We start from the raw sequence: 110,441 nt of genomic DNA on the forward strand, positions 1-110,441 counted from the left end.
CAGCGCGGCTGGGGCCTGGAGGTCGGGACCCTCGGCGAGGCGTTCGCGCACGCCGGCTTCGCGGGGAGCGCGCAGGTCGACCTCGGCCGCTACGAGCACGACCACCGCTCCGTCGACGGCCCGACCGGCCTCGCGGACATGAGCCGTGCGGTCGGCGAGGCGACGCTCCGGGCGGTGGAAGAGGCCGGCGTCGCCGTCGACTACGACGGCCTCGCCGACCGCTACCGCGAGGCGGCCGAGGGAATTATTGACGGGTACGAGACCGACGCCGCGTTCAACGGCCTCGACTACGACCGCGAGGACGAGCGCTCGCAGGCCGCGACGTACGCGGACGCCCTCGGGAAACCGGGGCCGGACACCCGCCTCCCGGCGTGGCGCGACGCGCCGATCACGCCCGAGGCGGTCGCCGAGGCGGCCCGGGCGGACCTCGCGGAGGCGGCCGGCGGAGCGGGCGGCGAGGCGACTCGAATCGGCGGCGCGCCGGGCGACGCCGACGTCCGCGGGAACGGCCACCAACCGCCGGCGTCCCCGCCCTCCGATCCGGCGCCGGGAGAGGACTGACCGATGGCCGAAGACGGAGCCGCCGACGATGTCGCGGCGGCGCCGGACGCGCCAAGCGTGGCCGCGCGCGACGACCTCGCAGGAGTCGTCGACCTGTTCGAGTGGCTCACTCGCGCGGAGCTCTCGCACGCGCTTTCGGAGCTCGCTTTTAAACAACGGGCCGAGGTCGACGACGACGCGATCGCCGCCGCGATCGACGTCGCCGTCGCGGAGTACGCGCTGGTGCCGGCGCCGCCCGCGGCGCTCTCGGAGGGCGGCGAGACGCCGCCGGAGACCGCCGACCCCGAGGCCGGTCTCGACGCCGGCGACGTCGCCCTCGCGGTCGGGCCCGCCGCGTTCCCGTCGCTGCCCGACGGCGCGGGGGATCTCCCGCACATCCTCGACGTGCCCGAGCGCGACGTGGACCGCGAGGCGCTCTCGGAGGCGGTCCTCGCTCGGCTCTCCGCGGACGCAGTCTCGGCGATTCGCGAGAGCAACGCCGACCGGCTGGAGGTCCTCGCCGACGTGACCTACGACATCGAGGCGTGGGCGCCCGTCGACGCCGGCGAGATCCGCGAGCGGATCGTCGCCGAGCTGGACGCCTGACTCGGTTTAAAAAAGAAACGCGGGGGCTCGACTCAGGCGCTCGCCTCGCCCTCGGCGAGCTCGCGCGCGAGGAACTCCGCGATCGAGACGTCGGCGTCCTCGACGAAGCGGGCGAGCTCCTCGCCGTCGGCGCTCTCGACCACGACGGTCGGGATCAGCTCGATCCCGTACTCGTCGACGGCCTCGCCCTCCTTGCCGTCCGGCCCCTTCGTGACCGGGAAGTCCTCGATCCGGTCGTCGGGGACGCCGGCCGCGTCGAGCGCCGCCGCGAACGCGGGGAGCTGCCGCCGACAGTCGCCGCACCAGTCGCCGCCCCACACCTTGAATCGGTAGTCGCCGCCTCCGAGCGCGTCCAGCACGTCGTCGCCGAGCGCGTCGCCGTCGGTTCCGTCGGGAGCGAGCGTTTCGAGTGTCATACCGCCCGCTACGCCGGGTAGCCTTGTAAACCGCGCGTCGGTGGCAACGCGTCTTGCCGCGGTCCGTCGGGCATTTGAGTGGCGGTCCCGTTCGTCGACGTAATGGACGACGACGTGCTGGAGGGGCTCGGCTCGCCGCTGGTTCGGGTCGACGCGCCGCCGGAGACGACGGTGGCCGCGAAGGTCGAGTCGCGCAACCCGGGCGGCTCCGCGAAGGACCGCCCGGCGCGGTACATGGTCGAGGCGGCCGAGGAATCGGGAGAGCTGGAACCGGGGGACGGGATCGTCGAACCCACGTCCGGCAACACCGGCATCGGGCTGGCGATGGCCGGCGCGGTGAAGGGGTACGACGTGACGCTCGTGATGCCCGACGGCAAGTCGCTGGAGCGCCGCCGGATCATGCGCGCGTACGGCGCGGAGGTCGAGCTCGTCGACGGCGACATCTCCGCGGCCAAGGACCGCGCCGACGAGCTCGAGGCCGAGGCGGGGATGGTCCAGCTCCGGCAGTTCGAGAACCCCGCGAACCCGCGGGCCCACTACGAGACCACCGGCCTGGAGGTCGTCGAGCAGGTCGGCGACCGGACCGTCGACGCGCTCGTCGCCGGCGTCGGGACCGGCGGGACCATTTCCGGGATCGGTCGTCGGCTCCGCGAGGAGTTCCCCGACGTCCGGGTCGACGCGGTCGAGCCCAGCGACAACGCCGTCCTCTCCGGCGGGGAGCCCGGAAACGACGCGTTCCAGGGGATGGGACCGGGCTTCGTCTCGCCGAACCTCGATGTCGACCTCATCGACGAGGTCCACGCGGTCGGCATCGAGGAGGCGGAGGCCGAGTGCCGGCGGCTCGCCCGCGAGGAGGGGATCCTCGTCGGGCAGTCCTCGGGCGCTTCGAACCTCGCGGCGAAGGACGTCGCCGCGGAGCTCCGGGACGCCGGCGCCTACGCCGGCGAGGAGCCCCTCGTCGTCACCGTGTTCTGGGACAGCGGCGAGCGGTACCTCTCGGCCGGCACCTTCGACGAGTAGGTCGCGGGCGGCTAGCGGCTGCTCGCCCTTGACCCGCCTCCAACCCGCCCGCCACCCGCCTCCAACCCTCCCCCGACCCGCCCCCGACCCGAACGTTGAGTACCGTCGGGCCCTCAGATGGGTCGTGACTACACACGCGGAATCCCCCCCGGGCGACCCCGACGGGGCGGCCGCCGAACCGGCCGGTAGACGGTTCGACGGCCCGTGGCTCCTCATCCTCGCCGTCGCCGCCGGCGGGTGGACCGTCCTCTACGCGGTCGACTGGGCGCTGCTCTCGGCCGGCACCCCGGCCGGCGCCGCCGTCGCGTTCGCCCACGGCTACCTCCTCGCGCCGCTCGCGACCGCCGCGGTGCTCCTCGACGCGCTGTCGCTGAACGAGCGCGGGGTCGCCGACTTCGGCCTATTTAAATGCCTCTACGCGCTGGCCGCGCTGGTCGCGCCCCCGGTCGGCGCCGTCTACTACGCGCACCGCGAGTGGCTGAAGCCGGGCGACCCGAATCTCCTCGGAGGGACGCCGTGAGCGGCGAGGGCGGGACGAGCGGCGTCGTCCGAAGCCTCGTCACGGCCCCGGCGGGAGGCGCGCCGCCCGAACTCCGAGAGGCCGTCGAGATCCGGCCGGACGGGGTCGACGGCGATCGCTACCGGCGCGGCGACGGGCGCTTCCAGCTCGACGGCTGCGCCGTCACCCTCGTCGCCGCCGAGGCCCTCGACGCCGTCCGCGAGGAGACCGGGATCGACGTCTCGGACGGTCGCCACCGTCGAAACGTCGTCGTCGAGGGGTTCGGTCCGGGGATGGACGACCTGCTGGACGCGACCGTCGCGGTCGGCGAGGCGCGCCTGCGACCGACCCGACGCCGGCCGCCGTGCGCGCACGTCGAGTCGCTGGCCGGCGCGGACGGGCTCGCGTCGGCGCTGCGGAACCGCGGCGGGCTCTGCTGTGACGTGATCGAGCCGGGCCGCGTCGCCGTCGGCGACTCCGCGAGCGTCGCGGACCCGGACCCACGCACCGCGGGCGCCGCCATCGCAGACCGGCTGCGCGAGCGCTCGGCCGGTGGGGATCACCGGCGAGACGACTGATACGGCCGTTTCTATCGGGTGTGTGTGATTCTCACACCTCCGCTTTGGGCTTTATATTGTCGAGTCCGGAGCTATCGCCATGGACCGCACTCGTCGGTCGGCGCTGGCCGGACTCGCCGCGGTCGGAGCCGTCGGCGTCGCCGGCTGTCTCGGCGGCGCACCCCTCGACTCGCTCGCCGGCGACGAGGCGGGCGACAACGATGGGTCCGGCGCCGATGGGCCCGGTGGCGATGGGTCCGGCGACGATGGATCCGGCGACGCCGACGACGCCACCGGAGAGGGCGCGCGGCCTCCCACCGCCGACACCGGCTATCACGTCCCGTACGACGCCGACACCCTGGTGGCGGAGGCGCTCAACGGCGGCGTCGGGAAGGACGGGATCCCCTCGATCGACGACCCCTCGTTCCGGCCGATCGAGGAGGTGAATTACGCCGAGGGGATCCCGGTTTTCGGTGTCGTTCGCGACGGGGAGGCGAAAGCGTACCCGCAGCAGGTGCTCTCCCATCACGAGATCGTCAACGACGAGCTCGGCGGCGAGCCGGTCGCGGTCACGTACTGTCCGCTCACCGGGACGGCACAGGGGTTCCGCCGCGGCGACACGACGTTCGGGGTGTCGGGGCAACTCGTCAACTCGAACTTGATCATGTACGACCGGGGCACCGACAGCTGGTGGCCGCAGATGCTCGCCACCGGGATCGACGGGCCGATGACCGGCGAGACGCTCGACGAGTTCCGGGTCGTGTGGACGACGGCCGACCAGTGGAGCGAGCGCCACCCGGACTCGCTCGTCATGACGGACGACACCGGGTACGTGCGCCGGTACGAGAGCGACCCGTACGGGAGCTACGCCCCGCTCGGCGGCTACTACGCGCGGGACGGCACGGTGTTCCCGCCGCTGTCGTCGCCCGACGAGGGACACCCGAAGTCGGTCGTCATCGGGGCGCGAACGGGGACCGGCGCTATCGCGTTCGACAAGCGGACGCTGCTCGCGGACCGGGTGCTGACCGGCTCGATCGGCGACGGAGGGGCGGACGTCGTCGCCGTCGCGGACTCGGGGCTCTCGACGGGGTACGTCTACCGCAACCCCGATGGCCTTGGGGTCGAACCGGACGGCGACGCCTACCGAGTGGAGGGCGAGGGCGGCGGCGTCGCGGCGGCCGACCTCCCGCTGGAGCCGGTGCTCGCGTTCGACGCGATGTGGTTCGCCTGGGCGGGCTTTTACCCCGACACCGCGTTCGTCGGCGAGCACACGGGGGCGGGGGATGGCGGCTGAGTCGGCCCCGCCGGTCGAGTCGCCGGTCGCGTGGGCTGGCGGGCTGATCCGCCGGACCGCCTTCGCCGTCCGGGCGTCGCTCGGTCGGCGCGACGGGCGGTCGACACTCGCGGTCGTCGCGGTCGCGTACTTCCTTGCGTACAGCGCCGGAGTCCGCCACCTCGGCCTCCGCGGCGGCGGTGGCGGCTGGGCCGGCTCGGGGCCCGCCATCGACGTCACCGTCGCGAGCGACCCGCTCGCGCTCCTGACGCGCCGAGTCGGACCGTTCCAGTACGAGCCAGTCGCGCTCGTCGCGGTCGGCCCGCTCGAGTACCTGTTCGCGCCCGTCAACGCCGCCATCGGACTCGCGCTCGCCGCGCTCGTCGGAGTCACGCTCGCGGTCTCCGTCGTCGCGTGGCGCGGCCCCGCGGCGTGTCGGATCGGCGCCGGGGCGGGCGCCGCCGCGGGACTCCCCGGGATCCTGTCGGGGGTCGCCTGCTGCGGCCCGACGCTCCTGCTCGTCATCGGCGTGCAGGCCTCCGCGGGGCTGCTCGCCGTGATGCAGTGGTTCCTCCCGCTCGCGGTCCTCGGACTGCTCGCCACGCTGCTGTGGGTCGGGAGCCGGGTCGACCCGGCCGCCGTCGGGTGAGGGGCGGCGGAGGTGGTTCCGGCCGGAACCGAAAGCGTTGACCGCCGACCGGACCCACCTCCCGTCAGTGACAGCCGGATGAGTTGGCAGTACCGTCACACGGTGCTGTCGCTGTGCATGCTCGCGTTCCTGGTGACGTACTTCGCCAGGCTGGCGATCAGCCCTGTCGTCCCCCTCATCGTCGACGACTTCGCGGTGTCGAACACCGGCATCGGGATCGCGCTCTCCGGAATGTGGCTGGCGTACGGCGCCGCCCAGTTCCCGAGCGGCGTGCTCGCCGACCGACACGGCGAGCGGATCGTGATCCTCGTCGCCGTCGGCGGCACGACGGCGATGAGCCTCGTGCTCGCCTTGGCGCCCGTCTTCCCCCTGTTCGTGCTGGCGGCGGTGCTGTTAGGGCTCGTCGCCGGCCTCCACTACGCGGTGGCGACGACGCTGCTCTCGCGGACCTTCGACGAGATCGGCACGGCGTTCGGGCTCCACTCCGCGGGCGGCCCGCTCGCCGGGCTCGTGGCGCCCGTCGCCGCGGCGTGGGTCGGCGTCCGCTACGGCTGGCGGCCCGCGGTCGCGCTGGCCGCGGTGGTCGGCGTGCCGGTGTTCCTGCTGTTCGCGTGGCGCGTCCGGCCGACTGAGCCGCGGCGCCCCGACCAGCCGATGCGGGACCGGCTCGCGGTCGCGCCGCTCGTCGAACTCCTCTCGCGGCCGCGCATCCTCCTCCCGCTGTTCGTCGCGATGGCCGGCACGTACGTGGTGCAGGGCGTGATGTCCTTCCTCCCGACGTTCCTCGTCGAGTTCCGCGGGTATTCGCCGGCGTTCGCCGCCAGCGTCTTCTCCGCGTTCTTCGTCGTCCGGGCGGTCGCGCAGATCGCGCTCGGCCGGCTGTCGGACCGCGTGGGCCGCGACGCGGCCATCGGCGGCGCGATGCTGGCGGGCGCGCTCGGGATCACCTCGTTCGTCCTCGGTCCCGGGCTCGTCGGCGTCGGCGTCGCCGTGCTGCTGGCCGGCTCCGGGTCGAGCTTCTTCTCGGCGATCGACCCGCGGTTCATGGACGCGCTCAGCGACACGGAGCGGGGGGCTGGATTCGGACTCGTCCGGACCGTCTACACCGTGATCGGCTCCGCGGGCTCCTTCGGCGTCGGGCTCGCGACCGACCTGTTCGGCTGGGGCGTCTCCTTCTCGATACTGGCGGTGCTGTTCGGGCTCACGTTCGCCGTGCTCGTCGCCAACTGGGCGCTCGGCACGGGGTACTGAGGGGAGACCTGAACTCGGCTTCTCTCCACTCTAATAAAAAATCGATAGATGACCGTAGCGCGCCTATCGAGTTCGACGAAGCGTCGCTTCGTCGAACTGCGAAAATCAGATATTTTCGCGCTTGACTTCGGCTTACGCCTCGTCAAATATCGATAGGCTCGCTCCGCTCGCCTATCGGACTCGATCCGGCTTACGCCTCGTCAAACAACGTCTCGCCCTCGACCATGTGCGCCTCGACGGCGTCCATGTCGAGCGTGACGCCGAGGCCCGGCTTCTCCGGGACCTCGATGTAGCCGTCCTCGATGACGTCCTCCTCGACGAGGTCCTCCCACCAGCCGAGCTCGTAAGAGTGGTACTCGATCGCCAGCGAGTTCGGGATCGCGGCGCCGACGTGCGTCGCCGCCATCGTCGCGATCGGCGAGGCGACGTTGTGCATCGCGACCGGGACGTAGTACTGGTTCGCCACGTCGGCGATCTTGCGGGTCTCGCGCATCCCGCCGACCTTCGGCAGGTCGGGCGCGACGATGTCGACCGCCTGGTTCTCGATGAGGCGGCGGAGCTCGGTGACGCGGTAGCGGTTCTCGCCGACCGCGATCGGCGTCGTCGTGCTCTTGGTGACCTCCTCCTGCACCTCGAGGTTCTCCGGCGGGACGGGGTCTTCGAGCCACCACACGTCGTAGTCGTTGATGGCCTCCGCGAGCCGCTTCGCGGAGCCGCCCGAGAACGTCCAGTGGCAGTCGAAGGCGACGTCGGCCTTGTCCTTCACGCGCTCGGTGACCTTCTCGACGATCTCCGCCTTGTGACGGATCTCGCCGGGGCGGAGGTGGCGGTTCGCGCGGTCCTTCTCGAGCCCCGAGGGGACGTCGAGGTCGAACTTCAGCGCGTCGTAGCCGAGCTCGTCGACGACCCGTTCGGCCTCGTCGGCGCACGCGTCGGGGTCGGCCTCCTCCTCCGTGTGGCAGTCGCAGTAGACGCGGAGCTCGTCGCGGTACTTCCCGCCGAGCAGCTGGTAGGCGGGCACGTCGAGGATCTTGCCGGCGAGGTCGTGGAGCGCGACCTCGATCCCGGAGATCGCGGTGACGGTGACGCCCTCGACGGAGCCCTCGCCCGACATCTTCTGGATCAGGTGCTCGTACAGCCGGTCGATGTCGAGCGGGTTCTCGCCGATCACGAACGGCTTCATCCGTTCGATGAGCTCCGGGACGCCGGCGCCCCAGTAGGCCTCGCCGGTGCCGACGACGCCCGCGTCGGTGTACACGCGGACGAGCGTCCACGGGAAGTTCCCGTCGACCATCGTCGTCTGTACGTCCGTGATCTCGACGTCGCGGTCGCCGCCGCGCGACCCGGTCGTCCCCATCGTCTCGGCGGAGAGCTCCCGCATCGTGTACTCCGCGTTCGGGTCGTGAAGCGACTCGTAGTTTCGGCTCATGAGCGGCGATTCCTTCGGGACAGGGTAAATGTTTATGTTCGACTGTCGGCACTGGGAATCCCTCCGCTTTCCGCTGTTTCCAGACCCGCATCGCTTCCCGCTGTTTCCAGACCCGCATCGCTTCCCGCTGTTTCCCGATCCCCGGGGGCTCCGAATGGCTCCGCGCGGCGGATAATAAATAGGGAGCTTTTCATTACCGTGTTCGAAAGGTGACCTATGGTCGAAATCACCGATTCGCTGGCGTGTCTGTTCACAGGAGAGGTCGAGGAGCGCGACGGCGATCACGTCGTCGCCGTCCCCTCGTCGGAGATCGAACACGGGTCCGTCGCTCCCGACGAGACGTACCGCGTGGCACTGATACAGCGAGACGGGGGTAACCAGGGCGCCGCCTCGACCGAGTCAGCCACCGACACGTCGGGGGATCGGGACGTCGCGGGCAACGCTGCCGGGAGGTCCCCGGCGCACTCCGCCGTCGACGACGCCGCCGGCCCGCCGGTCTCCGAGGGCGACGTCCGCGAGGTCACGATCGAGACGCTCGGCGACAAGGGCGACGGCATCGCGAAGATCGAACGCGGCTACGTCGTCATCGTCCCGGACTCCGAGCCGGGCGACGAGCCGACCGTCGAGATCACGAGCGTCCGCGAGAACGTCTCGTTCGCCGACGTCATCGAGGAGTAGGCGGCTCCGTCGGACCCGCCGTTTCGAATCCGCCCCCCGGTCACTCCGGCGGGTCGCTCCGCGAGAACAGCCGCCGGAGGTGCGCCGGCGAGAAAAAGGAGCTCGGCCGGTCCATGTGGACGCCGATCTCGCCCGAGAGCGCCCGGAGGCCGAGCCGCTGGACGGGTTCCGGCAGCGAGTAGCACCGCCTGATCCCCTTTCCGAGCAGGATCTCTCGGCCGATCGCGTCGCGCCAGCCGGCCTCGTAGTCGGCGAGCGTCGCCGGGTCCGCGGGGTCGATCACGTCCGCGGCCACGTCGGCCGCGGTCATCCCGTACAGAATCCCGCCGCCGGTGAACGGCTTCGTCTGCGCGGCCGCGTCCCCGATCAGGAACGCCCGGTCGGTGGTGACCCGATCCGGCGGGCCGACCGGGATCGCCCCGGAGCAGAACCGGTCGGTCGTCGCGCCGTAGGCGTCGGTGAGCCGGTCAAACATCGCCGAGACGTCGTCGCTGGGGGGCGCCGCGAGCCCGTACTCGACGCCGGCGTCGCCCCGCGGGATCCGCCACGCGAAGAACGTCGGCGCGGTGAGGTGGACGTCGACGAGGTCGCCGTCGTCGGGCGCGTCGTCGAACGCGAGCACGCCGTGGAGCAGCTCGTCCGGCTCCGGGAGGTCGAGCGACCGGCGCACGCGGGAGGTCGGACCGTCGCAGCCGGCGACCATCCGGGCCTCCACCGTCTCGACGTCGCCATCGGGAGTCCGGACCTCGACGGCGACCCGATCCGACCGCTCGTCGAGGTCGACGACCGTGTGGCCCTCGCGCACGTCGGCGCCCGCGTCCCGGGCGCAGTCGGCGAGCGTCCGGTCGAGCCCGACGCGGTCGATCACGTTCGAGACCGGCCGTTGCTTATAAAACGGGTACGCCTTCGAGTTCGGGCCGCCGACGTGGAACCGCGCTCCGTACACGCGGTTCTGGAGGAGGCGGTCGCGGGCCTCGTCCGGGACGTAGTCCCAGACGTCGTCGGAGACGTGTCCCGAACAGGCCAGCGGCTCGCCGACCGTCCCCTTCTCGAAGACGACCACGTCGCGGCCGGCCTCGGCCGCGCGTCGGGCGAACCGGGACCCCGGCGGGCCGGCGCCGACGACGACGAAATCGTGCATGAACGAAGCGTCGTGGCGGATAGGTAAAAGTACGACGCGGTTACCTCGGCTCCGGCAGCGCCCCGCCCGCGGGCTCGCGCTCCTCGCCGGCGCCCCGGAGTCGGCTTCCCCTACCGTCGCTCCGCCAGCCACGCCAGCGCCGCGTCGAGGTCGGTCTCCGGCGGCGAGCAGGTCCGCCCCTCGCAGACGTAGGCGGTCGGCTCGCCGTCGACGGCGTCCCGGCCGGCCCAGATCGGCGGCGCCTCGTCCATGTCGAGCCGGCCCAGCCACGCGTCCAGTCCGCCCTCGGTCGGCGGTCGTGGCGCGACGAGCGCGCCCGGCAGGTAGCGCTCGCCCAGGGTCTCCCGCCACGCGTCCGGCACCGCGTCGGCGGCGATCGTCGCCTCGATCCCGCCCGTCTCGACGCGCTCGGCCGCTCGAACGAGCGAGACGTGCTCCAGCGGGCTCGCGCGGATCCGGTCGGCGTGAGTCGTCACGACCGCCTCCGCGACCGCGGCGAACTCGCGGTCGGTTCGGAACCCGTCGAGCAGCGCCAGCGTCTCGGCCGCCACGCCGAGGCTCGACGGCGTCGAGCGGTCGGTGAACTCCTGCGGGCGGGCGAAGAGGGCGTCGTCGCCCTCATCGGCGCTCTTTCCCGGCTCCCGCGTGAAGTAGATCGTTCCGTCGTCGGCGTCGTAAAAGTCCGAAACGATCGTCTCGGCCAGTTCGAGCGCGAACCCGAGCGGCTCGGGATCGCCGGTGGCGGCGTAGACGTCGAGCGCGCCGCGCGCGAGGAACGCGTGGTCGTCGAGGTAGCCCGGCCCGCGGACGTCGCCGTCGAGCCACCGGCGAGCGAGCTCGCCGGACGCCTCGTCGTACAGGCGGTCCCGACAGAACTCCAGCGCCTCGCGGGCGATCTCGGCGTACGACTCGCCGAGGACGTCCCCCGCGTTCGCGAACGCGGAGATCGCGCGGCCGTTCCACGAGGCGAGCACCTTCTCGTCACGGGCGGGCCGCGGCCGCGACTCCCGGGCCTCGAACAGCGCGGTGCGGGCCTCAGTCAGGCGCTCGCGGACCTCGTCGACCGCCAGGTCGTGCTCGTCGGCGAGCTCCTCGACCGAGGCCGCGATCGTCGGCACCGTCGTGCCGCGCTCGAAGTTCCCGCCCGACTCGATCCCGTAGCGGTCCTTCGCCAGCGACGCGGCCGGGTCGTCGAGGACCGCGTCGACCTCGGCGGGCGTCCAGACGTAGAAGGCGCCCTCGACGTCGGCGGGCTCTCCTCCGTCGTCGCTCCCGTCCCCACGCCGGCTTTCGGGCGGTGCGCTCCGCGCGTCGAGGGTGCTGAAGAAGCCCCCCTCGTCGTGGCGGAGTTCGCGGTCGAGGAACCCGAGGGTCTCGCTCGCGACGCGGGCGTACGCGGGGTCACCGGTCAGGCGGTACCCGTCGAGGTACACCAAGGGGAGCTCCGCGTTGTCGTACAGCATCTTCTCGAAGTGCGGGACGGTCCACCGCCGATCCGTCGCGTACCGGTGGAACCCGCCGCCGATCTGGTCGTACATCCCGCCGCGGGCCATCCCGTCGAGGGTGCCGGTCGCGGCCGTGAGCGCGGCGTCCCGACCGGTCCGGGCGTAGGCGCGCATGAGCAGGTCGATCCGGCCCGGCATCGGGAACTTCGCGCCGCCGCTTCCGAAGCCGCCGTACTCGTCGTCGTAGCCGCGGATCGCGGCGGCGGCCGCCTCGTCGAGGAGATCGGCGCCGGGCGGTTCCGCGTCGCTCGCGTCGCCGGCGGGGTCCGCCTCCGGCACCGACTCCAGCTCGTCGCGGGCGCTCGTCGCCCACTGCTCGGCGCGCCGCTCCATCTCCTCGCGCTGCTCGGGGTCCGCCCACGAGTCGGCGATGCGCTCGCACAGATCGCGGAACCCCGGCTGGTTCCGCCGCGGCTCGGGCGGGAAGTACGTCCCGACGTAGAACGGCTTCCCCTCGGGCGTGCACCACGCGGAGAGCGGCCAGCCGCCCCCGCCCGTGACGAGCTGGGAAACGGTCATGAACGTGCTGTCGACGTCGGGCCGCTCCTCGCGGTCGACCTTCACCGGCACGAACTCCTCGTTGAGCACCTCGGCGATCCCCTCGTCCTCGAAGCTCTCCTCGGCCATCACGTGACACCAGTGGCAGGAGGAGTAGCCGATGGAGACGAACACCGGGACGTCGTGCTCGCGGGCGCGCTCGAACGCCTCGTCACCCCACGGCTGCCAGTTGACCGGGTTGTCGGCGTGTTGCTGGAGGTACGGGCTCGCCTCCTCGTCGAGGCGGTTCCGCTCCGTCGGCTGTGTCATACCCCCGGTTCGCTCCGGCGAGGCAAAAAGCCGTCACACGACCGGCGGATCAGGAAGCCGGCGCGACTGGTAATGCACGTGTGTGTATATCTCGTCCCAGAGGGGAAAGTAAAGCTTACACTACCGTGCACTCACCCGTCGAGCATGACCGAGACCGTACTCCTCGTCGGCGGCGGCGGACGCGAGCACGCGATCGCCCGCGCGGTCGCCGACGACTGCGCGTTGTACGCCTGCGCGAGCAACCGGAACCCGGGCATCCGTCGGCTGGCGGACGGCTTCGAGACGATCGACGAGACCGACGCCGCGGCGGTCGCCGACTACGCGACCGACGTGGGCGCCGACCTCGCGGTGATCGGCCCCGAGTCCGCGCTGGCGGCGGGCGTCGCGGACGCGCTCGACGACGCCGGCGTGTACGCGTTCGGCCCGCGGGCCGAGGAGGCGCGGCTGGAGACGGACAAGGCGTACCAGCGAGAGTTCATGGAGGAGGCTGACGTCCCCGGCTGCCCGGACTACGCGGTGTTCGACGACATCGAGGCCGCCTGCGACTACATCGACGCCTACGACGGCGACCTCGCGGTGAAGCCCGCCGGGCTCACGGGCGGGAAGGGCGTCAAGGTGATCGGCGACCAGGTCACCGCCGAGGAGGCGAAGGCGTACCTCCGCGACTCCGACTACGACCGCGTCGTCTTGGAGGAGCGACTCGTCGGCGAGGAGTTCACTATCCAGGCGTTCGTCGCGAACACCGACGTGCGGACGACCCCCGCGGTCCAGGACCACAAGCGAGCCTACGAGGGCGACGAGGGGCCGAACACGGGCGGGATGGGCTCGTACTCGGACACGGGCCTCTCGCTGCCGTTCATGACCGATGGCGACTACGAGGCCGCCGTCGACGTGCTCGAGGCCGTCGTCGAGGCGCTCCCCGACTACAAGGGCGTCCTCTACGGCCAGTTCATGCTCACGGACGAGGGGCCGAAGGTCGTCGAATTCAACGCGCGGTTCGGCGACCCCGAGGCGATGAACACGCTGCCGGTGTTAGACACGCCCTTCATCGACGTGCTGACCGCCGCCCGCGACGGCGAGGCGCTTCCCGAGCTCTCCTTCGCCGGCGAGGCGACCGTCTGCAAGTACGCCGTCCCGGACGGCTACCCGGTCGACCCCGACGCGGGCGCTGAGATCGCGGTCGACGAGGAGAGCGTCGGCGACGCGCTCCTCTACTACGCCAGCGTCGACGAGCGCGACGACGGGCTGTACACGACCACCTCGCGGTCGTTCGCCGTCGTCGGCCGCGGCGACTCGATCGCCGCCGCGGAGCGGCAGGCCGAGGCGGGGCTCTCGGCCGCCGGCGACGGGCTCCGGATCCGCCACGACGTGGGGAAGGCCGACCTCGTCGAGCGCCGGATCGAGCACATGAACGAGCTGCGAGAATAGTCGGCTCCGCTCGCTCGCGCCCGCGTTCGACTCGCCGCGTGTCGCTGCCGCGCGTCGACGACCCTTTTACCCGTGCCCGCCGAACGTCCCCTCGTGACTCACGAGGACGGCGGCGCGGCGGCCGAACCGACGAGCTCCGCGGGGGCGACCGCGGTCGACCACGCGGCGGACGACGACTCCCGTACCGACCGACTGGACCGGCGTCCGACGCCCGGGGCGCGCAACTCGCTGTGGTCGTGGCCGGACGCGAAGTCGCCGCTCGCCGTCGTCCGCAACTACGTCGTCATCGTGCTCGCGCGGATCTGCCCGAGCCTCCGGCTGAAAAACTGGCTGTTGCGGCGGATCGGCGTCACGGTCGGCGCCGGCGTGTCGTGGGGGCTGGAGTCGACGCCGGACGTGTTCTGGCCCGAGCGCATCACCGTGGGCGACGACGCCATCGTCGGCTACGACGCGACGCTGCTGTGTCACGAGTTCCTTCAAGAGGAGTACCGCCTCGGCGACGTCGTCGTCGGGGAGAGTGCGATGATCGGGGCGGGCGCGGTCGTCCTCCCGGGCGTCACGGTCGGCGAGGGCGCGCGGGTCGCCGCCAACTCCCTCGTCGCCGCGGACGTCCCGCCGGAGACAACGGTAGCGGGCGTACCGGCCAAGGTCGTGTCGCGGTCAGACGGCGGAGACGACCCCGCCGACGGGACGGCCGACCCGGACGATCCGACCGAGTCGGTCGAATAGCGTTACGCGGCGTCGTCTGTGGACTCGCCGGCGTCGCTCTCGGCGGGGGCCGCGTCCTCGTCGGCGCTCTCGGCCGCGTCATCACCGGCGTTCCCGACGCCGTCCTCCGCGGCGGCGCGCTCCGCCTCGGTGATGTGGGCCTCGGTGCTGACGCTCTCCAGGTCGACGCCGACCTCGCGCGCGACCGCGTCGAGGACGGCCCGCTGCTCGGCCATCTCGTTCTCCAACTGCTGGACGCGCTCTGAGGTGTCGAGCACGGTCGTCTGGGTCTCCTCGACCTCGGCGCGGAGCTCGTTGATCTTCTGGTACGTGCGCTCGGCCTTGTCGGCGAGCGTCTGGATCTTCTTTGCCGTGTCCCCGAATCCCATGTCGGACGCTGGGGGCCCGGGATACGTGGGCTTTTCCGTTCGCCGCGGCCGGACCGGACCCCGGCCGAGCCAGTACTGGCCGCCCCGGGCGACGGTGGACTTTTGCCTGAACCGCCCGAGGTACCGGTATGAGCGTCGAGCGGATCCTGCTGACGAACGACGACGGCATCGACGCCGTCGGTCTCCGCGCCGTGTACGACGCGCTCGCGGTCGACTACGACGTGGTGGCGGTCGCGCCCACGGGCGACCGCTCTTCTATCGGCCGCGCCATCTCCGCCGACGTCGACGTCGCAGAGCACGAGTTGGGGTACGCCGTGGACGGGACCCCTGTCGACTGCGTCGTCGCCGGGGTCGACGAGCTCGTCCCGGACGCCGACCTCGTGATCGCCGGGTGCAACGAGGGGGCCAACCTCGGCGCGTACACCCTCGGGCGCTCCGGGACCGTGTCGGCGGTCGTCGAGGGGGCCTTCTTCGGCGTCCCGGGGATCGCGGCGTCGATGTACGTCCCGGGCGGCGACGACTGGCGGCAGCGGGAGCTGTCGCCCGCGTCGTTCGAGCACGCCGTCCGCGCCACGCGGTTCCTCGTCGAGGAGGCCGCGCCGGCCGGGATCTTCGAGCGGGCCGACTACCTCAACGTCAACGCGCCGATGGCGGAACCGGCCGAGGGCGACGGGGGGAGCGAGGCGACCGCGGACGGGGGCACGGCGGCCGACGCCGCGGCCGACCCCGCGCCGATGCGCGTCACCGCGCCCTCGGAGTGGTACGGAATGGAGGCGACGTCGGACGGCAACGGCGGCGTCTCCATCTCCGACCCGATCTGGGGGCGGATGTCGCCCGCGGAGGTGCCGGACTCCGTCGGCACCGACCGCCGCGCGGTCGTCGACGGCGAGGTGTCGGTCTCGCCGCTGTCGGTGCCGCACGCCGCGGAGCCGGACGCGGGGCTCGACGAGCTCGCGTCGCGGTACGGGAGCGATACGACCGGGGAGTGACCCCGCAGACTACGACTCGTCGGCGCTGACGGTGACCTTCGCCTCGCTGACGACGCGGTCGCCCATCTCGTACCCGGGCTCGTACACCTCGTGGACGGTGCCCTCGGGCTGGTCGCTCTCGACGCGGAGCATCACCTGGTGGCGCCCGGGGTCGACCTCGTCGCCCGGCTCGGGGGCGATGGGCTCGACGCCCTCCTCGGCGAGCACCTCGTCGAACTTCTCCAGCGTCGACTCGACGCCGGGGCGGAGGTCGCTCCCCTCCTCCTGGTCGAGCGCTCGCAGGAGGTCGTTGCGGACCGGGGTGATGCGCTCGACGAGCTGCTCGGAGGCGCGCTCGCGGATCTCGTCCTGCTTGCGCTTGGCGCGCTGCTTGTAGTTGCTGAAGTCCGCCTTCACCCGGGCGAGCTTGCTCGTCAGCTCGTCGACCTCTTCCTCGGCCTCCAGCAGCTCCTCGCGCGTCTCGTCGAGCTCCGCTTCCAGCTCGGCCACCTCCCGCGCGAGCGCCGCGTCGTGCTCGGCGACGGCGGCGGCCAGCGCTTCCCCGCCGCGGGCGTTCGCATCGTCCTCGCCGGACTCCCCGCTCGCTTCCCCGGCGGTCGCCTCCGCCGTGCCGTTCGCGCTCGCCGCGTCGGCCGCGGCGTCGTCGGGGGACTCGACCTCGACGTCGACGGCGTCGTCGTCGCTCATACCCGATCGAAGTCGGTCGGCGTGCATAAGCGTTGCAGAACGCGGCCGCGGGCGGCGGCGCGGAGCGGGTCGCTCGCGCTCGCGGCGTCGGGCGTCTCGACCGGATTTATGAGGCCGGCCGCCGATCGGTCGGGTCGCATGCCACCCCGCCCCTCGACGTTCTCGATCGCCGCCCGCGACCCGGAGACCGACGCCGTCGGCGTCGCCGTCCAGTCGAAGTTCGTCGGCGTCGGCGCGGTCGTCCCGTTCGTCAGCGCTGACGCGGGCGCGATCGCGACGCAGAGCTTCGCGAACGTCGCCTACGGACCCGACGGGCTCGACCTCCTCCGCGAGGGGCGCGACGCCGCCGCGGTCGTCGACGAGCTCACGAGCGCCGACGACGAGGCGCCCTCCCGACAGGTCGGCGTCGTCGGTCTCGACGGCGAGCCGGCCGCGTTCACGGGCGAGGAGTGCCACGACTACGCCGGCGACCTGCAGGGCGAGCAGTACACCGTGCAGGGGAACATCCTGGAGAACGCCGAGACCCTCACGGCGATGGCGGAGGCGTTCGAGGAGACGACCGGCGGGCTCCCGGAGCGTCTCATCGCCGCGCTCCACGCCGGCAACGCGGCTGGCGGCGACAAGCGCGGCGAGCAGTCGGCGGCGCTGTACGTCGCCAAGCCGGAGGGCGGGTACGACGGCCGCAACGACCGGTGGATCGACGTGCGCGTCGACGACCACGAACGGCCGATCGACGAGCTGGAGCGCGTGTTCAAGCTGTACGACGTCACCCTGCTGGAGCGCGAGGCGCCCGACGAGACCCGCGAGCTGACCGGCGACGCGGCGACCGAGGTGGCGGCGATCCTCGCCGACCTCGGCTTCCTCGACGAGAGCGACGCGGCCGAGGGCGACGCGGCCGACGTCGACGCCTTCGGCGAGCCCCACCGGGAGGCGCTGGAGACGTTCCGCGGGATGAACAACTTCGAGAACCACCCGATCCCGGTGTTAGAGGACGCCATCGCCCGCGGCTGGGCCGACGCGGAGGGTGAGGGCGAGGACCGGCTCGTCGACGCGGTGTGGCACGGGCTCTCGCGGCTGGATAGAGTATAAAACGTCCCGCCCTCGAGACCGACCCGCGGGAGTATTTAAATATCGACCACCTAGCGGCGGTTAATGACCGCGCCGAACCGGAACGCGCTGTGGGCGAGGGCGCTCGTGGACGAGCTGGTCGCCGCCGGCGTCGACAGCGTCGTCGTCTCGCCGGGCAGCCGCTCGACGCCGCTGACCATGGCCGCCGCCCGCAGCGACGACCTCCGCGTCTTCTCGCAGTTGGACGAGCGCTCCGCCGCCTACTTCGCGCTGGGCCGCGCCCGGCGGACGGGGAGCGTCACGCCGCTGATCTGCACCTCCGGCACCGCCGCCGCCAACTACCACCCCGCCGTGATGGAGGCGAGCGAGGCCCGCGTCCCCCTGCTCGCGCTCACGGCCGACCGCCCGCCGGAGCTCCGCGACTCGGGGGCCAACCAGACCGCCGACCAGGAGAAGCTGTACGGCGACGCCGTCCGATTTTATAAGGACCTCCCCGAACCGGCGCCGAACGACCGCGCGCTCCGCTCGCTGCGGACCACCGTCTCGCGCGCCGTCGGGACCGCCGAGGGCGCCGACCCGGGCCCGGTGCATCTCAACGTTCCGTTTAAGAAGCCGCTGGAGCCGACGCGGGTGGCGGACGACGTGCCCGCCGACCTCGATCCGGTCGCCGCGACCGGCCGGGACGGCCCCTACGTCGACGTGACGCCGGGGTCGCCGGAGCCGGGAGACGAGGAGTTGCGCGCCCTCGCGAACGAGCTCGCGAGAACCGACCGCGGGCTGATCGTCGCCGGCCCCGCGGACCCGCCCGGACTCGACGCGGAGTCGGTGACGGCGCTGTCGCACGCGACCGGGTTCCCGGTCCTCGCCGACCCGCTCTCCGGCGTCCGGTACGGCGGCCACACTCGGGTCGCGCCAGTGATCGGCGCCTACGATGCCTACCTCTCGGCAGATGTCGCGGGGGAGGACGACGCCGGCGAAGACGGCGGGGCTCCGGACGCCGACGCCGCCGGCTGGACCGACCCCGAACTGGTCCTCCGGCTCGGCGCGTCGCCCACCTCGAAGCGCCTCCGCAAGTACCTCGCCGGCACCGGCGCCGACCAGTACCAGGTCGACCCCGCGGGGCGCTGGCGCGAGGCCGAGTTCGCCGCGACCGACCTCGTCGTCGCCGAGCCGAGCCGCCTCTGTGCCCGGCTCTCGCGGCTGGGAGGCGGGGGCGGCGGCGACCCGGACTGGCGCGCGCAGTGGGAGGCGGCCGACCGCGCCGCCCGGGCGATTCAGGAACGAGAGGCGGCGGACCGCCTCCCGGGAGACGACCCCGTCGGCTTCCACGAGGGCGACGCGCTCCGGGTCGTCGCCGACGCGCTCCCGGACCCGGCGACGCTGTTCGTCTCCAACTCCATGCCCATCCGCGACCTCGACCGGTTCGTCGGGCCGACGACGACGAGCGTCACCGCGCTCGGCAACCGCGGCGTGAGCGGGATCGACGGGATCGTCTCCAGCGCGCTCGGGGCCGGCTCAGCGACGACCGACGACCTCACCCTCGTCGTCGGCGACCTCGCGCTGTACCACGACGCGAACGGCCTGCTTGCGCTCGACCGGTGCGACGTCGACGCGACGGTCGTGCTGATCAACAACGACGGCGGGGGGATCTTCCACGCGCTCCCGATCGAGTCGTTCGAGCCGGAGTTCACGGAGTCGTTCAAGACGCCCCACGGCATCGAGTTCGAGCCGATGGCCGACCTCCACGGGCTCGAGTACGCGCGGGTCGACGCGCGGCCCGAAGCGGTCGGCGACGGGGCCGAAGGGGCGGACGGGGCCGCGGAGGAGGCCGCCGCCGCGCTCGGGGAAGCGTACGCCCGGGCCAAAGAGGCCGACGGCTCGCACCTGATCGAGGTCCGGACAGACGCCGAGTCGAGCCACCGGACGCGCGAGCGGCTCGCGTCCGCGGTCGAGGACGCGGTCCACGGCGACGGGGACTGAGGGGCGACCCGCGCGGCGTCACTCGACCGCGACTCGCGCGGTCGCCGCCGCATCGTGGTCCTCGGCGGTCAGCGACCCGACGACTCGGAACTCTCCCGCCGGCGGGTCCGGCCACGTCCCCTCGTAGGTCGCCGACTCGCCCGGCCCCAGCGTCTCGGTTCCGAGCGCCTGCGTGAACACCCGCCCCTCACCGTGTCGCCAGACGGGGTCGTCGTCTCCCGGCTCGGCGTCGCCCGGCTCGGCGTCGACTCCCTCGTACGCCGCGAAGTCGGCGCGCTGGCCGGTCCGGAACCGGAGCGTGACGGGGTCGTCGCCCTCGTTCGTCACGGTGAGCGCGAGGTCGACTCCCTCGTCGCCGTCGGCGGTCGCGAGCGCGGCGTCGAGCATGCGACCAGATCGCACGGGACGCGATTTAAAAACAGGGCTCGGGCGGGTCCGCCCCTCGGCGACGACGCGCATAAGTCGGGGCTCCCCCTACTGGCGAACGTGCAGGTCGTGGGCTACGAGTCGGGCGAGGGACTCTACGTCGCCAGCGGCGGCGCGGTCGAGTTCGTCGAGGCGGACGCCGGGACGGAGCTCGCGTACGGCCTCGGCGACCGCCGCTGCGCCGGGACCGTCCACGACGGCGAACACGTCGCCTGCGACGCCTCAGACGCCCCCTACTGCGACGCCCACGACAGCGTCTGGGTCTGCGCGCGGTGTACGGGGACGTGTTTAAAAGACGAGATGGACTGTCACGAGGAGCACGCGCTGTACCTCGCCGCGTTCGCGCCCGACGTGTTGAAGGTCGGCGTGACGCGGCTGTGGCGGCTGGAGACGCGGCTCCGCGAGCAGGGCGCGGACCGGGCCGCCCACGTCCGGACCTTCCCGGACGGCCGGGTCGCCCGGCAGGTGGAGGCCGAGCTGGCCGACGGCGACGACCTCGTCGACCGGGTCCGGGTGCCGACGAAGCTCGCCGGGTTCGGGCGCGCGGTCGACGAGTCGGCGTGGGAAGCGCTCCTCGACCGGTTCGACCCGATCGACCGCTTCGCGTTCGACTACGGGCTCGACCTCGCCGACCGCCCGGTCGCGGAGACGATGGCGGCCGGCACGGTGCGCGGCTGGAAGGGCCGGGTGCTGGTGCTCGACCGCGGCGGGTCGACGTACGGGGTCGACGCCCGGGAGCTGGTCGGGTACGAACTCACCGACGAGGTTCCGGGCCGCGAACTGCAGTCGAGCCTGGGGGCGTTCGGCGAGTGACGGAGGGACTCGTGGCGGTCCTGTTCGGTGACCCCTTCGCCGTCATGAACACGATCGGGCTGGTCGCGTTCGCGCTCGTGGGGTCGACGAAGGCGATCCGGGAGGAGTTCGACCTGTTCGGCGTCGCCGTCGTCGGGCTGGCGATGGCGTTCGCCGGCGGGGTGACCCGCGACCTCCTCGTGAACCGCGTCCCGCTCGCCCTCCAGTCGCCGGTCGAGATCGCGCTCGGACTCGTCGGCGTCGGGTTGGCCGTCGGCCTCAGCGTCGCCCTCCAATCGGCCGACACCCACCCGATAACGCTCGTCGCGGACGCGATCGGGCTCGCCGCGTTCGCGACGACCGGCGCGATCGTCGCCGCCGACGCGGGCGTCTCCGCGTTCGGCGTCGTCGCGGTCGCGACGATCAACGCGGTCGGCGGCGGCGCGTTCGCGGACATCCTGCTCGACCGCGCGCCGTTCATTTTGTTCGACGACTTCTACGCGAGCTGCGCGGTGCTGGGCGGGGCGACGTACTGGGCGCTCGGCGCGCTGGGCGGTCTCGGCGGAATCGCCGCCGCCGGCTGTGCGGCGGTGACCGTCGGGAGCCGGCTGGTCGCGGTCGCGTACGGCTGGAGCGTCCCCACCGCCGGGTGGGTCGAGCGGCTCGTCGAGCGCGTCAGCGGCAAGCGGTAGCTCGGACCGGCGAGCGGTGAGCCCTATTTAAAAAGGGCTCAGCTCTCGAACCCGTTCTCCGCGACGAGCGCCCTGACGCCGGCGTACGCGACCGCCGCGATACCGACGTAGGCGACGACGAGGGCGGTCGTCGTCGCGTCCGCGCTGTCGATCGCGAGCCGCGCGACCGCGTTCGCGGGCCCGCCGGCCATCGCCGTGGCGCCGCCGAACAGGACGAGGACCCCGACCGAGTAGAGGAACTGGGCAGCCCGGCGGTCGGGCGCGAGCGCGGAGATGGCGACCGCCAGCGCGACGACGAGCGTCGTCAGCGCGGTCATCAGCGCGAGGATCGACGGGACGTTGGCGACGGGCGTCCCGTTCGCGCGGAGCAGGAGCAGCCACAGCAGCGCCTGTCCGGGGGCGATCGCGACCGCGGCGAGCGCCTTGCCGTCGACGATCTCCCCCAGCGTGACCGGGGCGACGCGGAGCAGTTCGAGCGTCCCCTCGTCGATCTCCTCGGTGATCGAGTCGACCACGAGCGACCCGGAGATGAAGACGGGGAGGAAGACGAGAACCGGGATCAACACGGTGTAGGTGAACGTGAAGTACGGGCTGGAGCCGGTCCGCTCCGGGAGCGGAAGCGGCGACTCGCTGAGGGACGCGGCGCGGTCGGCGCGCTCGTTCAGCTCGTAGGTCCGCAGCAGCTCCCGGAGCTGGACGACGATCACGGTGGTCTCGACGGTCGCGTCCGGCGCCGTGACCGTGGCCGAGATCCGCCCCTCGTCGTGCCGGTTCACCACGACCACCGCGTCGGCGGCGTTGCGGTCGAAGGCGAGCCGCGCGGCGGCGGCGTCCTCGTACGGGGTGACCGAGGCCCCCTCGACCTCGCTCGCGGCGCGTTCGAGGTCGCTCACGGCGTCGCCCGCGCCGGCCACCTCCACCTCCGCGCCGCCGAGCGCGCCGGGGTCGTACATCGAGACGAGCCCGACCACGAGGAACGACGAGAACGCCGCGATGAACAGCTGGATCGCGACCGCGAGCAGGATCGTCTTCTCCGCGCGCAGGCCCGCCAGCTCGCGGCCGGCGATCGTCAGGCGGCTGCTCTTTCCGGCGGTCGTCGCCCCGCCTTCACCCTCACCCATGGATGCTCACCACCCCGAAGTTGTACGCGGCGTGGAGCAGCGTCGCCAGCGCCAGCGTCAGGACGTAGTACGTCCGGTTCCGGCTCGCGCCCACCGCGGCGACGGTCGTCGCGAACCCGTGGAGCAGGAGGGGCGCGAACAGCAGCGCCGCGACGGCGACCGGGGAGAGCCCCTCGACGCCGGCGACGCTCCCGAACGCGGCTCGGCCGACGTACAGGTCGGTGAGCCCGACCGCCTGCACGACCGCCGTGGCCTTCTCGGCGAGGAAGAAGCCGACCGCGGAGGCGAGCCCGACCGCGACGGCGACCCGGTCGGCCCGGGCGAAGACGCCGCGCTCGAACCCGGCGTAGAGGTGGACGCTTTTCGCGACCTCCTCGATGAAGGCGATGGTCACGAGCAGCACGGGGATCGACACCGTCACCGGCAGTGCGAACAGCGTCGCGACCGCCAGCAGCTCCGCGACGAACACGAAGGGGATCGTGAAGGCGGTGAGGAGCGCGACCGACCCGAGCGCGCGGATCCGCCGACGGTCGACGAGGTCGGCGAGGACGACGTCCTCTATCGCCGAGAGCCGCACCGCGAGCGCGTCGAGGAGCTTCCGCGCCACGGGCTTCTGGGTGAACATGTCTTCCTCGCGGTACACCCCGAGCCCGAGCCCGAACAGGAGGGCGGCGCCGAGCGCCATCGGCCCGGTCGAGAAGAGGGCCTCGCCGACCGAGACGGCCTCCCCTTGCAGGTCGAAGACGACGAGCGTCAGCGGCGACACCAGTGCGACGGGCGTTACGTTGGTGAAGATGGCCGGCACGAAGGCGTACGTCGTCAGGAGCACGCTGACGCCGACCGTGACGAAGGTGAGCTCCTTGAACGACCGCGCGAACATCGCGCCGACGAACGTGGCCGCGAGGAAGGTCAGCGCCACCGGAAGCACGGCGATCACCGAGAGGGGGCCGCCCCCCACGGCGGCCGCGATGAGCGTCGTGACGAGCAGCGCGGCCGCGACGTACGGCAGCGTCTTCCCGGCGACGATGTCGACCGGCGAGAGCGGCGTGACGAGCAGCGGCTCCCCCCGCCGGTTCGTGCGCTCGTCGAGAATCGAGGAGCCGTACGCCTGGATGAGGAAGTTCATCGGGACGAGGAAGACAAACGCGAGAAGCAGCGAGACGAACGGGAACGGCGGGGAGATCGACCCCGGCGACCCGACCGTGTCGGCGCCGAACGCCGCGCCGCCGACAGAGGGGACCGCGAGGCCGTCGCCGGCGGTGTCGTCGGCCGTCACCGGGTCTCCGCTACCGTCCGCGTCGCCGCCCTCCGAGTCGCCGTCGCTCCCGCCGCCGTCGGTGGAGCCGTCTCCGCCGCCGGATCCGTCCCCGCTTTCGCTGTCGCCCCCGCTACCGCCGTCGTCCTCGCCGAGCGTCGAGCCGTCGTCGAGCCCGCTCGTCCGACCGACGTACTGGAGGGTGACGGTGATCGGGAAGGCGGCGGTCGCGTTCTCCTCGGCGGCCATCAGCCGCTCGTTGTGCGCCTCGACGGCCTCGCGGAACTCGGCGGCCGCGGCCTCGCCCTTCCGCGTGTCGCTGGCCCGGACGGCGACGGTCTCGACCGCGCCGGTCCGGCTCCCGCCGCCGTCGAACACGACGAGGTCGGCCGTGTCGCCGAGTTCGGCCCCCTCGACGGGGACCGGCGTCAGCGCCGGCGCCTCCTCGACCGCGTCCGCGTACGGGGAGTCGCCGTCGACGGCGACCCGGTAGACGTCGCGGTCGACGTCGAGCCCGACCGCTCCGGCCGCGAGCCCCCCGCCGAGGACGCCGCCGGCGACGAGCAGGAGCGCGAGCGCCGCGAGCAGCGTGCGGCGGTCGACGCCGCCGCCGGCGCGGGCGACCTCCCAGCGGGCGACCCGGAGGACCCTCCGGAGCCGGTCGATCACTCGGCCCCCTCCGGCGGCCCCGCGGGGCGTTTCTCGTCGTCGCCTCCGGTATCGTCGTCCGTCTCATCGACCGGCCCGCCGCCGGCCGCGTACCGTCCGGGCATCGGTCGCCCGACGATGTCGAGGAACACGTCCTCCAAGCTGGGTTCGCGGGTGCGGATGTCGACGACCTCGCCGCCGGCGTCGGCGGCCGCCGCCCGGACCGCCTCGACCGCGTCCATGTCCGGTACGACGGTGCGGAACCGGTCGCCGACCTCCTCGGTCGCGGCGCCCGGGTCGTCGAGCGTCTCGGTCAGCCGCTCGGTGACCGCGGGCGAGACGTCGGTGAACACGTGGTACGTCGTCTCGCCGTGTCGCTCGCGGATCCCGTCGACGCTCCCGCGGGCGACGATGCGGCCCTCGTTCATCACCACGACGCGGTCGCAGACGGACTCGACGTGGTAGAGGTTGTGCGCGGAGAAGACGACGGTCTTCCCGGCCGCGCGGAGCTCGCGGGTGAACTCCAGCACGGAGTTCGTCGTCACCGGGTCGAGCCCCGAGGCGGGCTCGTCGTACACGAGCACGTCCGGGTCGTTGACGAGCGACCGGGCGATGGCGACCTTGCGTTTCATCCCCTTCGACATGTCGCCGAGCCGGCGCTCGCGGTGGTCCAGTTCGAGCCGGTCGAGCGCGGCCTCGATGCGCTCGTCGGCGACGTCGCGCGGCACGTCGTACAGGTCGGCGAAGAACCGCAGGTACGACAGCGGCGTCATCTCCTCGTACAAGGGCGACTCCTCGGGGAGGAAGCCGAGTCGCCGTCGCATCTCCGGGTCGTCCGAGGGGAAGCCGGCGACCGTGACCTCGCCGTCGGTGGGCTCGACCAGTCCCGCGAGCACCTTCAGCGTCGTCGTCTTGCCGGCGCCGTTCGGGCCGACGATGCCGAACACCTCGCCCTCCTCGACGGAGAAGCCGCTGTCGACGACGGCCGCGAAGTCGCCGTACGTCTTCCGTAGCCCCTCCACCTCGATCATGGGATTCGCTCGGCCGCGGGACGGGTTAAACCCACCTCCGCGGCTATCAGCCGCGAGAACGCGGAGCGAGGGTCACGGATCCTTCGGCGCGATTCAATCCGTGTACGGCTTCTCGATATTCGCGTCGCCGCTGATGTACGCGTTCATCCGACGGGTGATCCCGTCGAACAGCGTGATGACCGGAGAGAGGACGCGCTCGACCAGCCGGACCGGCGATGCGATCCGCAGCGACCACCGCTCAGCGTTTCCGAGGCCGAACGCCTTGGGGACGATCTCGCCGAACACGAGGACGAGAAAGCTGGTACACAGGGTCGTCACCACGACCGCGCTGCCCGTGGGGAGGTAACTCGCGACCAGCACGGTGACGATACTCGAGATCGCGATGTTGACGACGTTGTTCCCGACGAGCAGCGTCACCAGCAGGCGGTGGGGGTCGTCGTAGAGCTCCTTCAGGATCTTGCCCCGCGGGTCACCCGTGGCGGCCTGCTGCTCGAACCACTCCGCCGGCAGCGAGAAGATCGCGGTCTCCGAGCTGGAGAAGAACGCGCTGAGCGACAGTAACGCGATTACCGCTGCGATCCCGGCCAACCCGAGTGTGACTCCGACCATGCGACGTAATTTAAAACGTCATCAAAGAGAGTGTCGGCCGGCTGCGCGGGATCGAAACAGACGCGCTCCGGTTCGAGCGCGTTTTCGGCGGACGAAGCCGTGACGGCCGGTCGCGGCGTCGACGAAAAAAAGTGGCTCGACGGCGTTACTCCTCTTCTTCCTCTTCCTCGACGGGGCCTCGGCCCCGTTTCCAGACTCCCTTCGCCGATGTGTCGTGCGGTGCCGTGTGCGAGACGTCTTTCATGGTGTCGCGGTCGTTGGCCATGTTGGGTTCGAGTTGCTCGGATCCCCGTATTAACCCTTCGTGGAAAGAGATAATGATACCTGATACCATATAAGGTATTAATATGCGTCGGCTTAACTACGACGAGAACGTTGGACGGATCGTGACTTACCGGTCTCGTTCGGGCGGCGAATCGGACGGACGTTTCGATCTCGGCGGGTGTCGCGTCGACTCCGCGTCGAGCGTCGAGCGAGAGGGAGCGACGCTCGCCGTGGGTCGCGACGTCGCCGTCGCGCCGGCGGTCGCCGCCGAGGCCCTCCGCGACACGCACACGTGGCCGGACTGGGGGCCGGCGATCGACGCCGTCGAGAGCGACGACCGCCACGTGACCAGCGGGACGAGGGGGCGTGTCTCGGTCGGCGGCGCGTGGATCCCGTTCCGCGTGACCGCGTGCAACGATCGTCGGTGGGAGTGGCGGGTCGCGGGGGTCCCCGCGACCGGTCACCGCGTCGACCGGTACCCGAGCGAGTCCGATCGCAGCCGCGTCGTGATCGAGGTGCCGGTCGCGGCGGCGTGGTACGTCCCCGTCTGCCGGCGCGCGCTCGACCGGTTCGCGGCGCTGGTGGAGGGCGACGCGGAGAGATAAAAAGGCGCGACGAGGGCGACGGCGCGAGCTACGGCGGACGCTCCAGTTCGAACCGGTCGTCGGTACTGGCGTACCACTCGCCGGCGAGCCGGCCGACCGTGTCGAGGCGGTCGACGTCGATCTTCCCGTCGGTCAGCGCGCCCTCGGCGACGTGGGCGTAGACGACCTCGCCGAGCACCAGCGTCGAGGTGCCGATCTCGACGGCGTCGTACAGCTCGCACTCGAGGCTCACGGCCGCCGCGGCCACCCGCGGCGCGTCGACCCGGACGGACGGGGCGCGGTCGATCCCGACGCGGTCGAACTCGCTCTCGCCCGCCTCAAGCGTCGCGCTCGACGCGTTCATCGCCTCGACGACGGTCTCGGTGACGACGTTGACGACGAACGCCTCCGTCTCCAGGGCGTTCGCGAGCGTGTCCTTCGGGTCCGCCGCGGTCGCCACCGGCGAGAACGCGACGACCGGCGGGTCGATCGCGACGGTGTTGAAGAAGCTGTACGGCGCGAGGTTCTCGCCCGCCGGCCCCCGCGAGGAGACCCACGCGATGGGGCGCGGCGTCACCGCGGTCGAGAGCAGGCGGTACGGCGACCCGAAGGCGTCCGGTTCGCCGCTCCGGTGGGACACCGGACCGTCGGAGTGTGTGTCAGCGGGGCGCTCGCCCGCCATTCAGCTCTCGTACCCCTCCGCGAACGGGTCGATCTCCTCGCTGCCTGGCTCCTCCTCGTCGCGGGTGAACCCCGGCCCCTCGGTCGCCAGCTCGAAGACGAGCCCGTCGGGGTCGCTGAAGTAGATGCTCTTGAAGTAGGTGCGGTCCTTCACCTCGGAGACCCGCACCCCCTGCTCGCGGAGGTGCTCTTGCCACTCGCGGAGCGTCTCCTCGTCTTCGACGCCGAACGCGAAGTGGTGGCTCGCGCCCGGCCCGGGCGCGCCCTGCGAGTTCGGGTACTCGAAGTAGGTGACGTTGGTCCCGGGCTCGCCCTCGGGCGTGGACGAGAAGTAGTAGTGCGGCGTCCCCGGGTCGTCGTAGTTCTGGGTCCGCTTGACGGTGTGCCAGCCGAGCGCGTCCTCGTAGAACGCGACCGTCTCCTCCATGTCGGTGCAGATGTTCGTCACGTGGTGCAGTCCGGTAGTGGGCGGGGCGTCGGTCATGAGTGTCTCATCGGTGGTCGCGAAGTCAGTTAGTGGTACTGGCGGGTCGGCAGAGCGGTCGAGAAGCGATTCAGTCGTCTCGGAACGGTCGCGTCCGGCTCAGAACAGACCGAGGCCCAGCGCGTAGGGCCACGCGGTGCCGCCGACGGCGAGCAGCGCGACCGCCGCGCCGGCGCCGTAGACGTTCTTGAGGAAGCTCGTCATCTCGTTCTGCTTCTCCTCCGGGTCGTCGACCGACCAGAAGTCGTGCATCGTCACGGCGGAGACGAGCAGGAAGGCGGCGAGCGCGCCGGCCGCGAGCACGGGGAACGCGCCGAGGACGACGCCGAGCCCGCCCAGCACGAGCAGGAGCCCGGAGGCGATCACGGAGAAGCGCGGCGCCGGGAGCCCCTTGAACTCGGCGTAGCCGGCCATGGTGTCGACGTCCATGAAGTGGTTCAGGCCCATGAACGCGAGCGTCGCGCCGAACAGGATCCGGCCGAGCAGGAACAGTTCGCCCGCGAGGGGGCCGTCGAGCTGCAGTGGTAGCGTCGTGAATTCAGCTAACATCGTGTAACTACGTATACGGACGTAACCTATATATCGCTTCCCGGACAATACGGTTAGTAGGTAACACCGATGTCATCGCAGGAACTCGCCGGCTCCGATCCGGCGGACACGACCGAAGGGGAGCCCGACGCGGATGCCTCGTCCGGCCCGGACACGCCGTGTCCGGTTGTCGACTCGCTCGAACAGATCGGCTCGCGCTGGCGGCTCGTCGTGCTGCACGAGCTGTTGAACGGCGAGTCGCGGTTCAACGAGCTGAAACGCGAGACCGACGCGAACGCCCGGACGCTCTCGCGCGTGCTCGACGACCTCCAAGAGACCGGCTTCGTCGACCGGCGGTTGGAGGAGGAGTCGCCGGTGGCGACGTACTACAGCCTCACGCCGAAAGGCGAATCGCTCGCGCCCGTCTTCGAGGAGATCGACGACTGGGCCCACGAGTGGCTCGCCGAATGTAGCGGGTAGGATATCGTCGGCGGGGTCGGCGATCGGTACTCAGCGTCTCCCGGTCCCGTGGCTGCCTGTTTTTAAATGGTAGTTGATGGACCGGCGGTGAGCACTTCCAAAGCCCCAGCCGGGAGGACAGCGCACGCTCGCTGCGCGCTTCAGTCGCTCGCGATGCTCGCTCCTTCCAGTGCTTGCGTCGCCTGCGCTGTCCTCCCGGCTGCCCCTTTGAGTCCCACCCAGTCGCACCGCGACCGCAGCCTCACGCCTCCCCAGCCTCGTCACCGGCGCTACGCGCCGGTTGCAAGCGAGAGCTCCGCTCTCGCCCTGTCGGTGGTCCTCCGCTTCGCTCCGGACCACCGACTCCCTCGCGCGTGCGGTTCGCGGCCTGTCGGCCGCTCACCGGCACGCGCCGCCTCACCGCCTTTTATTTATAAAAGCCGGCGCTATCGATCGCCTTTTTATACGCTACGTCGCCGGGGTTCGGTTCCCGCCGGCGAAACGCACACGTCCCCTCGGTCCGTACGGATCGGCGTGTACGCCGGACTGAAGAACACCCCCTGTTGCCTCTGCGGGCGCGACGAGACCCACACCCGGATCGCGGTGCCGCCGCGGGCGCTCGGGCTGATGGAGAACGGCGATCCGATCTCGTGGCGCGACGTGGTCGGGGCGGTGACGCTCCGCTTCTGCGCCGACGACTGGGAGCTCGTGAGCGACCTCGCGATCGAGATGGACACGCACCCGCTCTCGCGGTGTAACGCGGCGCACGTCTCGCTCGACCTCCGCGAGGACCACGAGGCGCTCCTGTCGGCGGTCAAAGGCGAGACGGACCAGACGGAACTGGAGTCGCGGCTCGCCGGCGAGGCAGAGGCGACGCTCGACGCCGTCGACGACCCCTACACGGAGGAGCGCGACGTGGTCGAGGCGGTCGTGGTGTTGCGCGCGTTAGCGGAGCTCGGCGTCCGCGACCCGCCGGGCGACCCGGTGGCGCCGTAGCGCGATCCGCGCTTAGGAGTCGCCGGTCACCACCGCACCTCGAACCCGTCTAGCCCCTCCGGCTCCGCGTACGTGGCGTCGACGTCGTCGACATCGGCCGCCTTACTCCCCGTCTCGCACCACGCGACCATCTCGCGGACCGCGTTCTCCGGCCCTTCGAAGACGGCCTCGACGCGCCCGTCGTCGAGGTTCCGTACCCAGCCGTCGACGCCCTTCTCCCGGGCGGTGTCGCGCGTCGTCGCGCGGTAGTAGACGCCTTGTACGCGACCCGAAACGTACACGTGTGCTCGCGTGCGGTCGGCCATCGACCGGGGCTGTGACGCCCGCCGGCTTAAATACGGCGGCGCGCAACCGACGGCTTCTAACTGTTCGCCGGCGCAGGCGGGGGTATGGACTTGTTCGGAACCGCGGGGATCCGCGGGAGCGCCGAGGAGCGGGTCACCCCCGAACTCGCGCTCGCCGTGGGGCGCGCCGTCGCGGCGGAGGTACGGGGAGCGGCCGAGGCGGACGGAAGCGACCGGACGAACGGGGACGGGCGGCCCGCCGAGGTCGTGCTCGCCCGAGACGGACGCGTGACGGGCGACGCGCTCGCGGCGGCGATGGAGTCGGGGCTCGCGTCGGGCGGCGTCCGGGTGCTGCGCGCGGGTCGGCTCCCGACGCCGGCGCTCGCGCACGCCTCGCGGGGCCGGTACGGCGTCATGCTCACCGCCTCGCACAACCCCCCGACCGACAACGGGATCAAGCTGTTCCGCGACGGCAGCGAGTTCGACCGGGAGGCCGAGCGCGCCGTCGAGGAGCGGGTGTCGAACGGGGGGCCGCCCGCGGCGTGGGACGCGTGGACCGAGACGGAGCGCGTCGACGCCCTCGGCGGGTACCTCGGTGACGTCCGCGCGTACGCGGAGCGGTTCGGCGCCCCCCTCGACGGGCTCCGGGTCGCGGTCGACTGCGGGAACGGGATGGCCGGGCCCGCGACGCCGACCGTGCTCCGCGAGCTCGGGGCCGACGTCGTCACGCTCAACGGGAACGTCGACGGCCACTTCCCGGGCCGCGGCAGCAAGCCGACCCCGGAGACGCTCCGGGACCTCCGCGCGTTCATCGCCGACGCCAACGAGGGACTGGACGACCCCGGCCGCCCGGGTACGGACGGGGGGAGCGAAGCCCGCGACGCCGAGGGCGACACGGCGGGGTTCGCGTTCGGAATCGGCCACGACGGCGACGCCGACCGGATCGTGGTCGTCGACGCCGACGGCGAGGTGGTCCACGAGGACACCGTCCTCGCGATGCTCGCGGAGCGGTACACCCGCGAGAGCGACGCGGCCGATCCCGTGGTCGTCACGACCCCGAACGCCTCCGGTCGGATCGACGAGCGCGTCCAAGAGGCGGGCGGACGCGTCGAGCGCGTTCGGCTTGGCGCCCTCCACGAGGGCATCGCGGCGGTCCGCGAGGAGGCGACGGCCAGCGGGGAGATGGACGCGGAAGCGGGCGGAGACGCCGACACCCGCGTCGTCTTCGCCGCGGAGCCGTGGAAGCACATCCACGTCGCCCACGGCGAGTGGATCGACGGGGTCGCCTCGGCGGCCGTGATCGCCCGGCTCGTCGCCGACGAGGGACTCGACGGCCTCCGCGAGCCGATCACGGAGCGCCCGTACCGCAAGGTGAGCGTCGACTGCCCCGACGACGCCAAGGCCGGGGCGATGGAGCGGCTGGAGACCGAGCTGCCGGCGGCGTTCCCCGACGCGACCGTGGACACCGACCACGGCGTCCGCCTGGAGTTCCCGGACGCCTCGTGGACGCTGGTCCGGCCCTCCGGCACGGAGCCGTACGTCCGGGTGTACGCCGAGAGCGACGCGGTCGACGAGCTCGTCGCGAACGTCGAAGCCGTCGTCGCCGACGCGGTGAGCGCGGCCGCGGACCCGTGACCCCGGCCGATCGCCGCGCATAAGCCACGAACGTGAACGGGTTCGGGGCCGTTCGGTGCGAATCGGCGACGTATCTCCCGTCCGCTACCGGGAACGTGCGATATCGGGCGTCGGGAACGACGATTTTATGATGCGTACCCACTCCCTTGTACGTGACATGGTATCCGACCTCGATCGGCGGCGGTTCGTCAAGGCGGCAAGCGCAGCGGGCCTCATCGGCCTCGCCGGCTGTAGCGGCGGGCCGAGCGACGACGGTTCGGACGGCAACGACTCGGAGGACGGCTCGGACGGGTCCGACGGCGACGACGGGATGGACGGGTCCGACGGCGACGACGGCTCGGACGGCGGGAACGGCCCGGCGGCGAACATCGGGATGGTGTACGCGACCGGCGGCCTCGGCGACGGGTCGTTCAACGACCAGGCCCAGCAGGGGGCGATACAGGCCGAAGAGGAGCTCGACATCTCCTTCCAGGAGGCCCAGCCCGACGAGGTGGCGCAGTTCAGCAACTTCCAGCAGCAGTTCGCGGAGTCGACCGATCCGAACTACGACCTGGTCTGCTGTATCGGCTTCCTCCAGGCGGACTCGCTCTCGGAGACGTCCGGGTCGTACCCCGACCAGAACTTCATGATCGTCGACTCGGTTGTCGACGGAGACAACGTCGCGAGCTACACGTTCAAGGAGCACGAAGGGTCGTACCTCGCGGGCCTGATGTCGAGCCTCCTCACCACCCGCGACTTCTCGGCGGGCGCGGGGTCGACCGCGGGCGACTCCACGAACGTCGGCTTCGTCGGCGGCGTCGAGTCCGGCCTGATCCAGAAGTTCCAGGCCGGCTTCGAGGCGGGCGTCGCGGCAGGCAGCGACGACGTCGACGTCAGCGTCAACTACACCGGCAGCTTCAACGACCCCGCGGCGGGCCGCGAGGCGGCGACCGCGATGTACAACAGCGGCGCTGACATCGTCTACCACGCCGCGGGCAACACCGGCACCGGCGTCTTCCAGGCCGCGCAGGAGCAGGAGAAGTTCGCGATCGGCGTCGACCGCGACCAGTCGGTCACGCGTCCCGACTACGCCGACGTCATCCTCGGTAGCATGGTCAAGCGGGTCGACACGGCCGTCTACAACGCGATCGACGCGACCGTCGACGGCGAGTTCCCCGGCGGGTCGAACGTCGCGCTCGGCCTCGACAACGAGGGCGTCGCGCTCGTCTACGGCGACCAGCTCGGCTCCGAGATCCCCACCGACGTCCAGGACGAGGTCGCGACCGCGCGAGAGGACATCATCGCCGGCGACATCTCCGTCCCCTCGGAAGTCTAGCGCGTCGATCCGCGGACCGCCGCCGCCGACGGACGAGACGCGCGGCGACCGATCCGCGCGCAGATCGGAGTGTCGGCCGCTCCCCCGGCCGCTCGGACCGGACCATATCCAAACATATTCACCCCCGCTCGAATCAGTGGGTACTAGACCAATGGCCACAGCCGTCCACCTCGACGGGATAACGAAGCGGTTTCCCGGAGTCGTGGCGAACGACGACGTCGACCTCGAAGTCGAGCGCGGCACCGTCCACGCCCTCCTCGGCGAGAACGGGGCCGGCAAGACGACGCTGATGAACGTTCTCTACGGCCTCTACGAACCGACGTCGGGGGTGGTTCGGCTCGACGGCGAACCGCGCGAGTTCGGCTCGCCGCGGGACGCGATCGACGCCGGGATCGGGATGATCCACCAGCACTTCATGCTCGTGGACCCGATGACCGTCACCGAGAACATCACGCTCGGCAACGAGCCGCGGAAGTGGGGAGGGCTCGCCGTCGACCGATCCGGGGCGCGCGAGGCCGTCGTCGAGCTTGCCGACCGCTACGGGTTCGACGTCGACCCGGACGCGCGGATCGAGGACGTCTCCGTCGGGGAGCAACAGCGCGTCGAGATCCTGAAGGCGCTGTACCGCGGCGCCGACACGCTGATCTTAGACGAGCCGACCGCCGTGTTGACGCCTCAGGAGGTCGACGAGCTGTTCGGCGTGCTCGACGAGCTCACCGCGCAGGGGAAGACGATCATCTTCATCACCCACAAGCTCGGCGAGGCGATGCGCGCGGCCGACGACATCTCCGTCCTCCGAGACGGGCGGAAGGTCGGGACCGTCGACGCGGACGCGACCACGCAGGAGGAGCTCGCGGAGCTGATGGTCGGTCGCGAGGTCCTCATGGAGATCGACCGCGGGGCCGCGGAGGCGGGCGAGGTCGTCGCCTCGGCCTCCGATGTCGTCGTCGAGGACGACCGCGGGGTCCGGGCGGTCGACGGCGTCTCCTTCGAGGTCCGCGCCGGCGAGGTGTTCGGGATCGCCGGCGTCGACGGCAACGGCCAGTCGGAGCTCGTCGAGGCGGTGACCGGCCTTCGGACCCCCGACGGGGGCGAGATCCGGTTCGTCGGGGAAGACGTCACGACCGCCTCGCGGCGGCAGCGGATCGACGCCGGGATGGCGTACATCCCCGAAGACCGCCAGGAGCGCGGACTGGTGATGGAGTTCGACCTCGTCGAGAACGGACTCCTCGGCAGCCAACACGGCTCAGAACTCGCCTCCAACGGCCGGATCGACTGGTCGAAAACCCGGGGACACGCCGAGTCTATCATCGACGAGTACGACATCCGACCGCCGGACGCCGACGCCGGCGCGGAGTCGCTCTCCGGCGGCAACCAGCAGAAGTTCATCGTCGGCCGCGAGTTCGAGCGCGACCCGGAGCTGGTCGTCGCCTCGCACCCGACGCGGGGCGTCGACGTCGGGTCGATCGAGTTCATCCACGAGCGGCTCCTAGAGCTCCGCCGTCAGGGCGTGGCGATCCTCCTCGTCTCCTCGAAGCTCGAGGAGGTACAGGGGCTCTCGGACCGCTTGGCCGTCGCCTACGAGGGCGAGTTCGTCGACGTGGTCGACCCGGACGAGACGACGGAAGAGGAGCTCGGCCTGCTGATGGCCGGGGAGCGGCCGGGAGACGACGGCGGGGACGGAGGTGGATCGGCGGCGACGGGGCGCGGCGAGGGCGACGAGACCGATCGGGACGCGCCGACCGACCTCGCGGACGCCACGGACGGTGAGCGAGCGTGAGCGCCGCCGACCGCGCGCGGGACGCTCTCTCTCGGCTGGTCGACGCGTCCGCGACCGAGCGGATCCTGATCAGCACGGCGGCGCTCGTCCTCTCCGTCCTCATCGGTGCGGTGCTGGTCCTCGTGGCCGGTCGGATGACGACGTGTACCGCGGGCGAGGCGGTGTACTACTTCGGGATGGGGTTCTGTTACGACCCCGTCGTCGTCTTCGATCGGCTCTTCCTCGGGGCGCTCGGCGACCCGTTCAGCGGGAGCTGGTCGCCGAACGGGCAGTTCTCGGTTACCCTCCGGGAGACGACGCTGCTGCTGTTCACCGGGCTCTCGGTTGCCTTGGCGTTCCGCGCCGGGATCTTCAACATCGGGACGCAGGGACAGATGGTCGTCGGCGCGCTGGCGACCGCGCTCGGCGTCCTCTGGGCGTCGTCGCTCGTGTCGGGCGTCGTCGGAACCGTCGTGCTGATCCCGTTCGGGCTCCTCGTCGGCGCGGTGTTCGGTGGTCTCTACGGAGCGGTTCCGGGTCTGCTGAAGGCGTACGCCGACGCCAACGAGGTGATCACGACGATCATGCTCAACTTCATCGCTACCGGCGTCGCGCTCTACCTCGTCAGCGGGGTGTTCAAGGACCCCGAGAGCGCCGCGAACCAGACCGTACCGCTCCCGGAGTTCGCGCAGTTCCCGGCTCTGCTGTTCGGCGCCCGGCAGGACTTCTCGATCGTCGCGCTCGCGTTCGGTCTCCTCGCCGTCGCCGCGCTGTACTACGTCCTCGAGCACACGGCCTTCGGCTACGACGTCCGAACGAGCGGCGTCCAGCCCGGGGCGGCCGAGTACGGCGGCGTCGACGCCAAGCGCACCGTCGTCGCGAGCCTGACGCTGTCGGGCGCGCTCGGCGGTATCGCCGGCGCGATGTACGTGATGATGATCCTCGGGACGTTCCAGACCGGCATTCCCTCGTACGGCTTCGACGGGATCACCGTCTCGATCCTCGCCGGCAACAACCCGCTCGGCGTCGGGATCGCCGCGCTGCTGTTCGGCGTGCTGAAGAGCGGGACGACGGTCGTGCAGTTTGCGACCGACGTGCCGCCGCAGCTCGTCGGCGTCCTCCGTGGGCTCATCATCCTGTTCGTGGCGATGCCGGAGTTCTTCCGGCTGATGGCCCGCGGACTGCCGGGCACGGGGTCGAGGCCGGAGGCGGTCGCGACCGACGGCGGCACCGCCGGCGACGGCGGAGGTGAGACCGATGAGTGACGCGCCCGCGGACCCCGAGGGCGCCGGCGTCTCGGCCGAGAGCGCCGAGGGTGAGGGCTTCTTCGAGCGGTACACGACCCGGGCGATCGCCGCCGGCGTGACGGTCGCCACGGTCGTCGCGCTGCTGCTCGCCGGGGCGCTGTTCCCGGACTCGCTCGCGGGGACGCTCTCGGACGCGCTCACGAGCCGGAACACGCTCGCGTCGGCGCTGCGGCTGTCCGTGCCGATCGCGTTCGCCGCCCTCGGGGGTATCTTCGCGGAGAAGTCGGGCGTGATCAACATCGGGCTGGAGGGGCTCCTGATCATCTCGGCGTTCAGCGCCATCTACGTCGCCGACCTCACCGGCGGTGTCTGGCTCGGCTTCGCCGGCGGAGTGGTCGCGAGCACGCTGCTCGCGGCGCTGTTCGCCGTCGTGACGATCGGGTTCCGCGCGGACCAGATCATCGCCGGGCTCGCGGTCTGGCTCATCGCGCTCGGGCTCGCGCCGTTCGCCTCGCAGGTGATCTACGGCAGTCCGAACACGCCGATCGTGGCGACGTCGCCGTCGATCACGGTGCCGGTGCTCGCCGACATCCCGTTCTTCGGCGCGCTCTTCTCGGCGTCGCCGTCGGTGTACATGCTGTTCGCCGCCGTCTTCGGCTCGTGGTACGTCTTCGAGCGGACGGCGTTCGGCCGGTGGATCCGCGCTAGCGGCGAGAACCCGAAGGCGCTCGATACCGCCGGTGTGAGCGTTACCCGCGTCCGGTACGCGGCGGTGCTGATCTCGGGCGTCCTCGCGGGAATGGGCGGCGCGGCGCTGTCGCTCGACCTCGGTCAGTTCACCGGCAACGGCCCGACGATGGTCAACGGGAAGGGGTTCATCGCCATCGTCGCGTACCTGTTCGGCAACTACAACCCGGTCGGGGCGTTCCTCTCGACGATGCTGTTCGCGGGGCTGGACGCGGTCCAGACCGTGCTCCAGCTCCAGGGGATCGGGATCCCCCGTCAGCTCATCCGGGTCACGCCGTTCGTGGTTGTCATCCTCGTCCTCGCCTTAGTCGGGCGGACGCGGCTCCCAGAGGCGGCCGGGGAGCACTACGAGACGGAGGAGTGAGGCCTCGTCCGGGACGAGAGGAGGGGTGAGGCCTCGTCCGAGGCCGACGCGGTCGGCGAAGGCCGGTCGCTCAGTCCGACGCCGATTCCGCGGACCCGTCGCCGTCAGCCAGCGAGGGGAGCCGCAGGTCGGCGAACTCGGATAAGTCGCCGACGCCGGTGACGACCCGGACCTCGTCGGTGACCGGGACGCCGACGCAGGAGAGCCGGGCGTTCGTCTCCCGGATCTGCGCGTCCGAGAGCACCGACTGCCCCGGCATCGCGACGTCGCCGTCGACCACGATGACGGCGCAGTTCGAGCACGCGCCGCCCCGACAGGCGTACGGCCACGACCGGCCGCCGCGCTCCGCGGCCTCGAGGATCGACTCGTCGGGTTCGACGAGGAAGCGGCCGTACTCGGGCAGCCCGAGGTCCGACTCCGCCGCTTTCTCGAAGAGGTCCGGGTCGTTGAGCGACCAGCCGCGCTCGGTCATCGCGTCGTGGTCGAGGTGGTACACCGTGGAGGGCTCGCCCGTGACGAGGGGCTCGACCCCGCCCTGCGCGTACCCGCGGATCACGCCGGCCGCCTCGGAGACGGGGCGGTCCGACAGCTCGGCGAACCACTCCTCGACCGAATCGACCGTCAGGTTCGACTCCTCGGCGACCGCCTCGATATCGGCCCCTTCGAGCCGGGCGATCTCCGCGACGTACCCCGGCGAGTCGAGCGCCGCGATCGTCTCCTCGACCGACTCGGTCGACCGACCGTACCACGACGCCAGTTCGCCCGTTCCGATCCCCTTGTCGTACGCCACGGCGAGCATCAGCGCCGCGGTCGTCTCCCCCTCGCGGACCTCGTCGAGCCACTCCCGGAGCCGCTCAGTGTCGACGTGTTTGAGTCCGGTCATATCCGACGCCACGGAGCCGTTCCCGATAAAAACGAGGCCAGAACAGTAAGGTACCGATCTGGTGTCGGAGCCGGCGCTTTCGGCGAGGTGAACGGCCTCGACCGACCCGCCGTCGACCGGCTATCCACGGGGCTCGTGTTGGTCGAGAGGGGACCGAATCGGGAACAAAGAGTTTTGCCACCGGGGGAACGACCCACGTGACATGACCATCGACGAGTACGACGTCGTCGTGGCCGGCGCCGGGACCGCCGGCTGTTACGCTGCCGCGACGATCGCGAACGAGGGGCTCGACGTCGTCATCGTCGAGCGGAAAGACGAGGAGGAAGCCGGACACATCGCCTGCGGCGACGCGCTGAAGGGCGCCGACGCCTTCCCGGAGGCCATCCCGAAGGAGCGCCTCGAACCGGCGTTCACGAACACCGGCGTCGACCACGGGCGGTTCGAGATCCCGCAGGAGGACACGGTCCTCGAGATCCCCGTCCCGGGCGAGCTCGCCGTCATCGACCGCTGGGAGTACGGGCGCCGGATCATCGCGGGCGCGGAGGACGCCGGGGTCGACTTCCACTACGACACGGTGATCAACGACGTGATCCAGACCGCCGACGGGCGGGTCACGGGGGTCCGCGCGAAGCGCAAGGGCGACCCGGTCACCTACGAGGGCGACATCGTCATCGACGGCGCCGGGTCGCTGTCGCTGCTGCAGGACAAGGCGGACTTCGAGGGGACGACGTTCGACACCAACGTGCGCTACTCGCAGTTCTGCTCGGCGTACCGCGAGATCGTCGAGGTCCCCGAGCCGGTCGAGTGGGACGACGCCCTGGTGTTCAAGGCGACCGACCGCGCCGCCGGCTACCTCTGGTACTTCCCGCGGACGAGCACCGAGATCAACGCCGGGCTCGGCTTCCAGATGAACGAGGAGCCGATGCAGCTCGTCGAGGCGCTGAAACGCGACCTCCGGAACCGCCCCGAGTTCGAGGGCGCGACGGTCACGGACAAGCTCGGCGCCGCGCTCCCCACCCGCCGCCCGTACGACTCGGCGGTCGCGCCGGGGTACATGGCGGTCGGCGACGCCGCGGGCCACGTCAACCCGACCACCGGCGGCGGCATCGCCGGCGCGGCGTACGCGGGCAAGTACGCGGGCGAACAGGCCGTGAAGGCGGTTTCCGACGGCGACGTGAGCGAGGAGAACCTCTGGCGGTACAACACCCGCGTGATGGATCATTTCGGCGGCCGCTACGCCGGGCTCGACGTGTACAACGTGCTCTCGACCGCCGTCGACGTGGACGACCTGATGGGACTGCTCGCCGCGCTCCCGGGCGAGAAGCTCGCGGAGGCGTTATACGAGGGCTCCACGTCGATGTCGTTCGGGCTGAAGCTGAAGGCGGCGGTCAAGAGCTTCGGCTACTGGGGGACGATCCGGAACTTCTACCAGACGAAGACGCTCGCGGACGAGCTGCTGGCGCACTACGAGTCGTACCCGACCAGCCCGGCCGCGATGGCCAACTGGACCGGCGAGCGCGACGCGATCATGGACCGGATCTACGAGACGACGGGCGCCGACGCGAAGTACTGAGCGGGGCGGTCGGTCCACGCCGGGTTCCGGTACCTCGGCCGCATTTATTTCGTTTTCCGGCCGGGTGATGTATCATAACGCGCGTTCGGGTTTGACCGTTCATAGATAACATGAGTCGCGCTACGCTCATGAGCGCCCGTCAAGTATTCATTCGCAATCATGGAATCGACAGACCGCCTCTCAATCCTCCATGTCGACGACGACCCCCAGTTAGGCGACCTCGTGAAGACGTATCTAGAGCGCGATGCCAGCGGTATCGACTGTTCGGTTACGGTCGAGGAGAACCCCGAGCGGGCGTTGGAGCTCATCGACTCCGCCGACCCCGCGTACGACTGCGTGATCAGCGACTACGACATGCCGCAGATGGACGGGATCACGTTTCTCAGAGCGGTTCGCGAGGCGTCTCCGGAACTTCCCGTGCTGCTCTTTTCGGGCGAGGAGACCTCGGACATCGCCGCCGAGATCATCCAGGCGGGCCTCACTGATTACCTGCGCAAGGGGTTCGGGACCGACCAGTACACGATGCTGATTCGGAGGGTCAGCCACGCCATCGACTCGGACGGCGAGTTCGATCCGGAGACGGACACCGAGCTTCACGGCGTCGGAATAATCGGACCGAACGAGCAGTTCGAAGCGGCGGACGAGACGTACGCGTCGCTCTACGGGTACACCACGGCCGAGCTCGAGGGGAAGTACTGGACCGAGCTACACCCCGATCACGAGGTCGAACACATCCGTACCCACGTGTTCCCGGTCGTTCGGGAGGGCGGCAAGTGGACGGGTCGCAGCGAGGGGCTCCGCGCGGACGACTCGACGTTCACCGAGTCGAAGATGGTCACGGCCACGGAAGACGGCCGGCTGCTGATCGCCGTCTCCGAACTCGACGACTCGACGCTGGACACTCGGGAGTAGACCCGCCGCGCGACCGGTCCGAGAGTCGGGGGCGGAGAGGGTCCTGCACTGACCGTGGCGCGAGGGCGTCGGGAGGCTGTCGCCCGCGACGGACCCGCCCGCTCAGTCCCAGGTTACCCACAGCAGGAACGCCAGCGCGACCGTCTGGAACACGTGGACGACGACGTTTGCCCGCCACGCCAGCGACGGCATGTCGGTCGCGAACCAGCCGGCGAGCACGGGATGGTATACGTAAAAATACAGCGAGAGCGCGTTCTGCGCTAAGAGTACGACGCCGAACGCCGCCAGCCCTATCGAGTGTTTCGACCGGAACGTCAGGTAGTTCCGCGCCCACACCCACGTGAGCGCGACCAGCATCGCGACGTTGACGGCGACGCTCACGCGCGCGATGTCTACCCACCGCATCGCTCACACCCCGCGAGCGCCGGCGCGGTCACACCGCGGGCCCGTGGCGGTCATAGCGCGAGCCCCTCGGCGATCTCCTCGACGAGGTCCCAGTGCCGACGGGTCCCCTCCGTCGGGTAGTACACCGTGCCGTAGCCGTCTCCGGTGCGCTCGACCACGTCGTGGTCGCGGAGCACATCCAGGTGGTGTCGCACCGTCGTGTAGTCGAGATTGAGGTGCTCGGCCAGCTGGTTCGCGTTCCGCGGGCGATCGTCGATCGCCCTGAGGATCCGGACTCTGTTCGGGCCGCCGCGGGTGCCGGTGAGCACGTACCAGAGGGCGGCCTCCATGTCCGAACTGAGGGGCTCGCGGCGCCTAAACCTACCGCCGGAGGAAGCGTTCACGCCCGGCTCGGCCGTCTCACGAGGGGGTTCGGAGCCGGCGGCGCTCCCGGTCGACGCGTCGCCTCACGGGCTCGTCTCGGCGACCCGTAGGATCGCCCCGCTCAGCACGTCGATGCCGACCGCGATGTCGTCCTCGACCACGTCGAAGGTGCTCGTGTGGTGGCCGCCCGGGTGATCGGTGCCGACGCCGACGTAGCAGGCGAGCCCGCCGTTCTCCTGGACCGCCTGCATCAGGTAGGTGGCGTCCTCGGAGCCGCCGAGGTCGTCGCTGTCGACGACGTTCGTGACGCCCGCGGTGTCGCCCGCGACGTCGCCGACGATCCCGGCGAGGGCGGCGTCGCTGGTCGCGCTCGGGGCCTCCCCCTTCGTCGCCACGTCGACCTCGCAGTCGTGCATGCCGGCGGCCGACTCGAGGATGCGGTCGGCGTGCTCGGACATGTACGCGGCCAGCTCCGTCGTCGCCCCCCGGAGCTCCCCCTCGATGTACGACTCCTCCGGGATGATGTTCGTCGCGGTGCCGCCGCCGACGAGCCCGGCGTTCACTCGGGTCGGTCCGTCGGCGTGGCGGGGGATCGCGTAGAGGTTCTGGACCGCCGCCGCCATCGCCTGCACGGCGTTGCGCCCCTGCTCGGGCCGCGCGCCGGCGTGGGACGGCTCACCGGTGAACTCAGCGAGGAAGTGCCGCACCGCGAGGAACCCCTCGACGCCGCAGACGACCTCGCCGGAGGGGTGATCGAGGCCGACGTGGACGGCGTAGAGGTAGTCGACGTCGTCGAGGTGTCCGGACTCGGCCATCGGCTTCCCGCCGGCGACCTGCTCCTCGCCGGGCTGGAAGAACACCTTCAGCGTGCCGGAAAAGTCGGAGTCGAGCACCGCGTCGAGCGTCCCGAGCCCCATCGTCGCGTGGGCGTCGTGACCGCACGCGTGCATGAACCCCTCGTGCTCGGAGCGGAACCCCTCGGCGACCGGCGCGTGGCCGGCGTCCTCGGACTCGCGGATCGGCAGCGCGTCGATGTCGACGCGGAGCCCGATCACGGGGCCGTCGCCGCGCTCGACGACGGCGACGCAGCCGGTGTAGCCGCCCGAGAGCTCGTCGACGACGTCCGGGTCCGCGCCCGCGTCGCGGGCCCGTCGCTCCCACTCGGCGAGCTCGTCGTCGTCGGGGACGTTCATCCGGTCGTCGGTCGCGAGGGCGTCGCGCCCGACGTACAGCTCGGTCAGGTCGCGCTCCCGGAGCTCCCCGACGATCCGGGCGGTGGTGTAGAACTCGCGCCACGCCGGCTCGGGGTGGCGGTGGAGATCGCGGCGGAACTCGCGGTACGCGTCGGATTCGAGCGCGCTCATAGCCGAAGGTGGCCGCGAGCGTGCTTAAAAGGTCGCGTGGCGGAATCGGGCGGTCGCGGTCGCCGAGCGCCCCCGCTCGGCGGTCGAACCGATCAGTCCCGGCGGTGACCGAGCGGCTTCTTCTGATCGACCTCGACCTCAACGTGGATCGAGTCGGGGAAGTCGCGGCCGACGACCTCGCGGGCGATGTCGTCGGCGCCGTGGATCTCCATCGAGCGCTTGTAGACGGAGTAGCTCCACGGGGAGAACTCGTCGCCTGCGCGGAGTTGTTTATAAAGGGGTACGCGGACGGTCTCGGCGGGCGCGGCGTGCGGGCCCTTACACTCCGCGCCCTTCCGTTCGAGGGTCGACTTGAGCTCCTGGACCGTCTCGGCGAGCACGTCGCGGTCGCCGGAGGCGAAGGAGAGTTTCGTGACGAAGGTCATGGCTGGGGGGTCGTCCGCCCATGGTTGCCGGAGGAGTAAAAACGCATCTACCCGCGAGTCCGCGGGATCGGCGGCGACCCAGCTCGATCGGGGATCCGTCGCCGGCCCCTGCGTTCGGAACTCCGACACGCTCTTTAAGGGTGCTCGCTTACCTGACGGTAATGACGGTCGAAGCGACCAGCGCTGGAGCCATCCTCTTCCGCGACACCCGCGGCGAACGGGAGTACTTGCTCCTGAAGAGCCGACCGGGGGACTGGGAGTTCCCCAAAGGCGGGGTCGAGGGGGACGAGGAGCTCCAGCAGACGGCGATCAGGGAGGTGTCGGAGGAGGCCGGGATCGAGGATTTCCGGCTCATCGACGGCTTCCGCAGGGAGTACGACTACGTGTTCGAGGCGAACGGCAAGACCATCCACAAGACGGTTCACCTGTTCATCGCGCGCTCGTTCGAGGCGAGCGCCGAGATCTCGAACGAGCACCGCGACCTGCAGTGGCGCGACTACGACCAGGCGCTCAACACGATCACCCAGAACGGGCCCCGCGAGATCCTCGATGACGCCCACGACTACCTCGACGAGCGGAAAGACGAGGAGACCGGCGACTACGTTTGAGCGGCCGCTCCGCTCCGAAACGGGCGAGCGCCGAGCCGGCGACGGCGCCCGGCTGGCCGCGGGGGCGACTCGCGTTCCGGCGGTTCGTTTTTAAACGGTCCCGCACTACTGCAGCCGTGACTCCGGACGCCGAGTTCGGCTACGAGCTCCTCGTCTGCCGGTACGCCGAACTGGCGTGGCACCCGAGCGACGGCGCGCGCCCCGCGCTCGTCGCCCGCCAGCTCGGCACCGCGGAGCGCCGCTGGGACACGGTCGTGATCGAGGTCGACCCCGCGGCGTTCGCGGCGCGGCGCGCCTTCGGCGACCGGACCATCGACTCCGACCTCCTCCACGTCGTCCGCCACGCGCCCGCGGAGTGGGCGTGGTACCGCGACGCGCTCCCGCACCCCGGCTACCCCTGGCGGTACGTCCGGCAGGCGGTCCACCGCGCCGCGGGGCGGGACCTGATCGAGAAGCGCCGCCGGAACAACCGCATCCAGCTCCGCCGGAAGCGACCGTACCCCGACTGGGTCGAGCGGATCGTCGCGATCGAGAACAAGCCCGACCTGGACCGCTCCGCGGCCGACCGGCTCGCCGACCAGCTGGAACACGACGTCGAGGCCGCCCTCGCCGACGAGGCGTGGCTCGCGACCGAGACGACGGGCGAGCGCGTCGAGCCCGCCCTCCTGCGCGAGATGCCGGTCGAGGCAGGGATCCTCGCGACTGACTTCTCCGACGGCGTCCGCGCCGAGGCGGGCGACGTGGCGTGGCACCCGAGCGACCTCTCTCCCGGCGGGGCCGGTGCGACGGACGGACCCGGAGGCAGCGGTGAGTCCTCCGATCGCGCCGGCTCTCGCACCCCCGAGACCGAGACCCTGCGGCTGGAGATCGCGGAGCGCGCCTACGGGAAGGGGTGGCGCTCGTATCACGAGACGATGCGCCCGGACTGCCGCCACTTCGAACTCCGCCGTGAGGGGCGGTCGCTCGTCCCGCACTGCGCGACGAAGGAGAAGGTCCCGACCGCGCGCGAGTGTTCCGGCTCCTGTCCGTCGTTCTCGCCCGAGCCGCCCCAGTGGCGGACGAAGGGATGGCCCATCGAGGGCGGTCCCGGGAAAGGGGTCACGCGGCTGTTGGCTCGGCGGCGAGAGCGAGAGCGCGAGGCGGTCGACGCATTCGAGTGACTGCGCCTCGCAGGCAACCGCGTGAAGTTCCCGACCCCCTCCCCGTTCGAGTACGCGGCGCGGACGGCGCTCGTGGTTCTCACCGTCGCCGTCGTGCGGTACACCGGCTTCCTCCTCGACGAACCCGGCGGGCTCGATCCGGTGTTTCTCGCCCTGGTCGCCGTGACGTATCCGGCCTTCTCGTACCTCCTCGCGCTCATCGCCGCGAACGTGAAACGCGTTCCGGAGTGAGGAGCGCGCCGGGCTCCGCGGGCCGGGGCGCTCGCCGTCGGGCCCTGATAGCGTCGCCGCTTACGCCAACGCCGCCGCGAGCTTCTCCACCGGGTGCGGCGGCTCGGGGGCGTCGCCGTCGCGCTCCTTCAGCTGGGTCCGGCAGGAGGCGCCGGGCGCGACGACCTCGTCGCCGTCGCTCTCGTCGACCTGGTCGAAGAGGATCCGACCGATGGCCTTGCTCATCGAGTAGTGCTCGGCCTCGTAGCCGAACGAGCCGGCCATCCCGCAACAGGAGGAGTCGAGCGGGTCGACGCCGTAGCCGGCGCGGCGGAGCACGCCGACGGCGTGGTGGTCCTTCTTCGTCGCCTTCTGGTGGCAGTGCCCGTGGTAGGTGAGCGACTCGGTGGGCGCGTCGAGGGCGAGCGCCTCGTCGAGCCGATGGGCGTCGACGTACTCCATAATCCCGTACGTGTTCTCGGAGACGGCCGCCACGTCGGCGTCGGGCACGTCGCTGGCGTCGCCGTCGAGCAGGTCGTGGTAGTCCGACTGGAGCATCACGGCGTCGGTCGGCTCCACGACGACTACGTCCCAGTCGTCGCGGACGTCGGGCGCGAGCGTCTCCACGGCGTCCCTCGCCGCCGCGCGCGACTCGTCGAGCATCCCCTTCGAGTGCGGCGGGCGCCCGCTCCCGTCGACGTCCGGGATCCGGACGTGGCAGTTCGCGGCCTCCAACACCCGGACCGCGGCCTTCCCCGCGCCGGGGTTCGTGTAGGTGGTGTACACGTCGGGGAAGAGGAGGACGTCGCGGTCGGCCTCGGCGCGGGGGACGCCGGCGCCGCCGCGGGCCTCGAACCAGTCGGTCAGGCTCTCCGAGCGGAACGTCGGGAGGTCGCGCTCCTTCGCGATCCCGAGCGCCTTCTCCATGACGAGGCCGGCGCCGGGGAGCTTCCCGGGGAGGTTCGAGAGCGGCGCGAGCTTCGAGCCGAGCGGCGCGAGCGACTCGAAGTTCCCGAGCAGCCGGGTCCTGAGGTCGATCCCGTGCTCCTCGTGGTGGGCGTGCTCGACCTCGGCCTTCAGCTTCGCCATGTCGACGCCGCTCGGGCAGTCCTTCTTACACCCCTTACAGCCGACGCACAGATCCATCACCTCCGTGACGAACTCGTCGTCGGTGGGGTCGTCCGGCAGCTCGCCGCTGATGGCGCCGCGGAGCATGTTCGCCCGGCCGCGGGTCGCCTGGATCTCCTCCTCGGAGGCGCGGTACGTCGGGCACATCACGCCGCCGGTCGTCTCCTGGGGCCCGCGACAGCCGCCGCAGCCGTGGCAGAGCTCGACCATCCCGCGCATCCCGTTGTCGACGGCCCACTCCATCGCGGGGTCGAAGGCGGCGTCGTACTGGTACTCCGAGTCGAACCGGAGGTTCGAGCTCATGTCGAAGTCGCCGCAGACGTTCCCGGGGTTGAGCAGCCAGTCGGGGTCGAACGCGGTCTTGAGGTCGCGGAACGACTCCCAGAGCTCGTCGCCGTACAGCTTCCGGTTCCACTGGGTCCGGGCGTGGCCGTCGCCGTGTTCGCCGGAGACCGACCCGCCGAGCCGGACGACGGCGTCGGTGACGCGGTCGGCGATGTCGACCATCGCCTCGACGTCCTCGACCTCCTTCGTGTTGATCAGCGGGCGGATGTGGAGCACGCCGGGACCGGCGTGCGCGTAGAACGTCGCGAACGTGTCGTTGTCCTCGAGGATCTGCTGGAACTCGCGGGTGTACTCGGGGAGGTGCTCCGGGGGGATCGCGCAGTCCTCGATGAAGGAGATGTGCTTCTCGTCCGTGGTTCGCGACAGGAGGATCGGGAGGCCGGCCTTCCGCATCTTCCAGAAGCGGTCGCGCTGCTCGGGGTCGTGCGCCTCCATGGCGTCGACCGCGCGGCGCGGCTGGCTCGTCACGTCGGCGGCGCCCTCGGTCGGGTCCGCCTCCGTCTCGGGGCGCGACCGGTCGTCGGTCGCGCCCACCCGGTCGGCGACGAGGTCGGCGACCTTCTGTTTCCCGTTCGCGTCGCTATCGGCGTAGAACTCGACGAGGAGGACGGAGTTCGTCCCCTCGGGTAACATGCCGACCACGTCCTCGAACTCCGGGGTGTCGGCGGCGAGCCCGAGGAGGACGTCGTCCATCACCTCGACCGCGGCGGGGTCGTGCTCGAGGATGGGCGACACGTCCTCCATCGCGTCGAGGAGGTCGTCGTACGTCAGGAGCGCGACCGCCTTCGTGTGGGGGATCTCGACGAGCGAGACCGTCGCCTCGGTGACCGTCGCGAGCGTCCCCTCGCTGCCGGCCATGAGCCGGGCGAGGTTGACCACCCCTTCCTCGCCGTACTCGCCGCGGTACTCGTCGAGCAGCCGGTCGAGGTTGTAGCCGGAGACGTTCCGCTTCATCTCCGGGAACCGCTCGTCGATCTCGCCGGCCTCCTCGTCGAGGATCCGGACGACCTCGGCGTGGATCCGCGGGAGCAGTTCGTCGGCGTCGGGGTCGGCCGACTCGCGGAGGTCGTCGACGGCGACCTCGCCGAACGCCGTCACCGTCCCGTCCGCGAGCACGACCTCCGCCTCCTCCACGTAGTGGTCCGTCTTCCCGTACTTCAGCGAGTGCGCGCCGGTCGAGTTGTTGCCGATGGCGCCGCCGACCGCCGACTTGTCTCGCCACGCCGGGTCGGGGGCGAACTTCAGCCCGTGGGGCTCGACCGCCGCGTTGAGGTCGCCCACGTACGCGCCCGCCTGGACCCGGGCCTCCTCCGCGTCCGGGTCGGTCGAGAGCACCGCGTCCATCGAGTCGGTGAGGTCGAGGACGACCGCCTCGTTGACCGTCTGCCCCGCGAGCGACGTGCCCCCGCCCCGCGGCAGCACGGGGACCCCCTCGGCGAAGCAGTACTCCTGGACCGCCGCCACGTCCGCGGTCGACTCCGGCATCACGACGCCGATGGGCGTGACCTCGTACGCCGAGGCGTCGGTCGCGTAGAGCCGCTTCGAGTAGTCGTCGAACCGCACGTCGCCGTCCACCCGGCGCTCGAGCGCGTCCACGAGCTCCGGCCGATCGGTCTCTCCCCCGGTGTAGTCGAAGTCCCCCCCGTCTCTGGGGTCCGGATCCGGCGTGTTGGTTGCCATGGGAGACCATCACGGTCGAACTATGAAAAATCCCCTGACCCCGACGGGAGCGCGGGAATCCGGCGACGGCCGCCGGAATCGTCGGCGCGCGGGAGCCGGCGCAACACCCATATATATCCCCTTGAATGATGACGTATGTCAGCCGCCGACCGCTCGACGTTCAAGCGTCGACTCGACTCCCTCGGCGTCACCGTCACCGAGGGGCCTGCGAGCGAGTGTGAAGACCTGGTCGACGAGGCCGCCGGCGACCCGGCTGTCGGGGTCGCGCTCGCCGAGGAGGGCGACGACGCGGACGAAGGGTCGATCGCGCTCCCGGACCGAGTCGCGACCGACCCGACCACGGCCGAGCTCCGCGCGGCCCACACCGGGGTCACGGACGCGTCGCTGGGCGTCGCCGAGTACGGGAGCGTCGCGATCGAGGCAGACACCGCCGGCACGGAGCCGGTGAGCCTCTTCGTCGACCGCCACGTGGTCGTCCTCCGCGAAGGCGACCTCGTTCCGGACATGCCCGACGCGTTCGACTGGCTCGGCCCGAAGGCGCGCGACGAGTCGGTCGACGTGGTGTTCGCGACCGGCCCGAGCGCGACCGCCGACATGGGCGGGCTCGTCCACGGCGCGCACGGGCCGAAAGAGGTGCACGTGGTGCTGTTGCGGGGGGACGACGCGGGTGCGGACGAAAACGCCGATACCACGTCCGACTCGGAGGTGACCGCCGATGAGTAGCGACGCGTCGAAGGGCGAGCGCATCCGCGAGCTGATGGCCACCGAGGGCGACGCGGTCGCCGAGAACACCCGCGGCTTCAATCAGGGGCGGATCGAGTCGACCGGGCGGCTCGACGACTACGAAGAGCTGAAGGCCGACGCCCGCGAGATCAAGGAGGACGCGATCGCTCGGCTCCCGGAGCTCATCGACGAGGTGCGAGAGACCGTCGAGGCCAACGGCGGGACCGTGTACGTCGCCGACGACGCCGCGGACGCGAACCGGTACATCACCGAGCTGACCGCGGAGCAGCGCGACGCCGACCGCCTCGTGAAGTCGAAGTCGATGACCAGCGAGGAGATCGAAGTGAACGAGGCGCTGGAGGCCGCGGGCGTGGAGGTGGTCGAGACGGACCTCGGCGAGTGGGTGCTCCAAGTCGCCGACGAGGCGCCCTCCCACATCGTCGCGCCGGCGATCCACAAGTCCCGCGAGGGGATCGCGGAGCTGTTCGCGGAGCGGTTCGACCCGGAGGACCCGCCGGAGACCGCCGAGGAGCTCACCATGTTCGCCCGCGAGCGGCTCGGGGAGCTGATCGAGGACGCCGACGTGGGGATGACCGGCGCGAACTTCATCGCGGCTGACTCCGGTACCATGCTGTTAGTCACCAGCGAGGGCAACGCCCGGAAGACGGTGACCGCGACGGACACCCATATCGCGGTCGCGGGCGTCGAGAAGATCGTCCCGACCGTCGAGGAGTTCGCCCCCTTCGTCGAGCTGATCGGGCGCTCGGGGACGGGACAGGACGTGACCTCCTACATCTCCACGCTGACCCCACCGGTCGACTCGCCGGTTCCGGACTTCCGGAACGACGCGGACCCGCTCGCCGACGGCTCGGGCGACGACCGCGATTTCCACCTCGTCCTCATCGACAACGGCCGAATGGCGATGCGCGACGACGAGCAGCTGAAGGAGACGCTGTACTGCATCCGGTGTTCCGCCTGCTCGAACGCCTGCGGGAACTTCCAGAGCGTCGGGGGCCACGCGTTCGGCGGCGAGACGTACTCCGGCGGGATCGCGACCGGCTGGGAGGCGGGCATCGAGGGGCTCGACACCGCCGCCGAGTTCAACGACCTCTGTACCGGCTGTTCTCGCTGCGTCCCCGCCTGTCCGGTCGAGATCGATATCCCGTGGATCAACACGGTCGTCCGCGACCGGATCAACCGCGGCGAGGCCGACCCCGGACAGACGGACTGGATGTTCGAGGAGTTGGTCCCGGACGAAGAACCCGGCGGGCTCGACCTGCGAACGCGCCTCGTCGGCAACTACGAGACGCTGGCGAAGTGGGGGAGCCGGACCGCGCCGGTCGCGAACCGGCTCGCCGACGCGGGGCCGGTGCGCGCGATCGCGGAGCGCGTCGCCGGGATCGACCGGCGGCGCGACCTGCCCGAGTTCGCGAGCGAGTCGCTCGTCGACTGGTTCGATGCCCGCGGTGGCCCCCGGGTTCCGGTCGACTCGGCCGAGCGCGAGGCCGTGCTCTACCCCGACACGGCGACGAACTACGTCGACGTCGACCGCGGGAAGGCCGCCGTGCGCGCGCTGGAGGCGCTCGACGTCCACGTGCGGATCCCGGACCTCCCGGGGAGCGGCCGCCCGCCGCTCTCGCAGGGGATGATCGCGACCGCCGAGTCGGCCGCCGAGGACGTGTACGCCGGGCTCGCGACCCACGTCGACGCCGGCCGCGACGTGGTCGTGATAGAGCCGAGCGACCTCGCGATGTTCCGGAGCGAGTACAAGAAGTTCCTCCCCGAGGCCTCCCACGAGCGACTCGCCGAGGCCAGCTACGACGTGATGGAGTACTGCTTCGGCCTGCTGGAGAACGGCGGGGACCCGGCCGCGCTGCGCGCGCCGGCCGAGGGGACCGGCCCGGTGGCGTCCGGGACGCGCGTCGCCTATCACCCGCACTGTCAGGCGCGGACGATCGGCGTCGGCGAGCACGCCACCGCCGTCATGGAGGCGCTCGGCTATGACGTGCGCGTCTCCGACACCGAGTGCTGCGGGATGGCGGGCTCGTTCGGGTACAAAAGCGACTACTACGAGCTGAGCATGGACGTCGGCGAGCCGATTCGGGAGCAGTTCGGCGACACCGACCGCACCGTCGTCGCCGCCGGGACCTCCTGCACCGAGCAGATCGACGCGCTCCTCGGGGACGCGCCGATGCACCCGGTCGAGCTGGTCGCGCCGCGGGAGTGAGGCCTGCCGGGGGCTGATCCCGCTAACGCCCGCTCCCCGCGTCTGACGGACGTCGTTCGACAACGAACGCTTAATAGGCGCGCTCGTGACCGTATGGCATATGAACGCGGCTCCACAGGAGATCACGTCGCTCGTCGGTCGTGAGGTGTACTCGAACAACGGTGTCTTCGTCGGGGAGATCGAGGACGTGCGCCTCGATCTGGACGCGCGGTCGGTGACCGGACTCGCGCTTGCGGAGCTCAACCGCGAGCTGTTCGCCGGGCGCGTCGACGGGAACAGCGGCGTCATCGTCCCGTACCGCTGGGTCCGGGCCGTCGGCGACGTCGTGCTCATCAACGACGTCATCGAGCGGCTGGACACGGGCGGCGACGAGAACGAGGCCGAGGTCGGCCAGTCCGCGGGATCTAGTTAAAAGGGGAGCGCGTCGCGCAGGCTGGCTAAGACGCCGCCGCCTTCGCGCCGCTCGCGGTCGAACACGGGGTACAGCGCGTCGAGGAACTCGGTCTCGTTCTCGAACTCGGTCTGTGGCACCTGTTCCAGCGCCTCCGAGAGGCGGATCGTCCGGCCCTTGGCGTCGTAGGGGATCTCGCTGTCGTCGAGCGCGTCGACGATCTCGTCGCCGGTCGCGGGGAACGAGACGCCGGCCTCCTCGACCCGCTCGTCCAGCACGGCGATGCCGAACTCGATCGCGTCGGGCTCCGAGGAACCGCCGCCGCCGGGTGGGCGTGCTGCCATCGCACCGACGTACTCGCTCGCTCCTTTTTAAACCCATGCTCGCGCGACGGCTCGCTCGCGGGGGCCTCGCGCGCGTACCGCGACCGCGCCGGGGTCGAGTTCCCCGGGCGGCTCACTCCGGGAGCGACTCTTCGGGCGGGACCGCGTCGAGCACGGCGAGCTCCATCCCGTCGCCGGAGCGGTCGAACGCGGCGACCGTCTCGTCGTCGTACGGCGGGACCGCGACGAGCACGACCGCGGCGAGATCGTCGGTCTTCGACACGCCGAGGAACCCGTCGGGGTGCGAGAGGAACCGCGCGCCGCCGTGGCCCGCCGGGGTGCCGAGGTCGACGCCGAACACCGCGTTCACCGACCCGCCGACATCCGGGGTGAAATGCGTCAGCACCGGCGTCTCCGGGTCGAGTTCGGTGTCGACCTCGAAGTCGCCGGCGCGCGTCGCCGACAGCCGGAGGTTCGTCTCGCCCGGATCGCGCTCCGCGGCGCGTTCGAGCAGCACCGTCAGCAGGTCGCGGGTGACGTGGATCACGCTCAGATCCCGATCGCGGACCGGAGCGTCTTCACGTAGAGCCCCGGCGCCTTCCCCCGCGAGTTCGAGAGCGCGTCCTCCACCGCGATCGCCGCGCCGTCGAGCACGCCGACGCCGTGACCCACCAGCACGCGGTCCGGGTCGTGGCCCGAGAGCGCCTCCGTCGGCGGCGTCAGCCTGAGCATCGGATGGACGCCGATCCGCTCGCGGTCCCCGCGGAAGTACGACGAGGAGCCGAGCGACTCGGGGACGATCAGGGTCTCCCCGTCGAAGAAGCCGGCCTCCTGCCACGGCGGCAGCGAGGAGTCGCGGATCCGGAACGCCTCGAAGCCGGTGTCGGCGAGCCGGTCCCCGAACCGCTCGACGGGGGCGTTGAGCTCCCTCGCGACGCCCGTCATCCACTCGGGGACCCACACCGAGACGTCGTGACGGGTCGCGATCGCGGCGCTGTCCCGCTTGTGTCGGTCGAGGCCGACGACGACGCCGGCGACCGTCCCGAGCTCTCCCAGCAGGTCGTCGAGCCCGGGGGCGTCAACAGGATCGAACACCCAGACGTCGTCGGTCTCGCTCTCGTCGTTCGGGACCGCGATCGCGTGGCTCGCGCGCTCCATCGTCTCGTCGGGGTACGCGATCCAGCCGACGCCGCCGTCGAACCGATCGATCTCGTGGAGGTCACCGTCGCCGTCGCCTTTCATTCCCATACCGACGCTTCGGCCCGGATCCCTTTCAACCCGTCTCCGGCGGTGAGGGAACCGGTCTCGCTCGCGCCGGGACGCCGCGGGCGCCGCCGACGCCTACGCCTCGGGCCACTTGATCGAACAGCCGCGGGAGGGGCGGTCCGGGATATCGACGCTTTCGCCCGCGAGCACCGACTCCACGGCTGCTCTGACGTAGAACTCGGTCGGCTCGTCGTCCGGGTCGAGCGCGTCGTCGAGCCGGCCGTGATACCGGAGCCGCCACGCGTCGCCCTCGCGGCCGAACAGGAACGGGTCGGGCGTACAGACCGCGCCGTACGCCTCGGCGACCGCGCCCGTCTCGTCGCGGAGGTACGCGTCGTAGGCGATCGCCCCGTCGGCGACCCGTTCGCGCATCGCCGCAAACGAGTCCTCGGCGTACTCGTCGGCGTCGTTGGGGTTGATCCCGACGACCGCGAGGTCGTCGTGCTCGGCCGCGAGCTCGTTGAGCAGATCGAACTTCGCCTGCGCGTACGGGCAGTGGTTACAGGTGAAAACGACGAGCAGCGCGTCCGCGTCGAACGAGTCGAGCGCGTGCGTCTCACCGTCGACGCCCGGCAGTTCGAAGTCGGGGGCCGCGTCGCCGCGGTCGAGCGCCGAGTCGGACTCTTTCATCACCATGCGAGACGCTACCGGCGGCGGAAGGAAAACGGTTCCGCGGTCACCGCCGCCCGAACACCCGCGCGAGGGCGCGGGCCGTCCCGAGCGCGGCCAGCCAGCACGCCGCGAACGCGAGCGACGCGGCGAGCGAGGCCGCGAGGGCCGGGAGCCCGGCGACCGCAGCGACCAGTCCGGCAGCCGTGGCGAGGATCGCCGCGACGGCGGCGAGTAGGCCGCGAGCGGCTCGGACCGGCCGGACGTCCCGCGCCGTGTTCGGTCCTCGCGTTTGCCCCGGTCGTCGTGCTCGCCCCTCGCTCGGTCGCACGGGGACGCTGGCCTCGCCATCCCTCCTAAACCCTCGGACCGTCCGCGGACTGCCGCCGACTCAGGGCTTTTGAGCGCGGCCCGCGTAGCGGACGCATGTCAACCCATGAGCCGAACTACCGAACGCTCCGGCTGCTGTGCGCGAACGCCGCCGGCATGGCCGGCTTCCTGCTGGCGTTCGCGGTGGGTCGGGAGTTCGCGCTCGCGCTCGTCGCGGGACTCGTCGTCGCCGCCATCGGGTACGTCGCGTCGAGCGCGGTCGTCGAGTACGCGGGAGGGTGACGGACCGAAGCGGAACGATTAACATGTCGGAAAATGCGTACAAACACGAATGACAGGAGGGGACGGAGACGGTTCGACGGCGATCGCGGCCGGAGAGAGCTCGCCGCCCTCGATCCGAGTCCTCCTCGTCGACGACGAGCCGGGGTTCGCGGACACCGCGGCGTCGCTCGTCGAGTCACGCGACGACCGCTTCGAGGTGACGCCGGAGACCGACCCGAGCGAGGCGCTGGCGGCGACCGAGTCGGGCGCGTTCGACTGCGTCGTCAGCGACTACGAGATGCCCGGGACCAACGGTATCGAGCTCCTAAAATCCGTCCGGGAGCGACGCGGCGACCTCCCGTTCGTGCTGTTCACCGGGAAGGGGTCCGAGCGGATAGCCGGCGAGGCGGTCGCCGCCGGCGCCGACGGGTACCTCCCGAAGGACGCCGCCGAGGACCCGTACGACGCGCTCGTGTCGCGGGTCGCGGGCGTCGTGTCTGAGGCGCGGCCCGACCGCCGGTTTACGGAGCACCTCGACCGCATGACGGACGCGTTCTGCGAGATCGACGCGGAGTGGCGGCTCACGTACCTCAACGAGCGGGCCGCCGAGATGCTCGAACGCGACGCCGGCGACTTGCTCGGCGACCAGATCTGGGAACGGTTCCCCGCGATCCGCGGGACCCTTCTCGAGGAGGAGTTCAGAGCGGCGATGGCGGACGGCGAACAGCGGGCCTTCGAACGCCGCTTCGAGGCGATCGACGCCGACCTCGCCGTCGACGTCTACCCCTCGGAGACCGGCCTCTCCGTCTACTTCCGCGACGTGACCGAACGCAAGGAGCGCGAGCGGGAGCTCCGCGAGCTCTCGGAGCGGCTTCGGCTCGCGGTCGAGGGCGCCGACGTCGGCGTCTGGGACTGGGACCTCCGCACCGACGAGGTCCGGTTCGACGAGCGGTGGGCCGAGATGCTGGGCTACGACCGCTCCGAGATCGCCTTCGAGCTCTCGGAGTGGGAAGACCGGGTGCATCCGGACGACATCGACGAGGCGTGGGCGGCGCTCGAGGCCCACTTCGCCGGCGAGACGGAGTACTACCGGTGCGACCACCGGATGCGGTCGAAGTCGGGCGAGTGGGTGTGGATCCGAGACCGCGGCCGCGTCGTCGAGCGCGACGCGGACGGCGATCCGGTCCGCGCGGTGGGGATCCACATCGACGTGACCGAGGAGAAGGAGCGCGAGCGCGACCTCGAACGCTACCGGCGACTCGTCGACGAGCTTCCCGACTGCGTGGCCGTCTACGACGCCGACGCCCGATTCGAGCTCGCCAACGACCGCATCACAGCGGTGTACGATACGCCCCGCGAGGAGCTCATCGGCCGACGGAGCCGGCTGATCCGGCGGATCCGCGAGACCCGAGACGGCGACCCGTTCGCGGCGCTCATCGAGGGGGACCGCGAGACGCTGTCGGGGACGGTCGAGATCGAGTTCCCCGGGCGGCCGGAGACGATCGTCGACTACGGGCTGCGCCGCCTCGTCATCGACGGGGAGTTCGACGGCGTCCTGGGGATCTCCCGCGACGTGACGGACGACCGCCGCCGCCAGCGCCGGCTCGAACGCACCTCCGCTCGGCTCGAGGCCCTCTACGACGGCTCGCCGGACATGATCGACATCCACGACGAGACGGGCGAGATCGTCGACGTGAACCGGGTGATGGCGGCGGAGTTGGGTTACGATCCCGAGGAGCTCGCCGGGATGAAGGTGTGGGACGTCGACCGGGAGATGGACCCGGAGGCGGCGATCGAGATGTGGGACGAAATCGAGATGGACGAGACGATCCGGCTGGAGACGACGTTTGCGCGGGCCGACGGCACGGCGTTCCCCGTCGAGGTCCACGTGCGCCGGATCGACGTCCACGGCGAGGACCGGTTCCTCGCCAGCAGCCGCGACATCTCGGAGCGGAGGGCGTACGAGGAGCGGATCGAACGCGAGAACGAGCGGCTCGACGAGTTCGCCTCGATCGTCTCGCACGACCTCCGGAACCCCCTCAACGTGCTCTCCGGCTACCTCCGGCTCGCGAGGGAGACGGGGAGCGGCGACTACTTCGACCGCTGCGAGCACGCCCTCGACGAGATGGAGCGGCTGATCGAGGACGTGCTCACGCTCGCCAGACAGGGCGACGCCGTCGGACCGGTCGAGCCGGTCGCCATCGGGGAGCTGGCCGACCGGTACGACGCGGACGAGTTCGGGTCGGTCGAGGGCGTCGGAGCCGGGAGCGACGGCGAGGCCGACGCGGGCGACGTCGACGTCATCTTCGAGGCCGACGGCGAGGTGCTCGCGGACCGCGACCGCCTGAAGCGACTGCTGGAGAACCTCTTCCGAAACAGCGTCGAGCACGGCGGGGTCCGGGTCGTCGTCGGCGACCTCGAGGACGGCTTCTACGTCGCCGACGACGGGCCGGGGATCCCCGAGGAGCAACGCGACGAGGTGTTCGAGAGCGGCTACACCACCTCCGAGACGGGCACCGGGTTCGGGCTCGCGATCGTCGAGCGCATCGCCGAGGCCCACGGCTGGGAGGTGACGCTGACCGAGAGCGAGTCGGGCGGCGCGCGCTTCGAGTTCCGCGGGGTCGAGCGGCCGTGAGCGACCGAGCGACGACCGTAGACGGAACTCGGGAGCGACGACCACAGGCGTCGCTCGTGCGTGCGGCGGTGGCGGCTACGAAAAGCGGTCGGCGTCTCGGACGCCCTCAGAACGCGCCCGGATAGACGCTCACGTCGGCGCGGAGCTCGTCGCGGAGCGCGCTGTGGACGTGACAGATGCCCTCTGCCCGCTCGGCGATGTCGGAGGCGGTCTCGTCGTCGAGGTCGGCCTCCACGTGGACGTCGAAGGCGATGGCCGACAGGTCATCGTCCTCGTCGAGGTCGGCGCTGGCGTCGATCTGGATCTTGCCGAGGTCCTCCTCGCCGCGCTGGCTCCCGCCCACGCGGAAGGCGGGGAGGTAACAGGAGGCGTACGTCGCGACGAGCGCGGCGTTCGGGTTCGGTCCGGTCTCGTCGGTCGCGTCGATCTGCAGGTCGAAGTCGCCGACCTGGCTCGTGCAGGCGTACCCCTCCTCGGAAACGGTGGATGTCTCGATGTCTACCATAGTCGTTCTCTGGTTCGGTCTGACGGGGATAAAGGTTATCGGCATCGGAACGTCGTGGGGGCGTCGAACGGCGGCGCGCGTTCGCCGCCGGCGCCCCGGGCCGTCGTCTCCGTCAGTCGTCCGCGCGAACGTCCGCCGCCGACCCGGTCGCGCTGCGGAGGTCCGCCTCGATGGCCTCCAGCGTCCGCCCCTTCGTCTCGGGGACGGTGCGGTAGGTGAAAAGCAGGGCGACGACGCTGCACGCGCCGAACAGCCAGAACGTCCCCGGCGTGCCGATCCCGTCGAGCAACACGGGGAACGACAGCGCCACGGCGAGGTTCGCGAGCCAGTTGGCGACGGTCACGAGCCCCATCGCGCTCCCGCGGACCGCGAGCGGGTAGATCTCGGAGATGAGCAGCCAGAACACCGGGCCGAGTCCGATCGCGAAGAACGCGACGAACGAGACGAGCGTGAGCGTCGCCAGCCAGCCGACTCCCCCGGTCGGGTCGGCGAACTGGAAGACGAGGCCGGAGGCGGCGAGCGACCCGATCATCCCTCCGGTCCCGACGAGCAGGAGGGGGCGCCGACCGACGCGGTCGACGAGCAGGATCGCGACGACCGTCATCGCGACGTTGACCGAGCCGATGAACACCGACGCGAGGATCGACTGCGAGCTCCCGAACGCGGTCGACTCCAGGATCGTCGGGGCGTAGTACATCACCGCGTTGATGCCGGTGATCTGTTGGAACACCGCGAGCCCGAGCCCCACGATCAGCGCCGGACGCATCCACGGACTGAGGAGGTCACGGACCCCGTTCCCGGACTGCGCCTCAACGGTCGCCTCGATCTCCGAGAGCTCCGACTCGATGTCGCCCTCCCGCGTGCGGCGGAGGACCGCGCGGGCCTCGTCGGTGCGGCCCCGCTCGTAGAGCCACCGGGGGCTCTCGGGCATCCGGGACATGCCGACGGCGAGCACGACGGCGGGGACCATTCCCGCGCCGAGCATGATCCGCCACGAGCCGGAGCCGGAGAAGGCGTAGTTGACGAAGTACGACGCGAGGATCCCCACGGTGACCATCAGCTGGTTCAGCGAGGTGAGGCCGCCGCGGACGGAGGGCGGCGCGATCTCGGAGATGTACAGCGGGCCGACGATCGACGCGAACCCGATGGCGATCCCGTCGATCATCCGCCCGGCGACGAGCACCTCGACGGTCGGCGCGACCGCCATGAGGAACGATCCGAGGAAGAACACGCCGGCCGACAGGAGGATGAACCGCTTGCGGCCGATGCGGTCGGAGATCTGACCCCCGACGGCAGCGCCGGCGGCCGCGCCGACCATCGCGCCGCTGACGACGATCCCCTCCACCAAGGGGGTCAGCTCGAAGGTGGTGTCGATAAAGAGGATGGCTCCGGAGATGATCCCCGTGTCGAACCCGAACAGGAGTCCGTTGAGCGCTGCGAGCGCGGAGACGATGTACACGAATCGGCCCCCCTCTCCGCGGATCACAGCCCGCATATCAGCGGTTGACATGGCGTACCAATCCGACCGTAACTGTCTTTTATTTAGAAGACTTCTGATTTATTATTAATTTAAATCTATGAAGGAATATTGTGTCCTTGGATGTCGACGGAATCTACAGATATTTGTATAATATTTATTCGGGTTTGAATAGTATTCTACGGAGCCGCGCATATGTCGGCGCGTCGGCGTCCGCAAAACGGAGCCGCGCCGCTCTCCGGTCTCGCCATGGCGAAAAAACAGTTCCACCGCGTGTCAACGGCCCCACCGCGTGTCAACGCGCTGTCGGCCCGCGAACCCACCGCATGTCGACCCGCGACCCGCGGCGTCGAAGCGTTCGGTGGCCGGCGTCGGCGTCGACTACTCCAGCGTGTACGTCTCGTCGCCGTCGAGGACGACGGGTTCGGCCGCGGCGCCTGCGGCCTTCACCTCGTTGACGAACTCCCGCGTCTCGATCTCGATCGGCGGGAACGAGTCGTAATGCATCGGGAACACCACGTCCGCGCCCACCCAGTCGGCGGCGATGCCGGCGCCGGCGGGGCCCATCGTGAAGTGGTCGCCGGCGGGGAGCGCGGCGGCGTCGGGCTCGAGGTACGGCGCGATCACGTCGACCATCTCCGACATGAGCCCGGTGTCGCCCGCGTGGTAGAACGTCGTGCAGTCGGGGTCGGACTCCTGGGTCGGCTTCTTATCGCCGACGACGAAGCCCGCGGGCATCCCGGCGGAGTAGTCGGGGTCGTTCTCGATCCCGTTCGAGTGGTCCGCGCGGACCATCGTCACCCACGCGTCGCCGCACTCCACGGTGCCGCCGATGTTCATGCCGCCGGCGGCGACCGAGTGCTCGAGGCCGAACTCCTCCTGGACGTAGGCGGTCAGCTCCGGCGTGGCGACCACGGTCGCGTCGGGGAACGCCGCGGCGTGAGCGATGTGGTCGCCGTGGCCGTGGGTCAACAGGAGGTAGTCCGGATCCAGGTCCTCCGGGTCGACGTCGGTCTTCGGGTTGTCGAAGAACGGATCGATCAGCAGTTCCGTGTCGTCGACGACGACGTGCCACGTCGAGTGGCCGTGCCAGGTGAGTTCCATGGTACGACCGGATCGTCTCAGCGCGCGGTAATAAAAGTCGACTCCGCGGAAGCCCTCTCGCGGTATCCCGGGCGTCGACGGGGAAGAGGAGTTAATAACTCCCCGACCGAACTCGACGGCGATGCCCTCCGAGCGGCCCGAGAGCCCTCCCCCGACCGACGCGTGTCGCGAGTGCGGCCGGCCCATCCCGCCCGACGCCAACTTCTGTCCCGGCTGCGGGGCCGAGCTACGCGACGCGGCCGACGCCGCGTACTGCGCCGAGTGCGGCGGCCCCCTCGCTCCCGAGGACGAGTTCTGTGCCGCCTGCGGAGCGGCGCGTCCGGAGTCGGCGGGGCGCTCCGTCCGACGAGGCGACGCGGCGGCGGACGCCGAGGCGCACCGCGCGTTCCGGCGTCGGGTCCGGGACCACCTCGACGAGGGCTGGGAGCTCACCGAGGACCGCGGCGACCGGGTCGTGCTCGTCGAGAGAGGCGTCGGGTCGGTCCCCATGCACGTCCTCCTGCTCCTGACCACCGGCGGCGTTGGTAACTTGCTGTACGGCTGGTACCACTACTCGGAGCTGGCCGAGACGCGCCGGCTGGGCGTCTCCGACGGTCCCCTCCCGGACGGCGAACTGTCCGAGCCGAGGGAGGACGACGGGGCCCTCGTGACGCTCTCCGGGTACCTCCTCGGCGGGGTGCTCTCCCTGATCGGCCTCGGCATCGCCGCGGTCGCCGCGGAGCAGGGTGCGCCGCTCGGCGCGGCGTTCGGCCTCGCGTTCGCCGTCATCGGGGTCGCCCTGACGCCGCCCGCGGAACGACGGCTGAACCGGCGACACGGCCTCTCGCGGTTCGGCCGGATCCGGACCGTCGACCACCGGGTCGTCCGGGCGACGGAACGCACCGAGTCCCCCTGCGTCGTCTGCGGCGAGTCGTTCGAGCGCGGGGTCGTCCGGCGCCGGCGCGACGAGACGGTCGCCGTCGGCGTCCCGGTCCGGACCCACGCGATGGAGCGCAACCACTACTGCGCCGACTGCGCCCGCGAGGAGCTGTTCGGCGGGGCCGACGAGAGGAACTCCGCCGGAGTCGGACCCGAGTCCGCCGACCGAAAGCCGGCGACCGAGAACCCACACACGACCGAGCGGGAGCGCGAGTGACGCGGCCGGCGCCGTCCGGCAACCCTTTTTAAGACCCCGCCCGATCGCTCGCACATGCACCACGCACGGTTCCGCGACCCGGCGGGTTCGGTCCGCGAAGGCACGTACGACCCCGAGAGCGACACCGTCGCCTTCGGCGGCGACGAGTACGCCCTCGACGACCCCGCGATCGACGTGCTCCCGCCGACGGATCCCTCGAAGATCGTCTGTATCGGGCGCAACTACGCCGACCACGCGGCCGAGCTCGGCAACGACGTGCCGGACCGGCCGCTCCTCTTCTTGAAGCCGCCGAACGCGCTGGCGAGCCACGGCGACACGGTCACCGTCCCCGCGGGGAAAGACCGGATCGACTGGGAGGCGGAGCTGGCGGTCGTGATCGGCGAGCAGTGCAAGGCGGTCGACGCCGAGGACGCGATGGACGTCGTCGCGGGCTTCACCTGCATGAACGACGTCTCGAACCGCGACGACCAGAACCGCGAGCAGAACTGGGTGCGCGGGAAGGCGTTCGACAACGCCGCGCCGCTCGGTCCCGTGATGGCGACGCCCGAGGAGGTCCCCGCGGACGCGAGCGTCGAGCTCCGGGTGAACGGCGAGACGAAGCAGTCGAGCGACCGCGGGCACCTCATCTTCGACGTGCCGACCCTGATCGAGGAGATCACGACGTACCTCACGCTGGAGGCCGGCGACGTGATCGCGACCGGGACCCCCGAGGGCGTCGGCGCGCTCGCCGACGGCGACACCGTCGAGGTGGAGGTCGAGGGCGTCGGCACCCTCGAACACGACGTGCGCGTCCCCTGAGTCGGGACCGGAACTCCCGCCTTCCGGTGCTCCCTGCGGGCCGGTCGCACACCGGGTTTCCGGTGAACCGACGGCGCGGGCCCGCCGTCACCGCCGCGCGGTTCGGCCACCCTTAAGACCGCCCGTCCCGGACGAACGGGCATGGAACCACGCGATCTCTCGGACCACTCCGAGTACGTCCCGGGCCGGGGCGTCGAGGAGGTCGCCCGCGACCGCGGGATCGACCCCGACGACCTGATCAAGCTCTCTTCGAACGAGAACCCGCACGGCCCCAGCCCGGCGGCCGTCGAGGCGATTCGCGAGCACGCCGACCGCGTCCACCAGTACCCGAAGTCCTCGCACACGGACCTCACCGCGAAGATCGCCGAGAAGTGGGGCGTGGCGACCGATCAGGTGTGGGTCTCGCCCGGTGCCGACGGCTCGATCGACTACCTCGCTCGGGCCGCGTTAGAGCCCGGCGACGAGGTCCTGGTGCCGACGCCGGGGTTCGCCTACTACGGGATGTCGGCGCGGTACCACCACGGCGAGGTGACGGAGTACGACCTCTCCCCGGCCGACGGCTTCGCGCAGGACGCGGAGACGGTCCTCTCCGCCTACGGCGGCGAGCGGATCGTCTACGTCACCTCCCCGCACAACCCCTCGGGCTCGACGATGCCCCTCGACGAGATCGAGGCGATCGCGGACGCGACCGCCGACGAGACCCTCGTCGTCGTCGACGAGGCGTACGGCGAGTTCGCCGCGGTCGACAGCGCGATCCCGCTGGTCGACGAGCGCGACGACGTGGCGGTGCTCCGGACGTTCTCGAAGGCGTACGGGCTCGCGGGGCTCCGGATCGGCTACAGCGTCGTCCCGGAGGCGTGGGGCGGGGCGTACGCCCGGGTGAACACCCCGTTCGCGGCGAACGAGCTGGCGTGCCGGGCCGCGCTCGCCGCCCTCGACGACGAGGACCACGTCGCCGAGTCGATCGAGACGGCGCGCTGGGCGCGCGAGTACATCGCGACCGAACTCGACGCGCCAACCGTCGAGTCGGCCGGGAACTTCGTGCTCGCCGAGGTCGGCGACGCGGAGCGGGTCGCCGACGCGGCGCAGGAGCGCGGCGTGATCATCCGCGACTGCACCTCCTTCGGGCTCCCGAACCACGTCCGGATCTCGACCGGGACCCGCGCGGAGACGCGCGAGGCGGTCGAGCGGCTCAACGAGACGCTGGCCGACCTCGGGCTCGGTGTCCGGGCGTGAGCGGGGAGTCGCCGACCGAGGACGGAGACGCCGACGCCCACCGAGACCCCGACGCCCACCGAGACCCCGACGCCCACCGAGACCCCGACGCCGATCCGGACCCCAGCCCGACCCGCGTCGCCGTCACCGGCACCCCCGGGACCGGAAAGTCGACCGCGACGGACCTGCTCGCCGACGAGTACGACGTTATCCACCTCAACGAACTTATAAAGGAAAACGACGCCCTCTGGACCGAGCGCGACGCCGACCGCGACACGCTCGTCGCCGACCTCGACGCGGTCCGCGAGCGACTCAGCGACTGGGCCGGGGTGCTCGACTCGCACCTCGCGCACCGGTTCGACGTCGACCGCGTGGTCGTCCTCCGGTGTCACCCCGAGACGATCGAGGCGCGGCTCCGCGCACGCGGTGAGTCGGACGCCACGGCTTCCGAAAATGCGGAGAGCGAGGCGCTCGACGTGATCCTCTCGGAGGCCGTCGAGGAGCACGGTGTCGAGAACGTCTACGAGATCGACACCACCGACCGCGATCCCCAAGCCGTGGCCGACGCGATCCGCGCCGCGATCGAGGGCGAGCGCGAGCCGAGCGCCGGCACCGTCGACTTCATCGATTATATATGAACCGGCCGCGACGGTAGAAGCGATAGATGACTCTCGACCGGTACCGGTCGGTGGCGGACCGCCTGCTCGGACCGTGGGTGCGCGCCGCCGCCCGGCTCGGGCTCTCGCCGGACCAGGTGAGCGTCCTCGCGTTCGGCGTCGCGGTCGCGGCCGCGGGCGCGTTCGCGGTCGGCGACCCACTGTTCTACGCGGTCGGCGCCGTGTGCGTCCTCCTCAACGGCTGGCTCGACCTCGTCGACGGCGCCTTGGCGCGGCACCTGGAGGTCTCCTCGGACGGCGGCGACCTCCTCGACCACGTCCTCGACCGGTACGCCGACATCGCGATCATCGCCGGCTTCACGGTCGGGGTCGAGGCGTACGCCCTCGGCTTCCTCGCGGTCACCGGCGTCCTGATGACCTCGTACATGGGCACGCAGATCCAGGCGGTCGGCATCGGCCGCGAGTACGGCGGGCTGCTCGGGCGGGCCGACCGACTCGCGCTGATGGGTCTCGTCGGCCTCGTCGCGGCGGTCTACTCGGCGCCGATCGTCGCCGGACTCAACGTCGTCGGGCTCCTGCTCGCGCTGTTCGCCGCCGTGGGGCATCTCACCGCGGTCCAGCGGTTCCTGGGCGCGTGGAGCGATTTATAAACGGGCCGACGTACTGAGTGCGAATCCCGGAGCGACCGTGTGTTTGTTTATAAGTCAGAGCGCGGTGTTGCCATCGGCTATTTATCAGTGGTCGACGACTCTGCGGTGACGACCACCAAAGCCCCACCCGCCTCGCACCGCAACCGCAGCCTCACGCCTCCCCAGCCTCGGCGGACGGGCCGGCGCGGGCCGGAGCCGCGCCGGCCCGCCGCCTCCCTCGCACGCGCTCCTCGCGGCCGTTTATAAACGGCCGCTCGGAGGCGCGCGCCACCGCATCAACTCTTTATAAATGATCGCCGCCGTACCCGTGCCGATCGAAACCGGAAGAGAACGTCTCACCGACGGAACCGTCCGACGGTAACGAGAAGGGCGATTACGGCCGCGTCGCCTTCGCGAACCACGTCTCCGGGTTCTGTCGCTTGACGCGGAAGCTCGGGAGTTCTTCGGCGTCGACCAGGTCGAGCAGGAACCCTCGGACGGGCGCCGGGTCGCGGTCGCTCACGATGAGGCACTCCTCGCCGGCGTCGAGCTCGCGGAACCGCGCCTCGACGCGCTCCTTACGCGTCTCCGGGTCGAGCCCCCGCAGATCGACGGCGTCCTCGGGCGGGTCGACCGTCCAGACCTCGTCGTACCGCTCGTCGACCGCGGCGGCGAGGTCGGTCGCGTACTCGGGGAGTGCGTCGGCGTTCGGCGCCGGCGTCGACTGCATCTCCGGATCGAAGGGGAGGTCCGCGAGCACCGGCAGATCGAGCGCCTCGATCGGGTCGTCGCCGCCGAACAGGTCGTGCGGGGTCCCGCACTCCTCGCAGACGAACTCCCCCATGTTCGAGACGACGCCGAGCACGGGCACATCGTTCTCTTCGAACAGCTCCAGCGCCCGCGCGGTGTCGGAGACGGCGGCGTGGAACGGCGTCGTGACGAGGACGACGCCGTCGACCGGCACCTCTTGGAGGGTGGTCAACGCCACGTCGCCCGTCCCCGGCGGCATGTCGACGACGACGGTGTCCGGGTCGCTCCAGGCGGCGGTCTCGAACAGGTCCGAGAGCGCGTCGTGCGCCATCGCGCCCCGCCACGCGAGCGGGCCGTCGTCCGAGAGCAGCCCGACGCTCATCACCTCCAACCCGCCGACGTCGACCGGGACGGGATTCCCGTCGTCGTCGCTGTAGACGGGGCCGCTCGCGCCGACGACCTCCGGGACGTTGGGGCCGTAGATGTCGGCGTCGAACAGGCCGACTGAGGGGGCGTCGCCGTCCTCGCCGTCGGTCTCCTCGCCGCCACTCCCGGCCGCGAGCGCGCACGCCAGCGTCGTCGCGACCGTCGTCTTCCCGACGCCGCCCTTCGTGCTCGCGACCGCGATCACCCGGCCCGCGGTTCCCATCCCCGACGCGCGGCCGTCGAGGTCCGGGCTCGGATCGACCTGCTCGATCCGCGCGTTCGACACCCCCGGCGCGTCGGAGGCGGCCCGGACCATGGCGGCCGACACTCGCTCGGCCGCGTCACGGGGGAACTCGCGCAGGTCCGCGGTGACCGTCGCGGCGCCGTCGTCGACCGCGACGTCCTCGACGACGCCCGCCTCGAACACGCTCACGCCGGCGTCCGGGTCGCGGACCTTCCGGAGCTCGGCCTCCACGGCGTCGGCTGGCGACTCGTGATCGGTCGGTTCGTCGGCGGCGTCTGCGTCGTCGGGCGTGTCAACGGTGGGATCTGTCATGGTGGTGTGGTCGGCGTCGGCGTTTCGAAGTCGCTTCACAGGTCCGGTCTCCGGTTGAGCGTGCTCTCGCCGGGCAGGTCGGCGCTGTCGTTCTCGGTGCCGCCGCTGAACTGCCGCCGGAACTTCCCGGGGTCGGCGTCGATGGCGCGGGCGGCGGTGCTCCGCACGACCTTCGGCTCCGTCTCGTCGGCCGCGACCGCTTCGAGGCGTTCGAGCGCGCGCTCGTCGTCGACGCCGGCGAGCAGGTGGACGGCCCACTCCCGCAGCCGCTCGCTGTCCGCGTGCGACAGCTCGAGCAGGACCGGGCGCAGCGCCTCGCCGCGGCTTTTGAACAGCGAGACCATCGCGTTTCTGACGACCGCGTGGTGGTCGTCGTCCAGCGCCGCCTCGATTGTCGCCGCGTACTCGCCGCGGTCGATCCGGTCGAGCGCGACGACGGCCTCGGCGCGGACCCACGGGTCGGAGTCGTCACACGCCGCGACCGCGGCCTCGCCCGCCCGCTGGCCGCCGAGCTCGCCGAGCGCCTCGACGGCGAACTGGCGCACGTCGGCGTCGGCGTCGGCGAGGCCGTGTTCGATCAGCGCGTCGACGGCGGCCTCGCTCGGTCGCCCATCGCCCAGCGCCAGCGCCGCCCGCCGGCGCTCGACCGGGTCGCCGTCGACGAGGTCCTCGATCTTCGCGGCCGCGTCGGTCCCGCGGAGCGGGGCCGTGTCCGTCGCCTGCAGCTCTCGCGGGCTCGCGTCGCCGATCGTCACGTCGCGGCTCACCTCGATGTCCTCGAGCCCGTCCGGCTCCTCGCCGAACCCCGGGCTCTCCTCGGGGTGGACGCGGGGGTCAGTCGGCCCGTCCGTCGCCTCCTCCGGGTCCCTCATCGGGCGCTCACCCCGTTCTCGGTCGTCGGACCAGGCGAGTCCGGCCCGCCCGGTTCGCCGAGGAGCTCCTCGGCGCCCAGGGTCGCGAACGCGGCGCCGAGACAGACGGCGGTCGCGGCTCCCGGCGTCGCGGGGACCCCCGCGAGAACCAGGAGGACCGCGCCGATCGCGAGCCACGCGTCGCCCTCGCGGAGCCCGGCGACGGCGGCGGCGACCCCGCCGAACGCCGCGGTCGCGGCGAGCAGGTGCGGGCTCCCGACGACCGCGAACCCGACGAGCAGCGCGCTCCCGGTGACGTACGGCGCGGCGGCGCTCGCGAGAACGACCCCCGCAAACGCGGTCGCGCCCGCGACGAGCGCGACGGGGTCGCCCTCGGCCCGCACGACGAGCAGCGTCACTCCCCCGAGGAAGGCGACGGACCCGGCCGATCGGACGGCGGGGCCGGCGATCCCGGCCGTCGCGGCGAGCGAGAGTCCGGCGGCGAGCGCGAACGCCAGCGCGAGGACGGCGCGCCGGAGCTCGAAGTAGGTCGACGGCGGTCCCAGCGCGCGGGCGAACGCGACCGCGGCGCCGCCCGGGATCGCGACGGCCGCGGCGACGGTCGCCGCGTCGGACGCCGTCGCGAGCACGCCGAACACCCCGGCGAACAGGAGCCCGACGCGGACCGCGGAACGGTCCGCCGAGAGCGCGACAACGGCGAGCGCGACGCCGCTCGCGAGCGCCGCGACCGTCCCGGTGACCGGTACCAACCCCGACGCGAACCCGGCCGGTTCGAACGGCGCGTTGTACAGCACGCGGACCGCGGTCGCGACGCCGACGCCGACGGCGGCGAGCAGGCCGATCGACCCCACGCGACCGCCGAGGCGACCGATCGGTGCCGACGGCGTCGTCCGCCCGTTCGCCCATTCGGTCGGTGAGCTCACGACCGCTCACCCCCGTCCGAACCGTCGGTGACCGCGTGTTCGCGGTCGCCCCCCGCACCGGCGTCGAGACGCTCCGCGAGGTCGTCGACGTCGGCGGCGACGAAGGCGTCGAGGAAGCGCGCGAGGCGACCGTAGACGCTCGTGCCGGGCTCCTCGTCCAGGGCCGTCCGAAGCCCCGACGCGAGGACGGAGAGGTGGCGGTCGTGGAAGTCCAGTCGGGCGCGGTCGAGGTTCGCGGGCTCCGCGTCTCCCGACGCGTCGTCGCCCGCGGCGGCCAGGCGACAGAGATACCCCGCGAACTCGAGCTCCAGGCGGACGTGGTCGTGGTGGCGGCGCTCGTCGCCGCCGACCTCGCAGCCGAAGTGCTCGTACGCCCGAGCGAGGTCGAGGTTCACGTCGTTCCACGACACGTCGGAGCGGTACGTCGACTCGTACAGGGAGGCCGGCGGTCCCTGGTTCTCGACCGTTCCGTCCGTCCCGTCGATCACCTCGGAGTAGCCGATGACGAACAGGTCGTTGTACCGGGCCGCGAGCGTCTCGCGGTCGTCCGCCACGGTCAGGTCGGGCGGGTCAACGTCGAGGCCGGTCCGGTCGACGAGCGTCGCCATCGACTCGTCGAGCGAGCCGTCCGCGAACCGCTCGTGGATGCCGCCGCTCGGCTCGGCGAAGGCCGCCGCCGCCAGCGCGTAGACGCTTCCGCGCGCCGCGGCCTCCTCGTCGATCGCGTCGCGCCGAAGCCCCTCGTCGAACCCGGGACCGTCACGTTCGGCGATCGGTTCCGACACGGTCACTCACCCCTCGTCCGGCGGATCCCCTCGACGGTCACGAGCGTGGTGAACACGACGGCGACCCCGGCGAGCGCCCACAGCACCGTCTCGTAGGGGGCCCCGCCTTCGGCCGGCCCGAGCGAGAGGTAGTACCACTCGCTCGCGGCCTTCTGCCCGGAGCGCTCGTCGTTACCCCCCTCCCAGACCGCGAACGCGGCGTTCACGTCTTGGTCCGGGTCGACGTCGGTCACGTTCGCGCGGTCGGACGAGAGCGGCCGGGTGAACACGACGGCCCACCGGTCGCCGGTGTGCGTCGCGGTCGTCTCCACCGCCGACTCCGAAATCTGCGTCGTGCTCCCGGCGCCGCCGGCGAGCAGTGACTCCGTCCCGTCGGCGGCGTTCCAGTACCAGACGTTCACCCGGTTGTCGGTCGATCCCATCGCGATCGGCGGCCGCGACTCCGAGGCGACGGGGAGCTGGACCGCGGCGGCGTCGGCGAACGCGCGGAGCGAGTCCGTCGACTCGTTCGCCGTGGGGTCGCTCCACGACAGCCGGAGGTAGAGCCGCTCGTCGGTCCGCGCGGCCTCGACGCGGACAGACTCGACGGTGGTGTCGGCGCCGCCCGGCACCGCCGCGCCGGTGCTGCTCATCGGGACGGTCACCGTCTCGACGGACTCCCACGCGTCCCCGGTCGGCTCCGCGAGGTCGCCGGCGCTCGACTGTCCCTCGACCGGGATCTCGTAGGCCGCGCGCGCGTCGACGGCCGCGGGGAAGGCGGCGGTCGCGGCCACGACGGCGAGCGCGAGCGCGGCCGCGACGACGAGCTCCCGCGAGCCGATTCCGCGGTCGTCGACCTCGTCGTCGCCGGGCCGATCGGCGTCACGCTCCATCGTCGAACACCTCCAGCCGGTACTGGTCGTCGTTGTTCACGGTCGAGAGGATCTCCATGAGCTCGCTCTCCTCGCCCTGTCTGACCCGGTCGCGCTCGCGGTTGATCGTGTTGAGCGCCTCGTTCACCTGCGGGCCGAACAGCTCCTCCAGGTAGTTGCGCGGGATGCGCTCCGCGTCCACCGTCTCGCCGCTCTCCGACGTCTGCGGCGGCGCGAACGGCGGGATGTAGTAGACGTTCGGCTCCGTGCGGTACTCGGGGTGGAGCCGCAGGGCGACCTCGTACTCGTTCACGAGCTTGTAGATCGGCCCATCCTCGTCGTCGAGGAAGCCGACGTGCCGGAGCTGCGGCGGGCAGTCCTCGGCACAGGATGGGGGCCGCACCTCGCCCTCCGGTCCCTCCCCCTCGATCCGGGGGTAACAGAAGATGCACTTCTCGCTGGTCTTCGTCTGCGCGTTGTAGAACACCTTCTTGTACGGACACCCCTCGACGCAGTACCGGTAGCCGCGGCAGCGGTCCTGGTCGACGAGGACGATCCCGTCCTCCTCGCGCTTGTAGATCGCGGAGCGCGGGCACGCCTCCACGCAGGAGGGGTGGGTGCAGTGGTTGCAGATCCGGGGGAGATAAAAGTAGTAGGAGTTGGGGTACTCGCCGGCGCCCTCGTCCTCGTCCCAGTTCGGCCCCCAGTCCGCGTTCTCCATGGGACGGAGCGGCTCGTCGCTCCCCTCGTACATGATCGCCTCGTGGTTGAACTCCCACGCGCGGCCGTAGTCCTCCTGCTCCGGGAGCTGGCCGGGCGTCCGGGACTGTCCGTCCTCGTCCCAGCCGCCGCCCATCTCTTCCCAGTCGCGGGGGTAGCCGGCGCCGGGCTTCGTCTCGACGTTGTTCCAGTACATGTACTCGCGTCCCCCGGACTCGGTCCAGTTGGTCTTACACGCGATCGTACACGTCTGGCAGCCGATGCACTTGTTCAGGTCCATCACCATCGCGACCTGATGGTCCACGCCCTCCGCGAGGGGAACGTCGCCGTCGTCGGTCTGCCGGGCGGCGTCGTCGGCCTGACGGACCGTGTCGTCGGTGGTTTTGCTCATGGGCCGTCACCTCCGAGCAGGTCCGAGACGCGACCCAACGCGCCGCGCGACGTCGACCCCGAATCGGTCGACTCCGACCCCGAACCGGACGACTCAGACCCCGTCGCCGACGCCCCGAGCGGGCCGGCGTCGAGCGACGCCGGCTCCTCCCCGACCGGCTCGACCTCGATCCGGACGTCGCTGTTCACCCCGGTCGGGCCCCAGTAGTTCGGGAAAAAGTGGAGGTGCTCGCCCGTGTCCTCGGGATACTGGACGAGCTGGGTCGGCTTCATGTACATCGGCACGAGCGAGTTGAAGTTGTTGCGGTCGGGGTACTGGAACCGCTCCCAGCTGAAGAAGTGCCGGACGGTGCCGGGCTCCCCGCTCGGGTAGATCTTCGCCTGCACCTCGACCGAGTCGAGGTCGTTGTACACCCGCACGGTGTCGCCGTCCTCGATCCCGCGTTCCTCGGCGTCCTCGGGGTTGAGGTAGACGGTCGGCTCGCCGCGCTGCAGCCGGAGCATCTTGCTGTCGTCGCGCCACGTCGAGTGGATCGACCAGCGGCTGTGCGGCGTGTTGTAGCTCAGCGGGTACTCCGACTTCTCCTGGAGCACCGGCCCGTCTTTGTGCGTGGGGAGCTGCTCGTCGAGCTCTAAGAACCAGTCGTGGTCGATGTAATACTGCTGGCGTCCGGTGAACGTCGGCCACGGGTTCTTGTCCTGCACGTAGTCTTTCCACGGCGAGTACGCCTGGCCCTCCTCGATGTCCGACGACCAGTGGTCGCCCGTCTCGAGGAGGCGACGCGGCTGCGCTTCGATGTCGTCGAACGTGAGCTGCTCGTCGGCGCCCTCCGGGTTCGACTCCTCGGAGTTCTCGAGAATGAACTCCGCGGCCGCCTTGTCCTCGGCCAGCGCGCCGGGCTCGTTGTCGATCCAATCGCGCGTGTAGTCGTCGTGAACGGACTGGAGGTCGATCTCGCGGTCGAACTTCCGGTCCGACACCGGCTCCGTGCCGCGCTGCTCGGCGAGCTCCTGGATCTTCGCGGCGAGCTCGCGGAAGATCTGCCAGTCCGTCTTCGACTCGCCCAGCGGCTCGACCGCCGGCGTGAACGGGTGGACGTACGTGTGCATGTCCGTCACCGACAGGTCGTGCTTCTCGTAGTGGCTCGCCGTCGGAAGGACGATATCGCTGTTGAGCGCCGTCGAGTCCATCCGGAAGTTGATGTCGACGACCAGGTCGAGCTTCGGCCACAGCTCCTCCTCGACGGCGATGTTCCCCTTGGCCTGGTTGAAGTAGTTCCCGCGCCAGACGAACATGAGTCTGGGGTCCGGACGGCTGCCGTCGTCGCGCTCGCTCGGGTACAGCGGCATCCACCCCTTATCGATCGACTCCCGGATTTTCGCGGCCGTCTCCGGGTCCGTGTTCTCCATGATCCCGGCGTGGTAGTACGTCCACAGCGTCGTCGGGACGCCGCGAACGCTTCCGGTCGGGAAGGAGAGCTGCTTCCAGCCGTTGAACGTCCATATCTTCTCCTGACCCACGTAGTGGTCGAGGCCGGTCCCCTGTCGGCCGAGGTTCCCGGTGAGCGTGACGAGCAGCTGGATCGCGCGGTTCCCGAGGTCGTTGTGGTACCAGTCGTTGACCCCCTTCCCGTGGATGATCTTCGCGCGGTCGACCTCGGCGAACTCGCGGGCGATCTTCTGGTGTGTCTGCCTCCCGACGCCGGTGATCTCGTTGACCACCTCGGGAGTGTACTCCGACAGCTCGTCGCGGAGGTTCAGCCAGACGGTGCGGGTCTCGACCGCGCCGTCGGTCGTCTGAACCGTGCGCTCGGCGTCGAGGTCGGGGTCGAAGTCGAGCTCGATGCTCAGTGAGTGGTCGTGCTGTCCGTCCCGCTCGCCGAGCGAGCCCGGCGCCGTCCGGAGGGTGCCGTCGGCGTCCTGCATGACGAACACCTTCTCCGGGCGGTCGGCGTCGACGCTCAGCCCGGACACCTCGCTCGCGCGGAGGAACTTCCCGGTGTCCTCGCGGACGAGCAGCGGCATGTCCGTCTGCTCTTTTAAATGCGCCTCGTCGTACAGCCCCTCGTCGACGATGGTGCGGGCCATCCCGAGCGCGAGCGCGGTGTCGCTGCCGGGCTCCGGGCCGATCCACTCGTCGCAGTGGATCGCCGTCTGGCTGTAGTCGGTGAAGATCCCGACGCGCTTGGCGCCGTCGTACCCCGCCTCGAGGAAGTACTTCGCGTCCGGGATCCGGGTGACGTTGATGTTCGAGCCCCACGCGATGATGTAGTCGGCGTTGTACCAGTCCGCGCTCTCGGCGTTCTCGGTCTGGGTCCCCCACGTGATCGGCTGGCCCGGCGGGAGGTCGGAGTACCAGTCGTAGAAGGAGTGGCTGACGCCGCCGAGCAGGTTGACGAGGCGGCTCCCCGAGGCGAACGAGACGGGGCTCATCGCCGGGATCGGCGTGAAGCCGCTGATCGCGTCGTACTCCCCGTCCTCGACGGCGTCGATGACCTCCTCGGCGATCTCGGTGAGCGCCTCGTCCCAGGAGATCCGCTCCCACTTACCCTCTCCCCGCTCGCCGGTCCGGCGGAGCGGGTGCGTGACGCGCTGGTCGGCGTTCACGTAGTCGGTGAAGCACGCCCCCTTCTGACAGCCGCGCGGGTTCGGGTCGGGAAGCGACTCGTCGAAGCGGGGGTAGTCGCCGGCCTGCTCCTCGCGCCACACCTGCCCGTTCCGCGTGTACACCTGCCACGAGCAGCTGCCCGTGCAGTTGACGCTGTGCGTCGAACGGGCCTTGCCGTCCCAGTCCCACTCCTCGCGGTAGAGGTCCTCCCAGTCGCGGTACGGGTAGTTACCGATCGGGTCGTCGACCACATCCAGTGTGTTCATCTCGGTGAGATCCTGCGCGGATCCCAGCCCGGTGGCGCCGACGGCGGCCGCCGCTCCGACTCCCTTCAGGAAGTCGCGGCGCGCGGTGCCGGCCTCGTCGCGTGTCGATTCGCCCGTCGTGTCTGTCGTGTCAGTCATTGTTTGTCGATGAGAACGGTCGCGAGGCCGAGCGCGACGCCGAGCGCCGCGAACGCGACGCCCGCGAGCGTGCCGCCGCCCGCGTCGAGTCCGGCGGCGATCAGCCCCACGCCGGCCAGTTTCGTCGCTCGATCCGCCCAGCGGTACCGACGCGGCGACAGCTCCGCCAGCCGAGTTCCGCTCGACTCAGTCATCGTCCGACCCCCCCGTTCGCGTCGGCGAGTCGTCGCGGCTCGGTTCCGGCGGTCCCTCGTCGTCCCCCGAGGGCGGGCCCCCCTCCGAGTCGTCCCCGAAGCCGCCGAGGACGGCGTAGGTGAGGGTGCCGGCCGCGGCGGGAACGAGCACGATCGCGGCGATCAGGTAGGGACGGAGCGCGGCCGTCGACGTGCCGAGGATCTCGGCGAGGATCACGTCCATGCCGGCGATAGACGCGATCATGACGAGCGTGACGCCGACGATGCCGACCGCGGTCGGGAACGGTCGGTCGAGGTAGTTCCGCGTGAAGTGCTCCGGCTCCTCCGCGCGGTCGATGAACGGCCAGACCGCCACGGCGACGAACACCAGACTCGGGAGGAGCAGCCCGCCCACGAACTCCGAACTGACGTGGATCCCGAGCACGTCGAAGCTCATCCACGAGGGGGTGAGCTTCAGGAACCCGTACCCCCACATCAGGAACCAGTCCGGCATGACGAGCGACGGCGTCGACGCCGGGTCGTTCGGTCCGTATTGAGCGATGTTGTGAACGGGGAGCAGCCCGGCGAGCAGCGAGAGCACGGCCATCGTGAGGAAGAACACGACCGCGCTCACCGCGGCCTGATTCGGGAACGCCGGCAGCCCGATCACGACGCTGTCGTCGTCGCGGTCGATGAGACGGGCGCCCCCGTCGGTCGTTTCGGGCCCTCCGCTCCCGCTCGGCGCTTCCCCGGTCGCGTGCGGGGTGCCGTCCCCCGCTCCCGGGGCGGCCACGTCCCCGTCGCGCTGCGCCTCGGTGTGCTTCTGTCGGACGAGGATCGCCATGTGGACGGCGATGAGCCCTCCGATCGCGGCCGGGATGAGGAAGACGTGCAGGAAGAACAGCCGCGGGATCGTCGCGCTCGTCGGGAACTGACCGCCGAAGACGATGCTCGCGAGCGGGTCGCCGACGATCGGGATCGAGGCGGCGACGTTGTAGCCGATGCCGACCGCCGTGCTCGCGAACTCGTCGTACGGGAGCGAGTAGCCGGTGTAGGCCGCGAACATCGCCAGCCCGGCGAGGCCGGTCCCGACGAGCCAGTTCGGCTCGCGCGGGTTCCGGTACGCGCCGGTGAAGAAGACGCGGAGCATGTGCAAGGCGATCGAAGCGACGAACAGATGTGCCGCCCAGTGATGCATGCGCCGCAGGAACATCCCGAACGGCACGTCGTAGGTGATGTAGAGGACGCTCGTGAACGCCGCCGGCAGCTCCTGCCCCTGGTACTGCACGACGCTCCCGCTGTACTCGACGGCGGTCGTGCTCGGTTCGTAGAAGAACGCGAGGAACGTTCCAGTCGCGACGAGGATCCCGAAACAGAACAGCGCGACCTCGCCGAGGAGGAAGGAGTCCTCCGCGGGGAACGCCTTCCCGAGGAAGTCGCTCCCCTCCCCCAGACCCAGGCGCGAGTCGGCCCAGTCGTACGCGGACTCGGCCCGATCGACCGCCGCGTCGATCCGGGACATCACTCCCCCCCGGGGCCGACCGGCCCCTGGAAGTCCCCGGTCGCGACGAGGTAGCCGTCGCCCGAGAGCGTGATCGGGAGCTGCGGCAGCGCTCGCGGCGGCGGCCCCCCGACGACCTGCGCGCCCGTCACCGGGTCGAACCGCCCGGAGTGGCACGGACAGACGAGCACGTCGCCGTCGCGGTCGGCGACCATGCAGCCGGCGTGGGTGCACACTTTCGAGAACGCGGCGTACCCGCCGACGGTGTACTCGTCGCGCACCTGGTCGCCATACGCCGACTCCTCGAAGCGCACGAGCAGCGTCGGGGCGTCCTCTACCCCCGGGCGCGGCTCCGGGAATACCGTGAGCTGTTCGCCGGGGGCGATGCGGTCCTCCGCGATCCGCTCGCCCGCCTCGTCGACGAGGGGGATCCCCGCCTCGTACACCGGGCCCTGATACTTGCGCTCGAACACCCGCGTGAGCCCCGCGACGGGCGCGGCGAGGCTTCCGACCGCCGTGATCCCGCCGACCGTCGCGAGGACCTTCGCGTAGTCGCGGCGCTTGAGTTCGGCGCGCGCGTCCTTCCAGAACGGCCGGAAGATACTCGGGTCGACGGCGGGCCCGCCGTCGTTCTCCGGGCAGGCGTCGCACAGTTCTCCCTCGGCGTCGGACGCGTCGGAAGCGTCGGCGTCGGACGCGTCGACATCGGTACGCCCGCCGGGCGCCTCGCGCTCGCGAGGGCCGGCGCTCGGCGGGGCGTCGATTCCGTCTCCCGTCGGTCGTGTGTCGGGTGCGTCGTCTCCCATCAGTGGTCCCTCCGTTCGGCGACTTCGACGTGGGGCATGAACCAGGCGTAGTACGACACCGTCGAGCCCAGCAGCGACATGAACAGCCCGAAGGCGTACACGCCGAAGTACTGGGTGCGCGCCAGGGTGAGGTACTCGGCCGTCAGCAGCGCCGAGAAGACGATAGCGAGGACGGTGAGCCCCCCCATCGCGACGAGCCCCTCGATGGCGTCGCTCGCGTCGTGGTACTGGACGACCCACCGGTCCTCCGTCTCGAACCAGGGGAACGTCGCCCGGTTCGTCCCGTCCGGCGGCGGTCCGTCGAGCCCGCCGTCGGCCGCGGCCGGGTCGTCCGCGCCGCCGGTATCGCTCGGACCCCCGCCGCTCGCGTCGGGGCGGGCGGCTCGGTTCATGAAGCGGTGGAAAAAGGCCATGGCCCCCAACAGCCCCAGCAGGGCGACCCAGACGATCACCCCGACCTGACTCGGTGAGAGCTTGTTCGGCGCGTCGACGAACCCCTCCAGCGGCTGCATCTCGCTCACGCTCTGGTCGATCCTGACCTCCTCCGAGGGCGGCTCGCCGTGGAGGCCGACGTACCACGTCGGCAGCAGCACGGCGAGCACGATGAGGAGGATCGCGATCGTTCGTCTGTCCATAGGTGTGTGTAGTGTCTTGTGTCGTTGAGCCGGCTCGGCGGTACGCACGCGGCCCCGCGGCGCCGGCCCGCCGTCCGCCGCGGCGATCGCTCGTGGGCTCTCGATGCCTCGCGGGCGTCCGGTGGACGGTTAATTACGGTACACAGAGACGTGACATACTGTATCCTAGGATCGGAAACGAACAACTAGCTACTCCCGAACTATTCGGCGATTTAAATACCCTCGCCGAACAGCTGGGACAGCACGGTGGCCGTCACGAGCCGGAGGTGTTCCGAGACGGTCGATTTGGCTACCCCGAGCTCGGCGGCGATCTCGTCGGCCGTGGCGCCGTCCGGACCGAAGTACCCCTCCTCGACCGCGACGGCGGCGACGGTCGCCTGTCGCTCCGTCACGTCGGAGAGGTCGACCGGGACCACGTCCGGCCGACCGTCGTTCGTGTCCCGATCCACGAGGATCCGGCGGACCTCCGCGCCGCCGAACGCGTCGACGATCGCCTGCAGCTCCCCGTACCCGGTCAACACGAAGGTGGCGAGCAGCTCCCCCTCGTCGATCAGCGTCTCGCGCGGCGACACCGGGAAGCCGGAGAACGCCGACGGGAGCCCGGCACAGGCGCAGGCGGTGCAGCCGCCGTCCGAGGGTGTCGACGTCGCGTCGGGGTCGGAGGGGTCGTGGTCCCCGCGCTCGCCGTCACCCTCGTCGCCGCCGTCGCGGGGTTCGCGATCGGCGCCCCCGCGCCCGAGTTCGTACCGGCCGTGAGCCCGCCCGGCGAACTCCAGCAGGTCCAGCTCACTCGGCGCGTCGGCGGGGCTGTCGTCCGCGACGAAGTCGACGCGCGCGTCGTCTGGGTCGACCCGGACCGCCCGCAGGGTCGTCCGCTCGGACAGCGCCGTTACGGGACAGCGATCGCAGGTTGCGGCCGCCACTTGGACCTGGATCGTGTCGGTCACGGTGGTCGCGCCTACGACGAGGGGTCTCAAAAAGGTTGGAGTCCGTTCACAGACTCGGAACGCGTCGGATATCGCCCGCAGACGGAATATCGGACCCCCCGCGGAACCCGACGTGTGAGCCGAGCGCGTTATCAACGTGTGACCCGAGCGCGTTATCAACGTGTGACCCGAGCGCGCCGTCCGAGACCACGTCCGCGCTCGCTCCGCTTCCGGGGCTCGTCGCGCACCGCGAACGAGGGAACGCTTAAAAGCGTCCGGCCGGAACGAGGGGGTATGCCAACCTTCGAACTGAACCTCTCGGACGACGTCTACGCGGAGTTCCAGCAGCTCGCCGAACAGGAGTTCGTCTCCGAGGAGCAGGCCGCGGAGGACCTCATCGCCTCCGGGATCGAGGCGTACAACGTCTCCGTCGTCGACGAGGAGCCGCGCGACGAGATGCTCGACGGCGCGGAGAACAACATGTTCGACACCGCCGAGGACCCCGGGAGCTTAGAGGACGACCGGCTGTAGGCAGATTCGACTGCCCGACCGACGGCCGATCGGTCAGTAACCGAGCCGCAACAGTCGATTCGCGAGCAGCGCGGCCAGCCCGAGCGCCATCACGCCCGCGAGTAGCCCGAACGCGGCCTCCCACCCCGCGACGTCTGAGATCGTTCCGACGACGACGCTTCCCGACGCCCCGATCACCATGTACGCGGTCCGGACGAGGCCGAACCCGGCGCCACGCTCCTCGTCGGACAGCAGGTCCATGAACCGGGACTGGACGGGCGCCCCCCACGACATCGCGACGCCGACGAAGCCGACGGCCGCGACCGTCGGGCCGAGGCCGAGGTCGAACCGCGCCGTCGCGACCAGGAGCCCGTAGCCGACGATGCCGGCGCTCATCGTCCCCATCGCGGTCGCGTCGCGGCCGAACCGGTCGGAGAGCGAGCCCGTGACCGGCTGCGTGCTGCCGTGGACGAGGAAGTACAGCGAGAACAGCAGCGCCGACAGCGCCGTCGAGAGCCCGCCGCCGACCTCCAGGAACGTCGGGAGGAAGGAGGCGGTCGCCTGCCACGTGAACGCCCCCATCGTCGCCAGCGCGGTCGTGTAGAGGATCGACGGCCGCGAGAGCAGTTCGACCAGGGGCGCGAGCGCGAACCGCTCCCGCAGCGGCTGATCGGGACGGATCGGCTCGGTGGGCCGCACCCGCCACGCGAACAGGGCGAACACGGGTACTGCGACGGCGACGCCGAGGAGGACGCCGGCCCGCCAGCCGTACCGCGAGCCGACGAGCGCGGCGACCGGCGGCGCGGCGAGCCCCGCGATCGGGCCGCCCGCGACGTGGACGCCGATGGCGCGGCCGATGTCGTCGTACTGCTTGGCGAGGAACGTCGTCGCAACCGAGTAGTGGAGGCCGGCGCCCGCGCCGAGCAACACGGTGAACAGCATGAAGACAGCGATCGACGGGGAGACGGCGATCAGCAGCGAGGCGACCGCGGTGGCGCCCACGGCCGTCAGGATGACGGCGCGCTCCCCGTAGCGGTCGCCGAGCACGCCGGAGGGGAACTGCGCCAGCGCGTACGCCAGCCACATCCCCGAGAGGGCGAGCCCGACCGTCGCGTTCGTGACGCCGAACCGCGCCGTGATCTGCGGGACCAACGGACTGATGGCCAGCCGCGCGACCATCGTCGCGGTGAACGCGAGCGTACAGAGCGTGAGCGCCGTGTGCCGGTACCGCCAGTTCACGGTCGTCGTTCTCGACCCGGGTGGAAGCGGGTTCCGGTCGCGGCCAGCCGGGCCGGCTGTGGTGTGCGATCGACCACCGAGCGGCGACGAGATCGGCGACAGCGACGAGATCGGCGACAGCGACGAGATCGGCGACGGCGACGAGATCGGCGACGGCGACGAGATCGGCGACGGCGACGAGACCGGTGACGGGGACCCGTCAGACCTCGAACGCGATCGGGTACTCCGTGAGGTTCTCGTACCCGTCCTCGGTGACGACCACGAGGTCCTCGATCCGGACGCCGCCGACCTCGGGATCGTACAGGCCCGGCTCGACGGTGATCACGTGGCCGGGCTCCAGCTCGCCCCCGCCGCTCGCGAGCCGGGGGGACTCGTGGACGTCGAGGCCGATCCCGTGGCCGGTCGAGTGGATGAACCCCGTCTCCGTCTCGGGGTCGGTGCGGAACGTCGGCTCGCCGGCGTCCTCGTACACCTCGCAGGCCGCGGCGTGGACCTCCTCGCCGGTCGCGCCCGGCTCGACCGCGTCGAGCGCGGCGTCGAGCGCGCGCTCGGTGAGGTCGTACCACTCCCGGAGCGCGGCCGGCGGCTCCCCGACGCAGAACGTCCGGGTCATGTCGGCGTTGTACTTCGTCGCCTTCGACCGGGGGAAAATGTCGACGATGATCGCCTCGTTCGCCCGGAGCGGGCCGGAGCCGCGGTCGTGGGGGTCGGCCGCCTGCGCGCCGCCGGCGACGATCGTCTCGTCGAGCGCGCAGCCGTGCCGGAGCAGCGTCACCTCGATCTCCTCGGCGACGCGCTCGCTGGTGAGCGGCTTGCCGTCGACGAGCAGGACGCCCGGCTCAGCGTCGGCCTCGCCGTCGGCGGGCGCGTCCTCGCCCGCCACGTCCGCGCTCGCCAGCAGCTCCTCTGCGGCGCGCATCGCGGCCCCGTTCGCCCGCTGTGCCTCGCGGATCGCGTCGACCTCCTCGTCGGTCTTCACGGCGCGGACCTCCCGGAGGAGGTCGTCGCCGTCGACCACGACGTCGATCCCGCGCTCGCGCATCGCGTCGGCGGTCCCGACCGGGCCGCGAGGCGGCATCGACATCGACTCGACCCCCTTGTCGCGGACGAACGCGGCGTACATGTCGTACCGCTCCTCCCGGCCGCCGTACTCGTAGTCGTAGTCGGCGTGGCGCTCGACGGTGTCGGCGTCGGCCTCCGCCTGCGCCCGCCCGTACTCCAGCCCGGAGACGAGCGCGTGGACCTCGCCGTCGGCGTACAGCGTCAGGAACGGGTCCGGGCCGGTGAACCCGGAGAGGTACAGCTGGTTCGCGTCATCCTGCGACGCGTCGAGCAGGTAGCCGTCGGAATCGAGGGCGGCGAGCGTCTCGTCGAGGCGAGTCCGGTTCATACCGTTCGTGGTCGGCCGATACCCAAATCGGTTGCCCTCGCGGAACCGTTTCCGTCCCGAACCCACCGAGTTTATCACGAAATATCTATATAGTGGCGGTCGGCCGACGGTCGACCGCGACCGGACGCGAATTTCGTTCGTGAGAAAACCGGCAACTATCGCCATCAGACGGTTCGAGACGACCTCTCGACGTACTTTTCAGATCCGATATCGGCACAAGGATTTAAATGTGTTCAGCCCTTACCTGATAGTGAGGAAACCAACCGAGACGCGTCTCTCGGTCCCCTCGTTCCCTCCATTTGAACCAACCAATGAGCGAAAACGTTCGAACGTACACGGCGGAGCATGTCGACGACGAGCAGGAGAGCGAGTCGGCCGACGAGGAACTGCGTTGTCCCGAGTGCGGCGGCCAGCTCGCCACCGACACGGAGCACGGCGAAACGGTGTGTGTCGACTGCGGGCTCGTCGTCGAGGAGGACGAGATTGACCGCGGGCCGGAGTGGCGCGCGTTCGACTCCAAGGAGAAGGACAGCAAGTCCCGCGTCGGCGCCCCGACGACGAACATGATGCACGACAAGGGGCTCTCGACGAACATCGGCTGGCAGGACAAGGACGCCTACGGCAAGTCCCTCTCCAGCCGCCAGCGCGAGAAGATGCAGCGGCTCCGCACCTGGAACGAGCGGTTCCGCACCCGCGACTCCAAGGAGCGGAACCTGAAGCAGGCGCTCGGCGAGATCGACCGCATGGCCTCGGCGCTCGGCCTCCCGGACAACGTCCGCGAGACCGCCTCGGTCATCTACCGCCGCGCGCTCGACGAGGACCTGCTCCCCGGCCGCTCCATCGAGGGCGTCTCGACGGCCTCGCTGTACGCGGCCGCCCGGCAGGCCGGCACGCCGCGCAGCCTCGACGAGATCGCGGCCGTCTCCCGCGTCGAGAAGGACGAGATCGCCCGGACGTACCGCTACGTCGTCCGCGAGCTCAAGCTGGAGATCCAGCCCGCGGACCCCGAGAGCTACGTCCCGCGGTTCGCCTCCGACCTCGGCCTCTCGGACGAGGCCGAGCGCCGCGCCCGGTCGCTGCTCGACACCGCGAAGTCGCAGGGGATCCACTCCGGCAAGTCGCCGGTCGGCCTCGCGGCCGCCGCCGTCTACGCGGCCTCCCTGCTGGTCAACGAGAAGGTGACGCAGAGCGAGGTCAGCGACGTCGCGAACATCAGCGAGGTCACCATCCGGAACCGCTACCACGAGCTGTTGGAGGCCGAGGACGGCGTCGCGCTGAGCTGATCGGCGCGCCCGCCCGACCACGTCGACGCTCCGCCTTTTCGTCGTCGACGCACCGCACTTTTGACGCCGGCGCTCCGCCGTTTCTCTCCGAGACCGGAGCGACCGGACGCCCGGTTTCGACTTCCGTTTTCCGAACGCACAAGCCCTCGCGGGCCGAGCAACGCGTATGGAGACCACCCGTCACTTCACCGCGACGACGTACGTCGTCAACGACGGCGCGACCGCGCTCCACGCCCACGACCGGCTCGGGATCCGCCTCCCGCCGGGCGGCCACGTCGACCGCGACGAGCTTCCCCACGAGGCGGCGCTCCGCGAGGTCCGCGAGGAGACCGGGCTGGAGGCCGAGCTGGTCGCGACCGAGTCGTCGATCGCGGGACCGAACACCCGCGGGCTCCCGGAGCCGGCCCACCTCATGCTCCACGACATCAACGTCCGCGAGGACGGATCGGTGGGCCACCAGCACGTCGATCACCTCTACTACGCCCGCGTCGACTCCCGCGAGATGGCGCCGAACGGCGACGGCGAGGTCGACCCGGACGCGTGGCGCTGGTACGACCCGACCGAGCTGGCCGCGAGCGACCTGCAACAGGACGTGATCGAGCTCGGCCGCGAGGCGATCGCGACCGTCGGGGACGCGTAGCCGGACGGGGTCTCGAGGGTCGAGCGGGAAAACCGCCGGACAGAGACCCGATCTCGGTCGGCAGAATCCCGCCCGATCGCTGTCAGACGAGCGTCTCACGGTCCGGAAGGTATTTGGGTCGTTGCAGGCCACATAAACCAAGATGGACGCACAGCGACGATCGGAGATCACCGGGTGGGACGCCCGCGAGTTCTCGGGCGGATTCGCCGGGCTCGGGCGCCTCGTCGACCGCGGGTTCTCCGGCGCGGTGACCGACGGTGCGGCGTGGCTGTTCGTGTTCGAGGGCCGCGTCGTCGGGACGGCCGACGGCGACCTGGACGAGTTCGCGGATGCCTCCGGCACGCTGTACGAGGCCCCCGAGGCGGTCCTCCCGGTGCTGTTCGCCATGCAGGAGCAGGGCGGCGAGCCGCGGGCGCAGTACTACACGAACGACACCCCGCTCTCGGAGGCGGACCGCAAGCTCTCGCAGGGCGGGTTCACCGGCTACGTCGAGCTCTCGGAGAACGTGCTCTCCGGCGACTACTACGTCACGTACACCGCCGGCGAGTCGATGGCCGCCGCGTACGTCGGCAACTCCAGACGGCTGGAGACCGGCGAGAAGGCGTTCTCGCTCGCCGACGACGAGGTCGGCATCTACACCGTCTACGAGGTCGACTTGGACGTCCGCGAGATTCCGTCCGACAGCGACGCGGGAACGGCCGCGTCCGGGGCGACCGCCACGAGCGATTCGGAGCCGGACGAGCCGGAACCGGACGAGGGATCGGCGGACGGGGCGACGGCGGACCGGACGGAACCGAGCGACCCAGGTCCGAAACGCAGTCCGGAACCCGAGGACGGTCCGGAGCCCGACGACGTCGCGTCTGGCGGGCCGACCGCCGTCGACGCGGCCCCGGACGCCGCCGGCGACGACGCGACCCCCGAAACAGCCGGAAGCGACGCGACCGCCGGAAGCGACGCGACCGCCGAGAGCCGTGATGGCCCCGGCTCCCGGGCCGAGACCGACCGCGACGACGACCAGTCGCCCGTCGACATCGGCGGGGCGGGCGACCGCGGTGCCGCGGGCCGACAAAGAAACGAGAGCGAAGCGTCGACCGAAGCCGGCGCCCGGGCGGACGAACCGGCGAGTGATCCCGGCGAGGGAGCCTCCGAAATCGCGCCCGGCGGCAAGGACGCGACCGCGGCCGGAACCGACTCGGACCGATCCGGAGACGCGACCGACGGAGCGCACCCGAGCGACGACGTGTTCTCCGAGGAGGAGCAGTGGCGCGAGCAGAAATCGATCCCGGCGCTCGACCCGTCCGAGGCGAGCGACCCGCCGGGCGGCCGCAACGGCGCCGGAAACGCGACCGGGGGCGGCTCCGGAGGGTCGCGCGACTCGAACGGCGCCGCGGGGCGGAACGAGGCCGGAACGGCCGCGCAGTCAGCGAACGAGCCGTCTCCGGATCCGCGCTCGACCGCCGAGGCCGGCGCGAACCGGTCGGCCGTGTCGCAGCGCTCTCGGGGGGCCGGCGAGTCGCGCGACGAGGGAACGCGTCGGGAACGCCTTCGGCAGCTGGAGAGCGCGCTGGAGGAGTCGGAGCGAGAGCGCGAGTCGCTGGCGGCTGAGTTGGACGAGGTCGCCGCGGAGCGCGACGACATCGAGGGCGAGCGCGACGAGCTGGCGACGGAGGTCGACCGCCTCGAGTCGGAGGTCTCGACGCTCCGCGAGGAGCGGGATCGGCTCCGCAACGAGCTCGCCGCGGCCCGGGAGCGGCTTCCCGAGAGCGACCGCTCGCTCTCGCCCGCGGAGGCCCGGAGCGGGACGAACCTCTTCGTCAGGTACGACTCCAAGGGCGGGGCGACGCTGGAGGACGCCCACGACGGCACCGTGGACCGCGACATGCTCCGCGAGAACCTCCGGATCGAGCACCACACGAGCTTCGAGACGGACGGGCTCTCGGTCGACGGCCGACCGTACGAGGAGTTCCTGCGGGACACGATCGAGTACGGGTTCACGCGCTGGCTCGTCGAGGACCTGCCGTTCGAGGTGAGCGGGACCGGCAATCAGAGCGTCCTCCGCGACCTCTACGACGCGATCCCCGAAGTCGACCGCGCGGAGATCGGCGGCTCGGTGTCGATCGCGATCCGCGAGAACGGCGAGGAGACGCGCGAGCAGCGCGCGTTCGATCTCGTCTTGCGCGACCGGATGGGGAACCCGCTGTTCGTCGCCGACCTCAACGACAGCCGGGACCCGACCGCCGAGGGGACGCTGGAGTCCCTCGTGAGCAACGGCCGCGACATCGCCGAGTCGAACGACTCGTTCGCGGGGGCGTTCGCGGTGACGGAGAGCTTCTTCGAGCCGGGCGCGTTAGAGACCGCGAGCGACGCCGTCGGCGGCGGGCTGTTCAGCCGGTCCAAGCGCGCGAGCTTCGTGAAGCTCTCGCGCAAGCAGGGGTACCACCTCTGTCTGGTCGAGGCCCGTGACGGCGGGTTCCACATGACCGTGCCCGACCTGTAGAGCGGTCCGCAGAACGGGACGTTTGACGAGGATCAGTCAGCGAGCGGTAACGGATGATTCCTTTCGCAACGCGAGGCGATACCGACCGGACACGGGACGCTCCCGGCTGCGTCCGACCGCGGTCAAAACGCGGACTCCCGGCGGGCGAGGCGTACGAACGAGGGCGTTCAGTTCTCGAGTTCGGCGGCGTCGTCGATCCGCATGGAGCCGAGCTTCTCGACCGTCTCGTCGAGCTTCTCGTCGAGTTCGTCGACGAACTCGTGGGTCCGCTCGGTGGTGATCGCGCCCTGGCTGGACGGCTCGATGAGGTTCTCCTCCTCGAGCACGCGCAGCGAGTAGCGGACCTTGTGGTGGGGGTAGCCGGTCTCGTTCGACATCTTCACGATGCCGATCGGTTCGTTTTCGATGACCATTCGCAGAACCTGGAGGTGGCGTTCCAGCATGTCTACCTCCTTCTCTAGTCGATCTATCATGGCACATGTTAACTCGTCATGCCCCGGTTTAAAAGTTGCTGTCGGCGACGGGGGCGGAGTCGCTCGATCCGGCGCTTTGACGTGGGAGTAGTTAACGTGTTCGATCGCTTCGACGACGACGGCCTTCGCGACCCGCCCGGACCGCCCGACTGAGACCGGTGACGGCGACCACGCGCGGGCGGAGAGCGACCGCACGAACGGGCACATCTCACTCGGCCGTGCCTCGATGTGATGCACGTCTGTGGGGTAAGACCGACGACGGACCGTAATCGGTTTTACCCCCCGGCCGGAACCTCCGGGCCGTATGACACTCACCATCGTCGGCTCCCAGCTGGGTGACGAGGGCAAGGGCGCGCTCGTCGACCGGTGGGGAGGGGACGCGGACGTCGTAGTCCGTTATCAGGGCGGCGACAACGCCGGCCACACCGTCGTCGAGGGGGGCGCGGAGTACAAGCTCTCGCTGGTACCGAGCGGCGCCGTCCGGGGCACGGTCGGCGTCTTGGGCAACGGCTGCGTCGTCAACCCGCGCACGCTGTTCACCGAGATCGACGACCTGCGCGATCGCGGGCTCGACCCCGACGTGCGGGTCGCCCGGCGCGCGCATGTCATCATGCCGTACCACCGCGTGCTGGACGGGATCGAAGAGGAAATCAAGGCGGACGACGACGCCGGCGACGAGGTCGGCACGACCGGCCGCGGCATCGGCCCGACGTACGAGGACAAGGCCGGGCGGCGAGGGGTTCGGATCGCCGACCTGCTCGACCCCGACGTGCTCCGCGAGAAGCTGGAGTACGCCGTCCCGCAGAAGCGCGCGCTCGTCGAGGACGTGTACGGGCTCGACCTCGATGACGACCGCGCCGAGGCGTTCGACGTCGACGCGCTCCACGAGGAGTTCGCCGCGATCGGCGAGCGCCTCGCTGACGAGGGGATGACCGTCAACTGCAGCGACTACCTCTACCGCCGCCGCGAGGCGGGCGACCGGATCCTGTTCGAGGGCGCACAGGGGACCCACATCGACGTCGACCACGGGAACTACCCGTTCGTCACGTCCTCGAATCCGACCGCCGGCGGCGCGGCGGTCGGTTCAGGAGTGGGCGTCACGACCGTCGGCGACGGCGAGGTCGTCGGCATCGTGAAGGCGTACCTCTCGCGGGTCGGCGAGGGACCGATGCCGACCGAGCTCGACGGCGACGCCGACGAGGAGGCGCTCGCCGACGACATCCGCGAGAAGGGCGGCGAGTTCGGTACCGTGACGGGTCGCCCGCGCCGGATCGGGTGGCTCGACCTCCCGATGCTCCGCCACGCCGCGCGCGTCTCCGGCTTCACGGGCGTCGCGGTCAACCACGTCGACGTGCTCGCCGGGCTCGACGAGCTGAAGGTGTGTACCGGCTACGAGCTCGATGGTGAAGAGATCGACACCGTCCCCACCACGACCGACCGATGGGAGCGGTGCGAACCGGTGTACGAGTCGCTCGACACCTGGGAGGAGTTCGACTCGGCCGCGGTCGCCGAGGGCGGCTACGACGCGCTCCCCGAGCCGGCGCGCGAGTACCTGGAGCTCGTCGCCGACGAGATCGACACGCCCGTCTACGCGGTCGGCGTCGGTCCCGACCGCGAGGAGACGGTCGAACTCGTGAACCCGTTCGACGAGTAGCGGACCGAGCGACCTTTTTTAAACGATCCGCCGCTACGCCTGCGGGTCGACGTCGTTCAACGCGCGCACGTCCTCGTCCGTCAGCGACAGCTCCGCGGCGGCGACGTTCGATTCGAGGTGCTCGACGCTCGACGTGCCCGGGATCGGGAGCGTCACGTCGGAGTGCTCTAAGAGCCACGCGAGCGCGACCTGCCGCGGCGTCGCGTCGCGACGGCCGGCCACCTCGCCGAGCGCCTCCGCGACGCCCTCCTCGTCGACCGTGTACATCGGCCCCCACGGGATGAAGCCGACGCCGCTGCGCTCGCAGGCCCGCAAGACGTCCTCGTCGTCGCGATGGCCGACGTTGTACCGGTTCTGGACGGTGGCGACGTCGACGATCTCCGTCGCGGTCTCCAGCTGTTCGACGGTGACGTTCGAGAGCCCGACGTGGGCGATCTGGCCGGCGTCTTTCATCTCCGCGAACGCGTGGACGGACGCCTCGAAGTCGGTGTCGGGGTCAGGACGATGGTACTGATAGAGGTCGATGGTGTCGGTGCCGAGCCGGTCGAGGCTACACAGCACCTGGTTTTTCAGGAAGTCCGGGTCGCCGTGGGGGAGCCAGTCGCCCTCGCGGTTGCGGAGCAGTCCGGCCTTCGAGGCGACGACCACGTCGTCGGGGTCGCCGAGCGCTTCGCCGATCAGCCGCTCCGAGACGCCCGGCCCGTAGGAGTCGGCGGTGTCGACGAAGTCGACGCCGAGCTCGACGGCGCGCTGGAGCACAGCCTTGGCCTCGTCCTCGTCGTCGGGTCGGCCGATGATGTCCTCGCCGGTGATCCGCATCGCGCCGAAACCGAGGCGGTTGACGGTCAGCTCGCCGCCGATGTCGAACGTGTCGCTCCGGTCGGTAGTGTCTGAAGTCATGGTCGGCCAGTCGCGGGCCGCGCCCAAAGTCGTGGGGATGGCGGAAGGATCGTCGCCGGAGGAGCGCGGTCCGCCCTCCGGCGCGCTCGCCCGTCTTGCGCACGTCGCTACTAATAAACCGCCCCCGTGCGATCGGAGGGTATGGACGCCGAGCGCGAGGTACTCGACGTGTTGGCGCGGAACGCCCGCGAGGACATCGACGACATCGCGGCCCAGACGGGCCTCGACGCGGAGGCGGTAGCGGACGCGATCGACGCGCTGGAGGCGGACAACGTGGTCCACGGCTACCAGGCGGTCGTCGACTGGGACCGCGTCGACGAGGGGAAGATCCGGGCGGTCGTCGAGATCAACGTCGAGCTCGACCGCGAGACCGGCTACGAGCAGGTCGCCGACCGGATCGCGAAGTTCCCCGCGGTCGACGCCCTCCACCTCGTCTCCGGGGACTACGACTTCGCCGTCGAGGTGCTCGGCGAGACGATGCAGGACGTCTCGCGGTTCATCTCCGAGCAGGTCGCGCCCATGCCGGAGGTCACCCAGACGGTGACCCACTACATCATGGAGACCTACAAGGACGGCGGGATTCGGTTCGAGGACGGCGACGACGACGACCGCCTCTCCGTGTCGCCATGAGGCTCTCGGACCGCGCCAGCGACCTCCCGGAGTCGGGGATCCGGAAGTTCTTCGAACTCGCGGAGGCGCGCGACGACGTGATCTCGCTGGGCGTCGGCGAGCCCGACTTCTCGGCTCCGTGGGCGGCCCGCACCGCCGCGATCGACTCGCTCGAGCGCGGGAAGACCTCCTACACGTCGAACCGCGGGATGGCGGCGCTCCGCGAACGGATCGCCGCCCACCACGAGCGCTACGACCAGTCGTACGACCCGGAAGAGGAGGCGCTCGTCACGACCGGTGCGAGCGAGGCGGTCGATCTGGCGTTCCGCGCGCTCGTTGACCCCGGCGACACGGTCGCCGTCCACGAGCCGACGTACATCTCGTACGGGCCGGGGATCGAGCTGGCCGGCGGCGAACAGCTCACGGTGCCGACCCGCGCCGCGGACGACTTCGCGCTCACGCGGGAGGCCCTGGAGGCGTCGGGCGCCGCCGACGCCGACCTCCTCGTCCTCTGCTACCCGAACAACCCGACTGGCGCGACGATGACCGACGAGGAGCTCGCCGAGGTCGCGGCCTTCTGCCGCGAGAACGACCTCCGGGTGGTCGCCGACGAGATCTACTCCGCGCTCACCTACGGCGCCGATCACGCCTCCATCGCCACGCAGCCGGGGATGCGCGAGCGCACCGTCGTCGTCAACGGCTTCTCGAAGGCGTACGCCATGACCGGGCTCCGGCTGGGGTACGCGCTAGGCCCGACCGACGCGATCGACGCGATGAACCGGATCCACCAGTACACGATGCTGTCGGCGCCGACGACGCCGCAGTACGCCGCCATCGAGGCGCTCGACCGCTGCGACGACGAAGTCGCGGAGATGGTCGACGAGTACAACCGCCGCCGGCGGCTCGTCGTCTCCCGGTTCAACGAGATGGGGCTCGACACGTTCGAGCCCGGCGGCGCGTTCTACGCGTTCCCCGACTGCGGCGGCGACGACGAGGCGTTCGCCGAGGACCTGCTGGAGGCGCAGGGCGTCGCGGTCGTCCCCGGCTCCGTCTTCGGCGCGGGCGGCGAGGGCCACCTCCGCGTCTCGTACGCGACTTCGATGCGAGAGCTGAAAGAGGCGACCGACCGGATCGCGACGTTCGTCGAGAACCGCTGAGGCGACGCTCGACGCGTCGCGGTCGCGGGTCGACGTCGGCGGACCGAGGTGTAAACGAAAAACTACTTGCGAATTGTTCGGCGTTCGCCAACGATTATCACGGTTTACCCTGATACTCGAGGTATGGAGTTTCAGCTGACCGACGAACAACGACAGCTTCGCGAGGAGGTACGGAAGTTCGCCGACGAGGAGATCCGACCGGTCGCGACCGAGTACGACGTCGACGAGAAGTACCCGCACGAGATTATGGACAAGGCCGCGGAGATGGGGCTGTTGGCTCCGCACGTCCCGGTGGAATACGGCGGCGTCGGGTACTCGTCGGTGGAGAACGCGATCCTGACCGAGGAGCTGTTCGCCGCCGACCCCGGGATCGGCCTCTGCGTCTCCAGCGCCGGGTTCGGCGCCGAGGCGCTGATGGAGTTCGGCACCGACGAGCAGAAGGAACGGATCCTCCCGGAGGTGACCGCCGGCGACGCCGTGATGGGCTCGGCCATCTCGGAGCCGCAGGCGGGCTCGGACGTGACATCGGTCGCGACGCGTGCTGAAAAGGACGGCGACGAGTGGGTGATCAACGGCTCGAAGATGTGGATCACGAACGGCACCGTCGCCGACTACTTCGTGGTCGTCTGCGAGACCGACCCCGAGATCGACGACCGCTACTCCGGCTACTCGCAGATCCTCGTGGAGGGCGACCGCGACGGGCTCACCCGCGACAAGATCACCGGGAAGCTCGGCATCCGCGCGAGCGACACCGCCGAGCTGCGGTTCGACGACGTCAGGGTCCCCGAGGAGAACCTCATCGGCCAGCGCGGGATGGGATTCCTCCAGCTCATGCAGTTCTTCGACGAGACCCGCACCGCGGTCGCCGCGCAGGGCGTCGGGATCGCCCGCGGCGCGGCCGAGCGCGCGCTGGAGTACGCGGAGGAGCGCGAGCAGTTCGACCGCCCGATCAGCGACTTCCAGGCGATCAAACACAAGCTCGCGGAGATGCACACGAACACCGAGGCCGCGCGGTGGCTGACCTACCGCTCCGCGTGGGCCGTCGACAACGAGTCGGGGGACCTCACGGCGCTCGCCTCGATGGCCAAGGAGTTCGCCTCGCGGGTCGCCGTCGACGTCGCCGACGAGGCGGTGCAGGTCCACGGCGGCGCCGGCTTCGTCAACGATCACGACGTCGAGCGGCTCTACCGCGACGCGAAGATCACCCAGATCTACGAGGGCACCACCGAGATCCAGAAGAACATCATCGCCCGCGAGCTGCTCGACGAGGGGATGTGAGCCGGCTGCTCGTGGCCGACGTCCCTACTCCTCGTCGTATTCCATCGCGACCGAGTTGATGCAGAACCGCTTGCCCGTCGGCTCGGGGCCGTCGTCGAACACGTGGCCGAGGTGCGAGTCGCAGTTCGCACACCTGACCTCGGTGCGGCGCATCCCGTGGCTCGTGTCGACCGTCGTCGTCACGTTCTCCTCCTCGGCGGCGTAGAAGGCGGGCCAGCCGCAGCCGGACTCATACTTCGTCTCGGCGTCGAAGAGGACGGTCCCACAGGCCCGGCAGCGGTACTCCCCGTCGTCGGGGTGGTGATCGACGTACTCGCCGGAGAACTTCGCCTCCGTGCCGCTCTTGCGGAGCACGCGGTACTCCTCCTCGGAGAGGCGCTCCCGCCACTCCTCGTCGCTCAGTGCCTCGGGGTCGACCGCGTCTCGCTCGCCGGTCTCGCTCATACAGCGAGTAGGGGACCCACGCTCAAGGGGGTTGCGGCGGGAACGGCGTCAGGCAGTGACCGTGTCACCCGGGCAGGCCCGGCTGACTCAGAGTCGGGCGTAAGCCGTATTCGGACGGGCACCGATCGACGTGTATGGCACGCGAAGTCACCCACGAGGAGCGAGGGCCCGCGGTGCTCGACGAGTCGGACATGGGCGACGACGACCTGATCTACGTCTGTCAGTGCGGCCTCTCGGACTCGAAGCCGCTCTGTGACGGCTCGCACAACGCGACCGCGGACGAGGAAGACGGCGTCGTTTATAAATACGCGAACGACGACGCGGACGGCGAGCGCCGCGAGGTCGTCGCGATCGAGTACGACGATCGGTAAGCGGTCGCGAGACGGCCGCCCGGTCGCGGGAACGGCGGTCGCTCAGGGCTCGACGGGGGGCCGTTCGTCGAGGAATTCGGCGATATCCCGTCCGCCGCCAGTACCGCCGGATTCGACGTAGTAGACCGCACAGGCGTTTCCACACGCCAACGCGAGGTCCCAGTCCCACCCGCACGCCAGCGCGTGGCCGAGCCCGCCAGTGAACCGATCGCCGCCACCGGTGTGCCGCACCGGCCGCTCGACGCGGTAGTTGTCGACCCGCAGCCGCCCGTCGCACGTGACGGCGGCGGCCTCGTCTCTCGCGTGCATCACCGCGGCCGTGATACCCGTCTCCTCTCGGATCGCGGCGAGCCGCGCGAGGTCGTCGTCGAACGGTCTGGAGAGAGGCGCGGCCGTCGTCCGAACCTCCTGCCGGTTGGCGGAGTACACCACGTCGAACGTGTCTTGGAGAGCGGCGACCGCGTCGAGTAACGCACCGATCTCGTCGGGAGGGGACCCGACGATATCGCCCGGATCGAACACGAACGGAACTCGCGGCACGTCCGTGTCGCTCAGCTCGTGAAACGCGCTCTCGAGCCCTCCCACGGACCCCCAGTTGCTACAGCAGACGGCGTCTCCCCCGAACGCATCCGAGAGGTCACCGACTCGGCGTAGCTCCGCGAGGGTCCACTCCGCGACCTCGGAGCTCTCGACGAACATCACGTCTCGATCGCTGAAGCCGAGCACGTACACGAGCGCAGGTGACCCCATCGACACGGTGGCGAAGGGCAGCGATTCGAATACCGGCGCGTCGAGATGGCCGTAACAGGTGACTGATCCGCCGAGCGCGTGCAGCTGTTTCGCCGTGTTGACCGCTTGACCACCGGGTTCAGTCGTCTCGACGGAAAACGAGAACGACGACCGATCTCCCAGAATCTCGCGGCCGAACGCGTCACGGGTCTCGAGCGACTCGGCGCCGTCTTCGACGACCGTACAGAAGTGGTCGACGCTTCCGTCGGGGAGCGTCGTCACCGTCGGGGACCCGGACTCACCGAGACGCCGCCGCAGCCGATCGTAGGGCATGCTACACTCGCCGTTAGATCACCCCCATCTCCCCGAGCCGTTCGGGGAGGTACGTGTCGGTGACGAAGTCGAGTCCGCGGCTCGCGAGCGACTGCTGTTCGGACTTCTTCCCGATGTCGAGCTGGAGCTCGATCTGCTCTTCCCAGTAGTCGGTCTGGAAGCGCGGGTCCTCGAGCTCCGACTCGAGGGCGTTCACGTCCGAGTCGGAGAGCGGGTCGGCCGGCAGGTCGTACTCGACGATGTCCTCGGGCTGGATCCCGACGAACTGCGCCTCCGGCGTCGCGAGGTACTTCGAGAGGTGCGCCGACTTGATCGAGCCGTACGCCACGGAGCCGTAGATCCGGTAGGACCACGGGTCGCCGTCGGCGAAGACGGCGATGGGGACGTCCAGCTCGTCGTGGACGCGCTTCGTGATCCGGCGGGTCGCCCGCGCCGGCTGGCCTTTTAAGTGAATGACGAGGCAGTCGTACGCCTCGTCGAACCCGTTCTCGACGAGTCGGTCGCGCATCCCGCCCGTCTCGACCGCGAGCGCGAAGTCGATGTCGTCGTCGAGGAACTCGATCATGTCCGGGTTGTTCGGGATCTGGTACCCCCCCTCGCCGACGTCCTCCTGACAGTGGATCTCGCGCTCGCCGCGGCGGGTCTGCTCGCGGATCTCCAGCGGGCCCATCAGCGTCGCGCCCGACTCCTCCGGGCGCATGTGGAAGTCCTCGCGGGTGACCCCCGTCACGATCTCTAAGTCCTCCACGAGGTCGTTGGACTCGTCCTGCGACTTGAACTGGGCCTCGTCGTTGTCCCACGACTCGGAGAGGTAGTACAGCTCCCGCAGCGTCGAGGAGCGCCCCTCGTCGAGCTGGTTCGCGAGGAACTCGATCGTGTACGCCGCCTTCAGCAGCTTGCGGGCGCCGCGCACCGAGTTGGCGCTGCGGGTCGACGTGCGGTCGCCGTACGTCCACACGCCGCTCTCCGTGTCGTACTCGATGTTGCTCTTCGTCCGCGTCGGGAGCTCCAGCTCCGGGATCTTCCCGCCCGCGAACTGGTCGTAGAAATCGGCGGCCAGGTCGATCAGCTCGTCTCGTGCGTCTGTGTCTGTCGTCATTTACGCGTTCACCGTGAGTTTCTCCGTCTCGACGCCGCCGACGCTGACCTCGAACTCGGCGTCGTCGTCGACCGCGTACGTCAGTTCCCGCTCGTCGCCCGAGGGCACCTCGGGCTTCCACTGGACGAACCACTCGCCGTCCATGTCGACGACCGTCCCCTCCGAGGGGTCCGTCGGCTCGGTCGAGACGATGTCGGTGATCTCCAGCTGCTCGTTGACGTCCGAGTGGTTCTCGACGACCAGCGTCACGGTGCCGTCCGACACCTCGCGCTCGACGCTGACGTTGTTCATGATGCGCGCCAAGGCCCCGTCGATGTCGGGGCGCGGGCGGCCCGTGACCTCCGAGACCTTGTCGGCCATCTCCGGGAGGATCTTGCCGAGCACGTCCTGCTTCTCGCGGCGCTGCTGCATCGAGCGCCGCTTGTTGAGGTACGACTTCAGCTCGCGGGCGGCCTCCCGCACCGCGAGCTCGATCTCGTCTTCGATCGCGGGGACGTTCGCGAGCGCGTCCTTCGACTCGCTGGTGAACGGGACGTTCGTGGAGGCGACGTGGATGCTGATGACGGCCGGCCCGTTCGGCAGGCCCGAGCCGCCGGGCTGGTCGAGCCCGTAGTTGCGCCACCCAATCGACTTGATCACGTCCGTCGTCGCGCAGGCGCCGCGCTGGTAGACGAGCGGGACGCGGTTCGCGAACCGGAGCAGCTCCACCGACCCCTCGGCCGGAATCGACCCGCCGTAGGCGATGCCGGCCTCGACGATGAACGGGTCGCCGCCGTGGACCTCGGCGTCGCGGGTCGCCGCCGCGTAGAAGTCGGCGTCGTACTCCTTCCGGAGCCCCGCCTCGACGAGCTCGGCCGTGATCGGCGCGAGGCAGTCGGTCGGCGGCGCGAGGATGTCCGTGGTCCGCATCGCGGCGAGCAGGTCGGCCGACGTGTCGCGGTCGCCGGCGATGTCCCGGACCTTCGGCGGGTCGTCGGGCACCGTGCGCGCCCGCGACCAGAACGCCTCGACGACGTTCTCGCGGGCGGTCTCGCCGAACGTCGCGTCGTGCTGCTCGGCGACGAAGTTGGCCGCGTCGGCGACGAGCCGCTCCAAGTCGTCGCGCGTGATCCGGAAGGCGCCGCCGTCGAGGTTGAGGAACCGGCGCGTTAGGGCGTCGGCCATCGCCTGCACGGCGGCGTCGTCCTTCCGCGTCGAGGTCGCCTCGTCCACGAGGGCGTACGCGTCGGCGACGAGCGGGGATTCGGCGTCTCCTGCGTCGCCGTCCTCATCGTCGCCGTCCGCGGCTCCGGCGGCGCCCCCGGCCGGCTCGCCGTCGGCGTCGACTCCGGTGATCGCCCGCCACGCCGCGTCGACCGCGTTCTCGCGGACGGTCCCGCCGAACGTCTTGCCGGTGTCGGTCTCGACCGTCTCGGCGACGTTGCCGACGATCGTCGCGAGCTCGGCCCGGGAGAGCCGGTCGTTGCTCGCGACCGTCTCGGCGACGCCCTCGGCGAAGTCGGCGGTCGCCGCCTTCCCCTTGTTGGCGACCGCCTCGCCGACCGCGGCCGCGACGTCGCGGTCGTCGTGCGCGCGCGGCGGCGTCCACGAGAGCTCGCGGCCGTAGTGGACGTCCCGGAAGTTGTCGATGACGCTGTCGGCGGTCTTCTTCCCGACCCGGGTGAACTCCTCCTGGAGGAACCCGGAGACGGAGTACGACTCGGTCGCCTCCAGCATCTTGATCAGCGCGCCGAGCTCGACCCCGTGCGGGTGCGGGCGGATCTCCTTCGTCTCCGCCGGCAGCTCGTCGGTCGCGCGCTCGAACTTCATCGGCTCGTCGAGCCCCGGCTCGCGCAGCTCGATCCGGGCGTGGGGGTTGACGACCGCGGTGTGTTTCACGTAGTCGTGGAGCTGCCCGCGGGCGCGCATGTTCGCCTCCATCTCCAGCTCGATGCGCGTGCCGTGGGGGCGGTCCCACGTCGCCTCCTCGTCGGCCTTGATCTCCGGCTCGTTGGTGTCGGTGTCGATGATGAGCTCGAAGTACTGCGCCCGCGACTGCCCCTTGGGACGCGAGGTGATCTTCGCGGGCTGCCCAGACGTCAACTGAGAGTACAGCACGGCCGCTGAGATGCCGATCCCCTGCTGCCCGCGGCTCTGCTCGCGGGCGTGGAAGCGGCTGCCGTACAGGAGCTTTCCGAACACCTTCGGGAGCTGTTCTTTCGTGATGCCCGGGCCGTTGTCCTCGATGACGACCCGGTAGTAGTCGCCCACCTCCTCGATCTCGATGTAGATGTCGGGGAGGACGCCGGCCTCCTCGGTCGCGTCGAGCGCGTTGTCGACCGCCTCCTTGACGGCGGTGACGAGCCCGCGGGCGCCCGAGTCGAACCCGAGCATGTGCTTGTTCTTCTCGAAGAACTCGGCGATGGAGATCTCGCGCTGGCCCTCGGCCAGCTCCTCCGCGATCCCCTCCTCGTCGCCGATCGTCGACTGGAAGGACGTCATTCGGTATCCTCTCCTTCCACCGAGGCACCTAAAAACGCACCGCCGGCGCGGTGAAAGTGGATCTCCGCGTCAGACGTCGTTTCGTCCGGGTGTGTGGGTCGGTTACGCACGGCGACGCGGGCCGACGGCAGCGGCGCTTCCGCGACGCGGTCGCGCTCCGGTACGTTGAAATAATTTAACTTTATTGAATAGTGTGGCACGGTGACGTGTGTCATATACACAACCGTGTCGAGAGGGAGCAGATCCATGAGAAACGACGACGCGAACGGAGAGGCGAATCGAGCGCGGGACGCGGACCGACCGCAGAACGCGAACCGACGCGGGGTTCTCCGGGGCGTGGCCGCGACCGGCGCCGCCGTCGTCTGGGGGTCGTCGGCCGTCGCGGGCGACCCGGGACGAGGTCGGGGGAACGGCTCCGACGGACCGTCAGCGGGCGGGTTCCCACCGAAGGGGATCACGGAGTACGGGCGGAGCGTCGATTTCGGTAACGGATCGGTCAGGACGTTCACGACGGAGACGCCGTCGGGCGAGCCGAAGTACCACGGCGTGAAGTTCGACCGCGCGGCGTTGGAGGGGTTACCGAGCGCTGACGACCTCGCGTCGGCAGACAATCGGGCTAAGACCGACAAATACCGCGCCGGTGGGCAGGCGACAAAGGTCCATTTCAAGCAGTCGCTGCAGTTCTTCGTCCCGTTCCCGGCCGCGGCGGAGACGCCGTTCACGTTCTTGGGACTCAACTGGAACCCCGGCGGTCACTTCGGTGGGGCGGGCGCGTGGCTCAAGCCGCACTTCGACGTCCACTTCCACATGCTCGACATGGCGACGGTCGATGCGGTCGAGGGGCCGAAGCTACCACCGTACGACACCGGGAACGGTGAGTACGATCTCGACGATTCGAAACCGGATCCCGACGGGCGGGTGACGAAGACGAACTTCGATTACGACCAGCTTCCAGAGGGATATGCACGGTCGCCCGACTCGGTCGCCGACCAGCGATATATCACAGACATGGGCGAACACACGGCTCCCGCGGACGCGCCCGAGCTCCCGGACTCACCGGGAGAGCCGGGGAACCCGGAGGCCTTCGATAACACCCTCATCCAGGGGTTCATCGGTGACGCCGAAACGTCGCGGCTGGCGTTCGTCGAGCCGATGATCACGAAAGAGTTTCTCAGAGACTTCGGGGGCAACGAAGCGTATGAGGTCCCGCAGCCGAGGGTCTACCCGCACGACCAGCAGCATCCGACCGAGTACGGGGTCCGCGACCTTCCGTCGAAGGACGCGATCGCCGTGGTGCTCGGGGGGTTCGAGCAGGTCTGACATGGGCTCCCGTCTCGTTCCGAGACCGCCCTCACGGCCGCTGGTTCGCCCGCCGACACCTTTCTCCGCGTGAGGGCCCTTCTGTCTCCCATGTCAGGCTGGACGGAAGACGAGATGCCGCGACTGGACGGGAAGACCGTCGTCGTTACGGGGGCGAACAGCGGCCTCGGCTATGAGGGGAGCCGCGCGTTCGCCGAGAAGGGCGCGACAGTCGTGATGGCGTGCCGGAGCGTCGAGCGCGGCGAGCGCGCGGCCGACGAGATCCGGCGGGAGAGCGCGGTCGACCGCGGCGATCTCGACCTCGACGTGCGCGAGTGCGACCTCGCGTCGCTCGACTCGGTGGCGGCCTTCGCCGAGGGGCTCGGCGACGACTACGACGCGGTCGACGTCTGCTGTAACAACGCCGGCGTGATGGCGATCCCGCGGAGCGAGACTGAGGACGGCTTCGAGACGCAGTTCGGCGTCAACCACCTCGGCCACTTCGCGCTGACGGGCCGGCTGTTCCCGCTTTTAAATAACGCCGAGGGAGTCGGGGGAGACGCGCGCGTCGTCACGCAGTCCTCGGGCGCCCACGAGCAGGGCGAGATGGACTTCTCGGACCTCAACTGGGAACGCTCGTACGGGAAGTGGAAGGCCTACGGCCGGAGCAAGCTCGCGAACCTGTTGTTCGCCTACGAGCTCCAGCGGCGGATCAACGACGCCGCGGCGGGAGACGACCCAGAGCGCGGCGACCCCGGCCTCCGGAGCGTCGCCTGCCACCCGGGTTACGCGGCCACGAACCTCCAGCATCGCACCGCGGAGGAGAGCGGCAGCCCGCTTTTAAAAGCCGGGATGAAGGCCGCGAACGCGGTGCTCGGGCAGGACGCCGCGACGGGCGCCCTACCGATGCTGTACGCCGCGACCGCCGACGTCGACGGCGGCGCCTACGTCGAGCCGGGCGGGCTCATGAACATACGGGGAACGCCGACCGTGGGGCGGTCGAACGACGCCTCCTACGACCGCGCGGACGCCCGGCGCCTCTGGGAGTACTCCGAGGAGGCGACGGGCGTCGAGTTCCCTATTTAAATAGGGCCCGCCGCGGCTAATGGAGCGTCCCCTCCCGCACGTGGGCGTCGTGGGCGAACAGCGCGTAGCCGACGTCGACCGCGCGGCGGCCGGTCTCGGCCGCGATTTCGCGGATCGGCTCGATCATCGTCACGTAGTCGTCGGCGTCGAACGACTCCTTCCGGCCGTCGAGGTAGCCCAACCGCTCCAGCGACGCCCAGACGCGGGTGTCGACGACGGCGTGGCTGTCCCCGTCGAGCGCCGCGACAACGCACGACGCCGTCGGCGTCTTGAAGCCCGCGAGTCCGGTGATCAGGTGAATCGTCGAGAAGTCGCCGTCGACGACGCGCGCGTTCCGGGTCACCTCCCGGCAGCGCCGCTCGGGGTTCTTCCGGACGTGATAGGCGCTCCGCGTCGACGACTCGTAGGCGATCTCGTAGAGCTGCTCGCGCGTCAGGTGCCCCTGGGAGCGGTACCGCTCGCCGAACTCGCCGAGCCGCTCCGGGAGCACGCCCTGCGTCTCGGCGTAGCGGTCGAGGTTCTCGGCGACGAACGCGTCGAGGTCGACGGGGTCGTCGGGATCGTCGGTCTCCATACCCGAGCGATTCTCGTCCGTCGACCAAAACACCGGCGCCGTCGCTCGCGGGCGTGATATACGCGGAACGTGTTTCGAGAGCTGTCCGTCGTCGCCGGTCGCGGGTACGGCCGAGCTACAGCCGAGTGAGGTTCTTCGCGCGCGGACCCTTCTCCGCCTCCTCGATCTCGAACTCTACCTCTTGGCCTTCCTCGAGGTCCGGGCCGCCGACGTCTTCCATGTGGAAGAACACGTCCTCGTCAGCGTCGTCACTCTCGATGAATCCGTAGCCGCCGGTGTCGTTGAAGAAGTCGACCTTGCCTGTCGCCATCGCATCCTGATAGACTCCCGACTGGGTGATAAGTGTTGCGTGCGCCCCGATTCTCCGCAGTTCGGTCGTTTCCGGCCCGAATAGACGCTGATTCCGTTTTTCCGAGTCGAACCGGTGCCGGTCGGACCGAGGGCCAACGGGAGCCGGACCGGTTCCCGAAACGTTAGGTCGCGAGCGGTCGTGCGTTCGAACAGAACTCGCCGTGGGAAACGACGACGCCCGGGTCGATATGACGACGGGGGCGATCTCCCCGAAGCTGTTCGACCTCGCGTGGCCGCTGGTGCTCGGGAACCTCCTCCAGACCCTCTACAACCTCGCGGACATGTTCTGGGTCGGGCGAGTGAGCACCGAGGCCGTCGCCGCCGTCTCGCTCATGTTCCCGCTCTCGTGGATGTTCGTCTCGACCGCGGTGGGGCTCACCGCCGCGACGATCGCCTTGGTCTCCCAGCACGTCGGCGCCGGCAACGACCGTCGCGCCGACGAGGTCGTGGGGCAGACGGTGCTGCTCGCGATCGCGGTCTCCGTCGCCCTCGCGGTCCTCGGCTTCGCGGCGCGCCACCGGCTGCTCTACTGGATCGGCGCGCGCGACGCGGTGTTCGTCGAGGCGCTCGCGTACATCGAGGTGATCCTCCTCACCCTCCCGCTCACGTTCCTCTTCTTCGCGTTCCGCGCCTCGCTGCAGGGCGCGGGCGACACGACGACCGCGATGTGGCTCGTCGGGATCTCCGCCGGGATCAACATCGTCATCGACCCCGTCTTCATCCTCGGGTGGGGCCCGGTCCCCGCGCTCGGCACGCGCGGGGCCGCGATCGCGACGCTGATCGCGCGCCTGTTCGCGACCGCGGCCGGCGTCGGGATCCTGCTGCGCGGCGACTGGGGGGTGAAGCTGTACCTCCGCGACCTCGCGCCGAATCCGGAGATCCTCCGGAAGCTCGTCGACGTCGGCTATCCGGCGACGCTCGACGGGTGGGCCCGGTCGTTCGCCGCCGTCTTCATGGCGGCGCTTGTCGCGCGGTTCGGCCCGGCCGCGACCGCGGCCTACGGGATCGGCGTCAGGCTGATGTCGGTCTCCTGGTCGGTCGCGGGCGCCGTCGGGCAGGCGACCGCGACGGGGGTCGGCCAGAACCTCGGCGCCGACACGCCCGACCGCGCCGTCGCCGTCACCCGCGTCGCCACCCTCGGGACCATGGCGCTTCTCGGCGTCGCCGGCGGCGCGGTCTGGCTGTTTCCGGCCGCCGCGATCGGCGTCTTCATCGACGATCCGGAAACGATCGCCGAGGGGGTCGTCTTCCTCCGCGTCGTCGCGCTGTCGTGGGGCTTCTTCGGCGGCCTCATGGTGATACAGGGGGCGTTCCGCGGCGCGGGACACACCAAGGCGGCGCTGGCGCTGTCCCTGCTCTCGCGGTGGGCCCTCCGGCTCCCGCTGGCCGCCCTGCTCGCGTTCGGCGCGGTCGGCGTCACGCTCGGCGGGGTCTCTGTGGGGCCCGTCGACGTTCCCGCGGTCGACGTCGGGTACGTCGGCTTCGACTGGGGCGCGGTGGGACTGTGGTGGGGGTACGCGACGGCCGCCGTGGTCTCGTTCGCCGTCGGCGCGGCGTGGTTCCTGCGCGGGACCTGGACCGAGGGCGTCGTCGACGAGGACGGCGGCGACGGCCCGGAGGCGTCCGTCGAGACGGTCGACGATTAAAAAGAGGGAGCCGCGTCTAGCGCTGCTCTCTCGCCATCTGCAGCGAGATGAAGAAGCCGAAGTACGCCGGGATGCCGGCGAGCATGAACAGGTACAACACCCACTGCGGGGCGGTCGAGAACGCGAAGTCGTAGAGCAGGGACACGAGCGTCACCCACGCGACCGCGAACACGAGGTCCTGTAGCATCCCGGTTCGGTTCTCGCTGACCTGCGACCGGACGCGCTCCGCGAGGCTCTTCTCGTTCGGGTCGTCGGTCGTGTCCGTCTCTGGCATAGGTGAGCGTGTCGGTCGGGGTACGTCGGTGTTCCGGAAGCGAGGCGGTTCGGCGGCGATGCGGGTCGGCGCCCGGGCGGCAGGCGAAGCCCGGGGCCGGGCCCGCGGCTCAGTCCTCCTCGAGGTAGTCGACGACGAGGACGGGCACGTGCGTCGAGCGCAGCGTGCGCTCGGTGACGCTCCCGAGGAGCGCGCGCCGGACGCCGGCGCGGCCGTGGCTCCCCATCACGATGAGGTCCACGTCGTGGTCATCGGCGTAGTCCGCGATCACCTTGTGCGGGCGGCCGCCGGAGACGTGTTCGACGACGTCGACGTCCCGCTCGGCGCCGCGCTCGGCGACGGCGCCGGTCGCCTCGTCGGCCTTCTCTTTCAGCTCGCCCATCTCGCCGAACCGGCCCTGCTTGAGGCGGTCGACCTGTTCGGTGCCGAGACTGAGGTGGACCGAGTCGATGTCGACCACGTACAGCGCGTGGACCTCGGCGTCGTACTGCTCGGCGAGGTCGAGCGCGTGGGCGACCGCTGACTCTGCGACATCGCTACCGTCGGTCGGGATCAGAATGCGTTCGTACATGGATTACTCCTCCGTGGCCGCGTCGTCAACTGCGCGGTCCCCCTCGGCGGCCGCGTCGTCAACTGCGCGGCCGCCATCAGCCGCGAGGTCCTCGCCGCCGTCGGCGACGACGTCCTCGGCGGTCTCCTGTTGCCCCATCGGCTCGGGGCTGTGGCACTGCCGGACGATCCGCTTCGTCTCGAGCGACGGCTCGTCGGTCGCCATCGAGACGACGATGGTGACGATGAACACGATCGGGAGCGTGATCAGCGCCGAGCCGATAGCTGGCATCCAGGTCGCCAGCCCCGCCGACAGCGGCGCGTCGATCGAGCCGATGTACGTCGGGACGATCTGGTTGATCATCGGGATCGACCAGAGGGTCAGTCCCGTCGTCATGCCGGCGAGCGCCCCTGGCCGGTTAGCGTTCTCCCACCACATTCCGAGGAAGAACATCGGGAACAGGACGGAGCCGGCGAGCGAGAACGCGTATCCCACGAGCGCGGCGATCGACGACGCGGGGTTGAGCGCGGCCAGGGTGGTCAGCGCGCCGAGCGCGACGATCGAGAGGCGGCCGACGAGGATCTGCTGGCGCTGCGTCGCGTCCTCGTTGATGATGTTCGTGTAGATGTCGTGGCTGATCGCCGACGAGCCGGCGATGAACAGCCCGGCGACCGTCGCGATGGCCGCGGCGATACCGCCCGCCGCGACGATCCCGACGAACCAGTCCGGGAGCCCGGACAGCTGCGCCGCCAGCACGACGATGACCTCGCTGGCCGCGCCCGTCATCCCGGGATCGCCGTACGTCGCACCGACGTTCTGCGAGTAGAGGTCGGTGCCGAACGCCGCGAACGCCGGGGCGCTCCAGTAGAGGATACAGATGAAGAACAGCCCCCAGACCGTCGACCAGCGGGCCGTCCGCTCGCTCTCGACCGTGTAGAACCGGACGAGCACGTGCGGCAGTCCGCAGGTGCCGACGATGAGCGAGAACGTCGTGGCGACCCAGAGGTAGTAGCTCGACGAGGCGAACGGCTCGGAGAACTCGCTGCCGAGCTCGCTGATCAGCATCCCGTACTCGAGCTGCGGCAGCACCGTGGAGTAGCCGTTGGTGTAGCCGACGACGAAGAGCCCGACGACGAACGCGAGGATGAGGATAACGTACTGGACCGCCTGGTTCTTCGTGGCGCCCAGCATCCCGGACAGCGTCAGGTAGCCGACGGTGACGACCATCATGGCGACGACCATCACCTGGTACCCGTCGAGGCCGGGGATGAGGCCCCCGTAGTTACCGAAGATGTACAGGCCGACCAAGGCCATCCCCTTCGCCTGTCCGATGGCGTAGACGAAGCCGATGAGGAACGTCGTCACCGCCGCGATGGCGCGCGCGGTGTCGGAGTTGAATCGGTCGCCGACGAAGTCCGGCGCCGTGTACTTCCCGAACCGGCGCAGCTGCGCGGCGAGGAAGATGAGCAGGATGAAGTAGCCCGTCGTCCAGCCGACGACGAACACGAGGCCGTAGAAGCCGGCCAGCGCGATGGACGCCGCCATCCCGAGATAGGACGCCGCCGACATCCAGTTCGCCCCGATCGCCATCCCGTTCTCGACGTTCCCGATGGACCGGCCGGCGACCCACATGTCGTCGGTGTCGGCCACGCGGAAGACGAAGCCGATCGAGAGGAACAGCCCCAGCATCCCGATCACGAGGATCGCCGGCGCCAGCTTGAACGAGATGTCGAGGGCCTCCGGAAGGAGGTCGCTCTGCAGCAGGAGCGAGCTCCCCGTCATTCCTCGGTCCCCCCGTCGGCCGCCGCGACGTCAGCGCCGCTCCCGGTCTCCGCGACGGTGGCGTGATCGATACCGTACTTCTCGTCGAGCGCGTCACGCTTGCGCGAGTACCAGAACGAGAGGATCAGCGCGCTGGTCGGCGCCCCGAACGCGACGAGGAAGTAGTGGATCGGGAAGCCTAAGATCGGCATCTGACTCGTCATCGGGCCGGGAGCGAGCCGCGTCAGCGTCACCGGCCCCCATACCGCGAGGACCCAGATAGCGAACCCGGTCCAGACGATGCGGAGGTGATCCCGCATGTACGGCGTGCTCGGGTTCAGGATGTTCACCTCCGCTCCGAGGTAGTCGGTGTCGTTGTGCGTCTGTGCCGCGCCCGTGGCGACGCCGCCGTCGGTGGCCGCGCCGTCCGATGCGCGTCCACCATCGGCGGCCGCCTCGCCGGAGTCGTGCGTGCTATTATCTGTCATGTATCGCTGTGTGTCGTTGTGATGTGTCGTCGTTCGTCGTTTGTCTGATTCGATCGTGATGTTTGTTCGCGCGGCGACGTCGTCGGATTGTGTTGTCGCGTCGAAAACGGAACCGCCGTTCGGCTACTCGCTTTTCGCCTTCTGCTGGATCTCCTCGACGATCTCGGGGTTCCGGAGCGTGCTCGTGTTACCGAGCTCCTTGCCGTCGGCGATGTTCTCCAACAGGCGCCGCATGATCTTCCCCGAGCGCGTCTTCGGTAGGTCGGGCGTGAACACGACCTGCTCGGGTCGGGCGATCGGGCCGATGGCGTCCTCGACGCCGGCGACGATCGCGTCGCGGAGCTCGTCGTTACCCTCGTACCCGTCTTCGGTCGTCACGTACGCGTAGACGGCCTCGCCCTTGATGTCGTGGTCGCCGCCGACGACGGCGGCCTCGGCGACGCCCTCGACGCCGACGATGGCGGACTCGATCTCCATCGTGCCCAGCCGGTGGCCGGAGACGTTGAGCACGTCGTCCACCCGCCCGAGCACGGTGATGTAGCCGTCCTCGTCGATCTTCGCCCCGTCCTCCGGGAAGTACACCCAGTCCTCGGGGTCGTCGCTGTCCGTGTCGGAGTACTCCGCCCAGTACTCGTCGATGTACCGCTCGTCGTTGTTGTACAGCGTCCGGAGCATGCCGGGCCACGGCTTCTGTACCGTGAGGTAGCCGGCCTTTCCGGGCTCTACCTCGTCGCCGAGCGTGTCGAGGATCTGGACGTCGAGTCCCGGCAGCGGCGGCCCCGCCGCGCCCGGCTTCATGTCCTTCAACCCGGGGAGCGTCGTGATCATCATCCCGCCCGTCTCGGTCTGCCACCACGTGTCGACGATGGGGCACTCCTCGTCGCCGATGTGCTGGTAGTACCACTTCCACGCCCGCGGATTGATCGGCTCGCCGACCGTGCCGAGCAGCCGGAGCGAGGAGAGGTCGTGGCGGTCGGGGAACTCCTCGCCCCACTTCATGAACGCGCGGATCGCCGTGGGCGCCGTGTACAGCTGGGTGGCCTCGTACTCCTCGACGATCTCCCAGAGGCGGTCCTGTTCGGGATGATCGGGGGTCCCCTCGTACATCATCGTCGTCGTCCCGAGCGCGAGCGGCCCGTAGACGATGTAGGAGTGGCCCGTGATCCAGCCGATGTCGGCCGAACAGAAGTACGTGTCATCCGGCTTGATGTCGAGGACGGACTGCGAGGTCCACGACACCCACGAGAGGTAGCCGCCGGTGGTGTGTTTCACCCCCTTCGGCTCCCCCGTGGTCCCCGAGGTGTACATCAGGAACAGCATGTCCTCGGCGTCGCGGGTGACCGGCTCGACCTCGGCGCCCTCGTGCTCTGCGACGAGGTCGTCGTAGTCGAGCTGGTCGTCGCCGAGCTCGTGGCCGAAGTCGTCGCCGTTCGGCCCGAGCCGGTCGACGACGACGGTCGTGGTGTCGTGGTCGACGCCCGCGAGCCCCTGGTTGGCCTTGTCGAGGTGGTCGAGGGGGTCGCCGCGGCGGTAGTAGCCGTCGCAGGTGACGAGGTACTCCGACTCCGCGGAGTTCATCCGGGTCGCGAGCGCGTCCGCCGAGAACCCGGCGAAGACGACGCTGTGAGGCGCGCCGATGCGGGCGCACGCCAGCATCGCGACCGGCAGCTCCGGGATCATCGGCATGTACAGCGTCACCACGTCGTCCTCCTCGACGCCCTGCTCGCGGAGCGCGGCCGCGAACTCGTTTACCTCCCGGTGGAGCTCCGCGTACGTGTACGTGCGATCGTCCTCGTCTACCGGCTCGCCGACCCACTCGATCGCGGCCTCGTCGCCGCGCTCGTCGAGGTGTCGGTCGAGGCAGTTGGCCGACGCGTTCAGTTCGCCGCCGGTGAACCACTCGTAGAAGGGCGGGTCGCTGTCGTCCAGCACCTGGTCGTAGTCGGACTCCCAGTCGAGGAGGTCGGCCGCGGTCTCCCAGCACTCCGGCCAGTTCTCCTCGAACTCCTCGTAGATCTCGGGGTCGGAGACGTTCGCCTGCGCCGCGAACGACTCGGGCGGCTCGAACACCTCCTGCTCTTCCAGTCTCGCTTCCAGTTGGCCGTCACCCTCTGTCATGGTACGGTCGTATCCATCCGATCTCGGCATATAAACGCTGGCGCTAAATACGAAAAATCATGACAGACTCGCGGTGTCTCGGCCGGTTTCCTCTCACTCGACCCCCGACCCGGGACGCCGGCGTCACCGACGCTCCCGGTGCTCCTCATCGAAGAGTCCGTCGAGGAGCGCGCGCTGGGCCTTCCGGAGGTGGTTATGGAACGTCGGCGAGGAGACGCCCATCGCGTCGGCGACCTCCTCGGCGGTGCTCCCGCGGGGCCAGTCGAAGTAGCCGCCGTGGTACGCGGCGGACAGCGCGGCCCACTGTCGGTCGGTGAACCGCTCGGCGACCCCCTCGCGGAACGAGGACTCAGAGCGCGACGACCGGGGGACGGACTCCTTGCTCGCGAGGCGGGCGTCCTCGAACGCCGCGCGGAGCCCGTCGGCCACCGGCCTGACGTCGGCTCCCTTGGGGAGGTCGGCGACGACCCGCACGCGGCCGTCCTCCGCGGTCGCGTCGCGGACCGTCGCGCCGTGTTCCGTGAGCGTCCGGACGGCCGAGCCGCCCTCGACGCGCACCGAGGCCGAGCAGCCGTCCTCTCGCGTCTCGATCACACGGAGGTCCGAGACGCCCCCCGTCCCGTCGACGACGTCGGCGACGCCCTGCGGCATCGCCCCCGCGACGGAGAGGTACAGCCGCGAGGCGTCGTCGGTGACGCCGACGGTGGAGTCGAGGTCGACCCGACAGTCGAGGGCGGCGCTCGCGCGGGCGAGGAACGCCCCCTCGTCGGCGGTGTGGAACTCCACCTCGGTGACCGCGTCGGAGTGGAGGAGGTCCCGCCACCGGCCGGCCGTCACCGCCCAGCCGAGACAGCGCCCGAGCGCGACCAGCTCCCGCTGCTCGGTCTCGGAGACCGGCCCCCCGTCCCCGGCGACGACGCAGAGCGCGCCGTGCGTCACGTCCCGGTAGCTCGCGGGGACGGCGATCCCGGGCCGGCCGTCCGCGGAGGGGTCGCCGTCCGTTAGGACCGGGTCGCCGGTCTCGACCGCGTCGAGCCACGGGCCCTCGCGCGTGACGCCGCGGTCGACGAGGACCTCCCGGTCGACGCCGGCCGCGCCCGCCACCTCAGTCCGGCCGCCGTCGGCCGATCCGCGGACCACCCACGCCTCGGCCCACCGGTCGGACTCGACCAGCCGCGCCGGGACCGTCGCGAGCGGCGACTCTCGGCCGTCGCCGTCGGCGAGGGCCTCGAACCCGCCGAGCGCTGTCGACCGCCGCGCGCCGGCGTCGGCATCGGTGCCCCCGGCCGCCCCGTCGCTCCCGGCGGCCGCGTACGCCTCGGCGACCGCCCGCCCGTCGAGGGGGCCGAGGTACCTGTCGAGCGTCCCGAGCGTCTCCCAGCCGCCGGCCTCGCGCACGGCGTGGGGGTCGACGCCGCGGTCGACGAGGAGGCGCCGCGCGAAGGCGTCTCGGAGGTCGCGCGGCGTGAGGTCGGCCGGCACCGCGCCGTCGGTCCGCGCCGCCGCCCGCTCGGCGGTCTCGCTCACGATCATCTGGACGCGGCGGGGCGAGACGTCGACGAACGGCTCCGCCTCGCCGAGCCCCTCGCTCTCGGCGTACCGCCGGAGCTCGGCCGCCAGCGAGGACGGGACGACGGTCTCGCGGTCGATCGGTTCCGCGGCGTCGCCGCCGCCCGGCGACCCCTCATCGGTCTCGGAGCGCGCTCCCGCGTCGTCGGCCGGAACGGCGAGGAGGGAGACGTCCGCGACGCCCGGATCACTGAGGTGTCGGGGCGCGACGCGGGTGATCTCGCCGGTCCGGAGGCCGACCTCGCCGGCGAGGCGGACCACGACCGCGGCGCGGTACGTCTCCGCGGCGGTCACGAGCGCGTCGTACGCGTCGGCGTCGAGCCCGTCGACCATCTGTTTCGTGGACACACGAAAATACGAAACAAAAATCTTCCGCCGTGGCCTCGAATCCGATTACTTCTGAGGGCGATCGCGTTCGAGGTTTCCGAACCGGTCGTTTCGGCGCCCTTTAATTTCGTTTTGAGATATCAGACCGAAACAGTTTCCACACAGGTTGGTCCCGTTCCGCTTCGTTCGGATCCGTCCCGGTCCGAGCGTGGCCCTGACGGAGGCCCCGGTCCGAGCAGGACCCTGAGGGGGTCCAGTCAGCTCAGGCGCCGGTGACGACGCCCCACGAGACGTGGTCCCACAGTCGCTCGTAGGTGTAGTAGGTCGCGGTCTTGACGACGTTGGTAACCAGTCCGATGTTCACGGCGTCGCTCACGTTGCCGACGACTGCCCACGCCACGAGCACGGTGATGGCGACCATGAGGGTGCGGTAACAGAGCGTCTTGGCGACCGCGCGCTTCCGCTCGTGAAGCGCCGACCGGGAGACGAACGTGCCCATGCCGACGCATCGGAGCCCACCTATATGAAACTTCCAGACGCTTCTATATGCCCTAGAAGTAACATTAAACAGTTACTCTCCGCGGACCGACGACTCGATCTCGCCGACGACCTCCGGGTTCCGGAGCGCGCTGACGTCGCCGAACTCCTCGCCGCGGGCGATGTCCTCCAGCAGCCGGCGCATGATCTTCCCCGAACGGGTCTTCGGGAGCTCCGGGGTGAACACGATCCGGTCGGCGCGCGCCACGTCGCCGACGGAGCGGGCCAGCTCCTCGCCGATCGTCGCCTCGAGCGACTTGTCGGGCTCGACGTCGCTCCGGGTGGTCACGTAGGCGACGATGTCGCCGTCGTCGTCGCCGACGACCGCGGCCTCGGTCACCCCGTCCACGCCGACGATCGCCGACTCCAGCTCGGCGGTGTTGAACCGCTGTGCCCGCACGTTGATCACGTCGTCGACGCGACCGAGAATGGTTACGTAGCCGTCCTCGTCGACCGTCGCGCCGTCACCGGTGCGGTAGCGCCACCCGTCCTCGGTCTCGAGCCAGTACTCCCGGCGGTAGCGATCGTCGCCCTCGCGGAGCCCCCGGAGCATCCCGGGCCACGGCGAGCCGATCGTGAGGTACCCCGGCTCGCCCGGGTCGACCG

111 protein-coding genes (2 of these 111 cut by a window edge) are annotated in these 110,441 nt (G+C 70.6%); 51 read left to right on the top strand and 60 right to left on the bottom strand.

The genetic code is table 11. From position 1 onward, the window contains the following. On the top strand, positions 1–561 hold the final stretch of the coding sequence (locus tag Hrr1229_RS14790) for a glycosyl transferase family 2 (RefSeq protein WP_255212523.1). It extends 657 nt beyond the left edge of the window; the window shows 561 of its 1,218 coding nt (coding positions 658–1,218); the start codon falls outside the window, past its left edge; its stop codon occupies positions 559–561. 3 nt (positions 562–564) lie between these two features. Then, positions 565–1,146: a hypothetical protein gene (locus Hrr1229_RS14795; protein ID WP_123112186.1), complete on the top strand. Its 582-nt coding sequence runs from the start codon at positions 565–567 to the stop codon at positions 1,144–1,146. Between the two features lie 32 nt (positions 1,147–1,178). On the opposite strand, the gene Hrr1229_RS14800 is transcribed toward Hrr1229_RS14795, so the two are convergent. Continuing rightward, on the bottom strand, positions 1,179–1,562 hold the full coding sequence (locus Hrr1229_RS14800; protein WP_123112185.1) for a thioredoxin: 384 nt from the start codon (positions 1,560–1,562) through the stop codon (positions 1,179–1,181). 102 nt (positions 1,563–1,664) lie between these two features. Between Hrr1229_RS14800 and Hrr1229_RS14805 the strand changes: the two genes are divergently transcribed. The 6 genes from Hrr1229_RS14805 to Hrr1229_RS14830 all read left to right on the top strand — a co-directional run bounded on the left by Hrr1229_RS14805 (position 1,665) and on the right by Hrr1229_RS14830 (position 6,811). Then, positions 1,665–2,582: a PLP-dependent cysteine synthase family protein gene (locus Hrr1229_RS14805; protein ID WP_123112184.1), complete on the top strand. Its 918-nt coding sequence runs from the start codon at positions 1,665–1,667 to the stop codon at positions 2,580–2,582. A gap of 124 nt (positions 2,583–2,706) precedes the next feature. Beyond that, the gene (locus Hrr1229_RS14810) at positions 2,707–3,102 is read left to right on the top strand and encodes a hypothetical protein (RefSeq protein ID WP_123112183.1); all 396 of its coding nucleotides are present in this window, start codon (positions 2,707–2,709) and stop codon (positions 3,100–3,102) included. Next, a complete protein-coding gene (locus Hrr1229_RS14815; RefSeq protein WP_255212524.1) occupies positions 3,099–3,659 on the top strand; it encodes an MOSC domain-containing protein in 561 nt (186 codons plus the stop codon). Before Hrr1229_RS14810 ends, Hrr1229_RS14815 begins: the two co-directional genes overlap by 4 nt. Before the next feature lie 79 nt (positions 3,660–3,738). Beyond that, entirely contained in the window at positions 3,739–4,932 is a 1,194-nt protein-coding gene (locus Hrr1229_RS14820) for a DUF3179 domain-containing protein (RefSeq protein ID WP_123112181.1), read from the top strand. Then, positions 4,922–5,560 carry a hypothetical protein gene (locus Hrr1229_RS14825; RefSeq protein ID WP_123112180.1) on the top strand — a complete coding sequence of 213 codons (639 nt, stop codon included), beginning with the start codon at positions 4,922–4,924 and terminating at the stop codon, positions 5,558–5,560. Before Hrr1229_RS14820 ends, Hrr1229_RS14825 begins: the two co-directional genes overlap by 11 nt. 78 nt (positions 5,561–5,638) lie before the next feature. Beyond that, positions 5,639–6,811: an MFS transporter gene (locus tag Hrr1229_RS14830; protein ID WP_123112179.1), complete on the top strand. Its 1,173-nt coding sequence runs from the start codon at positions 5,639–5,641 to the stop codon at positions 6,809–6,811. 190 nt (positions 6,812–7,001) lie between these two features. Here Hrr1229_RS14830 and Hrr1229_RS14835 read toward each other — a convergent pair whose 3' ends face one another. Then, positions 7,002–8,240 carry a mandelate racemase/muconate lactonizing enzyme family protein gene (locus tag Hrr1229_RS14835; RefSeq protein WP_123112178.1) on the bottom strand — a complete coding sequence of 413 codons (1,239 nt, stop codon included), beginning with the start codon at positions 8,238–8,240 and terminating at the stop codon, positions 7,002–7,004. 216 nt (positions 8,241–8,456) lie between these two features. Between Hrr1229_RS14835 and Hrr1229_RS14840 the strand changes: the two genes are divergently transcribed. Next, positions 8,457–8,918: a TRAM domain-containing protein gene (locus Hrr1229_RS14840; RefSeq protein WP_123112177.1), complete on the top strand. Its 462-nt coding sequence runs from the start codon at positions 8,457–8,459 to the stop codon at positions 8,916–8,918. A 40-nt stretch (positions 8,919–8,958) separates the two neighbouring features. Here the strand turns inward: Hrr1229_RS14840 and Hrr1229_RS14845 are convergent, their stop codons facing one another. Then, on the bottom strand, positions 8,959–10,059 hold the full coding sequence (locus Hrr1229_RS14845; protein ID WP_123112176.1) for a geranylgeranyl reductase family protein: 1,101 nt from the start codon (positions 10,057–10,059) through the stop codon (positions 8,959–8,961). 110 nt (positions 10,060–10,169) lie between these two features. Further along, a complete protein-coding gene (locus Hrr1229_RS14850) occupies positions 10,170–12,371 on the bottom strand; it encodes a thioredoxin domain-containing protein (RefSeq protein ID WP_123112175.1) in 2,202 nt (733 codons plus the stop codon). 144 nt (positions 12,372–12,515) lie between these two features. Between Hrr1229_RS14850 and purD the strand changes: the two genes are divergently transcribed. Next, positions 12,516–13,799: a phosphoribosylamine--glycine ligase gene (purD, locus tag Hrr1229_RS14855; protein ID WP_123112174.1), complete on the top strand. Its 1,284-nt coding sequence runs from the start codon at positions 12,516–12,518 to the stop codon at positions 13,797–13,799. 192 nt (positions 13,800–13,991) lie between these two features. Beyond that, on the top strand, positions 13,992–14,528 hold the full coding sequence (locus Hrr1229_RS14860) for an acyltransferase (protein WP_255212594.1): 537 nt from the start codon (positions 13,992–13,994) through the stop codon (positions 14,526–14,528). 2 nt (positions 14,529–14,530) lie between these two features. Here the strand turns inward: Hrr1229_RS14860 and Hrr1229_RS14865 are convergent, their stop codons facing one another. Continuing rightward, positions 14,531–14,896 carry a DUF5798 family protein gene (locus Hrr1229_RS14865; RefSeq protein ID WP_123112172.1) on the bottom strand — a complete coding sequence of 122 codons (366 nt, stop codon included), beginning with the start codon at positions 14,894–14,896 and terminating at the stop codon, positions 14,531–14,533. Between the two features lie 128 nt (positions 14,897–15,024). Here Hrr1229_RS14865 and Hrr1229_RS14870 point away from each other — a divergent pair, with 128 nt between their 5' ends. Beyond that, a complete protein-coding gene (locus Hrr1229_RS14870) occupies positions 15,025–15,885 on the top strand; it encodes a 5'/3'-nucleotidase SurE (RefSeq protein ID WP_123112171.1) in 861 nt (286 codons plus the stop codon). A 9-nt stretch (positions 15,886–15,894) separates the two neighbouring features. On the opposite strand, the gene Hrr1229_RS14875 is transcribed toward Hrr1229_RS14870, so the two are convergent. Beyond that, positions 15,895–16,572 (bottom strand): nucleotide exchange factor GrpE, encoded by a 678-nt coding sequence (locus tag Hrr1229_RS14875; protein WP_123112170.1) that lies wholly within the window; start codon positions 16,570–16,572, stop codon positions 15,895–15,897. Between the two features lie 138 nt (positions 16,573–16,710). On the opposite strand from Hrr1229_RS14875, the gene Hrr1229_RS14880 reads away from it, so the two are divergent. Both Hrr1229_RS14880 and menD read left to right on the top strand, forming a co-directional pair. Beyond that, complete coding sequence (locus tag Hrr1229_RS14880) at positions 16,711–17,661, top strand: DUF1028 domain-containing protein (protein WP_123112169.1); 951 nt, start codon at positions 16,711–16,713, stop codon at positions 17,659–17,661. A 63-nt stretch (positions 17,662–17,724) separates the two neighbouring features. Beyond that, positions 17,725–19,620, top strand: a complete 1,896-nt coding sequence (gene menD / locus Hrr1229_RS14885) for a 2-succinyl-5-enolpyruvyl-6-hydroxy-3-cyclohexene-1-carboxylic-acid synthase (protein WP_123112168.1) — start codon at positions 17,725–17,727, stop codon at positions 19,618–19,620. 18 nt (positions 19,621–19,638) lie between these two features. Here menD and Hrr1229_RS14890 read toward each other — a convergent pair whose 3' ends face one another. Next, positions 19,639–20,007 carry a BsuPI-related putative proteinase inhibitor gene (locus Hrr1229_RS14890; protein WP_123112167.1) on the bottom strand — a complete coding sequence of 123 codons (369 nt, stop codon included), beginning with the start codon at positions 20,005–20,007 and terminating at the stop codon, positions 19,639–19,641. A 99-nt stretch (positions 20,008–20,106) separates the two neighbouring features. Between Hrr1229_RS14890 and Hrr1229_RS14895 the strand changes: the two genes are divergently transcribed. After that, entirely contained in the window at positions 20,107–20,859 is a 753-nt protein-coding gene (locus Hrr1229_RS14895; RefSeq protein ID WP_123112166.1) for a DUF2797 domain-containing protein, read from the top strand. Next, positions 20,856–21,530: a TRIC cation channel family protein gene (locus Hrr1229_RS14900; RefSeq protein WP_123112165.1), complete on the top strand. Its 675-nt coding sequence runs from the start codon at positions 20,856–20,858 to the stop codon at positions 21,528–21,530. Before Hrr1229_RS14895 ends, Hrr1229_RS14900 begins: the two co-directional genes overlap by 4 nt. Before the next feature lie 38 nt (positions 21,531–21,568). Here the strand turns inward: Hrr1229_RS14900 and Hrr1229_RS14905 are convergent, their stop codons facing one another. The 4 genes from Hrr1229_RS14905 to Hrr1229_RS14920 form a co-directional block, all read right to left on the bottom strand. Next, a complete protein-coding gene (locus Hrr1229_RS14905; RefSeq protein ID WP_123112164.1) occupies positions 21,569–22,651 on the bottom strand; it encodes an ABC transporter permease in 1,083 nt (360 codons plus the stop codon). Next, a complete protein-coding gene (locus Hrr1229_RS14910) occupies positions 22,644–24,575 on the bottom strand; it encodes an ABC transporter permease (protein WP_123112163.1) in 1,932 nt (643 codons plus the stop codon). Before Hrr1229_RS14910 ends, Hrr1229_RS14905 begins: the two co-directional genes overlap by 8 nt. Continuing rightward, positions 24,572–25,585: an ABC transporter ATP-binding protein gene (locus Hrr1229_RS14915; protein WP_123112162.1), complete on the bottom strand. Its 1,014-nt coding sequence runs from the start codon at positions 25,583–25,585 to the stop codon at positions 24,572–24,574. Before Hrr1229_RS14915 ends, Hrr1229_RS14910 begins: the two co-directional genes overlap by 4 nt. 93 nt (positions 25,586–25,678) lie before the next feature. Next, positions 25,679–26,194 carry a DUF21 domain-containing protein gene (locus Hrr1229_RS14920; protein ID WP_123112161.1) on the bottom strand — a complete coding sequence of 172 codons (516 nt, stop codon included), beginning with the start codon at positions 26,192–26,194 and terminating at the stop codon, positions 25,679–25,681. A 347-nt stretch (positions 26,195–26,541) separates the two neighbouring features. Here Hrr1229_RS14920 and Hrr1229_RS14925 point away from each other — a divergent pair, with 347 nt between their 5' ends. After that, the gene (locus tag Hrr1229_RS14925) at positions 26,542–27,063 is read left to right on the top strand and encodes an SRPBCC family protein (protein WP_123112160.1); all 522 of its coding nucleotides are present in this window, start codon (positions 26,542–26,544) and stop codon (positions 27,061–27,063) included. Positions 27,064–27,091: 28 nt separating this feature from the next. On the opposite strand, the gene Hrr1229_RS14930 is transcribed toward Hrr1229_RS14925, so the two are convergent. The 3 genes from Hrr1229_RS14930 to Hrr1229_RS14940 form a co-directional block, all read right to left on the bottom strand. Further along, the gene (locus Hrr1229_RS14930; protein WP_255212525.1) at positions 27,092–27,682 is read right to left on the bottom strand and encodes a flavin reductase family protein; all 591 of its coding nucleotides are present in this window, start codon (positions 27,680–27,682) and stop codon (positions 27,092–27,094) included. Between the two features lie 42 nt (positions 27,683–27,724). Further along, a complete protein-coding gene (locus tag Hrr1229_RS14935) occupies positions 27,725–28,207 on the bottom strand; it encodes a VOC family protein (protein ID WP_123112158.1) in 483 nt (160 codons plus the stop codon). A gap of 99 nt (positions 28,208–28,306) precedes the next feature. Continuing rightward, complete coding sequence (locus Hrr1229_RS14940) at positions 28,307–28,756, bottom strand: DoxX family membrane protein (RefSeq protein ID WP_123112157.1); 450 nt, start codon at positions 28,754–28,756, stop codon at positions 28,307–28,309. Positions 28,757–28,825: 69 nt separating this feature from the next. Here Hrr1229_RS14940 and Hrr1229_RS14945 point away from each other — a divergent pair, with 69 nt between their 5' ends. Beyond that, a complete protein-coding gene (locus Hrr1229_RS14945; RefSeq protein ID WP_123112156.1) occupies positions 28,826–29,215 on the top strand; it encodes a helix-turn-helix domain-containing protein in 390 nt (129 codons plus the stop codon). A 513-nt stretch (positions 29,216–29,728) separates the two neighbouring features. After that, complete coding sequence (locus tag Hrr1229_RS14950) at positions 29,729–30,190, top strand: hypothetical protein (RefSeq protein WP_123112155.1); 462 nt, start codon at positions 29,729–29,731, stop codon at positions 30,188–30,190. A 26-nt stretch (positions 30,191–30,216) separates the two neighbouring features. On the opposite strand, the gene Hrr1229_RS14955 is transcribed toward Hrr1229_RS14950, so the two are convergent. Then, positions 30,217–30,495, bottom strand: a complete 279-nt coding sequence (locus Hrr1229_RS14955; protein ID WP_123112154.1) for an acylphosphatase — start codon at positions 30,493–30,495, stop codon at positions 30,217–30,219. Positions 30,496–30,579: 84 nt separating this feature from the next. On the opposite strand from Hrr1229_RS14955, the gene Hrr1229_RS14960 reads away from it, so the two are divergent. From Hrr1229_RS14960 to Hrr1229_RS14980, 5 genes are all read left to right on the top strand, one after another. Next, the gene (locus Hrr1229_RS14960; RefSeq protein WP_123112153.1) at positions 30,580–32,109 is read left to right on the top strand and encodes a phosphomannomutase; all 1,530 of its coding nucleotides are present in this window, start codon (positions 30,580–30,582) and stop codon (positions 32,107–32,109) included. 157 nt (positions 32,110–32,266) lie between these two features. Beyond that, a complete protein-coding gene (locus Hrr1229_RS14965) occupies positions 32,267–33,424 on the top strand; it encodes a BMP family protein (RefSeq protein ID WP_123112152.1) in 1,158 nt (385 codons plus the stop codon). A 151-nt stretch (positions 33,425–33,575) separates the two neighbouring features. Further along, positions 33,576–35,204 (top strand): ABC transporter ATP-binding protein, encoded by a 1,629-nt coding sequence (locus tag Hrr1229_RS14970; RefSeq protein WP_123112151.1) that lies wholly within the window; start codon positions 33,576–33,578, stop codon positions 35,202–35,204. Next, positions 35,201–36,448, top strand: a complete 1,248-nt coding sequence (locus tag Hrr1229_RS14975) for an ABC transporter permease (protein ID WP_123112150.1) — start codon at positions 35,201–35,203, stop codon at positions 36,446–36,448. Before Hrr1229_RS14970 ends, Hrr1229_RS14975 begins: the two co-directional genes overlap by 4 nt. Beyond that, positions 36,441–37,541: an ABC transporter permease gene (locus Hrr1229_RS14980; RefSeq protein ID WP_123112149.1), complete on the top strand. Its 1,101-nt coding sequence runs from the start codon at positions 36,441–36,443 to the stop codon at positions 37,539–37,541. Before Hrr1229_RS14975 ends, Hrr1229_RS14980 begins: the two co-directional genes overlap by 8 nt. A gap of 70 nt (positions 37,542–37,611) precedes the next feature. Here the strand turns inward: Hrr1229_RS14980 and fer are convergent, their stop codons facing one another. Further along, the gene (gene fer / locus Hrr1229_RS14985) at positions 37,612–38,424 is read right to left on the bottom strand and encodes a ferredoxin Fer (protein ID WP_123112148.1); all 813 of its coding nucleotides are present in this window, start codon (positions 38,422–38,424) and stop codon (positions 37,612–37,614) included. Between the two features lie 202 nt (positions 38,425–38,626). On the opposite strand from fer, the gene Hrr1229_RS14990 reads away from it, so the two are divergent. Both Hrr1229_RS14990 and Hrr1229_RS14995 read left to right on the top strand, forming a co-directional pair. Then, a complete protein-coding gene (locus Hrr1229_RS14990) occupies positions 38,627–39,997 on the top strand; it encodes a geranylgeranyl reductase family protein (protein WP_123112147.1) in 1,371 nt (456 codons plus the stop codon). Between the two features lie 159 nt (positions 39,998–40,156). Next, on the top strand, positions 40,157–40,909 hold the full coding sequence (locus tag Hrr1229_RS14995) for a response regulator (protein ID WP_123112146.1): 753 nt from the start codon (positions 40,157–40,159) through the stop codon (positions 40,907–40,909). A gap of 102 nt (positions 40,910–41,011) precedes the next feature. On the opposite strand, the gene Hrr1229_RS15000 is transcribed toward Hrr1229_RS14995, so the two are convergent. From Hrr1229_RS15000 to Hrr1229_RS15015, 4 genes are all read right to left on the bottom strand, one after another. Beyond that, positions 41,012–41,314 (bottom strand): hypothetical protein, encoded by a 303-nt coding sequence (locus tag Hrr1229_RS15000; RefSeq protein ID WP_123112145.1) that lies wholly within the window; start codon positions 41,312–41,314, stop codon positions 41,012–41,014. 50 nt (positions 41,315–41,364) lie between these two features. Then, the gene (locus Hrr1229_RS15005) at positions 41,365–41,643 is read right to left on the bottom strand and encodes a winged helix-turn-helix domain-containing protein (RefSeq protein ID WP_123112144.1); all 279 of its coding nucleotides are present in this window, start codon (positions 41,641–41,643) and stop codon (positions 41,365–41,367) included. Positions 41,644–41,760: 117 nt separating this feature from the next. Next, positions 41,761–43,041: an amidohydrolase gene (locus Hrr1229_RS15010; protein ID WP_123112143.1), complete on the bottom strand. Its 1,281-nt coding sequence runs from the start codon at positions 43,039–43,041 to the stop codon at positions 41,761–41,763. A 92-nt stretch (positions 43,042–43,133) separates the two neighbouring features. Continuing rightward, positions 43,134–43,466: an uS10/mL48 family ribosomal protein gene (locus Hrr1229_RS15015; RefSeq protein ID WP_123112142.1), complete on the bottom strand. Its 333-nt coding sequence runs from the start codon at positions 43,464–43,466 to the stop codon at positions 43,134–43,136. Between the two features lie 161 nt (positions 43,467–43,627). Here Hrr1229_RS15015 and Hrr1229_RS15020 point away from each other — a divergent pair, with 161 nt between their 5' ends. From Hrr1229_RS15020 to Hrr1229_RS15030, 3 genes are all read left to right on the top strand, one after another. Beyond that, positions 43,628–44,074, top strand: a complete 447-nt coding sequence (locus Hrr1229_RS15020) for a bis(5'-nucleosyl)-tetraphosphatase (protein WP_123112141.1) — start codon at positions 43,628–43,630, stop codon at positions 44,072–44,074. Positions 44,075–44,190: 116 nt separating this feature from the next. Further along, positions 44,191–45,234 carry a DUF5787 family protein gene (locus Hrr1229_RS15025; RefSeq protein WP_123112140.1) on the top strand — a complete coding sequence of 348 codons (1,044 nt, stop codon included), beginning with the start codon at positions 44,191–44,193 and terminating at the stop codon, positions 45,232–45,234. A gap of 21 nt (positions 45,235–45,255) precedes the next feature. Then, the gene (locus Hrr1229_RS15030) at positions 45,256–45,465 is read left to right on the top strand and encodes a hypothetical protein (protein ID WP_123112139.1); all 210 of its coding nucleotides are present in this window, start codon (positions 45,256–45,258) and stop codon (positions 45,463–45,465) included. Positions 45,466–45,525: 60 nt separating this feature from the next. Here the strand turns inward: Hrr1229_RS15030 and Hrr1229_RS15035 are convergent, their stop codons facing one another. Then, the gene (locus tag Hrr1229_RS15035) at positions 45,526–48,597 is read right to left on the bottom strand and encodes an FAD-binding and (Fe-S)-binding domain-containing protein (protein WP_123112138.1); all 3,072 of its coding nucleotides are present in this window, start codon (positions 48,595–48,597) and stop codon (positions 45,526–45,528) included. A gap of 135 nt (positions 48,598–48,732) precedes the next feature. Between Hrr1229_RS15035 and Hrr1229_RS15040 the strand changes: the two genes are divergently transcribed. The 3 genes from Hrr1229_RS15040 to Hrr1229_RS15050 all read left to right on the top strand — a co-directional run bounded on the left by Hrr1229_RS15040 (position 48,733) and on the right by Hrr1229_RS15050 (position 51,959). Next, the gene (locus Hrr1229_RS15040; protein ID WP_123112137.1) at positions 48,733–49,320 is read left to right on the top strand and encodes an LUD domain-containing protein; all 588 of its coding nucleotides are present in this window, start codon (positions 48,733–48,735) and stop codon (positions 49,318–49,320) included. Then, positions 49,313–51,547: an LUD domain-containing protein gene (locus Hrr1229_RS15045; RefSeq protein WP_123112136.1), complete on the top strand. Its 2,235-nt coding sequence runs from the start codon at positions 49,313–49,315 to the stop codon at positions 51,545–51,547. Before Hrr1229_RS15040 ends, Hrr1229_RS15045 begins: the two co-directional genes overlap by 8 nt. A gap of 100 nt (positions 51,548–51,647) precedes the next feature. After that, positions 51,648–51,959, top strand: a complete 312-nt coding sequence (locus Hrr1229_RS15050) for a PRC-barrel domain-containing protein (protein WP_123112135.1) — start codon at positions 51,648–51,650, stop codon at positions 51,957–51,959. Here the strand turns inward: Hrr1229_RS15050 and Hrr1229_RS15055 are convergent. From Hrr1229_RS15055 to Hrr1229_RS15075, 5 genes are all read right to left on the bottom strand, one after another. Then, positions 51,956–52,282 (bottom strand): hypothetical protein, encoded by a 327-nt coding sequence (locus Hrr1229_RS15055; RefSeq protein ID WP_123112134.1) that lies wholly within the window; start codon positions 52,280–52,282, stop codon positions 51,956–51,958. The genes Hrr1229_RS15050 and Hrr1229_RS15055 overlap by 4 nt on opposite strands. 112 nt (positions 52,283–52,394) lie before the next feature. Next, positions 52,395–52,808, bottom strand: coding sequence for a hypothetical protein (locus Hrr1229_RS15060; protein WP_123112133.1), 414 nt, complete (start codon positions 52,806–52,808; stop codon positions 52,395–52,397). 2 nt (positions 52,809–52,810) lie between these two features. Next, entirely contained in the window at positions 52,811–53,503 is a 693-nt protein-coding gene (locus Hrr1229_RS15065) for a hypothetical protein (RefSeq protein ID WP_123114814.1), read from the bottom strand. A gap of 99 nt (positions 53,504–53,602) precedes the next feature. After that, positions 53,603–54,163 carry a thioredoxin family protein gene (locus Hrr1229_RS15070; RefSeq protein ID WP_123112132.1) on the bottom strand — a complete coding sequence of 187 codons (561 nt, stop codon included), beginning with the start codon at positions 54,161–54,163 and terminating at the stop codon, positions 53,603–53,605. A gap of 40 nt (positions 54,164–54,203) precedes the next feature. Then, positions 54,204–54,467: a hypothetical protein gene (locus Hrr1229_RS15075; protein ID WP_158606057.1), complete on the bottom strand. Its 264-nt coding sequence runs from the start codon at positions 54,465–54,467 to the stop codon at positions 54,204–54,206. A 95-nt stretch (positions 54,468–54,562) separates the two neighbouring features. Between Hrr1229_RS15075 and Hrr1229_RS15080 the strand changes: the two genes are divergently transcribed. Together Hrr1229_RS15080 and Hrr1229_RS15085 are read left to right on the top strand one after the other, a co-directional pair. After that, the gene (locus Hrr1229_RS15080; protein ID WP_123112130.1) at positions 54,563–54,748 is read left to right on the top strand and encodes a hypothetical protein; all 186 of its coding nucleotides are present in this window, start codon (positions 54,563–54,565) and stop codon (positions 54,746–54,748) included. A 49-nt stretch (positions 54,749–54,797) separates the two neighbouring features. Beyond that, positions 54,798–57,362, top strand: coding sequence for a PAS domain S-box protein (locus Hrr1229_RS15085; RefSeq protein ID WP_123112129.1), 2,565 nt, complete (start codon positions 54,798–54,800; stop codon positions 57,360–57,362). 106 nt (positions 57,363–57,468) lie between these two features. Here Hrr1229_RS15085 and Hrr1229_RS15090 read toward each other — a convergent pair whose 3' ends face one another. The 3 genes from Hrr1229_RS15090 to Hrr1229_RS15100 form a co-directional block, all read right to left on the bottom strand. Then, entirely contained in the window at positions 57,469–57,867 is a 399-nt protein-coding gene (locus tag Hrr1229_RS15090) for an OsmC family protein (protein ID WP_123112128.1), read from the bottom strand. 112 nt (positions 57,868–57,979) lie between these two features. Then, positions 57,980–59,362: a sugar porter family MFS transporter gene (locus Hrr1229_RS15095; RefSeq protein WP_217920717.1), complete on the bottom strand. Its 1,383-nt coding sequence runs from the start codon at positions 59,360–59,362 to the stop codon at positions 57,980–57,982. 363 nt (positions 59,363–59,725) lie between these two features. After that, a complete protein-coding gene (locus Hrr1229_RS15100) occupies positions 59,726–60,448 on the bottom strand; it encodes a metal-dependent hydrolase (RefSeq protein ID WP_123112126.1) in 723 nt (240 codons plus the stop codon). A 121-nt stretch (positions 60,449–60,569) separates the two neighbouring features. On the opposite strand from Hrr1229_RS15100, the gene Hrr1229_RS15105 reads away from it, so the two are divergent. The 5 genes from Hrr1229_RS15105 (at position 60,570) to Hrr1229_RS15125 (ending at position 64,863) form a co-directional block, all read left to right on the top strand. Next, positions 60,570–61,583 carry a zinc ribbon domain-containing protein gene (locus Hrr1229_RS15105; protein WP_123112125.1) on the top strand — a complete coding sequence of 338 codons (1,014 nt, stop codon included), beginning with the start codon at positions 60,570–60,572 and terminating at the stop codon, positions 61,581–61,583. A 54-nt stretch (positions 61,584–61,637) separates the two neighbouring features. Further along, the gene (locus tag Hrr1229_RS15110; protein ID WP_123112124.1) at positions 61,638–62,381 is read left to right on the top strand and encodes a fumarylacetoacetate hydrolase family protein; all 744 of its coding nucleotides are present in this window, start codon (positions 61,638–61,640) and stop codon (positions 62,379–62,381) included. A 141-nt stretch (positions 62,382–62,522) separates the two neighbouring features. Continuing rightward, on the top strand, positions 62,523–63,617 hold the full coding sequence (gene hisC / locus Hrr1229_RS15115; RefSeq protein ID WP_123112123.1) for a histidinol-phosphate transaminase: 1,095 nt from the start codon (positions 62,523–62,525) through the stop codon (positions 63,615–63,617). Beyond that, on the top strand, positions 63,614–64,234 hold the full coding sequence (locus Hrr1229_RS15120; RefSeq protein WP_255212526.1) for an adenylate kinase family protein: 621 nt from the start codon (positions 63,614–63,616) through the stop codon (positions 64,232–64,234). Before hisC ends, Hrr1229_RS15120 begins: the two co-directional genes overlap by 4 nt. Before the next feature lie 26 nt (positions 64,235–64,260). Then, positions 64,261–64,863, top strand: coding sequence for a CDP-alcohol phosphatidyltransferase family protein (locus Hrr1229_RS15125; RefSeq protein WP_123112122.1), 603 nt, complete (start codon positions 64,261–64,263; stop codon positions 64,861–64,863). Between the two features lie 373 nt (positions 64,864–65,236). On the opposite strand, the gene Hrr1229_RS15130 is transcribed toward Hrr1229_RS15125, so the two are convergent. From Hrr1229_RS15130 to Hrr1229_RS15185, 12 genes are all read right to left on the bottom strand, one after another. Beyond that, positions 65,237–66,574 (bottom strand): P-loop NTPase, encoded by a 1,338-nt coding sequence (locus Hrr1229_RS15130; protein ID WP_123112121.1) that lies wholly within the window; start codon positions 66,572–66,574, stop codon positions 65,237–65,239. A gap of 35 nt (positions 66,575–66,609) precedes the next feature. Next, positions 66,610–67,446 carry a HEAT repeat domain-containing protein gene (locus Hrr1229_RS15135; RefSeq protein ID WP_123112120.1) on the bottom strand — a complete coding sequence of 279 codons (837 nt, stop codon included), beginning with the start codon at positions 67,444–67,446 and terminating at the stop codon, positions 66,610–66,612. Further along, on the bottom strand, positions 67,443–68,369 hold the full coding sequence (locus Hrr1229_RS15140; protein ID WP_176329421.1) for a phosphate ABC transporter permease: 927 nt from the start codon (positions 68,367–68,369) through the stop codon (positions 67,443–67,445). The genes Hrr1229_RS15135 and Hrr1229_RS15140 overlap by 4 nt, the downstream gene beginning before the upstream one ends. Next, entirely contained in the window at positions 68,366–69,160 is a 795-nt protein-coding gene (locus Hrr1229_RS15145) for a molecular chaperone TorD family protein (protein ID WP_123112119.1), read from the bottom strand. Before Hrr1229_RS15145 ends, Hrr1229_RS15140 begins: the two co-directional genes overlap by 4 nt. Further along, the gene (locus tag Hrr1229_RS15150) at positions 69,157–70,026 is read right to left on the bottom strand and encodes an ethylbenzene dehydrogenase-related protein (protein ID WP_123112118.1); all 870 of its coding nucleotides are present in this window, start codon (positions 70,024–70,026) and stop codon (positions 69,157–69,159) included. The genes Hrr1229_RS15145 and Hrr1229_RS15150 overlap by 4 nt, the downstream gene beginning before the upstream one ends. After that, positions 70,016–71,116 carry a 4Fe-4S dicluster domain-containing protein gene (locus Hrr1229_RS15155; protein ID WP_123112117.1) on the bottom strand — a complete coding sequence of 367 codons (1,101 nt, stop codon included), beginning with the start codon at positions 71,114–71,116 and terminating at the stop codon, positions 70,016–70,018. Before Hrr1229_RS15155 ends, Hrr1229_RS15150 begins: the two co-directional genes overlap by 11 nt. Beyond that, a complete protein-coding gene (locus Hrr1229_RS15160) occupies positions 71,113–74,127 on the bottom strand; it encodes a molybdopterin-dependent oxidoreductase (protein ID WP_123112116.1) in 3,015 nt (1,004 codons plus the stop codon). The genes Hrr1229_RS15155 and Hrr1229_RS15160 overlap by 4 nt, the downstream gene beginning before the upstream one ends. Next, positions 74,124–74,321 (bottom strand): hypothetical protein, encoded by a 198-nt coding sequence (locus tag Hrr1229_RS15165; RefSeq protein WP_123112115.1) that lies wholly within the window; start codon positions 74,319–74,321, stop codon positions 74,124–74,126. The genes Hrr1229_RS15160 and Hrr1229_RS15165 overlap by 4 nt, the downstream gene beginning before the upstream one ends. Continuing rightward, the gene (locus Hrr1229_RS15170; RefSeq protein ID WP_123112114.1) at positions 74,314–75,822 is read right to left on the bottom strand and encodes a cytochrome bc complex cytochrome b subunit; all 1,509 of its coding nucleotides are present in this window, start codon (positions 75,820–75,822) and stop codon (positions 74,314–74,316) included. Before Hrr1229_RS15170 ends, Hrr1229_RS15165 begins: the two co-directional genes overlap by 8 nt. Continuing rightward, positions 75,822–76,607: a Rieske (2Fe-2S) protein gene (locus Hrr1229_RS15175; protein WP_123112113.1), complete on the bottom strand. Its 786-nt coding sequence runs from the start codon at positions 76,605–76,607 to the stop codon at positions 75,822–75,824. Before Hrr1229_RS15175 ends, Hrr1229_RS15170 begins: the two co-directional genes overlap by 1 nt. Beyond that, positions 76,607–77,242, bottom strand: coding sequence for a hypothetical protein (locus tag Hrr1229_RS15180; RefSeq protein WP_123112112.1), 636 nt, complete (start codon positions 77,240–77,242; stop codon positions 76,607–76,609). Before Hrr1229_RS15180 ends, Hrr1229_RS15175 begins: the two co-directional genes overlap by 1 nt. Before the next feature lie 212 nt (positions 77,243–77,454). Continuing rightward, positions 77,455–78,189 carry a helix-turn-helix domain-containing protein gene (locus Hrr1229_RS15185; RefSeq protein ID WP_123112111.1) on the bottom strand — a complete coding sequence of 245 codons (735 nt, stop codon included), beginning with the start codon at positions 78,187–78,189 and terminating at the stop codon, positions 77,455–77,457. Positions 78,190–78,462: 273 nt separating this feature from the next. Between Hrr1229_RS15185 and Hrr1229_RS15190 the strand changes: the two genes are divergently transcribed. Further along, complete coding sequence (locus tag Hrr1229_RS15190) at positions 78,463–78,699, top strand: hypothetical protein (RefSeq protein ID WP_123112110.1); 237 nt, start codon at positions 78,463–78,465, stop codon at positions 78,697–78,699. Between the two features lie 33 nt (positions 78,700–78,732). Here the strand turns inward: Hrr1229_RS15190 and Hrr1229_RS15195 are convergent, their stop codons facing one another. Both Hrr1229_RS15195 and Hrr1229_RS15200 read right to left on the bottom strand, forming a co-directional pair. Beyond that, positions 78,733–79,917, bottom strand: coding sequence for an MFS transporter (locus tag Hrr1229_RS15195; RefSeq protein WP_123112109.1), 1,185 nt, complete (start codon positions 79,915–79,917; stop codon positions 78,733–78,735). Positions 79,918–80,116: 199 nt separating this feature from the next. Beyond that, positions 80,117–81,307 carry a Xaa-Pro peptidase family protein gene (locus Hrr1229_RS15200; RefSeq protein WP_123112108.1) on the bottom strand — a complete coding sequence of 397 codons (1,191 nt, stop codon included), beginning with the start codon at positions 81,305–81,307 and terminating at the stop codon, positions 80,117–80,119. Between the two features lie 311 nt (positions 81,308–81,618). Here Hrr1229_RS15200 and Hrr1229_RS15205 point away from each other — a divergent pair, with 311 nt between their 5' ends. The 3 genes from Hrr1229_RS15205 (at position 81,619) to Hrr1229_RS15215 (ending at position 85,727) form a co-directional block, all read left to right on the top strand. After that, the gene (locus tag Hrr1229_RS15205) at positions 81,619–82,590 is read left to right on the top strand and encodes a transcription initiation factor IIB (RefSeq protein ID WP_123112107.1); all 972 of its coding nucleotides are present in this window, start codon (positions 81,619–81,621) and stop codon (positions 82,588–82,590) included. A 166-nt stretch (positions 82,591–82,756) separates the two neighbouring features. Then, positions 82,757–83,230: an NUDIX domain-containing protein gene (locus Hrr1229_RS15210; RefSeq protein ID WP_123112106.1), complete on the top strand. Its 474-nt coding sequence runs from the start codon at positions 82,757–82,759 to the stop codon at positions 83,228–83,230. A gap of 142 nt (positions 83,231–83,372) precedes the next feature. Continuing rightward, positions 83,373–85,727 (top strand): hypothetical protein, encoded by a 2,355-nt coding sequence (locus Hrr1229_RS15215; RefSeq protein WP_123112105.1) that lies wholly within the window; start codon positions 83,373–83,375, stop codon positions 85,725–85,727. A gap of 167 nt (positions 85,728–85,894) precedes the next feature. On the opposite strand, the gene Hrr1229_RS15220 is transcribed toward Hrr1229_RS15215, so the two are convergent. Beyond that, a complete protein-coding gene (locus tag Hrr1229_RS15220) occupies positions 85,895–86,200 on the bottom strand; it encodes a hypothetical protein (RefSeq protein WP_004595838.1) in 306 nt (101 codons plus the stop codon). Positions 86,201–86,504: 304 nt separating this feature from the next. Between Hrr1229_RS15220 and Hrr1229_RS15225 the strand changes: the two genes are divergently transcribed. Then, positions 86,505–87,854, top strand: a complete 1,350-nt coding sequence (locus Hrr1229_RS15225) for an adenylosuccinate synthase (RefSeq protein ID WP_123112104.1) — start codon at positions 86,505–86,507, stop codon at positions 87,852–87,854. 33 nt (positions 87,855–87,887) lie between these two features. On the opposite strand, the gene Hrr1229_RS15230 is transcribed toward Hrr1229_RS15225, so the two are convergent. Further along, complete coding sequence (locus Hrr1229_RS15230) at positions 87,888–88,754, bottom strand: aldo/keto reductase (RefSeq protein WP_123112103.1); 867 nt, start codon at positions 88,752–88,754, stop codon at positions 87,888–87,890. A 141-nt stretch (positions 88,755–88,895) separates the two neighbouring features. Here Hrr1229_RS15230 and Hrr1229_RS15235 point away from each other — a divergent pair, with 141 nt between their 5' ends. From Hrr1229_RS15235 to Hrr1229_RS15245, 3 genes are all read left to right on the top strand, one after another. Further along, a complete protein-coding gene (locus Hrr1229_RS15235) occupies positions 88,896–89,384 on the top strand; it encodes an Lrp/AsnC family transcriptional regulator (RefSeq protein ID WP_123112102.1) in 489 nt (162 codons plus the stop codon). Then, positions 89,381–90,520, top strand: coding sequence for an aminotransferase class I/II-fold pyridoxal phosphate-dependent enzyme (locus Hrr1229_RS15240; protein ID WP_123112101.1), 1,140 nt, complete (start codon positions 89,381–89,383; stop codon positions 90,518–90,520). Before Hrr1229_RS15235 ends, Hrr1229_RS15240 begins: the two co-directional genes overlap by 4 nt. Positions 90,521–90,643: 123 nt before the next feature. Beyond that, complete coding sequence (locus tag Hrr1229_RS15245; protein WP_123112100.1) at positions 90,644–91,798, top strand: acyl-CoA dehydrogenase family protein; 1,155 nt, start codon at positions 90,644–90,646, stop codon at positions 91,796–91,798. A gap of 24 nt (positions 91,799–91,822) precedes the next feature. Here the strand turns inward: Hrr1229_RS15245 and msrB are convergent, their stop codons facing one another. Continuing rightward, positions 91,823–92,242, bottom strand: coding sequence for a peptide-methionine (R)-S-oxide reductase MsrB (gene msrB, locus Hrr1229_RS15250; protein ID WP_123112099.1), 420 nt, complete (start codon positions 92,240–92,242; stop codon positions 91,823–91,825). Between the two features lie 134 nt (positions 92,243–92,376). On the opposite strand from msrB, the gene Hrr1229_RS15255 reads away from it, so the two are divergent. After that, on the top strand, positions 92,377–92,613 hold the full coding sequence (locus tag Hrr1229_RS15255; RefSeq protein WP_123112098.1) for a CDGSH iron-sulfur domain-containing protein: 237 nt from the start codon (positions 92,377–92,379) through the stop codon (positions 92,611–92,613). Positions 92,614–92,655: 42 nt separating this feature from the next. On the opposite strand, the gene Hrr1229_RS15260 is transcribed toward Hrr1229_RS15255, so the two are convergent. The 4 genes from Hrr1229_RS15260 to Hrr1229_RS15275 are packed head-to-tail and all read right to left on the bottom strand — an operon-like array spanning position 92,656 to position 97,503. Further along, the gene (locus tag Hrr1229_RS15260) at positions 92,656–93,675 is read right to left on the bottom strand and encodes a carbohydrate kinase family protein (RefSeq protein ID WP_123112097.1); all 1,020 of its coding nucleotides are present in this window, start codon (positions 93,673–93,675) and stop codon (positions 92,656–92,658) included. Positions 93,676–93,688: 13 nt separating this feature from the next. Beyond that, positions 93,689–94,774, bottom strand: a complete 1,086-nt coding sequence (locus Hrr1229_RS15265; protein ID WP_123112096.1) for a DNA topoisomerase IV subunit A — start codon at positions 94,772–94,774, stop codon at positions 93,689–93,691. Continuing rightward, positions 94,775–97,255, bottom strand: coding sequence for a DNA topoisomerase VI subunit B (locus Hrr1229_RS15270; RefSeq protein ID WP_123112095.1), 2,481 nt, complete (start codon positions 97,253–97,255; stop codon positions 94,775–94,777). Beyond that, a complete protein-coding gene (locus Hrr1229_RS15275) occupies positions 97,252–97,503 on the bottom strand; it encodes a hypothetical protein (RefSeq protein ID WP_148041730.1) in 252 nt (83 codons plus the stop codon). Before Hrr1229_RS15275 ends, Hrr1229_RS15270 begins: the two co-directional genes overlap by 4 nt. Here Hrr1229_RS15275 and Hrr1229_RS15280 point away from each other — a divergent pair. Then, on the top strand, positions 97,502–98,575 hold the full coding sequence (locus Hrr1229_RS15280) for a hypothetical protein (RefSeq protein ID WP_123112094.1): 1,074 nt from the start codon (positions 97,502–97,504) through the stop codon (positions 98,573–98,575). The two genes, Hrr1229_RS15275 and Hrr1229_RS15280, sit on opposite strands and share 2 nt — an antisense overlap. A 90-nt stretch (positions 98,576–98,665) precedes the next feature. Then, positions 98,666–99,640, top strand: coding sequence for an oxidoreductase (locus Hrr1229_RS15285; RefSeq protein ID WP_123112093.1), 975 nt, complete (start codon positions 98,666–98,668; stop codon positions 99,638–99,640). 16 nt (positions 99,641–99,656) lie between these two features. Here the strand turns inward: Hrr1229_RS15285 and Hrr1229_RS15290 are convergent, their stop codons facing one another. Together Hrr1229_RS15290 and Hrr1229_RS15295 are read right to left on the bottom strand one after the other, a co-directional pair. Beyond that, positions 99,657–100,214, bottom strand: coding sequence for a hypothetical protein (locus Hrr1229_RS15290; RefSeq protein ID WP_123112092.1), 558 nt, complete (start codon positions 100,212–100,214; stop codon positions 99,657–99,659). A 115-nt stretch (positions 100,215–100,329) separates the two neighbouring features. Next, complete coding sequence (locus Hrr1229_RS15295) at positions 100,330–100,524, bottom strand: cold shock domain-containing protein (RefSeq protein ID WP_123112091.1); 195 nt, start codon at positions 100,522–100,524, stop codon at positions 100,330–100,332. A gap of 229 nt (positions 100,525–100,753) precedes the next feature. Here Hrr1229_RS15295 and Hrr1229_RS15300 point away from each other — a divergent pair, with 229 nt between their 5' ends. Then, a complete protein-coding gene (locus Hrr1229_RS15300; RefSeq protein WP_123114812.1) occupies positions 100,754–102,211 on the top strand; it encodes an MATE family efflux transporter in 1,458 nt (485 codons plus the stop codon). A gap of 16 nt (positions 102,212–102,227) precedes the next feature. Here the strand turns inward: Hrr1229_RS15300 and Hrr1229_RS15305 are convergent, their stop codons facing one another. The 8 genes from Hrr1229_RS15305 to acs (Hrr1229_RS15340) form a co-directional block, all read right to left on the bottom strand. Continuing rightward, complete coding sequence (locus Hrr1229_RS15305) at positions 102,228–102,485, bottom strand: hypothetical protein (protein WP_123112090.1); 258 nt, start codon at positions 102,483–102,485, stop codon at positions 102,228–102,230. 109 nt (positions 102,486–102,594) lie between these two features. Next, entirely contained in the window at positions 102,595–103,056 is a 462-nt protein-coding gene (locus tag Hrr1229_RS15310) for a universal stress protein (RefSeq protein WP_123112089.1), read from the bottom strand. A 3-nt stretch (positions 103,057–103,059) separates the two neighbouring features. After that, positions 103,060–104,817, bottom strand: a complete 1,758-nt coding sequence (locus Hrr1229_RS15315) for a VC_2705 family sodium/solute symporter (RefSeq protein ID WP_123112088.1) — start codon at positions 104,815–104,817, stop codon at positions 103,060–103,062. Beyond that, positions 104,814–105,284: a DUF4212 domain-containing protein gene (locus Hrr1229_RS15320; RefSeq protein ID WP_123112087.1), complete on the bottom strand. Its 471-nt coding sequence runs from the start codon at positions 105,282–105,284 to the stop codon at positions 104,814–104,816. Before Hrr1229_RS15320 ends, Hrr1229_RS15315 begins: the two co-directional genes overlap by 4 nt. Before the next feature lie 123 nt (positions 105,285–105,407). Continuing rightward, on the bottom strand, positions 105,408–107,402 hold the full coding sequence (gene acs, locus Hrr1229_RS15325; RefSeq protein WP_123112086.1) for an acetate--CoA ligase: 1,995 nt from the start codon (positions 107,400–107,402) through the stop codon (positions 105,408–105,410). 123 nt (positions 107,403–107,525) lie between these two features. Next, positions 107,526–109,304: a bacterio-opsin activator domain-containing protein gene (locus Hrr1229_RS15330; RefSeq protein WP_123112085.1), complete on the bottom strand. Its 1,779-nt coding sequence runs from the start codon at positions 109,302–109,304 to the stop codon at positions 107,526–107,528. Between the two features lie 256 nt (positions 109,305–109,560). Next, on the bottom strand, positions 109,561–109,797 hold the full coding sequence (locus tag Hrr1229_RS15335) for a DUF2061 domain-containing protein (RefSeq protein WP_123112084.1): 237 nt from the start codon (positions 109,795–109,797) through the stop codon (positions 109,561–109,563). Between the two features lie 72 nt (positions 109,798–109,869). Next, a protein-coding gene (gene acs, locus Hrr1229_RS15340) for an acetate--CoA ligase (RefSeq protein ID WP_123112083.1) crosses the window boundary here: on the bottom strand, positions 109,870–110,441 show its 3' portion. Its footprint extends 1,387 nt past the window's final position; only the last 572 of its 1,959 coding nucleotides appear in the window; its start codon lies off the right edge, out of view — the gene reads right to left on this strand; its stop codon occupies positions 109,870–109,872.

Source organism: Halorubrum sp. CBA1229 (assembly GCF_003721435.2).
In the GTDB taxonomy this organism is placed as follows: domain Archaea; phylum Halobacteriota; class Halobacteria; order Halobacteriales; family Haloferacaceae; genus Halorubrum.

Excerpts from the sequence above, each read along its gene's own strand:
- Hrr1229_RS15170 (WP_123112114.1), bottom strand. The coding sequence starts at position 75,822 with ATGTCCCGGATCGACGCGGCGGTCGATCGGGCCGAGTCCGCGTACGAC.
- Hrr1229_RS15315 (WP_123112088.1), bottom strand. The coding sequence starts at position 104,817 with ATGACGGGGAGCTCGCTCCTGCTGCAGAGCGACCTCCTTCCGGAGGCC.
- Hrr1229_RS14830 (WP_123112179.1), top strand. The coding sequence starts at position 5,639 with ATGAGTTGGCAGTACCGTCACACGGTGCTGTCGCTGTGCATGCTCGCG.
- Hrr1229_RS15215 (WP_123112105.1), top strand. The coding sequence starts at position 83,373 with ATGGACGCACAGCGACGATCGGAGATCACCGGGTGGGACGCCCGCGAG.
- Hrr1229_RS14870 (WP_123112171.1), top strand. The coding sequence starts at position 15,025 with ATGAGCGTCGAGCGGATCCTGCTGACGAACGACGACGGCATCGACGCC.
- Hrr1229_RS14990 (WP_123112147.1), top strand. The coding sequence starts at position 38,627 with ATGACCATCGACGAGTACGACGTCGTCGTGGCCGGCGCCGGGACCGCC.
- Hrr1229_RS15255 (WP_123112098.1), top strand. The coding sequence starts at position 92,377 with ATGGCACGCGAAGTCACCCACGAGGAGCGAGGGCCCGCGGTGCTCGAC.
- hisC (WP_123112123.1), top strand. The coding sequence starts at position 62,523 with ATGGAACCACGCGATCTCTCGGACCACTCCGAGTACGTCCCGGGCCGG.
- Hrr1229_RS15045 (WP_123112136.1), top strand. The coding sequence starts at position 49,313 with ATGAGTAGCGACGCGTCGAAGGGCGAGCGCATCCGCGAGCTGATGGCC.
- Hrr1229_RS15105 (WP_123112125.1), top strand. The coding sequence starts at position 60,570 with ATGCCCTCCGAGCGGCCCGAGAGCCCTCCCCCGACCGACGCGTGTCGC.
- Hrr1229_RS15010 (WP_123112143.1), bottom strand. The coding sequence starts at position 43,041 with ATGAGCGCGCTCGAATCCGACGCGTACCGCGAGTTCCGCCGCGATCTC.
- Hrr1229_RS15130 (WP_123112121.1), bottom strand. The coding sequence starts at position 66,574 with ATGACAGATCCCACCGTTGACACGCCCGACGACGCAGACGCCGCCGAC.
- Hrr1229_RS15150 (WP_123112118.1), bottom strand. The coding sequence starts at position 70,026 with ATGGAGCGTGACGCCGATCGGCCCGGCGACGACGAGGTCGACGACCGC.
- Hrr1229_RS15285 (WP_123112093.1), top strand. The coding sequence starts at position 98,666 with ATGTCAGGCTGGACGGAAGACGAGATGCCGCGACTGGACGGGAAGACC.
- Hrr1229_RS15265 (WP_123112096.1), bottom strand. The coding sequence starts at position 94,774 with ATGACGACAGACACAGACGCACGAGACGAGCTGATCGACCTGGCCGCC.
- Hrr1229_RS14805 (WP_123112184.1), top strand. The coding sequence starts at position 1,665 with ATGGACGACGACGTGCTGGAGGGGCTCGGCTCGCCGCTGGTTCGGGTC.
- Hrr1229_RS15330 (WP_123112085.1), bottom strand. The coding sequence starts at position 109,304 with ATGGTCGACGGGCTCGACGCCGACGCGTACGACGCGCTCGTGACCGCC.
- Hrr1229_RS14795 (WP_123112186.1), top strand. The coding sequence starts at position 565 with ATGGCCGAAGACGGAGCCGCCGACGATGTCGCGGCGGCGCCGGACGCG.
- Hrr1229_RS15270 (WP_123112095.1), bottom strand. The coding sequence starts at position 97,255 with ATGACGTCCTTCCAGTCGACGATCGGCGACGAGGAGGGGATCGCGGAG.
- Hrr1229_RS14925 (WP_123112160.1), top strand. The coding sequence starts at position 26,542 with ATGCGTCGGCTTAACTACGACGAGAACGTTGGACGGATCGTGACTTAC.
- Hrr1229_RS15235 (WP_123112102.1), top strand. The coding sequence starts at position 88,896 with ATGGACGCCGAGCGCGAGGTACTCGACGTGTTGGCGCGGAACGCCCGC.
- Hrr1229_RS15155 (WP_123112117.1), bottom strand. The coding sequence starts at position 71,116 with ATGAGCAAAACCACCGACGACACGGTCCGTCAGGCCGACGACGCCGCC.
- Hrr1229_RS15180 (WP_123112112.1), bottom strand. The coding sequence starts at position 77,242 with ATGGACAGACGAACGATCGCGATCCTCCTCATCGTGCTCGCCGTGCTG.
- Hrr1229_RS15065 (WP_123114814.1), bottom strand. The coding sequence starts at position 53,503 with ATGAAAGGCGACGGCGACGGTGACCTCCACGAGATCGATCGGTTCGAC.
- Hrr1229_RS15175 (WP_123112113.1), bottom strand. The coding sequence starts at position 76,607 with ATGGGAGACGACGCACCCGACACACGACCGACGGGAGACGGAATCGAC.
- acs (WP_123112086.1), bottom strand. The coding sequence starts at position 107,402 with ATGACAGAGGGTGACGGCCAACTGGAAGCGAGACTGGAAGAGCAGGAG.
- fer (WP_123112148.1), bottom strand. The coding sequence starts at position 38,424 with ATGACCGGACTCAAACACGTCGACACTGAGCGGCTCCGGGAGTGGCTC.
- msrB (WP_123112099.1), bottom strand. The coding sequence starts at position 92,242 with ATGAGCGAGACCGGCGAGCGAGACGCGGTCGACCCCGAGGCACTGAGC.
- Hrr1229_RS14875 (WP_123112170.1), bottom strand. The coding sequence starts at position 16,572 with ATGAGCGACGACGACGCCGTCGACGTCGAGGTCGAGTCCCCCGACGAC.
- Hrr1229_RS14970 (WP_123112151.1), top strand. The coding sequence starts at position 33,576 with ATGGCCACAGCCGTCCACCTCGACGGGATAACGAAGCGGTTTCCCGGA.
- Hrr1229_RS15230 (WP_123112103.1), bottom strand. The coding sequence starts at position 88,754 with ATGACTTCAGACACTACCGACCGGAGCGACACGTTCGACATCGGCGGC.
- Hrr1229_RS15135 (WP_123112120.1), bottom strand. The coding sequence starts at position 67,446 with ATGAGGGACCCGGAGGAGGCGACGGACGGGCCGACTGACCCCCGCGTC.
- Hrr1229_RS14865 (WP_123112172.1), bottom strand. The coding sequence starts at position 14,896 with ATGGGATTCGGGGACACGGCAAAGAAGATCCAGACGCTCGCCGACAAG.
- Hrr1229_RS14845 (WP_123112176.1), bottom strand. The coding sequence starts at position 10,059 with ATGCACGATTTCGTCGTCGTCGGCGCCGGCCCGCCGGGGTCCCGGTTC.
- Hrr1229_RS15295 (WP_123112091.1), bottom strand. The coding sequence starts at position 100,524 with ATGGCGACAGGCAAGGTCGACTTCTTCAACGACACCGGCGGCTACGGA.
- Hrr1229_RS14890 (WP_123112167.1), bottom strand. The coding sequence starts at position 20,007 with ATGCTCGACGCCGCGCTCGCGACCGCCGACGGCGACGAGGGAGTCGAC.
- Hrr1229_RS15320 (WP_123112087.1), bottom strand. The coding sequence starts at position 105,284 with ATGACAGATAATAGCACGCACGACTCCGGCGAGGCGGCCGCCGATGGT.
- Hrr1229_RS14800 (WP_123112185.1), bottom strand. The coding sequence starts at position 1,562 with ATGACACTCGAAACGCTCGCTCCCGACGGAACCGACGGCGACGCGCTC.
- Hrr1229_RS14980 (WP_123112149.1), top strand. The coding sequence starts at position 36,441 with ATGAGTGACGCGCCCGCGGACCCCGAGGGCGCCGGCGTCTCGGCCGAG.
- Hrr1229_RS14820 (WP_123112181.1), top strand. The coding sequence starts at position 3,739 with ATGGACCGCACTCGTCGGTCGGCGCTGGCCGGACTCGCCGCGGTCGGA.
- Hrr1229_RS14945 (WP_123112156.1), top strand. The coding sequence starts at position 28,826 with ATGTCATCGCAGGAACTCGCCGGCTCCGATCCGGCGGACACGACCGAA.
- Hrr1229_RS15240 (WP_123112101.1), top strand. The coding sequence starts at position 89,381 with ATGAGGCTCTCGGACCGCGCCAGCGACCTCCCGGAGTCGGGGATCCGG.
- Hrr1229_RS14995 (WP_123112146.1), top strand. The coding sequence starts at position 40,157 with ATGGAATCGACAGACCGCCTCTCAATCCTCCATGTCGACGACGACCCC.
- Hrr1229_RS15220 (WP_004595838.1), bottom strand. The coding sequence starts at position 86,200 with ATGATAGATCGACTAGAGAAGGAGGTAGACATGCTGGAACGCCACCTC.
- Hrr1229_RS14850 (WP_123112175.1), bottom strand. The coding sequence starts at position 12,371 with ATGACACAGCCGACGGAGCGGAACCGCCTCGACGAGGAGGCGAGCCCG.
- Hrr1229_RS14960 (WP_123112153.1), top strand. The coding sequence starts at position 30,580 with ATGGACTTGTTCGGAACCGCGGGGATCCGCGGGAGCGCCGAGGAGCGG.
- Hrr1229_RS15225 (WP_123112104.1), top strand. The coding sequence starts at position 86,505 with ATGACACTCACCATCGTCGGCTCCCAGCTGGGTGACGAGGGCAAGGGC.
- Hrr1229_RS15055 (WP_123112134.1), bottom strand. The coding sequence starts at position 52,282 with ATGGCAGCACGCCCACCCGGCGGCGGCGGTTCCTCGGAGCCCGACGCG.
- Hrr1229_RS14965 (WP_123112152.1), top strand. The coding sequence starts at position 32,267 with ATGGTATCCGACCTCGATCGGCGGCGGTTCGTCAAGGCGGCAAGCGCA.
- purD (WP_123112174.1), top strand. The coding sequence starts at position 12,516 with ATGACCGAGACCGTACTCCTCGTCGGCGGCGGCGGACGCGAGCACGCG.
- Hrr1229_RS14840 (WP_123112177.1), top strand. The coding sequence starts at position 8,457 with ATGGTCGAAATCACCGATTCGCTGGCGTGTCTGTTCACAGGAGAGGTC.
- Hrr1229_RS15020 (WP_123112141.1), top strand. The coding sequence starts at position 43,628 with ATGACGGTCGAAGCGACCAGCGCTGGAGCCATCCTCTTCCGCGACACC.
- Hrr1229_RS14940 (WP_123112157.1), bottom strand. The coding sequence starts at position 28,756 with ATGTTAGCTGAATTCACGACGCTACCACTGCAGCTCGACGGCCCCCTC.
- Hrr1229_RS14835 (WP_123112178.1), bottom strand. The coding sequence starts at position 8,240 with ATGAGCCGAAACTACGAGTCGCTTCACGACCCGAACGCGGAGTACACG.
- Hrr1229_RS14955 (WP_123112154.1), bottom strand. The coding sequence starts at position 30,495 with ATGGCCGACCGCACGCGAGCACACGTGTACGTTTCGGGTCGCGTACAA.
- Hrr1229_RS15005 (WP_123112144.1), bottom strand. The coding sequence starts at position 41,643 with ATGGAGGCCGCCCTCTGGTACGTGCTCACCGGCACCCGCGGCGGCCCG.
- Hrr1229_RS15305 (WP_123112090.1), bottom strand. The coding sequence starts at position 102,485 with ATGCCAGAGACGGACACGACCGACGACCCGAACGAGAAGAGCCTCGCG.
- Hrr1229_RS15260 (WP_123112097.1), bottom strand. The coding sequence starts at position 93,675 with ATGCCCTACGATCGGCTGCGGCGGCGTCTCGGTGAGTCCGGGTCCCCG.
- Hrr1229_RS15050 (WP_123112135.1), top strand. The coding sequence starts at position 51,648 with ATGAACGCGGCTCCACAGGAGATCACGTCGCTCGTCGGTCGTGAGGTG.
- Hrr1229_RS14825 (WP_123112180.1), top strand. The coding sequence starts at position 4,922 with ATGGCGGCTGAGTCGGCCCCGCCGGTCGAGTCGCCGGTCGCGTGGGCT.
- Hrr1229_RS15085 (WP_123112129.1), top strand. The coding sequence starts at position 54,798 with ATGACAGGAGGGGACGGAGACGGTTCGACGGCGATCGCGGCCGGAGAG.
- Hrr1229_RS15210 (WP_123112106.1), top strand. The coding sequence starts at position 82,757 with ATGGAGACCACCCGTCACTTCACCGCGACGACGTACGTCGTCAACGAC.
- Hrr1229_RS15125 (WP_123112122.1), top strand. The coding sequence starts at position 64,261 with ATGACTCTCGACCGGTACCGGTCGGTGGCGGACCGCCTGCTCGGACCG.
- Hrr1229_RS14905 (WP_123112164.1), bottom strand. The coding sequence starts at position 22,651 with ATGGGTGAGGGTGAAGGCGGGGCGACGACCGCCGGAAAGAGCAGCCGC.
- Hrr1229_RS15275 (WP_148041730.1), bottom strand. The coding sequence starts at position 97,503 with ATGGATCTGCTCCCTCTCGACACGGTTGTGTATATGACACACGTCACC.
- Hrr1229_RS14915 (WP_123112162.1), bottom strand. The coding sequence starts at position 25,585 with ATGATCGAGGTGGAGGGGCTACGGAAGACGTACGGCGACTTCGCGGCC.
- Hrr1229_RS15280 (WP_123112094.1), top strand. The coding sequence starts at position 97,502 with ATGAGAAACGACGACGCGAACGGAGAGGCGAATCGAGCGCGGGACGCG.
- Hrr1229_RS15095 (WP_217920717.1), bottom strand. The coding sequence starts at position 59,362 with ATGCGGGCTGTGATCCGCGGAGAGGGGGGCCGATTCGTGTACATCGTC.
- Hrr1229_RS15205 (WP_123112107.1), top strand. The coding sequence starts at position 81,619 with ATGAGCGAAAACGTTCGAACGTACACGGCGGAGCATGTCGACGACGAG.
- menD (WP_123112168.1), top strand. The coding sequence starts at position 17,725 with ATGACCGCGCCGAACCGGAACGCGCTGTGGGCGAGGGCGCTCGTGGAC.
- Hrr1229_RS15015 (WP_123112142.1), bottom strand. The coding sequence starts at position 43,466 with ATGACCTTCGTCACGAAACTCTCCTTCGCCTCCGGCGACCGCGACGTG.
- Hrr1229_RS15110 (WP_123112124.1), top strand. The coding sequence starts at position 61,638 with ATGCACCACGCACGGTTCCGCGACCCGGCGGGTTCGGTCCGCGAAGGC.
- Hrr1229_RS14880 (WP_123112169.1), top strand. The coding sequence starts at position 16,711 with ATGCCACCCCGCCCCTCGACGTTCTCGATCGCCGCCCGCGACCCGGAG.
- Hrr1229_RS15335 (WP_123112084.1), bottom strand. The coding sequence starts at position 109,797 with ATGGGCACGTTCGTCTCCCGGTCGGCGCTTCACGAGCGGAAGCGCGCG.
- Hrr1229_RS15100 (WP_123112126.1), bottom strand. The coding sequence starts at position 60,448 with ATGGAACTCACCTGGCACGGCCACTCGACGTGGCACGTCGTCGTCGAC.
- Hrr1229_RS15245 (WP_123112100.1), top strand. The coding sequence starts at position 90,644 with ATGGAGTTTCAGCTGACCGACGAACAACGACAGCTTCGCGAGGAGGTA.
- Hrr1229_RS15090 (WP_123112128.1), bottom strand. The coding sequence starts at position 57,867 with ATGGTAGACATCGAGACATCCACCGTTTCCGAGGAGGGGTACGCCTGC.
- Hrr1229_RS15165 (WP_123112115.1), bottom strand. The coding sequence starts at position 74,321 with ATGACTGAGTCGAGCGGAACTCGGCTGGCGGAGCTGTCGCCGCGTCGG.
- Hrr1229_RS15040 (WP_123112137.1), top strand. The coding sequence starts at position 48,733 with ATGTCAGCCGCCGACCGCTCGACGTTCAAGCGTCGACTCGACTCCCTC.
- Hrr1229_RS15290 (WP_123112092.1), bottom strand. The coding sequence starts at position 100,214 with ATGGAGACCGACGATCCCGACGACCCCGTCGACCTCGACGCGTTCGTC.
- Hrr1229_RS15190 (WP_123112110.1), top strand. The coding sequence starts at position 78,463 with ATGCCAACCTTCGAACTGAACCTCTCGGACGACGTCTACGCGGAGTTC.
- Hrr1229_RS15300 (WP_123114812.1), top strand. The coding sequence starts at position 100,754 with ATGACGACGGGGGCGATCTCCCCGAAGCTGTTCGACCTCGCGTGGCCG.
- Hrr1229_RS15000 (WP_123112145.1), bottom strand. The coding sequence starts at position 41,314 with ATGCGGTGGGTAGACATCGCGCGCGTGAGCGTCGCCGTCAACGTCGCG.
- Hrr1229_RS15200 (WP_123112108.1), bottom strand. The coding sequence starts at position 81,307 with ATGAACCGGACTCGCCTCGACGAGACGCTCGCCGCCCTCGATTCCGAC.
- Hrr1229_RS15035 (WP_123112138.1), bottom strand. The coding sequence starts at position 48,597 with ATGGCAACCAACACGCCGGATCCGGACCCCAGAGACGGGGGGGACTTC.
- Hrr1229_RS15080 (WP_123112130.1), top strand. The coding sequence starts at position 54,563 with ATGTCAACCCATGAGCCGAACTACCGAACGCTCCGGCTGCTGTGCGCG.
- Hrr1229_RS14935 (WP_123112158.1), bottom strand. The coding sequence starts at position 28,207 with ATGACCGACGCCCCGCCCACTACCGGACTGCACCACGTGACGAACATC.
- Hrr1229_RS15070 (WP_123112132.1), bottom strand. The coding sequence starts at position 54,163 with ATGGTGATGAAAGAGTCCGACTCGGCGCTCGACCGCGGCGACGCGGCC.
- Hrr1229_RS15160 (WP_123112116.1), bottom strand. The coding sequence starts at position 74,127 with ATGACTGACACGACAGACACGACGGGCGAATCGACACGCGACGAGGCC.
- Hrr1229_RS15310 (WP_123112089.1), bottom strand. The coding sequence starts at position 103,056 with ATGTACGAACGCATTCTGATCCCGACCGACGGTAGCGATGTCGCAGAG.
- Hrr1229_RS14920 (WP_123112161.1), bottom strand. The coding sequence starts at position 26,194 with ATGGTCGGAGTCACACTCGGGTTGGCCGGGATCGCAGCGGTAATCGCG.